Annotated in this window: 97 protein-coding genes, 1 tRNA gene and 1 other RNA gene (2 of these 99 cut by a window edge); 53 read left to right on the forward strand and 46 right to left on the reverse strand. The window is 51.1% G+C overall.

Annotated features, from left to right (window positions below; genetic code table 11):
* Together AB7038_RS04965 and AB7038_RS04970 are read left to right on the forward strand one after the other, a co-directional pair.
* On the forward strand, nucleotides 1-392 hold the 3' portion of the coding sequence (locus tag AB7038_RS04965) for a ribonuclease domain-containing protein (protein ID WP_108656196.1). Its footprint begins 76 nt before the window's first position; only the last 392 of its 468 coding nucleotides appear in the window; its start codon lies beyond the left edge, outside the window; the stop codon is at nucleotides 390-392.
* A gap of 3 nt (nucleotides 393-395) precedes the next feature.
* Nucleotides 396-692 carry a barstar family protein gene (locus tag AB7038_RS04970; protein WP_369452862.1) on the forward strand — a complete coding sequence of 99 codons (297 nt, stop codon included), beginning with the start codon at nucleotides 396-398 and terminating at the stop codon, nucleotides 690-692.
* Here AB7038_RS04970 and yjgA read toward each other — a convergent pair.
* Nucleotides 689-1,237 carry a ribosome biogenesis factor YjgA gene (yjgA, locus tag AB7038_RS04975; protein ID WP_072869272.1) on the reverse strand — a complete coding sequence of 183 codons (549 nt, stop codon included), beginning with the start codon at nucleotides 1,235-1,237 and terminating at the stop codon, nucleotides 689-691. The genes AB7038_RS04970 and yjgA overlap by 4 nt on opposite strands.
* Before the next feature lie 172 nt (nucleotides 1,238-1,409).
* Here yjgA and pmbA point away from each other — a divergent pair, with 172 nt between their 5' ends.
* Nucleotides 1,410-2,750 (forward strand): metalloprotease PmbA, encoded by a 1,341-nt coding sequence (gene pmbA / locus AB7038_RS04980; RefSeq protein WP_025151849.1) that lies wholly within the window; start codon nucleotides 1,410-1,412, stop codon nucleotides 2,748-2,750.
* Between the two features lie 64 nt (nucleotides 2,751-2,814).
* Here the strand turns inward: pmbA and AB7038_RS04985 are convergent, their stop codons facing one another.
* From AB7038_RS04985 to AB7038_RS05055, 15 genes are all read right to left on the reverse strand, one after another.
* Nucleotides 2,815-3,912, reverse strand: coding sequence for an ABC transporter substrate-binding protein (locus AB7038_RS04985; RefSeq protein WP_369452863.1), 1,098 nt, complete (start codon nucleotides 3,910-3,912; stop codon nucleotides 2,815-2,817).
* 1 nt (nucleotide 3,913) lies between these two features.
* Nucleotides 3,914-6,031, reverse strand: coding sequence for a TonB-dependent siderophore receptor (locus AB7038_RS04990; protein WP_369452864.1), 2,118 nt, complete (start codon nucleotides 6,029-6,031; stop codon nucleotides 3,914-3,916).
* A gap of 193 nt (nucleotides 6,032-6,224) precedes the next feature.
* Nucleotides 6,225-6,350: a hypothetical protein gene (locus AB7038_RS04995; RefSeq protein ID WP_004240521.1), complete on the reverse strand. Its 126-nt coding sequence runs from the start codon at nucleotides 6,348-6,350 to the stop codon at nucleotides 6,225-6,227.
* Nucleotides 6,351-6,473: 123 nt separating this feature from the next.
* Nucleotides 6,474-6,884: a nucleoside diphosphate kinase regulator gene (rnk, locus tag AB7038_RS05000; protein WP_368889433.1), complete on the reverse strand. Its 411-nt coding sequence runs from the start codon at nucleotides 6,882-6,884 to the stop codon at nucleotides 6,474-6,476.
* A gap of 192 nt (nucleotides 6,885-7,076) precedes the next feature.
* Entirely contained in the window at nucleotides 7,077-7,349 is a 273-nt protein-coding gene (npr, locus tag AB7038_RS05005; protein ID WP_369452865.1) for a PTS phosphocarrier protein NPr, read from the reverse strand.
* Nucleotides 7,350-7,352: 3 nt separating this feature from the next.
* Complete coding sequence (gene rapZ, locus AB7038_RS05010) at nucleotides 7,353-8,204, reverse strand: RNase adapter RapZ (protein WP_004236309.1); 852 nt, start codon at nucleotides 8,202-8,204, stop codon at nucleotides 7,353-7,355.
* A 69-nt stretch (nucleotides 8,205-8,273) separates the two neighbouring features.
* The gene (gene ptsN, locus AB7038_RS05015; RefSeq protein WP_072869276.1) at nucleotides 8,274-8,741 is read right to left on the reverse strand and encodes a PTS IIA-like nitrogen regulatory protein PtsN; all 468 of its coding nucleotides are present in this window, start codon (nucleotides 8,739-8,741) and stop codon (nucleotides 8,274-8,276) included.
* A gap of 119 nt (nucleotides 8,742-8,860) precedes the next feature.
* On the reverse strand, nucleotides 8,861-9,148 hold the full coding sequence (hpf, locus tag AB7038_RS05020) for a ribosome hibernation promoting factor (protein WP_072869278.1): 288 nt from the start codon (nucleotides 9,146-9,148) through the stop codon (nucleotides 8,861-8,863).
* A 23-nt stretch (nucleotides 9,149-9,171) separates the two neighbouring features.
* Nucleotides 9,172-10,608: an RNA polymerase factor sigma-54 gene (rpoN, locus tag AB7038_RS05025; RefSeq protein WP_368889431.1), complete on the reverse strand. Its 1,437-nt coding sequence runs from the start codon at nucleotides 10,606-10,608 to the stop codon at nucleotides 9,172-9,174.
* 24 nt (nucleotides 10,609-10,632) lie between these two features.
* Nucleotides 10,633-11,358, reverse strand: coding sequence for an LPS export ABC transporter ATP-binding protein (gene lptB, locus AB7038_RS05030; RefSeq protein ID WP_107678567.1), 726 nt, complete (start codon nucleotides 11,356-11,358; stop codon nucleotides 10,633-10,635).
* Between the two features lie 6 nt (nucleotides 11,359-11,364).
* A complete protein-coding gene (lptA, locus tag AB7038_RS05035; RefSeq protein WP_368889430.1) occupies nucleotides 11,365-11,901 on the reverse strand; it encodes a lipopolysaccharide ABC transporter substrate-binding protein LptA in 537 nt (178 codons plus the stop codon).
* Nucleotides 11,882-12,463 (reverse strand): LPS export ABC transporter periplasmic protein LptC, encoded by a 582-nt coding sequence (gene lptC, locus AB7038_RS05040; RefSeq protein ID WP_368889429.1) that lies wholly within the window; start codon nucleotides 12,461-12,463, stop codon nucleotides 11,882-11,884. Before lptC ends, lptA begins: the two co-directional genes overlap by 20 nt.
* 40 nt (nucleotides 12,464-12,503) lie before the next feature.
* Complete coding sequence (kdsC, locus tag AB7038_RS05045) at nucleotides 12,504-13,067, reverse strand: 3-deoxy-manno-octulosonate-8-phosphatase KdsC (protein WP_072869283.1); 564 nt, start codon at nucleotides 13,065-13,067, stop codon at nucleotides 12,504-12,506.
* Nucleotides 13,068-13,076: 9 nt separating this feature from the next.
* The gene (gene kdsD / locus AB7038_RS05050; RefSeq protein ID WP_004236318.1) at nucleotides 13,077-14,045 is read right to left on the reverse strand and encodes an arabinose-5-phosphate isomerase KdsD; all 969 of its coding nucleotides are present in this window, start codon (nucleotides 14,043-14,045) and stop codon (nucleotides 13,077-13,079) included.
* A gap of 51 nt (nucleotides 14,046-14,096) precedes the next feature.
* Nucleotides 14,097-15,056, reverse strand: a complete 960-nt coding sequence (locus AB7038_RS05055) for a calcium/sodium antiporter (protein ID WP_369452866.1) — start codon at nucleotides 15,054-15,056, stop codon at nucleotides 14,097-14,099.
* A gap of 299 nt (nucleotides 15,057-15,355) precedes the next feature.
* On the opposite strand from AB7038_RS05055, the gene mlaF reads away from it, so the two are divergent.
* From mlaF to murA, 7 genes are all read left to right on the forward strand, one after another.
* Entirely contained in the window at nucleotides 15,356-16,159 is an 804-nt protein-coding gene (gene mlaF / locus AB7038_RS05060) for a phospholipid ABC transporter ATP-binding protein MlaF (protein ID WP_004240510.1), read from the forward strand.
* A 7-nt stretch (nucleotides 16,160-16,166) separates the two neighbouring features.
* On the forward strand, nucleotides 16,167-16,949 hold the full coding sequence (gene mlaE / locus AB7038_RS05065) for a lipid asymmetry maintenance ABC transporter permease subunit MlaE (protein WP_015422977.1): 783 nt from the start codon (nucleotides 16,167-16,169) through the stop codon (nucleotides 16,947-16,949).
* A gap of 3 nt (nucleotides 16,950-16,952) precedes the next feature.
* Nucleotides 16,953-17,477: an outer membrane lipid asymmetry maintenance protein MlaD gene (gene mlaD, locus AB7038_RS05070; RefSeq protein ID WP_024474518.1), complete on the forward strand. Its 525-nt coding sequence runs from the start codon at nucleotides 16,953-16,955 to the stop codon at nucleotides 17,475-17,477.
* Between the two features lie 118 nt (nucleotides 17,478-17,595).
* Nucleotides 17,596-18,225 (forward strand): phospholipid-binding protein MlaC, encoded by a 630-nt coding sequence (gene mlaC, locus AB7038_RS05075; RefSeq protein ID WP_072869289.1) that lies wholly within the window; start codon nucleotides 17,596-17,598, stop codon nucleotides 18,223-18,225.
* Entirely contained in the window at nucleotides 18,225-18,515 is a 291-nt protein-coding gene (mlaB, locus tag AB7038_RS05080) for a lipid asymmetry maintenance protein MlaB (protein WP_368889427.1), read from the forward strand. Before mlaC ends, mlaB begins: the two co-directional genes overlap by 1 nt.
* A 120-nt stretch (nucleotides 18,516-18,635) precedes the next feature.
* Complete coding sequence (gene ibaG / locus AB7038_RS05085) at nucleotides 18,636-18,890, forward strand: BolA family iron metabolism protein IbaG (RefSeq protein WP_004236327.1); 255 nt, start codon at nucleotides 18,636-18,638, stop codon at nucleotides 18,888-18,890.
* Between the two features lie 66 nt (nucleotides 18,891-18,956).
* Entirely contained in the window at nucleotides 18,957-20,222 is a 1,266-nt protein-coding gene (murA, locus tag AB7038_RS05090) for a UDP-N-acetylglucosamine 1-carboxyvinyltransferase (RefSeq protein WP_368889426.1), read from the forward strand.
* Nucleotides 20,223-20,278: 56 nt separating this feature from the next.
* Here the strand turns inward: murA and degS are convergent, their stop codons facing one another.
* From degS to AB7038_RS05115, 5 genes are all read right to left on the reverse strand, one after another.
* The gene (gene degS, locus AB7038_RS05095; protein WP_108656209.1) at nucleotides 20,279-21,367 is read right to left on the reverse strand and encodes an outer membrane-stress sensor serine endopeptidase DegS; all 1,089 of its coding nucleotides are present in this window, start codon (nucleotides 21,365-21,367) and stop codon (nucleotides 20,279-20,281) included.
* Nucleotides 21,368-21,566: 199 nt separating this feature from the next.
* Nucleotides 21,567-22,394: a taurine dioxygenase gene (tauD, locus tag AB7038_RS05100; RefSeq protein WP_440590456.1), complete on the reverse strand. Its 828-nt coding sequence runs from the start codon at nucleotides 22,392-22,394 to the stop codon at nucleotides 21,567-21,569.
* A gap of 20 nt (nucleotides 22,395-22,414) precedes the next feature.
* Nucleotides 22,415-23,206, reverse strand: coding sequence for a taurine ABC transporter permease TauC (gene tauC / locus AB7038_RS05105; RefSeq protein ID WP_368889424.1), 792 nt, complete (start codon nucleotides 23,204-23,206; stop codon nucleotides 22,415-22,417).
* Nucleotides 23,207-23,229: 23 nt separating this feature from the next.
* A complete protein-coding gene (locus AB7038_RS05110; RefSeq protein WP_368889423.1) occupies nucleotides 23,230-24,003 on the reverse strand; it encodes a taurine ABC transporter ATP-binding protein in 774 nt (257 codons plus the stop codon).
* A 2-nt stretch (nucleotides 24,004-24,005) separates the two neighbouring features.
* The gene (locus AB7038_RS05115) at nucleotides 24,006-25,043 is read right to left on the reverse strand and encodes a taurine ABC transporter substrate-binding protein (protein ID WP_369452868.1); all 1,038 of its coding nucleotides are present in this window, start codon (nucleotides 25,041-25,043) and stop codon (nucleotides 24,006-24,008) included.
* A gap of 354 nt (nucleotides 25,044-25,397) precedes the next feature.
* Between AB7038_RS05115 and cysJ the strand changes: the two genes are divergently transcribed.
* Both cysJ and cysI read left to right on the forward strand, forming a co-directional pair.
* Nucleotides 25,398-27,194, forward strand: a complete 1,797-nt coding sequence (gene cysJ / locus AB7038_RS05120; RefSeq protein ID WP_369452869.1) for an NADPH-dependent assimilatory sulfite reductase flavoprotein subunit — start codon at nucleotides 25,398-25,400, stop codon at nucleotides 27,192-27,194.
* A complete protein-coding gene (cysI, locus tag AB7038_RS05125) occupies nucleotides 27,194-28,921 on the forward strand; it encodes an assimilatory sulfite reductase (NADPH) hemoprotein subunit (RefSeq protein WP_369452870.1) in 1,728 nt (575 codons plus the stop codon). The genes cysJ and cysI overlap by 1 nt, the downstream gene beginning before the upstream one ends.
* Nucleotides 28,922-28,978: 57 nt before the next feature.
* Here the strand turns inward: cysI and degQ are convergent, their stop codons facing one another.
* Together degQ and zapG are read right to left on the reverse strand one after the other, a co-directional pair.
* Complete coding sequence (gene degQ, locus AB7038_RS05130; RefSeq protein WP_369452871.1) at nucleotides 28,979-30,373, reverse strand: serine endoprotease DegQ; 1,395 nt, start codon at nucleotides 30,371-30,373, stop codon at nucleotides 28,979-28,981.
* A gap of 234 nt (nucleotides 30,374-30,607) precedes the next feature.
* Nucleotides 30,608-31,012 (reverse strand): Z-ring associated protein ZapG, encoded by a 405-nt coding sequence (gene zapG, locus AB7038_RS05135; RefSeq protein ID WP_004236342.1) that lies wholly within the window; start codon nucleotides 31,010-31,012, stop codon nucleotides 30,608-30,610.
* A gap of 184 nt (nucleotides 31,013-31,196) precedes the next feature.
* On the opposite strand from zapG, the gene zapE reads away from it, so the two are divergent.
* The 5 genes from zapE (at nucleotide 31,197) to sspB (ending at nucleotide 34,897) form a co-directional block, all read left to right on the forward strand.
* Nucleotides 31,197-32,327 carry a cell division protein ZapE gene (gene zapE, locus AB7038_RS05140; protein ID WP_368889418.1) on the forward strand — a complete coding sequence of 377 codons (1,131 nt, stop codon included), beginning with the start codon at nucleotides 31,197-31,199 and terminating at the stop codon, nucleotides 32,325-32,327.
* Between the two features lie 241 nt (nucleotides 32,328-32,568).
* On the forward strand, nucleotides 32,569-32,997 hold the full coding sequence (rplM, locus tag AB7038_RS05145) for a 50S ribosomal protein L13 (RefSeq protein WP_004236344.1): 429 nt from the start codon (nucleotides 32,569-32,571) through the stop codon (nucleotides 32,995-32,997).
* Between the two features lie 15 nt (nucleotides 32,998-33,012).
* The gene (rpsI, locus tag AB7038_RS05150; RefSeq protein WP_015422974.1) at nucleotides 33,013-33,405 is read left to right on the forward strand and encodes a 30S ribosomal protein S9; all 393 of its coding nucleotides are present in this window, start codon (nucleotides 33,013-33,015) and stop codon (nucleotides 33,403-33,405) included.
* 346 nt (nucleotides 33,406-33,751) lie between these two features.
* Nucleotides 33,752-34,402, forward strand: a complete 651-nt coding sequence (sspA, locus tag AB7038_RS05155; protein WP_004236347.1) for a stringent starvation protein SspA — start codon at nucleotides 33,752-33,754, stop codon at nucleotides 34,400-34,402.
* 6 nt (nucleotides 34,403-34,408) lie between these two features.
* Nucleotides 34,409-34,897 (forward strand): ClpXP protease specificity-enhancing factor, encoded by a 489-nt coding sequence (gene sspB, locus AB7038_RS05160; protein ID WP_072869320.1) that lies wholly within the window; start codon nucleotides 34,409-34,411, stop codon nucleotides 34,895-34,897.
* A 77-nt stretch (nucleotides 34,898-34,974) separates the two neighbouring features.
* Here sspB and AB7038_RS05165 read toward each other — a convergent pair whose 3' ends face one another.
* Entirely contained in the window at nucleotides 34,975-36,393 is a 1,419-nt protein-coding gene (locus tag AB7038_RS05165; RefSeq protein ID WP_368889417.1) for an FAD-dependent oxidoreductase, read from the reverse strand.
* 11 nt (nucleotides 36,394-36,404) lie between these two features.
* The gene (gene gltB / locus AB7038_RS05170) at nucleotides 36,405-40,862 is read right to left on the reverse strand and encodes a glutamate synthase large subunit (protein ID WP_369452872.1); all 4,458 of its coding nucleotides are present in this window, start codon (nucleotides 40,860-40,862) and stop codon (nucleotides 36,405-36,407) included.
* 642 nt (nucleotides 40,863-41,504) lie between these two features.
* Here gltB and arcB point away from each other — a divergent pair.
* The 3 genes from arcB (at nucleotide 41,505) to mtgA (ending at nucleotide 45,414) form a co-directional block, all read left to right on the forward strand.
* Complete coding sequence (gene arcB / locus AB7038_RS05175) at nucleotides 41,505-43,793, forward strand: aerobic respiration two-component sensor histidine kinase ArcB (protein WP_432643831.1); 2,289 nt, start codon at nucleotides 41,505-41,507, stop codon at nucleotides 43,791-43,793.
* 241 nt (nucleotides 43,794-44,034) lie between these two features.
* Nucleotides 44,035-44,685, forward strand: a complete 651-nt coding sequence (elbB, locus tag AB7038_RS05180; protein WP_369452873.1) for an isoprenoid biosynthesis glyoxalase ElbB — start codon at nucleotides 44,035-44,037, stop codon at nucleotides 44,683-44,685.
* Nucleotides 44,686-44,691: 6 nt separating this feature from the next.
* The gene (gene mtgA, locus AB7038_RS05185; RefSeq protein ID WP_369452874.1) at nucleotides 44,692-45,414 is read left to right on the forward strand and encodes a monofunctional biosynthetic peptidoglycan transglycosylase; all 723 of its coding nucleotides are present in this window, start codon (nucleotides 44,692-44,694) and stop codon (nucleotides 45,412-45,414) included.
* A gap of 238 nt (nucleotides 45,415-45,652) precedes the next feature.
* Here the strand turns inward: mtgA and dolP are convergent, their stop codons facing one another.
* The 4 genes from dolP to AB7038_RS05205 all read right to left on the reverse strand — a co-directional run bounded on the left by dolP (nucleotide 45,653) and on the right by AB7038_RS05205 (nucleotide 49,044).
* Nucleotides 45,653-46,225: a division/outer membrane stress-associated lipid-binding lipoprotein gene (gene dolP / locus AB7038_RS05190; protein WP_368889413.1), complete on the reverse strand. Its 573-nt coding sequence runs from the start codon at nucleotides 46,223-46,225 to the stop codon at nucleotides 45,653-45,655.
* Nucleotides 46,226-46,234: 9 nt separating this feature from the next.
* Nucleotides 46,235-46,825, reverse strand: a complete 591-nt coding sequence (gene diaA, locus AB7038_RS05195; protein WP_072869337.1) for a DnaA initiator-associating protein DiaA — start codon at nucleotides 46,823-46,825, stop codon at nucleotides 46,235-46,237.
* A 34-nt stretch (nucleotides 46,826-46,859) separates the two neighbouring features.
* On the reverse strand, nucleotides 46,860-47,222 hold the full coding sequence (locus AB7038_RS05200; protein ID WP_072869339.1) for a YraN family protein: 363 nt from the start codon (nucleotides 47,220-47,222) through the stop codon (nucleotides 46,860-46,862).
* A 67-nt stretch (nucleotides 47,223-47,289) separates the two neighbouring features.
* A complete protein-coding gene (locus tag AB7038_RS05205) occupies nucleotides 47,290-49,044 on the reverse strand; it encodes a penicillin-binding protein activator (RefSeq protein WP_369452875.1) in 1,755 nt (584 codons plus the stop codon).
* Nucleotides 49,045-49,104: 60 nt separating this feature from the next.
* Between AB7038_RS05205 and rsmI the strand changes: the two genes are divergently transcribed.
* Together rsmI and rnpB are read left to right on the forward strand one after the other, a co-directional pair.
* Nucleotides 49,105-49,977, forward strand: coding sequence for a 16S rRNA (cytidine(1402)-2'-O)-methyltransferase (gene rsmI, locus AB7038_RS05210; protein WP_072869344.1), 873 nt, complete (start codon nucleotides 49,105-49,107; stop codon nucleotides 49,975-49,977).
* A 76-nt stretch (nucleotides 49,978-50,053) separates the two neighbouring features.
* Nucleotides 50,054-50,425: RNase P RNA component class A (gene rnpB / locus AB7038_RS05215), an RNA gene on the forward strand.
* 50 nt (nucleotides 50,426-50,475) lie between these two features.
* Here rnpB and AB7038_RS05220 read toward each other — a convergent pair.
* Nucleotides 50,476-51,174 carry a pirin family protein gene (locus tag AB7038_RS05220; RefSeq protein ID WP_072869346.1) on the reverse strand — a complete coding sequence of 233 codons (699 nt, stop codon included), beginning with the start codon at nucleotides 51,172-51,174 and terminating at the stop codon, nucleotides 50,476-50,478.
* 106 nt (nucleotides 51,175-51,280) lie between these two features.
* Here AB7038_RS05220 and AB7038_RS05225 point away from each other — a divergent pair, with 106 nt between their 5' ends.
* Both AB7038_RS05225 and AB7038_RS05230 read left to right on the forward strand, forming a co-directional pair.
* Nucleotides 51,281-52,177, forward strand: a complete 897-nt coding sequence (locus AB7038_RS05225) for a LysR family transcriptional regulator (RefSeq protein ID WP_015422972.1) — start codon at nucleotides 51,281-51,283, stop codon at nucleotides 52,175-52,177.
* Between the two features lie 207 nt (nucleotides 52,178-52,384).
* Nucleotides 52,385-53,149 carry a glycosyltransferase family 25 protein gene (locus tag AB7038_RS05230; RefSeq protein ID WP_369452876.1) on the forward strand — a complete coding sequence of 255 codons (765 nt, stop codon included), beginning with the start codon at nucleotides 52,385-52,387 and terminating at the stop codon, nucleotides 53,147-53,149.
* A 37-nt stretch (nucleotides 53,150-53,186) separates the two neighbouring features.
* Here AB7038_RS05230 and AB7038_RS05235 read toward each other — a convergent pair whose 3' ends face one another.
* From AB7038_RS05235 to AB7038_RS05260, 6 genes are all read right to left on the reverse strand, one after another.
* Nucleotides 53,187-53,573, reverse strand: coding sequence for a DoxX family protein (locus AB7038_RS05235; RefSeq protein ID WP_368889409.1), 387 nt, complete (start codon nucleotides 53,571-53,573; stop codon nucleotides 53,187-53,189).
* A 189-nt stretch (nucleotides 53,574-53,762) separates the two neighbouring features.
* Nucleotides 53,763-54,065: a YqjK-like family protein gene (locus tag AB7038_RS05240; RefSeq protein WP_072869353.1), complete on the reverse strand. Its 303-nt coding sequence runs from the start codon at nucleotides 54,063-54,065 to the stop codon at nucleotides 53,763-53,765.
* Complete coding sequence (locus AB7038_RS05245; RefSeq protein WP_072869355.1) at nucleotides 54,058-54,471, reverse strand: phage holin family protein; 414 nt, start codon at nucleotides 54,469-54,471, stop codon at nucleotides 54,058-54,060. The genes AB7038_RS05240 and AB7038_RS05245 overlap by 8 nt, the downstream gene beginning before the upstream one ends.
* Before the next feature lie 3 nt (nucleotides 54,472-54,474).
* Nucleotides 54,475-54,777 carry a DUF883 family protein gene (locus AB7038_RS05250; protein ID WP_004236369.1) on the reverse strand — a complete coding sequence of 101 codons (303 nt, stop codon included), beginning with the start codon at nucleotides 54,775-54,777 and terminating at the stop codon, nucleotides 54,475-54,477.
* A gap of 217 nt (nucleotides 54,778-54,994) precedes the next feature.
* Nucleotides 54,995-55,675, reverse strand: coding sequence for a DedA family protein (locus AB7038_RS05255; RefSeq protein ID WP_072869358.1), 681 nt, complete (start codon nucleotides 55,673-55,675; stop codon nucleotides 54,995-54,997).
* Nucleotides 55,676-55,938: 263 nt separating this feature from the next.
* Complete coding sequence (locus tag AB7038_RS05260; protein ID WP_369452877.1) at nucleotides 55,939-56,889, reverse strand: VirK/YbjX family protein; 951 nt, start codon at nucleotides 56,887-56,889, stop codon at nucleotides 55,939-55,941.
* Between the two features lie 746 nt (nucleotides 56,890-57,635).
* Here AB7038_RS05260 and AB7038_RS05265 point away from each other — a divergent pair.
* Both AB7038_RS05265 and AB7038_RS05270 read left to right on the forward strand, forming a co-directional pair.
* On the forward strand, nucleotides 57,636-59,345 hold the full coding sequence (locus AB7038_RS05265; protein WP_369452878.1) for a pyridoxal phosphate-dependent decarboxylase family protein: 1,710 nt from the start codon (nucleotides 57,636-57,638) through the stop codon (nucleotides 59,343-59,345).
* Nucleotides 59,346-59,722: 377 nt separating this feature from the next.
* On the forward strand, nucleotides 59,723-61,039 hold the full coding sequence (locus AB7038_RS05270; protein ID WP_368889406.1) for a sodium-dependent transporter: 1,317 nt from the start codon (nucleotides 59,723-59,725) through the stop codon (nucleotides 61,037-61,039).
* Between the two features lie 52 nt (nucleotides 61,040-61,091).
* On the opposite strand, the gene AB7038_RS05275 is transcribed toward AB7038_RS05270, so the two are convergent.
* The gene (locus AB7038_RS05275) at nucleotides 61,092-63,782 is read right to left on the reverse strand and encodes an autotransporter outer membrane beta-barrel domain-containing protein (protein WP_369452879.1); all 2,691 of its coding nucleotides are present in this window, start codon (nucleotides 63,780-63,782) and stop codon (nucleotides 61,092-61,094) included.
* A gap of 931 nt (nucleotides 63,783-64,713) precedes the next feature.
* Here AB7038_RS05275 and hybO point away from each other — a divergent pair.
* Genes hybO through hypA form a run of 7 tightly spaced genes read left to right on the forward strand, consistent with a single transcriptional unit; the run spans nucleotide 64,714 to nucleotide 71,016 of the window.
* Complete coding sequence (gene hybO, locus AB7038_RS05280; RefSeq protein ID WP_368889404.1) at nucleotides 64,714-65,847, forward strand: hydrogenase 2 small subunit; 1,134 nt, start codon at nucleotides 64,714-64,716, stop codon at nucleotides 65,845-65,847.
* A 2-nt stretch (nucleotides 65,848-65,849) separates the two neighbouring features.
* Nucleotides 65,850-66,833: a hydrogenase 2 operon protein HybA gene (gene hybA / locus AB7038_RS05285; RefSeq protein ID WP_369452880.1), complete on the forward strand. Its 984-nt coding sequence runs from the start codon at nucleotides 65,850-65,852 to the stop codon at nucleotides 66,831-66,833.
* Complete coding sequence (gene hybB / locus AB7038_RS05290; RefSeq protein WP_368889402.1) at nucleotides 66,823-68,004, forward strand: Ni/Fe-hydrogenase cytochrome b subunit; 1,182 nt, start codon at nucleotides 66,823-66,825, stop codon at nucleotides 68,002-68,004. Before hybA ends, hybB begins: the two co-directional genes overlap by 11 nt.
* Nucleotides 68,001-69,704: a hydrogenase 2 large subunit gene (hybC, locus tag AB7038_RS05295; protein WP_369452881.1), complete on the forward strand. Its 1,704-nt coding sequence runs from the start codon at nucleotides 68,001-68,003 to the stop codon at nucleotides 69,702-69,704. Before hybB ends, hybC begins: the two co-directional genes overlap by 4 nt.
* Nucleotides 69,704-70,198, forward strand: a complete 495-nt coding sequence (locus AB7038_RS05300) for a HyaD/HybD family hydrogenase maturation endopeptidase (RefSeq protein ID WP_368889400.1) — start codon at nucleotides 69,704-69,706, stop codon at nucleotides 70,196-70,198. The genes hybC and AB7038_RS05300 overlap by 1 nt, the downstream gene beginning before the upstream one ends.
* Nucleotides 70,191-70,682 (forward strand): hydrogenase-2 assembly chaperone, encoded by a 492-nt coding sequence (hybE, locus tag AB7038_RS05305; RefSeq protein WP_369452882.1) that lies wholly within the window; start codon nucleotides 70,191-70,193, stop codon nucleotides 70,680-70,682. Before AB7038_RS05300 ends, hybE begins: the two co-directional genes overlap by 8 nt.
* Nucleotides 70,675-71,016: a hydrogenase maturation nickel metallochaperone HypA gene (hypA, locus tag AB7038_RS05310; protein WP_072869380.1), complete on the forward strand. Its 342-nt coding sequence runs from the start codon at nucleotides 70,675-70,677 to the stop codon at nucleotides 71,014-71,016. Before hybE ends, hypA begins: the two co-directional genes overlap by 8 nt.
* Before the next feature lie 3 nt (nucleotides 71,017-71,019).
* On the opposite strand, the gene ampR is transcribed toward hypA, so the two are convergent.
* Nucleotides 71,020-71,892: a LysR family transcriptional regulator AmpR gene (gene ampR, locus AB7038_RS05315; protein ID WP_369452883.1), complete on the reverse strand. Its 873-nt coding sequence runs from the start codon at nucleotides 71,890-71,892 to the stop codon at nucleotides 71,020-71,022.
* 110 nt (nucleotides 71,893-72,002) lie between these two features.
* Here ampR and blaDHA point away from each other — a divergent pair, with 110 nt between their 5' ends.
* The 7 genes from blaDHA to AB7038_RS05350 all read left to right on the forward strand — a co-directional run bounded on the left by blaDHA (nucleotide 72,003) and on the right by AB7038_RS05350 (nucleotide 84,749).
* Nucleotides 72,003-73,142 carry a DHA family class C beta-lactamase gene (gene blaDHA, locus AB7038_RS05320; protein ID WP_369452884.1) on the forward strand — a complete coding sequence of 380 codons (1,140 nt, stop codon included), beginning with the start codon at nucleotides 72,003-72,005 and terminating at the stop codon, nucleotides 73,140-73,142.
* Between the two features lie 193 nt (nucleotides 73,143-73,335).
* The gene (locus AB7038_RS05325) at nucleotides 73,336-79,251 is read left to right on the forward strand and encodes an alpha-2-macroglobulin (RefSeq protein WP_369452885.1); all 5,916 of its coding nucleotides are present in this window, start codon (nucleotides 73,336-73,338) and stop codon (nucleotides 79,249-79,251) included.
* A gap of 23 nt (nucleotides 79,252-79,274) precedes the next feature.
* The gene (gene pbpC / locus AB7038_RS05330; RefSeq protein WP_369452886.1) at nucleotides 79,275-81,635 is read left to right on the forward strand and encodes a penicillin-binding protein 1C; all 2,361 of its coding nucleotides are present in this window, start codon (nucleotides 79,275-79,277) and stop codon (nucleotides 81,633-81,635) included.
* Nucleotides 81,636-81,946: 311 nt separating this feature from the next.
* On the forward strand, nucleotides 81,947-82,048 hold the full coding sequence (locus AB7038_RS05335; protein WP_349465994.1) for a pantocin A family RiPP: 102 nt from the start codon (nucleotides 81,947-81,949) through the stop codon (nucleotides 82,046-82,048).
* A 57-nt stretch (nucleotides 82,049-82,105) separates the two neighbouring features.
* Nucleotides 82,106-83,221: a HesA/MoeB/ThiF family protein gene (locus AB7038_RS05340; protein ID WP_369452887.1), complete on the forward strand. Its 1,116-nt coding sequence runs from the start codon at nucleotides 82,106-82,108 to the stop codon at nucleotides 83,219-83,221.
* A complete protein-coding gene (locus AB7038_RS05345; RefSeq protein WP_369452888.1) occupies nucleotides 83,211-83,831 on the forward strand; it encodes a hypothetical protein in 621 nt (206 codons plus the stop codon). The genes AB7038_RS05340 and AB7038_RS05345 overlap by 11 nt, the downstream gene beginning before the upstream one ends.
* 69 nt (nucleotides 83,832-83,900) lie before the next feature.
* Nucleotides 83,901-84,749, forward strand: a complete 849-nt coding sequence (locus AB7038_RS05350) for a DMT family transporter (RefSeq protein ID WP_369452944.1) — start codon at nucleotides 83,901-83,903, stop codon at nucleotides 84,747-84,749.
* A gap of 61 nt (nucleotides 84,750-84,810) precedes the next feature.
* Here AB7038_RS05350 and AB7038_RS05355 read toward each other — a convergent pair whose 3' ends face one another.
* Nucleotides 84,811-89,490 (reverse strand): tetratricopeptide repeat protein, encoded by a 4,680-nt coding sequence (locus tag AB7038_RS05355; RefSeq protein ID WP_369452889.1) that lies wholly within the window; start codon nucleotides 89,488-89,490, stop codon nucleotides 84,811-84,813.
* A 391-nt stretch (nucleotides 89,491-89,881) separates the two neighbouring features.
* Between AB7038_RS05355 and AB7038_RS05360 the strand changes: the two genes are divergently transcribed.
* The 5 genes from AB7038_RS05360 to AB7038_RS05380 all read left to right on the forward strand — a co-directional run bounded on the left by AB7038_RS05360 (nucleotide 89,882) and on the right by AB7038_RS05380 (nucleotide 100,285).
* Entirely contained in the window at nucleotides 89,882-92,242 is a 2,361-nt protein-coding gene (locus tag AB7038_RS05360) for a type I restriction-modification system subunit M (RefSeq protein ID WP_369452890.1), read from the forward strand.
* On the forward strand, nucleotides 92,242-93,636 hold the full coding sequence (locus tag AB7038_RS05365; protein ID WP_369452891.1) for a restriction endonuclease subunit S: 1,395 nt from the start codon (nucleotides 92,242-92,244) through the stop codon (nucleotides 93,634-93,636). Before AB7038_RS05360 ends, AB7038_RS05365 begins: the two co-directional genes overlap by 1 nt.
* Nucleotides 93,633-96,881 (forward strand): type I restriction endonuclease subunit R, encoded by a 3,249-nt coding sequence (locus tag AB7038_RS05370; RefSeq protein WP_369452892.1) that lies wholly within the window; start codon nucleotides 93,633-93,635, stop codon nucleotides 96,879-96,881. Before AB7038_RS05365 ends, AB7038_RS05370 begins: the two co-directional genes overlap by 4 nt.
* Before the next feature lie 249 nt (nucleotides 96,882-97,130).
* On the forward strand, nucleotides 97,131-98,786 hold the full coding sequence (locus AB7038_RS05375; RefSeq protein ID WP_369452893.1) for a hypothetical protein: 1,656 nt from the start codon (nucleotides 97,131-97,133) through the stop codon (nucleotides 98,784-98,786).
* Nucleotides 98,786-100,285, forward strand: coding sequence for a hypothetical protein (locus tag AB7038_RS05380; protein WP_369452894.1), 1,500 nt, complete (start codon nucleotides 98,786-98,788; stop codon nucleotides 100,283-100,285). Before AB7038_RS05375 ends, AB7038_RS05380 begins: the two co-directional genes overlap by 1 nt.
* Before the next feature lie 240 nt (nucleotides 100,286-100,525).
* On the opposite strand, the gene AB7038_RS05385 is transcribed toward AB7038_RS05380, so the two are convergent.
* From AB7038_RS05385 to rpsU, 5 genes are all read right to left on the reverse strand, one after another.
* Entirely contained in the window at nucleotides 100,526-100,936 is a 411-nt protein-coding gene (locus AB7038_RS05385) for a hypothetical protein (protein WP_369452895.1), read from the reverse strand.
* 383 nt (nucleotides 100,937-101,319) lie between these two features.
* Nucleotides 101,320-101,396 (reverse strand) — tRNA-Ile (locus AB7038_RS05390).
* Between the two features lie 204 nt (nucleotides 101,397-101,600).
* Nucleotides 101,601-103,499, reverse strand: a complete 1,899-nt coding sequence (rpoD, locus tag AB7038_RS05395; RefSeq protein WP_223302412.1) for an RNA polymerase sigma factor RpoD — start codon at nucleotides 103,497-103,499, stop codon at nucleotides 101,601-101,603.
* A gap of 136 nt (nucleotides 103,500-103,635) precedes the next feature.
* Nucleotides 103,636-105,372 carry a DNA primase gene (gene dnaG, locus AB7038_RS05400; RefSeq protein WP_349418659.1) on the reverse strand — a complete coding sequence of 579 codons (1,737 nt, stop codon included), beginning with the start codon at nucleotides 105,370-105,372 and terminating at the stop codon, nucleotides 103,636-103,638.
* A 111-nt stretch (nucleotides 105,373-105,483) separates the two neighbouring features.
* Entirely contained in the window at nucleotides 105,484-105,699 is a 216-nt protein-coding gene (gene rpsU, locus AB7038_RS05405; RefSeq protein ID WP_004240446.1) for a 30S ribosomal protein S21, read from the reverse strand.
* 449 nt (nucleotides 105,700-106,148) lie between these two features.
* Between rpsU and tsaD the strand changes: the two genes are divergently transcribed.
* Entirely contained in the window at nucleotides 106,149-107,168 is a 1,020-nt protein-coding gene (tsaD, locus tag AB7038_RS05410) for a tRNA (adenosine(37)-N6)-threonylcarbamoyltransferase complex transferase subunit TsaD (protein ID WP_072869404.1), read from the forward strand.
* A gap of 36 nt (nucleotides 107,169-107,204) precedes the next feature.
* Here the strand turns inward: tsaD and plsY are convergent, their stop codons facing one another.
* Nucleotides 107,205-107,861 carry a glycerol-3-phosphate 1-O-acyltransferase PlsY gene (gene plsY, locus AB7038_RS05415; protein ID WP_004240442.1) on the reverse strand — a complete coding sequence of 219 codons (657 nt, stop codon included), beginning with the start codon at nucleotides 107,859-107,861 and terminating at the stop codon, nucleotides 107,205-107,207.
* Nucleotides 107,862-107,969: 108 nt separating this feature from the next.
* On the opposite strand from plsY, the gene folB reads away from it, so the two are divergent.
* From folB to yedF, 7 genes are all read left to right on the forward strand, one after another.
* Nucleotides 107,970-108,323, forward strand: coding sequence for a bifunctional dihydroneopterin aldolase/7,8-dihydroneopterin epimerase (gene folB, locus AB7038_RS05420; RefSeq protein WP_004240441.1), 354 nt, complete (start codon nucleotides 107,970-107,972; stop codon nucleotides 108,321-108,323).
* 144 nt (nucleotides 108,324-108,467) lie between these two features.
* Nucleotides 108,468-109,289, forward strand: coding sequence for an undecaprenyl-diphosphate phosphatase (gene bacA, locus AB7038_RS05425; RefSeq protein ID WP_024474559.1), 822 nt, complete (start codon nucleotides 108,468-108,470; stop codon nucleotides 109,287-109,289).
* 258 nt (nucleotides 109,290-109,547) lie between these two features.
* Nucleotides 109,548-110,621, forward strand: a complete 1,074-nt coding sequence (hypB, locus tag AB7038_RS05430) for a hydrogenase nickel incorporation protein HypB (protein ID WP_368889384.1) — start codon at nucleotides 109,548-109,550, stop codon at nucleotides 110,619-110,621.
* Between the two features lie 9 nt (nucleotides 110,622-110,630).
* A complete protein-coding gene (gene hypD / locus AB7038_RS05435) occupies nucleotides 110,631-111,761 on the forward strand; it encodes a hydrogenase formation protein HypD (protein ID WP_369452896.1) in 1,131 nt (376 codons plus the stop codon).
* Between the two features lies 1 nt (nucleotide 111,762).
* Nucleotides 111,763-112,782: a hydrogenase expression/formation protein HypE gene (hypE, locus tag AB7038_RS05440; protein WP_368889382.1), complete on the forward strand. Its 1,020-nt coding sequence runs from the start codon at nucleotides 111,763-111,765 to the stop codon at nucleotides 112,780-112,782.
* 551 nt (nucleotides 112,783-113,333) lie between these two features.
* Nucleotides 113,334-114,545, forward strand: coding sequence for a selenium metabolism membrane protein YedE/FdhT (yedE, locus tag AB7038_RS05445; RefSeq protein WP_369452897.1), 1,212 nt, complete (start codon nucleotides 113,334-113,336; stop codon nucleotides 114,543-114,545).
* A gap of 10 nt (nucleotides 114,546-114,555) precedes the next feature.
* On the forward strand, nucleotides 114,556-114,801 hold the full coding sequence (gene yedF / locus AB7038_RS05450) for a sulfurtransferase-like selenium metabolism protein YedF (RefSeq protein ID WP_045137999.1): 246 nt from the start codon (nucleotides 114,556-114,558) through the stop codon (nucleotides 114,799-114,801).
* A gap of 35 nt (nucleotides 114,802-114,836) precedes the next feature.
* Here yedF and AB7038_RS05455 read toward each other — a convergent pair whose 3' ends face one another.
* Nucleotides 114,837-115,343, reverse strand: the 3' portion of a protein-coding gene (locus AB7038_RS05455) for a TetR/AcrR family transcriptional regulator (protein WP_368889381.1). It continues 123 nt past the right edge of the window; 507 of the gene's 630 nt are visible here — the last part of the coding sequence; its start codon lies off the right edge, out of view — the gene reads right to left on this strand; its stop codon occupies nucleotides 114,837-114,839.

Here is a 115,343-nt window from a genome sequence, read left to right on the forward strand (position 1 = left end):
AGTTTATCGAAACCCGTCCGTCAGAGCCGGTGCCGCAGCAGACAGAACAGCCGCAGAGCATTGATGCCCTGACAGCACAGTCACGGGTGGTCAGCTATGTGCAGCAGCACCAGCGTCTGCCGGATTACTATGTGACGAAAAAAGCCGCCCGTAATGCGGGCTGGCAGCCGTCAAAAGGCAATCTCTGTGAGGTGATGCCGGGTAAGGCTATCGGCGGTGACCGTTTCGGCAACCGGGAAAAAGGGTTGCCGGATGCACCATCACGGCAGTGGTTCGAAGCTGACATTAACTATAACTGCGGCCATCGCGGCAGTGATCGTCTGCTTTACTCCAGTGACGGGCTGATTTATGTCACCACCGATCATTACCGTTCATTTCAGCAGGCCAATTAATCCATGACACCTGATATCAGCATTGTGCGTTTTGATTTCCGTACTATCCGGACAACAGACGATTTTTATCAGCAGTTCAGTGATAAATTTCAGCTGCCGTACTTCGGGTGTAACACGGATGCATTGTGGGACATGCTGACAGGCGGGATTGATCTGCCGGTGATACTGGCGTTTGAACATATTACCGCACGGCAGCGGCGGCTGTTTTCAGTCATTATCGGCACCTGCCGGGATGCGGAGGAAGAGTGGCCGGGGGATATTCAGCTGGTGCTGACCCCCCTGACCATGACGGCGGATTAAGCGCTTTCTGCCAGTTCTTTCAGATACTGGAACAGCTGGCGGTAAGCTTTCGGCGGTTTATTGCCTTCGCGCTCTTTTTTCGCATTGCGGATAAGCGCACGTAACTGCTGGCGATCAAGGTGCGGGAACAGCGCAACGGCTTCTTCCGTCACGGTATCATCACCGGTGACCAGGCGTTCGCGCAGATCTTCGAGTTTATGCAGCAGGACAACCTGCTGGTTATGGCGGTTTTTCAGTTTGTCGAGTGCCGTGGTAATCGGCTCCGGGTCACGGGCCCGCAGCAGTTTACCGATGAGCTGTAACTGACGGCGCAGGCCTTCGCGCTTGATTTTTTGTGCAAGCAGGATGGCTTCGAGCAACTGTTCATCCAGCGGAATACGTTCCAGCTGGGTCTTGCTCAGTGCAACCAGTTCAGCGCCGAGTTTTTTCAGGGCTTCCGCATCGCGTTTAATTTCGCTTTTGCTGACCCAGATTATCTCGTCATCCTCTTCCTCCTGAGGAAGTGCATCGGGTTCTTCAAACCAGTCTTCAGGCTGCTTTGCCATAATAGTATTTCCTGTGGCGAAACACAGAGCGGCGGGTGCCGGATGATCTCTGTGTTTGTGAGTGTTAACATTTGATTATTGCGTATTGTAACCGGGGAAAAGGCCGGATAACACCTATTCAGCTGTCTGATTAGCTGACGGCCCCTTAATTTATTGAATTGGAACCTGATTGATGAATATCACTTCTCAGATTATGGCGCAGCGTACGCGCCTGGAACAAGCGGTTTCGCAGGCACTGAGTATTGCACAGAAAGGGTGTGACAGCGCCGAAGTTGCTGTCAGCAGAACCACCGGGATGAGTGTGAGCACCCGCATGGGTGAGGTGGAAAATGTCGAGTTTAACAGCGACGGCGCACTGGGGATCACGGTGTATCATAACCAGCGTAAAGGCAGTGCATCCTCCACGGATTTAAGCGAAGAGGCGATTGCCCGTACCGTACAGGCGGCTATCGATATTGCTAAATATACATCTGAAGATCCGTGTTCGGGCCCGGCAGATCGCGATTTGCTGGCTTTTGAGGCACCGGATCTGCAACTGTTTTATCCGTCCGAAGTGAGCGCTGACCAGGCTATCGACTATGCTGCCAATGCGGAAAAAGCCGCACTGAGTGCCGATCCGCGCATCACCAATACAGAAGGCGGCAGCTTTAACAGCCATTACGGCATCCGGGTGTTCGGTAACACGCTGGGTATGCTGCAAAGCTACTGCAGCAGCCGTCACTCCATGTCCGCCTGTGTGATCGCGGAAGAAAACGGTGATATGGAGCGTGATTACGCCTATACCATTGCCCGTAAGCTGGATGATCTGAAATCTGCACAGTGGGTGGGGGAAGAGTGTGCCCGCCGGACACTGTCCCGCCTTGCTCCGCGCAAACTGGCAACACAGAAAGCGCCGGTGATTTTTGCCCCGGAAGTGGCAACCGGCCTGTTCGGGCATCTGGTCGGTGCGATCAGCGGCACCTCCGTGTACCGCAAATCCACCTTCCTGCTCGACAGCCTCGGTAAACAGATCCTGCCGGACTGGCTGACTATCCGCGAACTGCCGCATGTGATTGGCGGCCTGGCTTCCACGCCGTTTGACAGCGAGGGGGTCCGCACAGAAGATCGCCTGATTATCGAAAACGGTGTGCTGAATAACTGGCTGATGACCACCTACGCTGCCCGTAAGCTGGGGCTGAAAAGCACCGGCCATGCAGGCGGGATCCACAACTGGCATATTGCCGGTCAGGGGCTGGGATTTGACGACATGCTCCGGGAAATGGGCACCGGTCTGGTAGTGACCGAACTGATGGGACAGGGTGTCAGCGGTATCACCGGTGATTACTCCCGCGGCGCATCCGGTTTCTGGGTGGAAAACGGTGAGATTCAGTATCCGGTCAGTGAAATCACCATCGCCGGAAACCTGAAAGATATGTGGGCCAACATTATCGCCACCGGCGACGATATTGAAACCCGCAGCAACATTCAGTGCGGCTCAGTCTGGCTGCCGGAAATGAGTATTGCAGGGCAGTAAATGTGTCAGCTCCCGGAGCCGGTATATCCGCCTCCGGGAGTGAAAATGCAGAAAACAGCAGCGATTATCGCGAAAACAGCCAGTAAGTCCCGGTTTCCGGCACTGACAGGAACCGCCGGTTCATTTCATCCAGTGTCTTCTGCGGATCAACATCAGAAAAGAGATCCGGATGCAGTTCCCGCGCGAAAAATTCCGCTGCCAGCAGATGCCACGGGCTGAGATAAACATGATGCCAGAGTGCGGCTGTCCGTCCTTCCCTGACAGCCGGCAGTGCGGCAATCACCGGATCTTTCTGTAATTGTTCCTGCAGGCTTTGCCGGGCAGTGTCAGGGCGGAGATCCGGCCCCAGCTGTAACTGCCCCCGGCTATCCCTTCCGCCGCTGCCGGTCACCAGATAATATTCCGGATTATCCGACAACACCTGCTCCGGGCTGATCCGTCCGAAAACACCACTGAATTTCCCTGCCGCAATGTTATCCCCGCCGGAAAAAGCCAGTAAATCGGCCAGGTTTCCGGAAGCGGCGGTCGTGCAGCATTCCGCTTTTTTCCCGAGATGTAACCGGAGCAAAACTTTGGGGCGATGCGGATTGTGCATGGCCAGGCGGCTGCGGATCACGTCCATATGCTGCTGATAAAACGCAATAAAAGCGGCTGTCTTTTCCTGCCGGTTCAGGACTTCGCCCAGCGTTTTCAGTGACGGAACCGTATTCCGCAACGGATCAACCCTGAAATCCAGGTAGATCACCGGAATACCGGCCGCAGCGGTCTGGTGTGCAAACTGCGTCTCATCAGGACGTGATTTGGCATACACCGGCATAATAATCAGATCCGGTTGCAGGGCGATAATCTTCTCAATATTAAGCTGTGAAAAATTATCGTTCCCGACAATCGCGATATCCCGGATTGCCGGAAATGCGGCTGTATATTTCGCCAGGGTCTGTGGATCGAGCCGCTGTAAATCGGCAGGCCACCCGACAACACGCGCCGCCGGATTACCGGTTTCGATCAGTGCCAGGGTATAGAGCATCCGGCTTTCACCGAGGACGATCCGCTGCGGATCATCCGGCACCGTGACCGTTCGTCCGAGACTGTCCGTAACGGTTTTTGCCCCGCACAGCAGCGAAAACATCATCAGCAATAACCCCGTGAAGAGTGGTTTCATATCAGAAATCCACAGAGGCATTCAGGAACAGGGTACGCGGCTCGCCGGCGATGACACGCAGGTTCCCGGCGCTGGACGCATAGTACTCTCTGTTCAGCAGGTTATTCACATTCAGTTTCAGTTGGGTTTCATGTCCGCTGACGCTTCCGTTCCATGCCGCGAAAGCATCTGTAACGGTATACGCCGGCAGGTAAAAACTGTTTTCCGGATCACCGGCACGTTTGCCGACATAGCGTCCGCCGCCGCCGAAACGCAGTTCACCCGGTAACCCCTGCACGGTCAGGGTGTGCGTCAGATACAGGCTGCCCATGTTGCGCGGGGCATTGACCAGCTGGTTACCGACATTTTGTGGTTTCAGATTATCTTCTTTAATCTGTGTTCTGTTCAGGCTGTAGTTTGCCGCTATCTGCCATCCCGGTGCAAATTCGCCGTTAATTTCCAGTTCCGCACCTTCAGAGCGGGCTTTCGGGATATTCCGGTTCAGGCCGTTCATAAAGATGGACATATCTTTTTCATCAATACGGTAAAGGGCAAAGGTCGTCAGCATTGTTGGTGTTGTCTGCCATTTTGCACCCAGCTCGTATGTCTGCCCTTTTTCTGTGGAGGCCACATTGCCGTCATCATCCACCTGTGCGGAAGGGGTGAAGGATTGGCTGTAACTGCCGTAAAGTGCCAGTTCCGGTGTCAGCTTATAGACGACCCCGGCCTGCGGAACAAATTCAGAACCGCTGTCATTGAGTGTTGTCTGATGGTTTATCCATCCGCTGCTGCCGTTTTGCGTATAGCGCTGCAGCCGTCCTCCGAGCACGACAATCCACTGCTCATTCAGATGAATGCTGTCTTTGGCATAGAGTGAACTGCTGTACACGGTGGCGCGCAGATTGCTTTTTGCGTCATCGGCGGTTTTATCTGTGGTAACCGGTGATTCGCCGTATACCGGATGGTACATATTGAATTGTTTTGACGGCTTGCCGCGGAAGGACCACGCTTTGTAGGTTTCGTTCTTTTCGTAATCCGCGCCGAACGTTATGTCATGCTGCATACCGGCGATTTCCGGTGTACCGCTGATATCCCAGCCGATATAGGTAGTCTGATGATTAAAGCCCCGGTTGGCATCGGCACGGCGGGTCACAATGCCGGTTTCCGGATTGATCGCGGTTGCGCGGACTTCATTACTGTCGTAGCGGCGCTGCATCCACGCGTACTTGAATCCGGTTTCCCAGATGCCGTCAAATTCCTGCCGGTATTCTGCGGTCAGGCGCTTATTTTTCCCGTAGGCGTGATTAGCGTTGTCATCTATCCGCTCATTATAAGGAATACGGATCGGGCTGCCGCCGATAAATGCGGTTCCGCGATCGTAAGGCACATCGAATTTATTTTCGGTATAAGCCACATTGAAAGACGCACTATCACCGAGCCAGCTCAGGGACGGCGCCAGCAACGTGTGCTGATCTTCCCCGAAATTGCGCCAGTAATCTTCGTGGCGGCGTTCTGCTATCAGCCGGACTGCGAAACCATGACCGAGAGGGCCGGTCACATCAATCGTACCGGTACCGCCGCCGTTGCTGTTTGTCCGTCCGCTGACGCGTCCCTGCCACTGATACTGTGGTTTTTTGGAAATCAGATTTATCACGCCGCCCGGATTCAGAATACCGTAAAGCAGGGAAGAGGAGCCTTTCAGAACATCAACACGTTCGGTGGTGGCATCCATAGCCAGTCCCTGGTTGCTGCGTACCCCGTCGATAAACACAGAGCCGTCCGTATTGGAGCCGAAGCCGCGTTTGACAAAACCGTCCTCAATGCCGCCCAGCGTGTTGCCCTGAGTTACACCGCTGACAAACTTTACCGCGTCATCCACTGAGGTGACATTAAAATCACGGATCAACTGCGGCGTGACAATACTGATGGATTGCGGCGTTTCATTACGCGGTGTCAGTGTTTTGAGGGTGGAATAGACATTATCCCCGCTGTAACTACCTTCGCGGTCTTGCGGAGCGGCAGTGACAACCAGAGTATCATCGGCGGCAACCGCATGAAAAACAGGAATAAAGATAAAGGAGAATGTCAGTACAAGCCGGGAACAGCAATGCGGCCTGCGTAAATGCGCAGCAGATTTCATGTGTGAGTCTCAATATCAGAAGAATAAACAGCCAAAATAAAAACGGAATGATATTGATAATGATTACCATGCGCAATAATTTTTTTGTGATAATTATCCGTGAAGGGCGGGGCAGAAATAAAAATACCGCAGCGGAAACAGCCGCTGCGGCATGATTAACTTGTGTTATTAAATTATGCTGTACGGATGATATTCAGACTGCCAGCAGCATAAAGCCCCGCCACAGTAATAACAGCTGTTGTTCAAAACCCAGAATGACCGGAAATCCGCCCGGAGCTCCGCTCATACCAAACAAAGATGTCAAAGAATAGGCAGCCATGATCAGTTTCCTTCAGGAAATAAAGAGAGAAACATCATGCAATAAAGGTGTGAAGAAAGGAACCCCTGAGGAAGCTGCGCCCGCAGATTGCCTGAAACGGACGCAGAGCCGGCTTAAAGCGGATTAACGGTGTAACTCACCGGCAGCTTCAGGCTGATAGATAATTTCTGATACTTTTACGCGCGTTGCTTCACCGTTCGGCAGTTCCCATGAGATCTCATCGCCGACAGAAAGCCCGAGTAACGCAGCTCCCAGCGGTGCCATCACAGACAGCTGTTCTGCACTGTCTTTCAGCGATGCCGGGTACACCAGGGTGCGGATACTCTCTTTCCCGCTCGATAAATCCTCAAAGCGGATGCGGCTGTTCATCGTCACGACCGTGGCAGGCATTTCTGCCGGCGGCAGGATGTCCGCGCGATCTAACTCTTCATTCAGGGCTTCGGCGACCGGACTGTCAGCATAAGCCGGCTGTTCCAGCAGCATATCCAGACGCTCCGCGTCCAGTTCATTAATAATTATATTGGGCTTTTTCATACCACACTCCAAATCATTTCCAATACAAAAGAACACCCCCACACCAGAAGGAGGGGGGTGCTCGTTTGATAATTAATCTGATAGTAGGCTGTTCTCCCCCGAAAGGAAAGAGATCAGGATCACGAACCGCCGGGCTGCGTGAACGAAACAGCGTATCAGTTTTCTTTAAGTAAAATATTTCGGTTAGTATAACTAATCTTCATCAAAACCTGAATCAAAAAGGGAAATAATTGCCTCAATGGCAGAGTTTTCATCAGGTCCTGTTGCTTCCACTTCAATAAAACTGCCCTGTTCGGAATCCAGCATCAGCATGGCGAGCACACTGTCTGCCCGGGCTTCTTCATTCTGATTATTACGGAATACCACCGTTGACCGGAAGGTCTGGATCAGTTCAAACAGTTTCATGGCCGGCCGGGCATGCAGCCCCAGCCGGTTTTTGATTTCAACCTGACAACGGATGGTCATGGATTACTTCCGTTTTTCCAGGGTCCGGTGGCGTGACTGCACGTTTTTCCCGCGTGAGCGGAAGTAATCCGCCAGCTGTTCCGCCACATAGACAGAGCGGTGTTTGCCGCCGGTACAGCCGATAGCGACGGTCAGGTAGCTGCGGTTGTTGGTTTCCAGCATCGGCAGCCACAGTTCCAGATAGCTGCGGGTCTGGTAAATAAAGTTATGTACTTCTGTATGGCGGTCGAGGAATGCCGCCACCGGTTTATCCAGACCGGTCATCGGACGCAGTTTCGGATCCCAGTGCGGGTTCGGCAGGAAACGGACATCAAACACATAATCCGCATCGATCGGAATACCGTGTTTAAACCCGAACGACTCGAACACCATGGTCAGCTCGCGTTCGCGCTTGCCGAGCAGACGGGTTCTCAGCATTTCTGCCAGTTCATGCACTGACATTTCAGAGGTATCGATAATCAGATCCGCACGGGAACGCAGCGGTTCCAGCAGATCGCTTTCCTCATCAATGGCACTTTCCAGCGAGAGATTTTTACTGGAAAGGGGATGCAGACGGCGGGTATCACTGTAACGGCGGATCAGGGTGTTGCGATCCGCATCCAGGAACAGCAGCTGGGGTGAGAAACTGTCCGGTAATCTGGTCAGGGCTTCCTCAAACACCTCCGGAGACTCCGGCATATTGCGGACGTCAATACTCACTGCGGCAGAGGTATCGCGTGTTGCCAGGGTAGCGGCAAGCTCCGGCAGAAGAGTGACCGGCAGGTTATCAACGCAGTAGAAACCCATATCTTCCAGCGCCCGCAGGGCAACAGATTTACCCGAACCAGAGCGGCCGCTGACAATCATCAGCACCATGAGGGGACTCCCTATCGTTTCTCTTTCAATGGCAATACGCCATTATCCGTTGTCGTCAGCCGGTTATCATCACCCGGTGATGATACTGTACAGCTCTTCATCGCTTTGCGCCTGACGCAACCGGCGGCAGAGCGCTTTGTCAGCCAGTTTTTTGGCCACTAACGACAGTGTGTGTAAATGCGTCTGACACTGATCAGACGGAACAAATAACGCAAACAGAATGTCCACATTCTGATTATCAATCGCATCAAACGCGATAGGTTGTTCCAGGTGTAAAAATACGCCGCAGGCGGTTTGCGCCTCGCTTTTGTCCAGTTTTCCGTGGGGGATGGCAATCCCGCCACCGATACCGGTTGTCCCGACTTTTTCCCGTGTAAGGAGTGCCTCAAACAGCGTGTTTTCCGGCAGCGCCAGCGCGGTGGCAGCCAGTTCACTGATAATCTCCAGCGCGCGCTTCTTACTGGTACAGTGAATATTATTGCGTGTACAGCTGATACTCAGTACATCGCTCAGGGACAAATTTGCTTCGTTATTCATTTCATTGTTCACTTAGGATCAGAATCCCGGTAACCACCATGGTAACCGGGATCAGAGCACTGCTTTTTCCTGAGAAAATTCAGACTGTTAATTCAGTCATACACCCGGGTGCAGAAAATTTACCGGTTTCTCAGTTTTTCTTTGTGTTTGGACAACTGACGGCCGAGTTTTTCTGCCATCTCATCAATTGCCGCGTACATATCCTCTTTTTCCGCTGAGGCGTGAAGATCCGCACCGTTTACCTGAGCCGTTGCCTCCGCAATTTTACTGACTTTCTCAACCTTAAGGATCACCTGAACGCTGTTGATTTTATCGAAAAACTGCTCCAGTTTCTTACACTTGGCTGTCACAGTCTCACGTAATGCATCTGTAATTTCAACGTTGTGGCCGGTAATTTGTAATTCCATAGTGTCTTCCTTCTCAATGTGTATCAAATCAGCTGCTTACGCTGATTTGAGGGCGGGATGGATAACGACTCGCGATATTTCGCGACAGTCCGTCTGGCGACCTGAATACCCTGTTCGGCAAGCATGTCGGTCAGTTTGCTGTCACTGAGCGGTTTCGCCGGATTCTCGGCGGCAACCAGTTTTTTCACCAGTGCACGGATGGCTGTGGAGGACGCTTCGCCCCCGCTGTCAGTACTGACGTGGCTGGAGAAAAAGTACTTCAGTTCAAAGATCCCCCGCGGACTGTGCAGGAATTTCTGCGTTGTCACCCGGGAAATCGTTGATTCATGCATCTCAACCCGCAGTGCGATATCAGCCAGCACCATGGGCTTCATATATTCTTCGCCCTGTTCAAAGAACGCCTGCTGTTCTTCCACAATACAGGTCGCGACTCTGAGCAGAGTATCGTTCCGGCTTTCCAGACTTTTAATGAGCCACTTTGCTTCCTGCAAATTGTTGCGGATAAACTGACTGTCGCTCTCACTGCGGGCCCGCGAACCCATTGCGGCATAGTGATTATTAACCCGCAGACGGGGAATGCTGTCGGAATTGAGTTCCACTGTCCAGCGTTCGCCGTGTTTTCTCACGAGGACGTCAGGAATAACATACTCTGATTCTCCGGTGTTGACTACCAGGCCCGGACGCGGTTCCAGTGACTGGATCAGATCAATAGCGGATTTCAGCGCCTCTTCTTTCAGTTTGGTCACCCGGCCCAGGGTCCGGAAATCCCGGTTCCCCAACAATGCCAGATGCTGATCAGCGATAGCAAGCGCTTCTTTCAGGCTCGGGGTCTCCGGCGGCAGAATTTTCAGCTGCACCATCAGACACTCCCGCAGGTCGCGGGCGCCCACACCCACCGGATCAAAACGCTGGATGCGCTTGAGTACGGCTTCCACATCTTCGGTGGTGACCTCATCGTCACCGATACTGAGGCGGATATCATCGACAGAAACAGTCAGATAGCCGGTTTCATCAATCGCATCAATGATTGAGAAGGCAATCGCGGCATCGGTTTCGGTAAAGGGAGTAAGGCGGGCCTGCCAGATCAGATAATCCTGTAAGGTTTCAGTGGTTTCACCCTGATAGAGCGGCAGTTCATCATCGCCGTAATCATTGCCGGTGCCGGACGGTGTACCGGCGGTGTAGATTTCTTCCCACTGTGCATCCAGCGGCAGATCATCCGGCATGGCGGTCTGTTCGAGAGCCTCGGCGCTGTCCAGCTCTTTCTGTGTTTCAGATTCAGCAGGCGTGTCAATTTCCTGATGGTTATCATCAAGTTCCAGCAACGGGTTAGATTCCAGCGCCTCGCGGATCTCCTGCTGGAGTTCAAGCGTGGAAAGCTGCAACAAACGGATAGCCTGCTGAAGTTGTGGCGTCATCGCCAGTTGCTGGCTGAGTTTAAGCTGCAGACTCTGCTTCATTACGGACACGGGCTCCTTACGGCATTACAGGCGGAAACCTTCGCCTAAATAAACACGTTTAACCTGCTCATTATTCAGAATGGATTCCGGGCTGCCGTGGGCAATCATATGGCCCTGGCTGACAATGTAAGCCCGTTCACAGACATCCAGTGTTTCACGGACGTTGTGGTCAGTGATCAGGACGCCGAGTCCGTAATCACGGAGGTGCTGAATAATCTTTTTAATATCAATAACAGAAATCGGGTCAACACCGGCAAACGGTTCATCCAGCAGGATAAATTTCGGGTTGGCGGCCAGTGCGCGGGCAATTTCCACACGACGGCGTTCACCCCCGGACAGTGACTGGCCCAGGTTATCGCGCAGATGACTGATATGGAACTCTTCCATCAGCTCTTCCGCCCGCTCCCGGCGTTCATCATTGTTCAGATCCTTACGGATTTCAAGCACCGCCATCAGGTTCTGCCATACCGTCAGGCGACGGAAAATGGAGGCTTCCTGCGGCAGATAGCCGATACCTTTGCGGGCGCGTTCGTGCAGCGGCAGCAGGGAAATATCTTCATCATCGATGCTTATCGCACCGGCATCACGGGGAACAATACCCACGACCATATAGAAGGTCGTGGTTTTCCCGGCACCGTTCGGGCCGAGCAGCCCGACGATTTCGCCGGAGCTGACTTCAAGCGTCACATCTTCGACAACTTTGCGCCCTTTGTAGGCTTTGGCTAATTTGCTTGCGATTAATTTTGCCATAAATCGTTACTTACCTTTCTGACCGGTTGCCGCCGGGCCTTTTTCCTGAAGTTGTGACGGCAGCAGTACGGTAGTCACCTGTTTGCCTTTGTCACTGAATGCCTGCATCTGCTGTGTCGGCACCACATAGGTAATCTTGTCACCGGTGATATTGCTGTCCAGCTGTTCCAGATAGGCATTACCGGTCAGTGTGACCAGCTCATTGGCCATTTCATAACGCAGTTTGCTGCCGCGTCCTTTGATTGGCTTGCCGTTATCCTGCATCTGGTAGAAGGTCACCGGATTACCGAATGCTTCGACCACCATTTTATTGGAGTCGCCGCCCGGACGGGTGACCACCACTTTGTCAGCGCGGACATCAATCGTTCCCTGTTTTACCACGACATTATCAGTAAATGTGGTGATATTTTTTTCTAAATCAAGGGCTTGTTTTAATGATGTTACCGTCACCGGCTGCTGTGTATCTTCTTTTAACGCCAAAGCAGGGACACTGACGGCCAGAATTGCTGTCGCAATCAGAGTATTAAGGATGTTTGCTTTCATTTGGGATCTCATAGTAAGTCTGTACATCTTTGATCAGTTCCGCATTACGATTGCGTAAATTACCCCGCATCTGCAATCCGACGGAACGCAGTCCTGTTCCCGTGATGGTGACTTTATCGTCAGAACTCACATCCTGGGTTGTCAGATTGACTTCGGCGTTGTCCGTGGTGATCTGCCTGAGCTGCGTATCGGTGGTCAGGCTGTCAACCTGCACATCACCGTATAAATATAACATTCTGTCGTTGGTTAATTTGGCCCGCTTTGCACGAATCGTCCAGGTGGCGGTTTTATCAGGATCGTAGGTGGTCAGCACCGGATTAGTAAACCAGGTTATTTTTTCCTGAGCAAAGTTCTGCACATCATCCGCATTCAGCCGGTACGCCAGCAGCCCTGTCGGCTCGTAAGCCAGGGTTGAGGACGTTTGGGTTTTATACGTCGGCGTACCGTCTTCCACAATCTTACCGTCGGTGTCACCTGAACGGGTGACCGACAGGTTCCAGCCGAGCAGACCGAGGGCGACAAGCGCCAGAATAATGATCAGCCAAAGCTTAAATTTACTCATGAGATCCCTGATAAAGCCATTATAACCAATGAAATTCTTTTCAGACGGACAGGCCTCTGGCCGCATCCAGCTTATTTTGTGCCAGCAGAATCAGATCGCATAATTCGCGGACAGCCCCGCGGCCGCCTGCAATCTGTGTAACATAATCCGCTTTGGGTAACAATAACGGGTGGGCATCCGCCACTGCGGCGGATAAACCGACCTCTGCCATGACCGGCCAGTCAATCAGATCATCGCCGATATAGGCGACTTCGCCGGGGCGAAGTGCCAGTTTATCTAATAGTTCGCGATACGCCAAAAGCTTATCGCTCTGTCCCTGGTAAAGATGTGTAATTCCGAGTGTATTGGCACGATCTTCCAGTAATTTGGCTTTACGACCGGTAATTATCGCCACCTCCACCCCGGAGGTCAGCAGGCAGCGGATACCGTAGCCGTCACGGACATTAAATGCCTTCAGTTCTTCACCGCTGTTGCCCTGATAAATCAGGCCGTCAGACATCACGCCGTCCACATCACAGATAAGAAGCCGTATTTTAGCGGCTTTTTCCATAACTGTTTGCGCTATCGGGCCATAGCAGGTGTCAATAGTGGTAATTTGTGTCATCGTCAGTCCTTACACCACTCCGGCCTGGAGCAGATCATGCATATGCAGTACGCCGAGCAGTTTATCACCTTCTGTGACTAATAAAGAGGTGATATGACGGGACTGCATTAAATTCAGTGCCTCAACCGCCAGAGTATTGGCTTTGATGCGGATCCCGCCCGGGGTCATCACATCGGCAATCTGGCAGTTATTGAGGTCTGTGCCCGCATCGAAAATCCGGCGCAGGTCACCGTCAGTGAAAATGCCCTGAATAATCATGTCATCATCACAGATAACCGTCATACCCAGTTTTTTACGGGTGATTTCCACCAGTGCTTCGCGCAGTGAGGCGGTTTTCGGTACACGCGGAATATCATCACCGGTGTTCATCAGGTCGGAAACCAGTAACAGCAGTTTGCGGCCGAGCGCGCCGCCCGGATGAGAGAGGGCAAAATCTTCAGCGGTAAAGCCGCGGGCCTGTAATAAGGCAATCGCCAGCGCGTCACCCATCACCAGCGTGGCGGTGGTGCTGGTGGTCGGCGCAAGGCCGAGCGGGCAGGCTTCCTGCGGGACTTTAATACACAGATGGATATCCGCCGCTTTTCCCATCGTACTGTCCGGGTTGCCGGTCATGCAGATAAGCGGGATGTTCTGACGTTTGATAACCGGGATCAGCGCCTGAATTTCTGAGGATTCACCGGAGTTTGAAATCGCGATAACCACATCTTTCTTTGTGACCATCCCCAGGTCACCGTGTGCGGCTTCACCCGGATGCACAAAGAAGGATGGGGTACCTGTGCTGGCAAATGTCGCGGCCATTTTGTGGCCGATATGACCGGATTTTCCCATCCCCATGATGATCACTTTGCCTTCACAGCGGAATATCAGTTCACAGGCTTTATCGAAATCATCATTAATATACTGTTCGAGTGACGCGAGACCTTCACGTTCAATCCGGAGGACACGTTTACCTGTTAGTTGAAAATCAGTTCGGGACATCAGTTTTTTCTCACTTTCAGTATCTGTCTGTGTATTAATGGCTGACGCTTATCAGCCGGTAAAAAGGCTTATCAGCCAGGCGGTGAACGCACTGAGCAGAATAATGCCTTTCAGCCGGTTCAGCCGCTGGTTCCGGCCGGCCGCAAAGAAAATAAATAACACACCGGCTGCGATCATCACGGCGAAATCGGTCATAAAACTGTCTGCTGCCATCGGCGCGGTGGCTAACAGCGCCGGGATCCCCGCCACGACAGTCGTATTAAACAGCGTCGCGCCGATAAGATTCCCCAGCGCGATATCTTTCTCACCTTTGATCGCTGCTGCAATTGTGGTGCACAGTTCCGGCAGACTGGTACCGATAGCCAGGATAGTCAGTCCGGTGATGCGCCCGCTGATCTCCGCATAGCGGGTGAATGCGGAGGCGTTATCAATCACAATCCGGACCGCCACCGGCATAATCAGCAACCCGGCGACCAGCCACAATAAAGCAACCGGTAAATTATTTTCCTGCGGCAGTTCATGGTTTTGTTCAGTAGTGAAGCCGTCATACTGATCACGCTGTGCCATTGCGGCAATTTTCACCACCAGCCAGAGACTGGCAAGCCCTGCAAGCACCAGAAAACCGCCCTGAACCCGCGTGATACCGCCGGACCAGATAAACAGTCCGAACAGCGCCATCACCGCCAGCATCAGCGGAAGCTCACGGCGCAGCACCGCCGACTGAACACTCAGCGGGCGGATAAGGGCGGCGAGGCCCGCAATCAGCAGTAAATTGGTAATATTGGAGCCGATAATGGTGCCGAGCGCCAGATCCGGCTGCCCTTCAAGCACCGCACCGGCGGAGGTCAGCAGTTCCGGCAGCGACGTGCCGGGACCGGCCACCAGAATACCGGTGATAAACGGGGAGATGCCGAGAGAACGGGAAAAAACCGCCGCGCCGTACACAATCCGGTCAGAGGCATAAACCAGCAGAATCAACCCGGTCAGTAAAAGGATGCTGGTGAGTAACATGGCTCTCCTCCGGGCTGAAAAACAGTCAGAAATAATGAAGTACGGGAAATTGAGGGTATTGTACGGGCTGAGGCGCAAAAGTAAAACAGACGTTTTGCGCCCGGCGGAAGCGTTAATGTTAAATGCTGATATACTTGTGTATCACGCTGTTTATACCCCGTTACTCAGGGGGGATAAATAATTCAGACAGTAACACCCGCATTTAAAGGCGAAAACTGCCGGATTTTTTTATATTATGATGGGTCAGTCCTGTATGTGTCGTAAAAACACGAAAAACATAACGTTAAGGTTGTGAGGTCATGAACCGACAGACGGAAAATATTATTGAGATCCGGAACATGTGTTTCCGGCGCGGTTCGCGCATGCTGTTTAATGATATCAGCCTCGATGTGCCGCGCGGCAAAGTGACCGCGATTATGGGGCCGTCCGGGATCGGGAAAACCACACTGTTACGCCTGATCGGCGGGCAACTGCGCCCGGACAGCGGCGAAATCTGGTTTGACGGCGATAATATCCCGGCACTTTCCCGCAGCAAACTCTATCAGTCACGCCGTAAAATGAGCATGCTGTTCCAGTCCGGTGCATTATTCACAGATATGACAGTCTATGACAACGTGGCGTTCCCGCTGCGCGAACATACCCGTCTGCCGGAATCCCTGATCCGGACAACTGTGATGATGAAACTGGAAGCGGTCGGTTTACGCGGGGCGGCAAACCTGATGCCGTCGGAGCTCTCCGGCGGGATGGCGCGCCGTGCGGCACTGGCGCGGGCCATTGCACTGGATCCGGATCTTATCCTGTTTGATGAGCCGTTTGTCGGCCAGGATCCGATTACCATGGGTGTGCTGGTAAAACTGATTGATGAACTCAATCAGTCGCTGGGTGTAACCTGCATCGTGGTCTCTCACGATGTGCCGGAAGTGCTCAGTATTGCGGATAAGGCTTATATCGTCGCGGAGCAGTCCGTGATTGCACAGGGCACCGCAGAAGAGTTGCAGGAGAATACCGAACCGCGTGTGCGCCAGTTCCTGGATGGTATTGCTGACGGACCGGTTCCTTTCCGCTATCCGGCGGGTGATTACCAATCAGATTTATTAGGATAAACGAGACATGTTGACACAGGCACTTGCTGCTTTGGGACGCCGCGCGTTAGCGACATGCGCGTCTTTCGGGCGGTCAGGATACATGCTGTTCCGTGCGCTGTTCGGCAAACCGCAGTTTGCCCGGCAGTGGCCGCTGCTGCGCAAGCAGCTGTACAGCGTCGGTGTGCAGTCCCTGCTGATTATTTCAGTATCCGGGCTGTTTATCGGGATGGTTCTGGCCTTACAGGGATATCTGGTTCTGAAAACCTTCAGTGCGGAAGCCAGCCTCGGCATGATGGTGGCGCTGTCGCTGCTGCGTGAACTGGGGCCGGTGGTGACCGCACTGCTGTTTGCCGGACGCGCCGGTTCCGCACTGACAGCGGAAATCGGGCTGATGAAAGCCACAGAACAGTTATCCAGCCTGGAAATGATGGCGGTCGATCCGCTGCGCCGGGTGATTGCACCGCGTTTCTGGGCCGGTTTGATCAGTATGCCGCTGTTATCCATGATTTTTGTCGCCGTTGGTATTCTTGGCGGGGTCATGGTCGGGGTGGACTGGAAAGGGATCGATGAAGGTTTCTACTGGGCTTCCATGCAGGCCAATGTGGACTGGCAGAAAGATGTGATGAACTGCATTTACAAGAGTGTGGTTTTCGCTTTCACCGTCACCTGGATTGCCCTGTACAACGGGTATGACGCTATTCCGACGTCTGAAGGGATTAGTCGGGCAACAACACGCACGGTCGTTCATTCATCGCTTGCCGTGTTAGGGTTAGATTTTGTGCTTACGGCACTGATGTTCGGGAATTAAACAATGCAAAGCAAGAAAAATGAAGTTTGGGTCGGGCTTTTCGTCTTAATTGCCATTGCGGCGATTATCTTCCTGGCACTGAAAGTGGCGGATATCCGTTCTGTCGGCAGCGAAAAAACCTACCGCGTGTCTGCCACTTTTGATGATATCGGCGGCCTGCAGGCCCGTTCACCGGTAAAAATCGGCGGTGTGGTGATTGGCCGCGTCAATGACATCCGTCTGGACAAGGACTATAAACCGGAAGTGACGCTGGATATCTACAGTCAGTATGATCAGATTCCGGACACCAGTTCGTTATCTATCCGCACCTCCGGTCTGCTGGGTGAGCAGTATCTCGCGCTCAGCAAAGGGTTTGAGAATACAACCGATCCGGATCTGCCGATGACTGAGATGCTGAAAGACGGCAGCCGTATTCAGGACACCAAACCGGCGATGGTGCTGGAAGATTTAATCGGTCAGTTCCTGTATAAGAGCGGCGACGGCGAAGGGGGTAATACCCCGGAAGCGGCACCGGCTGCACAGCACTGATACGAAAAGTAATGTAAAAGCGGATGTTTTTGCCCGCAGAGGCGGACATCCTGCATAATACCGTTTACCGAAGACACCTTCACGGCGGAAAGTGCCGGTGATTAATCAGGAGTTGATTATGTTTAAGCGTTTACTGATAGCGGCGATGCTGGTGGTGATGGCCCCGTTTGCCGGAGCTGTTGACCAGACGAACCCGTATACACTGATGAACGATGCGGCGGCGAAAACCTTCAGCCGTCTGAAAGCAGACCAGGCGCAAATCCGGCAGAACCCGGACTATCTGCGCACCGTGGTTCAGGAAGAATTACTGCCGTATGTGCAGATCAAATACGCCGGTGCACTGGTGTTAGGCTCTTACTACAAAGATGCGACACCGGCACAGCGCGATGCCTATTTCAAAGCCTTTGAGGCTTATCTGGCCCAGGCATACGGCCAGGCACTGGCAATGTACACCAACCAGACTTATCAGATTGATCCGGCACAACCGCTGGGTGATAAAACCATCGTGGCTATCCGTGTGACACTGACAGAGCCGGCAGGGCGTCCGCCAATCCGTCTGGATTTCCAGTGGCGTAAAAATACCAAAACCGGTAACTGGCAGGCTTATGACATGATTGCCGAAGGCGTGAGCATGATCACCACCAAACAAAATGAGTGGGCATCTATTCTGCGTCAGAAAGGGGTTGATGGTCTGACTGCTGAGCTGGAACGCAGTGCGAAAACCCCGATTACCCTGGATCAGAAATAATGACGGCTGCGCTGACGTGGGAAAAACAGGGTGAAACCCTCTCCCTGAACGGGGAACTGGATCGCGATACACTGCTGTCGTTCTGGAATGCACGTCAGCAGCAGATGAGCGCCGTGCAGACGGTGGATGTTTCCGGTCTCAGTCATGTGGATTCCGCCGGGCTGGCTATGCTGGTCCGTCTGCGGGGAGAGCGTCCGGAAGCACCGTTTGTGTTATCCGGAGTAAGCGCTAACTTGCAGATGCTGATGTCACTCTACGGTGTTGAGTTCGAATTCAGTCAGAACGCGTGAATTATCGCTGCCTCCTGCTGTGTCACCACAGCCGGAGGCATTTTTAATGGTTTAAGAGCGGGGCATATTCGATTACGATAGTGCCTATAACACACAATCTGATAACCAATTTGAGAAATTATGGATACGAATGAAATCAAACAGGTGCTGATGGATAAGTTAGCACTTACTGACGCAATTGTGACCGGTGACGGCAGCCATTTTCAGGTGATCGCTGTCGGCGACCTTTTTGACGGTATGAGCCGTGTTAAACAGCAGCAGGCCGTGTATGCGCCGCTGATGGAATATATTGCGGATAACCGTATCCACGCGTTGTCTATCAAAGCCTATACCCCGGCTCAGTGGGAACGGGATCGTAAACTGAGCGGGCTGTAAGCGCGGCGTCTGACAATGCAGTGACAAGTAACGCGCAGCAATTAATGATAATGAGAGTGTCTACAGATGGATAAATTTCGGGTAAAAGGTCCTTCCGTTCTTCAGGGCGAAGTGACTATCTCAGGGGCAAAAAACGCAGCATTGCCTATCCTGTTCGCTGCAATTCTGGCGGAAGAGCCGGTTGAATTACACAATGTGCCGGAACTGCGGGATATCGACACCTCTGTGAAGCTGTTAACGCGGCTGGGTGCAAAAATTGAGCGCAAAGGAACCACACTGCGCGTGGATGCCTCTGCGATTAATGAATATTGTGCACCTTATGATCTGGTCAAAACCATGCGCGCGTCTATCTGGGCGCTGGGGCCGCTGGTGGCCCGTTTTCGTCACGGTCAGGTTTCCCTGCCGGGTGGCTGTGCTATCGGTGCCCGTCCGGTTGATTTGCATATCACCGGCTTAGAGCAGTTAGGGGCAAAAATCACCCTGGATGAAGGGTATGTCAAAGCGGAAGTCGACGGTCGTCTGACCGGCAACACTATCGTGATGGATAAAGTCAGCGTGGGTGCCACCATCACTATTATGTGTGCGGCAGCCCTGGCAAAAGGCAAAACCGTTATCGAAAACGCCGCCCGTGAACCGGAGATTGAAGACACCGCTGCATTCCTGAATGCGCTGGGTGCCAAAATCACCGGCGCAGGGACTGACCACGTGGTGATTGAAGGTGTTGAACGCCTCGGCGGCGGCTCTCACACTGTTGTGCCGGATCGTATTGAAACCGGGACATTCCTGATCGCAGCTGCGGTTTCACGCGGTAAAATTCTGTGCCGTAATGCCAAGCCGGATACGCTGGATGCCGTTCTGGCCAAGCTGCGTGAAGCCGGGGCAGAAATCGAAACCGGTGACGACTGGATAAGCCTTGATATGAAAGGGCAGCGCCCGAAAGCGGTCACCTTCCGTACCGCGCCGCATCCGGGCTTCCCGACAGACATGCAGGCGCAGTTCAGTCTGCTGAACCTGGTGGCGGAAGGCTCCGGTATGATCACGGAAACCATCTTTGAAAACCGCTTTATGCACATTCCGGAGCTGATCCGTATGGGCGCTCACGCGGAAATCGAGAGTAATTCTGTGCTGTGTCACGGCGTGGAAAAACTGTCCGGTGCTCAGGTGATGGCGACCGATTTACGTGCATCGGCAAGCCTGGTACTGGCGGGTTGTATTGCGGAAGGCACCACAATCGTTGATCGTATTTATCATATCGATCGCGGTTATGAGCATATTGAAGAGAAATTACGCGGTCTGGGTGCGGATATCGAACGCATTCATTCAGCAGAGTAATTCCCTGATGTAAGCCATAAACAAAAAAGAGCGGATATCCGCTCTTTTTTTGTGCCTTATTCCTGTCCGCCGGGGGAGGGAGTGAACTCTTCGATGGTCACGTCGACAGACCGCATCTGGCCATTGCGTAACAGGGTGACCGGCACAACACTGCCCGGGCTCAGTTCCGCCACCTGATCCATCATTTCGAGTGGTGAGGTGCTTGGCTTGTTATTGACGCTGGTGATGATATCCCCGACCTGAATCCCGCCTTTATCCGCCGGACCGTCACGGGCAACCTGAAAGACCCGCAGACCGGTTATCTGATTGATATCACTGTTGTTAGTCCGGATCGGCGGCAGCTCTTTGGAGGTGATGCCGATATAGCCCCGGATCACACGGCCGTCTTTTATCAGCTTATTCATAATGCGCAGGGCAAGCTCTGCGGGGATCGCCAGCCCGATACTGTCACTCAGCCGTGACGGATCGTTGCTGTCGTAAGACATGGTATTGATGCCGACTAATTCACCTTCGGTATTGACGAGTGCGCCGCCGGAGTTACCGGCCATAATCGAGGCATCAGTCTGGAGAAAATTCTGGCGGCGTGTCGGACTCAGCCCGACGCGGCCCATTGCACTGATAATGCCCTGGTTGACTGTCTGCCCGACATTAAACGGGTTACCGATCGCCAGCACCACATCACCCACATGGGACTGACGTTTCGGGTTGATCGGGATCACCGGCAGTTTATCGGTGGTATTGATTTTCAGCACCGCGAGGTCGGTCAGATCATCCGCGCCAATCAGCATGCCTTCATACAGGCGGCCGTAGTTGCCGTATTGCAGGGCGATCAGAATCTGATCGGCATTTTTAATCACGTGCTGGTTGGTCAGGATATAGCCCTGATCATTCATGATCACGCCGGAACCGAGGGAGGTCAGTTCGGGACCCTGCTGGGAGAGGCTGCCCATATTACTGCTGTAAACGTTGACCACGGCAGGCGCGGCGCGGCGTACCGCTTTGTTATAGCTGACCGGTTCGTCATTATTAAACAGATGGGTAAACCACTGGGTCACAAATTGCGGACGAATAGACGGGACGCTGACCAGAAGCAGGGCAGCCACGAGAAGTCCCATAAAAACGGAGCGCAATAATTTAAACCACATAGTCCTTAACCGGTGTTGTGAGTACGGGAAGCAGATACTTCCGGCAGAATAACATAAACCGGGCGAATTATATGTGTGTAATTGCGGTATTTTATGATGTGGTACAAATAAACAGGTGTGGTATCAGGCGGTTATTTGTCACTGCCGGTCATGAGTCTGTCAGTGGGTGGTTACTGACAGTCTCATGCAGTTCATCCGGTTAAACGGGTTTATCCCCCATCACCGTTGCTCTGTGCATAATGCGGTGAAAATCACCGTAATCAAAACTGGCGAGATGCTGGGTGCAGCGGTTATCCCAGACTGCCACATCACCATTCTGCCAGTGCCAGCGGACAAAATATTTCGGCTGTGTGCTGTGTTTAAACAGGAACGTCAGCAATGTATCACTCTCTTCCGGACTTAATTCACAGATACGGCTGGTAAAACCTGCGGTCACAAACAAGCCTTTCTTGCCGGTGACCGGATGGGTTCTGACCAGCGGATGGCGTCTCGGCGGGAAATCGCGGCGGGCTTTTTCCAGCGCGGCTTTGGCTTCCCCTGTCTGTGCAAAACGGCTGTCCGGGAAAGAGAGGCTGATATCATGTTCTGCTGTCAGGCCGGATAAAAAATCCTGCAACGGCGGTGATAAATCATCATAGGCCCGGGTCAGGCTGGCCCACAGGGTATCGCCGCCGAAAGGAGGAACCTGCACGGCGGATAACACACAGCCCATGGCCGGTTTTTCCAGAAATGTCACGTCGGTGTGCCACAGTTCGTTATCTTTCAGATCCAGCAGATGGCTGTCGAGCACAATCAGCTCCCGCACATTCCTGTGGGAAGGAAAAACCGGATGTATATGCAGTTCACCCAGGGCGGCGGCAAAGTCCCGCTGCGCTTCCGGTTTAATATACTGCTGGCGGAAAAACAGCACCTGATGTTCCAGTAAGGCATCCTGTAATACGGCCAGCGTGACGGCATCCGGTGTCAGGTTAAGATCAATGCCGCTGACGTGTGCGCCGATAGCGGGTGTTAATTGTCTGATATCCATATTCATTACCTCTCTGTCGGTTAAGATTCTTTGCCGTACCACGGCACTAATGCCTGCTGCAAATAACGCAATGCCAGTTCGATGGCGAGTGCCACCACGGCAATCACTGCGATACCGGTGATGACAATACCGGTGTTAAGAAACTGCGCGGCGGACTGCACCATAAACCCCAGTCCCTGCTGTGCCGCGACCAGCTCTGCCGCCACCAGGGTTGACCAGCCCACGCCGAGGCCAATCCGGATCCCGGTCAGCATCTGCGGCAGTGCTGACGGCAGGATCACATATCTCAGTACCTGAAGCCGGTTTGCCCCCAGTGACCGGACAGCGCGGATCCGGTTTCCCGGCGCAGCCATAATGCCCTGCATCGTTGAAATCAGGACCGGCGCAAGAATAGCCAGCCAGATCAGCAGGATCTTGGTGGTTTCCCCGATCCCGAACCAGATGACAATCAGCGGCAGATAGGCGAGCGGGGGAACCGGGCGGTACAGTTCAACCACCGGGTCCAGTATGCCGCGTATCCGGGAACTCAGTCCCATCAATACGCCCAGCGGGATCCCGGTGATAACCGCCAGAAGCAGTGCTTTGAGCATGCGATCAAGACTGGCCGCCAGATGCTGCCACAGAGTGGCATTCATATAACCGGATTCGGATAACGCCAGAAACTGGTGTCCTATCTGAGCCGGAGCAGGTAAATAAAGCGGATTGACCCACTGTAATGCGGTGACCAGCCACCAGCCGGCAATCAGAACTGATAAACTCACCATACTGAGAAATAAACGGCTGTAGCGGGTCTGTTTATTTATATCTGCCATTGATGTCACTCCGTACCGGTGAATTAACTGCGCTGGTATGCCATTATTTTGTCTGACAGTATGTCGCGGTGGTGAATAAAGGCCGGATCCGATTTAATCTGACGGATACGCCGCCCCTGCGACCATTGTTGATAAAACGGAGGCTCTTCTTCGGTTATTATCCGGCCGGGATTCGGTGCCATTAATATCAGCCGTGTGGCCATTAACAGCGCCTCTTCAATATCATGAGTAATAATAAAAAAGGCACTCTGCTGTTTTTGCCACAAGGTCAGAATTAAGGTTTGCATCTGCTCCCGGTTGGCGGCATCGAGTGCGCCGAAGGGTTCATCCATCAGAATAAAATCAGACTTTACAGCCAGTGCCCGGGCAATGCCGACCCGCTGCCGCATTCCGCCGGACAGTGACCAGATATTATCGGTAATGGCATGCAGTAATCCGACTTTTTGCAGGTTCTCTTCGACCGCTGCTTTTTCTTCCTGCTTACCGAGCTTTTTAATTTTCAGTCCCAGTGCGACATTTTCATAGACATTCAGCCAGGGCATCAGTGCGTCATTCTGAAATACCACGGCTCTGTCAGAGGCGGGATGCTGAATATCGTTTCCGTTCCGCGTTATTTTTCCGCCGGAGGGCGTTAAAAACCCGGCAACAATATTCAGCAGTGATGTTTTTCCGCAGCCGGAGGCACCGAGAATAACGGTAATACCGTTATCCGGAATGGTTAAATTAATACCGGATAAGGTTGTCTGCGGCTGACCGTGATAAACCAGATCAATATTCTCCAGTACGATATCCGCCATTATTATTTCCCCGCTGCCGTGGTGACGGCCTCCGTATTGATATTTCCGGCATAGGAATCTTTAACCGAATCAATACTGCCCTGCTGTTGTAAAAACAGCGCGGTATTGCGGATATCATCCGCCAGTGTGGTCGTCAGGATCTGTTTTTGTTCTTTCAGCACGGGATAATCGCTACCCGCCATCACACCCGCCACATCTTCCGGACGGGCACCGGTCAGTTGAGCAATTTTGCCCGTGATGTCAGGAAAGTCCGCAATAGTATTTTTATTCTGCTGATACCACTGAACCTCAATGTCAGTAACGGCGGCAAACTGCGTCAGCACATCAGGATGCTGTGCGGCAAACGTGCTGTCCGCTATCCACAGGTCATAGGTTGGTTTACCCCATGCCCGAACATCGCGGCCGGAAATCAGGATCTGCCCGTTGGCTTTCAGCTGACTTAAGGCCGGTTCCCAGACATAGGCTGCATCAATATCACCTCTCTCCCATGCCGCGGCAATTTCAGCAGGCCGCAGATTAATCAGTTGCACTGATTTTTCATCAATATTCAGGTTCTCCAGTGTCGCAAGCAGGCTGTAATGGGCAGTAGAGGTAAAAGGTACGGCAATTTTCTTACCGGCCAGTCCGCCTGACGGATTACGGTCATTGCGGATGATCAGTGCCTCGGCGGTGTCCGGAATACCGGAAATATAAAAAACCTCCACCGGCAGTCCGCGGCTGACGGCAACAGTAAACGGTGCGGAGCCCATATTGGCGATATCCGCCTCACCGGCAGCCAGTGCGGTCAGCACATCCGCGCCGCTGTCGAATTTTTTCCAGATAATCTGTTTACCGGTGGCGGCTTCATAAGCATGATTCGCCTGTGCAATTTTGCCGGGATCGATAATCGCCTGATAAGCGATAACCACCGGTTTTTCAGCGGTTGCCTGCGGGGCCGGTGCTTTCTGGCTGTAAATAAATACGCTTATCACCGCCAGCGCCGCCAGTAAGGACAAAATAACCTTTAGTTTATTTCTTTTCTGAGGCTGATATAACGACATTATTTTCTTCCGTTATGAAGTCATGAGTAGTTATCTATTTAGTGTCAGAGAATATATTCCGGGAAAGAATTACTTTTTATATTGAAATTACTTTTTGTTATACATGAATAATATTCCCGTCAGAGATCCTCATTTCATTAAAATGAAACGTGAATTTGTGATTTTTTATACGTAATTCATTGTTTATCTGTATGTGATCAGGAGATATACGGTTGGAAAATAATTATCATGATATATCAGATTATTTTGTTATGAGTTATGGCTTTATTTTCTTATTCTCAATAAGCCGTAATGCGATAACCTGGAAAATAACGGAATAATAACCACAATGAGCAATGCGGGAGTAACAGGACTATGGCAGCACAGATACCGCCGGAGCAGGTATTTCCGGTTTCTGCGGAGCAGCTTACGGCTTTGCAGACAGTAACAGCAGATTTTACCTCTCAGCAACTGGCCTGGTTATCCGGTTATTTGTGGGGACGGGGAAATACATCTGTACAGACAGATATTTCCCCGGCATCAAATACAACAGACAGTGACATTATTACCATTATTTCCGCGTCACAAACCGGTAATGCACGTCGTGTATGTGAAGAATTAAAAACGCGTTTCCTCAGTGAAAAATTCGCGGTTAATTTGGTAAACGCCGGAGAATATAAATATAAACAGCTCGCCCGGGAGAAGATTGTCATTATTGTGACATCCACTCAGGGGGACGGTGAGCCACCGGAAGAAGCGGTGGCGTTTTATAAATATCTGCATTCATCAAAACGCCCGGATCTCATCGGAACTGCGTATGCCGTTTTCTCGCTGGGAGATTCGTCATACGAAAAATTCTGTCAGGCGGGTATTGATTTTGATACTCAGCTGGCAAAAGCCGGCGCAACCGCACTTGTTCCGAGAACAGATGCGGATGTGGATTATCAGCCAGCGGCAGCGGCGTGGACAGAATCACTGACACAGGTGCTGAAAGGGCGGGGCATTGCGGCGGGAAATCCGCAGCAGACGACCGTTCAGGCGGCCACTGTTACTGAAAACCGTTACAGCAAAGAGGCACCGCTGACGGCATCTCTCTCCGTTAATCAGAAAATTACCGGCCGTAATTCCCTGAAAGATGTGCGGCATATTGAAATTTCTGCGGGGGATTCCGGTCTGCATTATCAGCCCGGTGATTCGCTCGGGGTCTGGTTTGAGAATGATCCGGTACTGGCGGATGAGATTATCAGCCTGCTGCATGCGGATGCGGCAACGGAGATCACCGTGTCCGGCAACATCTGCACATTGCGCGAGGCGCTGATCCGGCATCTGGAACTCACACAGAATAACGGAGTGACGGCCAGCAAATACGCGCAGTTATCACAACATGACGCGTTATCGGCACTGATCAGTGATAAACCGGCTGCACTGCATTACGCACAAACCACGCCTGTCGCGGAAATGCTGCGTCAGGCACCTTCCCGGCCTTCAGCACAGGCTTTTGCCGGTATTCTCCGGCCATTGACCCCGAGGCTCTATTCCATCTCATCATCACAGGCAGAGGCGGAGGATGAGATCCATCTGACGGTCGGCGTGGTGCGTTATGACACGGATGGCCGGGCGCGGACCGGCGGAGCTTCCGGATTTCTCGCCGACCACATACAGGAGGGCGGGGATGTGCGGGTCTTTATTGAACGTAATGATAATTTCCGTCTGCCCGCCGATCCGGATGTGCCGGTCATTATGATTGGTGCCGGCACCGGTATCGCGCCGTTCCGCGCCTTTATGCAGCAGCGGGAAAATGACGGCGCTTCCGGGAAGAACTGGCTTTTTTACGGCAATCAGCATTTCACCGAGGATTTTCTGTATCAGACCGAATGGCAGCGTTATGTCCGTGACGGCGTGCTGACCCATATCTCGCTGGCCTGGTCGCGGGATAAACCGGCGAAAACCTATGTTCAGGACAAACTGCGTGAGCAGGGCGCGGACGTATGGCGCTGGATTGAGGACGGTGCACATATTTACGTCTGCGGTAATGCAGGCCTGATGGCCCGTGACACCGAAGACGCATTACTGGAGATCATCAGCCGGTACGGTAACCGGGACCATGAATCGGCTGATGAGTTTTTAAGTGAGCTGCGCACAGCGCGCCGGTATCAGAGGGATGTCTATTAATGAGCAATAAATACAACGGGCCTTTAATCGTGGAAGGCAAGCTGAGCGACAGCGAAAGAATGAAGCGCGACAGCAACTATTTGCGCGGCACCATCAAAGAAGATCTGAGCAACGGGCTGACCGGCGGATTTGAGGGGGATAACTTCCTGCTGATCCGCTTTCACGGCATGTATCAGCAGGATGACAGGGATATCCGGGCGGAGCGCACAGAGCAGAAACTGGAGCCGCGCCACGCCATGATGCTGCGCTGCCGACTGCCGGGAGGGGTGATCACCCCGGAACAGTGGCTGAAAATAGATAAATTTGCCGCAGAGCAGACGCTGTACGGCAGTATCCGGATCACCAACCGGCAGACATTTCAGTTCCACGGTATTCTGAAAGGGGATGTTAAACCGGCGCACCAGATGCTGCATGAGGCGGGGCTGGATTCACTGGCGACCGCCAATGATGTGAACCGAAATGTGCTGTGCACCTCGAATCCGGTTCAGTCCGGCCTGCACCGGGAAGCGTATGAATGGGCGAAAAAAATCTCCGAACATCTGCTGCCCCGTACCCGCGCTTATGCTGAAATCTGGCTGGATAAAGAAAAAGTGGCGGCAACCGATGAGGAACCGATTCTGGGCAAAACCTATCTGCCGCGCAAATTCAAAACCTCGGTGGTGATCCCGCCGCTGAATGATGTCGATCTGCACGCTAATGATATGAACTTTGTGGCAATAGAGGAAAACGGCAAATTAATTGGTTTTAATGTGCTGGTGGGGGGCGGCCTGGCAATGACTCACGGCGATACCGCAACGTTTCCCCGTCTGGCCAGTGAGTTCGGCTTTATCCCGCTGAAAGACACACTGGCGGTGGCGGAGGCGATTGTTACCACCCAGCGCGACTGGGGAAACCGCACGGAGCGCAAAAATGCCAAAACCAAATACACGCTGGAGCGGGTGGGGGTTGAAACATTTAAACAGGAAACCGAACGGCGTGCCGGTATCTCGTTTGCCCCGATCCGCCCGTATGAATTCACCCTGCGCGGTGACCAGATCGGCTGGTTAAAAGGGATTGACGACCACTGGCATCTGACGCTGTTTATTGAAAATGGCCGTCTGATTGATTTGCCGGGCAAACCGCTGAAAACCGGGGTGGCGGAAATCGCCAGAATCCACCGGGGGGATTTCCGGTTAACCGCCAATCAGAACCTGATTATTGCCGGTATTCCGGAGGCGGAAAAATCCCGCATTGAGTCCCTTGCGCGGACACACGGTCTTATCAGCGATAATGTTACGCCGCTGCGGGAAAACTCCATGGCCTGTGTATCGTTCCCGACCTGTCCGCTGGCGATGGCGGAAGCGGAGCGTTTTTTGCCGGAATTTGTCACAGAGGTTGAGAAGATTATGTCTTCACACGGTGTGGGGAATGAAGAGATTGTTCTGCGGGTCACCGGCTGCCCGAACGGCTGCGGAAGGGCCATGTTGTCAGAGGTGGGATTGGTCGGTAAAGCGCCGGATCGCTATAATCTGCATCTCGGTGGTAACCGCACCGGTACCCGTATTCCGCGCATGTATCGTGAAAATATCAGCTCAGCGGTGATTTTATCGGTGCTTGATGAGCTTATCGGACGCTGGTCACAGGAGCGGACGGACGGGGAGGATTTCGGCGATTATCTGATCCGCGCCGGGGTGGTAAAACCGGTTCTGAATTCTGCCGTGGATTTTTATGAGGCCGGAGCTGCCTGAAATAAAAAACCGCGCCGTTTTACGCGGCGCGGTTTCAGTATTCACAGCAAAAATGTATCAGCGGCCGGCATTATTCAGCAGCAGATAGATATTGTCGTCGCCGCGTAAAATATTCAGTGCCAGCACGCTTGGCTTGCCGTCAATAATTTTGCGCAGTTCAACAATGGTCATCACTCTCTGGTTGTTGACGCCGATAATCAGGTCACCCGGCTGAAGGCCGGACATGGCCGCCGGAGAATCCTTCTGTACCGCATCAATATTGACGCCTTTATTACCCTCTTTATTGCTGCCGTTGCTCAGGGTTGCACCCTGCAGCAGAGTGGTCAGGTTTTCCGCTTTGGTGGTCTGGCCTTCGCTGTCATCCAGTATCACACTGACTTCCAGCGGTTTGCCTTTGCGCAGCAGACCGATTTTCACTTCTTTGCCCGGCGCGGTGGTGCCGATTTTGGCTCTCAGTTCCGCAAAGCTGCTGACACGTTTGCCGTCAACGGAGACCAGCACGTCACCGGATTTAATCCCCGCTTTGGCGGCAGCGGATTTCGGGATCACTTCACTGACAAACGCCCCGCGCTGAGCTTCCACACTCATTGCCTTGGCGATATCCGCGTTCATTTCAGTACCGCGGATGCCGAGGGAGCCGCGTTTGACTTCACCGGTGGCAATCAGCTGGGAGGTCAGCTCTTTGGCCATGTTACTCGGGATAGCAAAGCCGATCCCGATATTACCGCCGCCCGGTGCCAGAATCGCGGTGTTGATACCGATCAGTTCACCGTTGAGATTCACCAGCGCACCGCCGGAGTTACCCCGGTTGATGGAGGCATCGGTCTGGATAAAGTTTTCCAGCCCTTCCACATTCAGGCCGCTGCGGCCTAATGCTGAGATAATCCCGGAGGTTGCGGTCTGACCCAGACCAAACGGGTTACCGACAGCCACAGTGAAATCACCGACGCGCAGTTTATCGGAATCCGCCAGGGTGATGGCGGTCAGATTCGGGGCATTTTTCACCTGTAACAGCGCAATGTCGGTCTGCGGATCACGGCCGATTAAGGTCGCGTCATATTTGCGGCCGTCATTGAGCTGGATCTGAATTTTATCTGCATTCTGAATAACGTGGTTGTTGGTCAGAATATAGCCTTTCTGTGCATCAATAATGACACCGGAACCCTGTCCCTGGAACGGGCGGACACTTTCCTGCTGTGACGGCATATTCGGACCGAAGAAGAATTTAAACTCTTCCGGCACCTGCTGACGGGCAACCGCTGTCCCGGAAACTTCCACGCTGACCACAGCAGGCAGTACTTTTTCCAGCATCGGTGCCAGGCTCGGCAGAGATTCGCCGGAGGCCATTTTGGCCGGTAAGGCCGCATTTGATACCGCAGGCAGCGCCGCGAGGGATAACCCGAGGCTGATGGCAACAGCACTGAGCAGGTTTTTTTTCTTTTTATTCATCATTCGTTTTGTGTCTCATCAATTAATAAGCTGAATCTGCAGGCATGAGAAGCCGCAGCATACGCAGATACTCCTATGACTCTATGTGTGTGTAAAAGTTCCGCATTCAACGGAAATAAAACAACCTTTACAAGGCTTTACGTGAACTGAAGATTAGTGCGGGGAATGGTTTGAAGGACAGTATTAAGCGGCTGAATTCAGGCGGAAAAAAACCGCAGTCGCCTGCGGTTTTAATGATTAGCTTTCTTTGTTTTCGACGGGACGGAACAGGCCGGATGAGCCATCTGAATAATCACGCGGCGGCATTTTTACCGGTGCCTGGTCATTATCGGCCTCAGCTTCCGTCAGGCGGTAGCTGAACGGATTATCCTGTGCGGACAGTTCCGGCATCAGTTCTGATGAACTTTTCGCCATGTGCTGATATAACTGGCGGTAATCTTTCGCCATATTATCCAGCAGTTCTGCACTGCGGGCAAAGTGGCTGACCAGCTCTTTGCGGTACTCTTCCAGTTCGGCCTTGTTTTTTTCCAGGTCCCGTTTCATGGCTTCCTGCTCTCTGAACTTAGAACTGCCCAGACGAACGGCCAGCGCACCAATGATTAAACCAACTGCTAATCCGATGAGTGCATATACCCAAATCATGGCTACTCCTTTAAGTGCATCATGCGCGTTAGAATCTGTTGTCACTATAACCGGATTTGCTGTCCGGGGGGAATAGTGAAGGTAAGGCTTTCCGGCATTATCCCGGATTTCCGGGTATAATACCCGCCGCTACATCATAAAAATCTCAATAAAAACCTCTGATAATATTAAGGGATTACCGTTTATGAGCACAACACCGCGTGAGTTGTATCAGCAGGCACTGAACGGCAGCGGATTTGCGCCGGACGACGTGCAGCGGCGTACCGTTGACCGGCTGACAGAGATGCATCAGGCGCTCCTGATGCGCACACCATGTTCCCCCCCGGAGCCGGAAAAAGGGCTGCGCGGCACCCTGAGCCGCTGGCTGAAAAAAGCCCCCGTACCGGTGAGCTGTCCGCCGGTACAGGGTATTTATATGTGGGGCGGGGTCGGGCGCGGCAAGACCTGGCTGATGGATCTGTTTTATGACAGCCTGCCCGGGCCGCGCAAGCTGCGGCTGCATTTCCACCGCTTTATGCTGCGGGTGCATGAGGAGCTGACGGTGCTTCAGGGACATGAAAATCCGCTGGAGAGCATTGCCGACGGCTTTGCACAGGAAACGGATGTTCTCTGTTTCGATGAATTTTTTGTCTCCGATATCACGGATGCCATGATCCTGGGAACTCTGCTGGAAGCCCTGTTTCAGCGCGGCATCGCGCTGGTGGCGACCTCCAATATCCCGCCGGATGACTTGTACCGTAACGGGTTGCAGCGCGCCCGGTTTTTGCCGGCCATTGAACAGATTAAAAAATACTGCGATGTGCTGAATGTGGATGCGGGGATTGATTACCGTCTGCGCACGCTGACACAGGCTCATCTGTGGCTGACGCCTGCGGATGCGGAAACGTCAGCGGCAATGGACAGCATGTTTTCCCGGCTGACCGGCGGACAAAAAGCCGGACAGGCGGCGCTGACTATCAATCACCGTCAGCTGCCGGTGGTGCGGGAAACGGACGGTGTGCTGGCGGTGACCTTCCGGACACTGTGTGAGGATGCGCGCAGCCAGCTCGACTATATTGCACTGTCGAAAATCTATCACACCGTGCTTTTGTATGAGGTTCCGGTGCTGACCACGGAAAATGAGAATGCGGCACGGCGTTTTCTGGCGCTGGTGGATGAGTTTTATGAGCGGAAAGTAAAATTGATTATTCAGGCGCAGAGCGGGATGGATTCTCTCTATCATGGGCAGTTATTGTCCTTTGAGTTCGCCAGATGCCTCTCCCGGCTGCAGGAAATGCAAAGTGAGGAGTACCTGAAACTGCCGCATCTGGTATAATGCGCGCCCCTGAAAAGGGTTTCGGGGAATTTTTTTTAATTTGGGGTCGATTTTTTGCAGGGACTTCTCTATAATCTTGCGACCCCACGTTACAGCGGTTTTCTTTATTTCCCAAAGAAGACTGCAACTAGCGCCAGATGATTCTGCTCGAAGGGGTAGGTTTACTGGACAAGCGTCGTGTGAGCCTCAGTTTCTGAACATTGGTTCACCAACATGTAACTTATTTATTGGGTAAGCTTTAATGAAAACTTTTACAGCTAAACCAGAAAGCGTACAACGCGACTGGTTCGTTGTTGATGCAACCGGCAAAACTTTAGGCCGTCTTGCAACTGAATTAGCCCGCCGCCTGCGCGGTAAGCACAAAGCGGAATATACTCCTCACGTTGACACCGGTGATTACATCATCGTTCTGAACGCAGAAAAAGTTGCTGTAACCGGCAACAAGCGTACAGACAAAGTGTACTATCGCCACACTGGCTACGTTGGTGGTATTAAGCAAGCGACCTTCGAAGAGATGATCGCACGCCATCCTGAGCGCGTTATTGAAATCGCTGTGAAAGGCATGTTGCCGAAAGGCCCTCTGGGTCGTGCAATGTACCGTAAACTGAAAGTTTACGCAGGTAACGAGCACAATCACGCGGCACAGCAACCGCAAGTTCTGGACATTTAATCGGGATTATAGGCAATGGCTGAAAATCAATACTACGGCACTGGTCGCCGCAAAAGTTCATCCGCTCGTGTCTTTATTAAGCCGGGTAGTGGTAACATCGTCATCAACCAACGCAGCCTCGAAAACTATTTCGGCCGCGAAACAGCACGCATGGTAGTTCGCCAGCCGCTGGAACTGGTTGAAATGTTAGAAAAACTGGACCTGTACATCACTGTTAAAGGTGGTGGTATCTCTGGTCAGGCAGGCGCAATCCGTCACGGTATCACCCGTGCTCTGATGGCGTACGACGAATCTCTGCGTTCTGAGCTGCGTAAAGCCGGCTTCGTAACGCGTGATGCACGTGAAGTTGAACGTAAAAAAGTGGGTCTGCGCAAAGCACGTCGCCGTCCACAGTTCTCCAAACGTTAATCACTGGTTTCGTTGGAATACAAAAAACCCGCCACCGGCGGGTTTTTTTATAACCGTATAACTGCCGCAAATTATCCCGCCATAACCTGTAATTTCATGTTTATTTCATGAATCTGTCGCCGTTAACCCCCATTTTTAGTGTTTTTGAATGATTTTTTGCCCGGAGTCACCCTAAGTTGGGCAAAATCTGGTAAACTGGCACAAACATTTTCTCGCCCCTGAACACACTGCCGCGCGCCCGGATTGGCTCGCTGTGGTTTTCTTTCCCGGATTCAGTGAGAGATTACAGGTAGGAATGGCGTAGTGCGCTGTTCATTCCTTTATTTTGATAAACTTGGAGGTTTTCATGGCTGTCGCTGCCAACAAACGTTCGGTAATGACTCTGTTCTCCGGCCCGACCGATATTTTCAGCCACCAGGTACGGATTGTACTGGCGGAAAAAGGGGTAAGTTTTGAAATTGAGCATGTCGAAGCAGGCAATCTGCCACAAGACCTGATCGATCTGAACCCATACCAGACGGTACCGACACTCGTGGATCGCGAGCTGACCTTATATGATTCACGTATTATCATGGAATACCTTGATGAGCGTTTCCCGCATCCGCCGCTGATGCCTGTTTACCCGGTGATGCGTGCGCAGAGCCGTGTGATGATGCACCGCATCGAGCAGGACTGGTACTCGCTGATGAATAAAATTGAAAAGGGCTCTGCCCAGGAAGCGAACCAGGCCCGCAAACAGTTAACGGAAGAGCTGGTTGCAGTTTCACCGGTATTTAAAGAATACGCGTATTTCATGAATGAAGAATTCAGCCTGGTGGACTGCTATCTGTCCCCGCTGTTATGGCGTCTGCCGGTACTGGGTATCGACCTGTCCGCACGTCCGTCTTCTGATACCAAACATCTGCAGTTCTACATGCAGCGCGTGTTTGAGCGTGACTCTTTCCTGGCTTCCCTGACGGAAGCTGAGCGTGAGATGCGTTTACAGTCCCGGGGTTAACCGCTGATGGATATTCAGGAATTAACACCGCGCCGCCCTTATCTGTTGCGGGCGCACTATGAGTGGTTACTGGATAACGAACTGACACCCCATCTGGTGGTGGATGTGAACACCCCCGGTGTCAATGTGCCGATGGAGTATGCTCAGGATGGTCAGATTGTCCTGAATATTGCACCGCGCGCTGTGGGTAATCTGGAAATGACCAACGAGTGGGTCGGTTTTAATGCCCGTTTCGGCGGCGTTCCGCGTCAGGTGGATGTGCCGATGGCCGCCATTATTGCGGTCTACGCCCGTGAAAACGGTGCCGGGATGATGTTTGAGCCGGAAGTGGCTTATGAGGCAGCGGAAGAGGAAGACATTCTGACTCCGGCAGCGGATAACATTACCCTGATCCACGACGAACCGGCAAAACCGGCGGAAGAGAGTACTGACGGGGATGACCCGGAGCCGCCGAAACCACCGCGTGGCCGTCCGAACTTACGTGTCGTGAAGTAACAGACCGATAAATAAAAAAGACCGCGAAAGCGGTCTTTTTTGCATTTAAGGCAGTGTGTTCAGGTGATCACCCATGTTTATACATGCAGGTAATCGAGAATGCTTTCTGCTGCCCGGCGGCCTTCGGCAATGGCGGTAACCACCAGATCCGAGCCGCGTACCACATCCCCGCCGGCGAAAATGCCGCTGACAGAGGTTTCAAACGGGTAGGTTGCCTGTGCCGGGGCGCTGATCCGGCCCTGCTGATCCCGCGTGACACTGAGAGCATCCAGCCACGGCATCGCGTGCGGCCGGAAACCGAACGCGATAATGACCGCATCGGCATCAATAACAAAGGCGGAATTATCATCCGTTTCAATCTGACGGCGGCCGCTGCTGTCCGCATCACCTAACCGGGTGGTTAATACACTGACACCACAGGCGTTACCCGTTGCATCGGTTTCAATGGCGGATGGCTGACAATTAAAACGGAAATTAACCCCTTCTTCTTTGGCATTTTTCACCTCACGGCGCGAGCCCGGCATATTCTCCTCGTCACGGCGGTATACGCAGGTCACTTCCGAAGCCCCCTGGCGGATGGCGGTCCGCAGACAGTCCATTGCCGTATCTCCGCCGCCGAGCACCACGACGCGTTTATTTTTCAGGTCAATAAACGGAGCAGAATCATCATCCGGCAGTCCCATCACCTGACGGGTATTGCCGATCAGATACGGCAGGGCGCTGTATACCCCGGCGGCATCTTCATTTTTGAGCCCGCCGCTCATCGGCTGATAAGTGCCCGCACCAATAAAGACGGCATCATAGTTCTGCTGTAACTCATTGAGCGTGACGTCTTTTCCGATCTCGGTATTCAGCTGAAATTCCACACCCATCTCAGTGAACAGCTCACGGCGGCGCTGCATAATGGATTTTTCCAGCTTGAACGACGGAATACCAAAGGTGAGAAGCCCGCCGATTTCCGGATGTTTATCAAACACCACCGGGGTTACGCCGTTACGGATCAGAACATCGGCACAGGCCAGACCGGCAGGACCGGCACCAATCACCGCGACCTTTTTTCCGGTCGGACGGACAGCGGAGAGATCCGGTTTCCAGCCCATCTCAAAGGCTTTATCGGTGATGTAACGTTCAATATTGCCGATAGTGACCGCGCCGAATTCGTCATGCAGGGTGCAGGCACCCTCGCACAACCGGTCCTGCGGACACACCCGGCCGCACACTTCCGGCAGGCTGTTGGTCTGGTGTGACAGCTCTGCGGCCTCGATAATCCGGCCTTCCTCCGCCAGCCGCAGCCAGTTGGGGATATAGTTATGTACCGGGCATTTCCATTCACAGTACGGATTACCGCAGCTGAGGCAGCGGGTCGCCTGCTCTTTCACCTGCGGCGGCGAAAACGGCTCATAAATCTCGATAAATTCGGTTTTACGGAGTGCCAGCGGCAGCTTTTGCGGATCCGTACGCTGTAATTCAATAAACTGATAAACATTGCGGCTCATCTTGATTCCCCTTACTGTGCCCGGATCCGTAATTCAGTGTCTGCGTGGCGGGTTACCCCGGCAAGTGCATGAATATCCGCAGATTTCGGCTTGACGAGGATAAACCGCCCGGCCTGTTCTGTCCATTCTCTGAGAAGTGCGTCTGCTCTGGCTGAGCCGGTCAGGCGGCGGTGGTCTTCCAGCATGCCGCGCAGATGTTCCTGCAGAACCGGCAGACCGCTGATATCGCGGGTTTCCGCCATTTCCGGATTAACACGCCCGGCGGCGGTGCCGTCTTCATCATAGAGATATGCGAATCCGCCGGTCATCCCGGCCGCGAAGTTAATTCCGGTTTTGCCGAGCACACAGACAATCCCGCCGGTCATATATTCACAGCCGTTATCACCGACACCCTCGACCACTGCGAGTGCACCGGAGTTACGGACAGCAAAGCGCTCTCCGGCACGGCCTGCGGCATACAGTTTGCCGCCGGTGGCACCATACAGACAGGTATTCCCGGCAATCGTGGTATCGTGAGCGGCAAAGGCCGAACCCGGATGCGGATGCAGGACAATCTGCCCGCCGGCCATCCCTTTACCGACATAGTCGTTGGCATCGCCTGTGAGTGTCAGTTCAATCCCGGCGGCATTCCAGACCCCGAAACTCTGCCCGGCAGTACCGGTAAAATACAGTTTCAGCGGTGAGGCAGCGATCCCGCTGTTGCCGTACAGTTCCGCCACAAACCCGGAGAGCGCAGCCCCTACCGAGCGGTCAGTATTACGGATATCGTAATAAAAGGCGCGGGATTGCTGTGTCTGCACGCAGGTACGGGTATCTTCCAGGATGCGGCGGTTCAGTTCCCCCTTATCAAACGGCGGATTGGTTTGTGAACAGAACAGAGCGGCACCTTCATGCGGTACCGGGGAGACCAGCAAATCAGACAGATCCAGTTTCTGCTGGCGGGCGGTGGCGCCTTCAATTCTGACCAGCAAATCTGTGCGACCGATAAGATCGGTCAGTTTTCTCACACCCAGTTGCGCCATCAGCTCGCGGGTTTCCTGCGCAATAAAGCGGAAATAATTCATCACCCGCTCCGGCAGGCCGTGATAGTGATCGCGGCGCAGCGTTTCGTCCTGGGTTGCCACGCCGGTGGCGCAGTTATTCAGGTGGCAGATGCGCAGATATTTGCAGCCGAGCGCGACCATCGGGCCGGTACCGAAACCGAAGCTTTCCGCGCCGAGAATGGCAGCTTTGATGATATCCAGCCCGGTTTTCAGTCCGCCGTCCGTCTGTAAACGGATTTTATGACGCAGACCGTTGCTCACCAGTGCCTGCTGGGCTTCCGCCAGCCCCAGTTCCCACGGCGTACCCGCGTATTTGACAGAGGTGAGCGGGCTGGCACCGGTGCCGCCGTCATACCCCGAAATGGTGATGAAATCGGCATAGGCTTTGGCCACGCCGGTGGCAATGGTGCCGACACCCGGCTCTGAGACCAGTTTGACGGAAATCAGTGCTTCCGGATTGACCTGTTTGAGATCGAAAATCAGCTGTGCCAGATCTTCGATCGAGTAAATATCATGGTGCGGCGGCGGGGAAATCAGGGTAACGCCGGGCACTGAATAGCGCAGAGAGGCGATATACGGCGTGACTTTATCTCCCGGTAACTGGCCGCCTTCACCGGGTTTCGCGCCCTGTGCCACTTTGATCTGGATAACCCGCGCACTGCGCAGATACCCGGGGGTAACACCAAAGCGACCGGAGGCTACCTGCTTGATTTTAGAGTTTTTTTCCGTACCAAAGCGCGCCGGGTCTTCACCGCCTTCGCCGGAATTGGAACTGCCGCCGAGCTGGTTCATGGCGACAGCCAGTGCTTCATGGGCTTCCGGGCTGAGGGCGCCGATAGACATGGCTGCGGTATCAAAGCGGGAAAACAGGGATTCTGCCGATTCAGTTTCATCAATACTGATAGGTTGTGTGCCGGTGCGCAGCGCCAGCAAATCGCGCAGCATAGCCGCCGGACGGTCGTTTACCAGCGCAGCATAGTGCTGATAATCCGTATAATTGCCGCTGTGAACTGCTTTTTGCAATGTGGCGATCACATCCGGGTTATAGGCGTGATATTCACTGTTATGAATGTATTTCAGCAGGCCGCCCGCATCGAGCGGTTTGCGCGGCAGCCAGGCGAGGCGGGACAGGTTATGCAGATCCTGCTGGAAATCACTGAAATCCGCACCGCCGATCCGGTTCGGTACGCCCCGGAAACAAAGCTCCGCCACAGAATCACTCAGGCCGACAGCTTCAAACAGTTTGGCGCAGCGGTATGAGGAGACAGCAGAGATCCCCATTTTGGACATGATTTTATACAGTCCCTTGTTGATGCCGTTGCGGTAGTTGAGTAACACCTGCGCCGGCGAGTGCGTGAGGACGTTATCGCTGCACAATTTCAGCAGGGATTCACAGGCGAGATAAGGATAGATGGCGGTAGCACCGAACCCGAGCAGTACGGCAAAATGGTGCGGGTCACGGGCACCGGCGGTTTCGGCGATAATGTTGGCATCACAGCGCAGGCTCTGGCTGACCAGGCGTTGCTGTACCGCGCCGACAGCCATCGGTGCCGGGATCGGCAGGGTGTCCGGGGAAATCTGCCGGTCACTCAGCACCACCAGTACGGCACCGGCGCGGACAGCGGCTTCCGCATTGTCGCACAGGGTGCGGACCGCCTGTTCCAGTGTGGTTTCCCGCGGATCAAAGCAGAGTGACAGATGTTCTGCACGGTAATAATCCGGATCACGGCTCAGCAATTGTTCAAAATCCGTGTGCATCAGCACCGGCGAGGCCATACTCAGCCGGTGTGCCTGGCCTTCCGCTTCGCAGAAGACATTCATCTCCCGGCCGATACTGGTGGCCAGCGACATAACATGGGCTTCCCGCAGCGGATCGACTGGCGGGTTGGTCACCTGGGCAAACTGCTGGCGGAAATAGTCATAAATCAGGCGCGGGCGGGCAGAGAGTACCGCGAACGGGGTATCATCCCCCATCGAGCCGACCGCTTCCTGGCCGTTTTCCCCCAGCACCCGCAGCACTTGTTCCAGCTCTTCCAGGGTGTACCCGAACTGCTTCTGATAGACCGTCAGTTGTGCATCATCGAGGGTGCGCTGCGGCGGCGTTTTATTCATCAGATCCTGATACGGCGTGAGCCGCACAACATTTTTCTCCAGCCACGCCTTGTACGGATGACGGGTTTTGAGATCGTTATCGGTCTCGCGGGTATGCAGAATCCGGCCTTCCTGTGTATCAATCACCAGCAGTTCGCCCGGCCCGACACGGCCTTTTTCCGTGACTTCATCCGGCTGATAATCCCAGATACCGATCTCAGAGGCACAGGTGATCAGTTTATCTGTGGTAATGACATAGCGGGCAGGGCGCAGCCCGTTGCGGTCAAGGTTACAGGCGGCATAGCGTCCGTCAGAGATAACAATCCCGGCCGGGCCGTCCCACGGCTCCATATGCATGGAGTTAAAATCAAAAAAGGCGCGCAGATCATCATCCATATCCGGATGATTCTGCCAGGCAGGCGGCACCAGCAACCGCATGGCGCGAACCAGATCCATCCCGCCGTTGAGAAACAGTTCGAGCATATTATCCAGTGAGCTGGAATCCGAACCGGTTTCATTAACAAACGGGGCGGCGGTGATGAGATCCGGGATCAGCGGCGTACGGAATTTATAAGCGCGGGCACGTGCCCATTCGCGGTTACCGGTGATAGTGTTGATTTCGCCGTTATGAGCGAGATAGCGGAAGGGCTGTGCCAGCGGCCAGCGCGGAACGGTATTGGTTGAAAAGCGCTGATGAAACAGACAAATAGCAGATTCCATTCTTAAATCGGCCAGATCCGGATAAAAACGCGGCAGATCGGCGGCCATGCACAGGCCTTTATAAATCGTCACCAGATTGGACAGGCTGCAGACATAAAAATCCGGGTCGCTGATGCGCTTTTCAATCCGGCGGCGCGCCATAAACAGGCGGCGCTCCAGATCCCGTGCCCGCCAGCCTGCGGGAGCATTGATAAAAACCTGCTCAATCTGCGGCATACCGGCGAGGGCTATTTCACCGAGGATCTCCGGTCTGACCGGCACTTTACGCCAGCCGGCGATAAACAGCGTTTCGTCCGCCAGCTCTTCTTCGATAATATCGCGGCAGGCTTGTGCAACGACAGGATCCTGACTGAGAAACAGCATCCCGACTGCATAATTACGCGCCAGCCGCCATTCATTCTCCGCAGCAATCATCTGAAAGAAACGATCGGGTTTTTGTAATAACAAACCGCAGCCGTCCCCGGTTTTGCCGTCGGCAAGGATGGCACCGCGATGCTGCATCCGCGCCAGCCCGCTGATGGCGGTACGCACGACTTTATGGCTGGGTTGTCCTTCGAGGTGGGCAATCAGGCCGAAACCGCAGTTGTCCTTATCCTGTGACGGGTTATAAAGCATAAGTGGCCCCTTTTGCATGTCTCACATTAGGCCGCATTCCTGCGGCGAAGCTGTTTCCGGGCCTCAGTCAGCCCTGCTGACGACAGATATCTCAGCAAAGGGTATTGTGATGTTGTGTATATAATTATTATATCGGTGCTGACCACAGGTGATCCGGAACGTCATTTTTCAACTTACCGGGAAATACTGTGACGGTCAAATATCAGGTAACTGACAGTATGCGGGCATGGTTTTTACGATAATTTAATGAAAAAAAACTATTTTCAGGATTTTAATCCGCTGTTTCCGCAACCGGAGTGCCGATTTTTTGTGTGATGTACATCACTGTTTTTTGCGGGTTATTACCGCGCAGCATGGGCATTTTTATTTATAACCTGATTTTATCTGCTCTGTTTCTGCTAATTTGCAGATAAATGTCGTGTTTTTAATTTTATTCAGATAAAAAAACAGTACCGGGGGATAATCCGGCCATATTATCCGGCTGAAAATGCGTATAACGCCGGCTGATTTGATTTTTTATTTAATCCGCGCCGGAAACGCGGTGATCCGCCAATTTTACGTTATGATACTAACCCTTATTCAGCGGGTGGAGCAGGTATGAAATTGCTACGCGGTTTAGCACAATATTATGTTGATTTACTGATGAAACTGGGTCTGGTCCGGTTTTCGTTATTGCTGGCATCGGGACTGGTGGTGCTGGCGATGGTGGTGCAGATTGCCGTCACCATGCTGCTTCAGGGGGAAGTGCAGAGCATTGACCTGGTGCGCTCTATCTTCTTCGGCCTGCTGATCACGCCGTGGGCGGTCTATTTTATGTCTGTGGTGGTTGAACAACTGGAGGAATCCCGCCAGCGCCTGTCCAGACTGGTCAGTAAACTGGAAGTGATGCGCAAACGGGATCTCGAGCTCAACGAACAGCTGAAAGAGAACATTACCCAGCTGAATCAGGAAATTACCGAGCGCGAAAAAGTGGAGGATGAACAGGTTGTTCTGCTGGATAAACTGAAGAAAGAGATCAGCCGCCGCGAACAGACCCAGCTCGAGTTTGAACAGCAATCTGTCCTGCTGCGCTCCTTCCTTGATGCCTCGCCGGACCTGGTCTATTACCGCAATGAGAAAAATGAGTTTTCCGGCTGTAACCGCGCGATGGAACTCCTCACCGGCCGCAGCGAAAAACTGCTGCGCGGCCTGACTCCGCGCGATATTTATGAACCGGAAATCGCTGATAAAGTGATGGAAACGGATGAAAAAGTATTCCGTCATAATGTTTCGCTTACCTATGAGCAGTGGCTGGTCTACCCGGACGGGCGCAAAGCCTGCTTTGAGCTGCGCAAAGTGCCGTTCTATGACAGTGTCGGCAAGCGCCACGGCCTGATGGGCTTTGGTCGTGATATCACCGAGCGCAAGCGTTATCAGGAGGCGATTGAAAACGCCAGCCGCGAGAAAACCACCTTTATCTCCACCATCAGTCACGAACTGCGCACGCCGCTGAACGGGATTGTCGGGCTGAGCCGCATTCTGCTGGATACGGATCTCAATCCGGAACAGGAAAATTACCTGAAAACCATCCATGTCAGCGCCGTCACGCTCGGCAATATTTTCAATGACGTGATTGAGATGGACAAACTGGAGCGGCGCAATGTCCGCCTCGATACCCAGCCGGTGAATTTCACCGAATTTATTTCTGACCTGGAAAACCTGTCCGGCCTGCTGGTGCAGCCGAAAGGGCTGCAGTTCACTCTCGATCTGATCCAGCCGGTACCGTCTGTGATCATGGCGGACGGCACCCGTCTGCGCCAGATCCTGTGGAATCTTATCGGCAACGGCGTGAAGTTCACCCGCGAAGGCGGCATCACGGTGAAAGTATGGCGCGAAGCTGATGACATGCTCTGCTTTGAGGTGCGGGATTCCGGTATCGGCATTCCGAAGGATGAGCTGGAAAAAATCTTCGCCATGTATTACCAGGTAACGGACAGCGCGGGCGGTCGCCCGGCCACCGGTACCGGTATCGGCCTGGCGGTTTCCCGCCGTCTGGCACAGGCAATGGGCGGTGATATCACCGTGACCAGTGAGCCGGGCAAAGGCTCCTGCTTCACGCTGTCAGTCTGCGCACCGGCTCAGGATGCGCCGGAAGAGGAAGACGATGACGGCCTGCTGCTGCCTGCCCTGAATATCCTGCTGGTGGAGGATATCGAGCTGAATGTGGTGGTGGCGCGCTCTGTCCTGGAAAAACTGGGTAACACGGTGGATGTTGCGATGAACGGCCGTGATGCGCTGGCGATGTTCTCGCCGGAGGAGTACGACCTTGTGCTGCTGGATATTCAGCTGCCGGATATGAGCGGGCTGGATATCGCCCGTGAGCTGCATCAGCGTTATCAGGCGGATGATTTACCGCCGCTGGTGGCACTGACCGCCAATGTGCTGAAGGATAAAAAAGAGTATCTGGACGCCGGTATGGATGAAGTGCTGAGCAAACCCCTCGCTGTGGGCGCTCTGACGCAGATGATAGCGAAATTCTGGGGAGACGGCAGTGAGGCACTGCCTGCGGAGGAAAGCGGCTCAGCGGCGTCTGAGGACGTGTATGCGCAGTCGCTGGATCTGGAAATGCTGAATCAGTACATCGAACTGGTGGGACCGAAACTGATTGAAGACAGCCTGGATGTGTTTGAAAAAATGATGCCGGGTTACCTGGCGATTCTCAATTCCAACATGGTGGCAAAAGACCGCAAAGGCATTGCGGAAGAGGGCCACAAAATCAAAGGGGCAGCCGGGTCAGTCGGGCTTATCCATCTGCGGCAGGTTGCGCAGCAGATTCAGTCACCGGAATTACCGGCATGGGATGATAACGTGCAGGAGTGGGTCGATGAACTGAATCACGATTGGGAAAGTCAGGTGGGGATTTTAAGAAACTGGCTGGCAAATCGCAGATAAAAAATAACCCCAACCGAGGTTGGGGTGCGCGAATACTGCGCCAACACCAGGGAAACTGGTTCACCCGCGACAACTATTTATCGTTATTTAGGCGAGTGATGAAATAGGCTCTTACATCATACAGGCTTCAACATAGCAAAGATAAGTATTTTTGTTACAAGATTCATTAAAAACTGTGATGAAGATTGGTGTTTGCACCTCTAAAGGGTTAAGCATTAATCTACTACAAAAGGAGTCAGATATGAAATCTGTTGGTATCGTTTTAAGCGGATGCGGTGTTTTCGACGGCAGTGAAATCCATGAATCCGTTCTTTCACTGCTCAGTTTAACCCAATCCGGCGCACAGGTGTATTTTTTTGCACCGGATGGACCTCAACGCACTGTTATCAATCACCTTTCCGGTGAGGAGAAATCAGAAAAACGCAATATGCTGGAAGAGGCAGCGCGGATTTCACGCGGAGAAATCCGTCCGCTGGCCGAAGCGGATGCGTCACTGCTGGATGCACTGATTGTTCCGGGCGGTTTCGGCGCGGCAAAAAATCTGTGCGATTTTGCCGTAAAAGGTGCTGACTGCGAAATAGATAAATATTTTTTATTATTAGCGCGTGAAATGTTATCTCAGGGCAAACCGATGGGATTTATCTGTATCGCACCGGTGATGATCCCGAAAATCGTCAATTCATCAGTACAACTTACTATTGGTGATGATGCGGATATTGCGGCGGCGATCGCGGAAATGGGCGGCGTACATGTCAATTGCACGGTGGATAATATCGTCGTAGATGAAACCCATAAAATCGTGACAACCCCTGCCTATATGCTGGCTGAGAATATCGCACAGGCACAGATCGGGATTGATAAACTCGTGAAAAAAGTGCTCGAAATGGCCTGATAAAGAATGAGGAAAATGATGGGGAGGATATTGCGGTTTCTGCGGAAAATAGTTGTTTTTGTTATGTTGTTATGGGTAACAATGATAATTTTGTTCGCGTTCCTCCCTGTCCCTTACTCTATGGTGATGCTGGAAAGGCAGCTTTCGGCATGGTCAACATTCAATTTTTCTTATGTCGCTCACAGTACGTGGGCGGGGGAAGACGCTATTTCCCCGCAGATGAAGCTGGCGGTGATTGCGTCTGAGGATCAGAATTTCCCGCACCACCACGGTTTTGACTTCGGCGCTATCTCCGATGCATTGTCAAAAAGCGGTAAGAAAGGCCGGGCGGCACGCGGTGCATCCACCCTGAGCCAGCAGACGGTCAAGAACCTGTTTTTGTGGGACGGGCGCAGCTGGGTACGAAAAGGGCTGGAAACACTGCTGACGCCCGGTGTTGAGCTGGTCTGGTCAAAGTCACGGATCCTGACGGTGTACCTCAATATTGCAGAGTTCGGACCGGGAATTTTTGGTGCGGAAGCGGCGGCACAGCACTTTTTCGGCAAAAGTGCGAAAAATCTGACGGCGGCTGAGGCTGCATTGCTGGCCGCTGTACTGCCGAATCCCCACCGGTTGCATGCGGATAAACCTTCCGCGTATCTCCGTCAGCGTCAGCAATGGATATTGCATCAGATGCAGTTACTGGGCGGAACCGCGTTCCTGAAGAAAAATAATGTGGTTGATAATTAGCCGCAGTATAATGAATTTATCTTACTGATTTGTTTTTTTTACAAAAATGATAAGTAAATATAATAATATCCGCTGCTCAGACTGTTTTGGTATAATGTTCTTATTATTTGTTATTTATTGATATATCCTGCATTTTCTCGTCTTTCAGACGGATGAGCAGAAAGCGGGTGTCCGGCACGGGCATAAAAAAACCTGACATTAAGTCAGGTTTCTTATCGGTTTCCGAAAGCAGGCGGAATTAATTCAGCCAGGTAAAGGCGGTGGTGACTTTTTTCGCGCCATCCGTTTCACTGGCCACTTTTGCAGCCGCCGCCCCTTCCTGACGGGTAACCACCCCTAACAGGAAAATCTCACCGTTCTCAGTGATCACTTTGATATTTGCCGATTTCACCGCATCACTGGTCAGCAGCTTGGAGCGGACTTTTGTCGTGATCCAGGCGTCTTTGGAGGCTGTCCCCAAATCAATCGGTGTTCCCTGACGGACTTCGTTATACACCAGTTCGGTACCGTCCACTTTGGCGGCAATCTCTTTTGCCCGCCGCGCCAGGGAGAGATCTTCCGTCTGACCAATCAGCAGGACTTTCCCCTGATAAGCCACCGGAATAATCCGCTGCTGTTTGATATCTTTATCTTTATTGAGCTGGCCGCTGACACGGGCTTCCAGTGTGCCGTCATCGACCTGTGTGCCGACAGAACGGGGGTCTGATACGGCTTTGGTCGCAACTGCCGCAGATCCGACAAGTGCTGCGCCGATACATCCCTGTAACAGTAACGCGCTGCAGATTAGTGCTGCCACGGGCACAATTCTCATAATATCTCCTTAGTCTTCCTGGTGGGGGAAAAGGGTATTGTCGATTAAATCACATAAACAATTCACCGTCAGCATATGCACTTCCTGTATGCGGACACTGTGCTGTGAAGGTACGCGGATTTCCGCATCACGCGGACCCAGCAGACCCGCCAGCTCCCCGCCGTCGTAGCCGGTCAGGGCCACAATGGTCATATCACGGGTCACTGCAGCTTCAACCGCTTTGATAATATTGCGGCTGTTGCCGTGTGTGGATATCGCCAGCAGCACATCACCGCTCTGGCCGATGGCGCGGACCTGCTTGGCATAAATTTCATCCTGCTGCCGGTTGGCGGCGATCGCGGTCATCACCACATTATCCGTATTCAGTGCCAGTGCAGGCAGGCTCGGGCGTTCGGTTTCAAACCGGTGGATCATACTGGTGGCGAAGCGCGAGGCTGTCGCCGCCGATCCGCCGTTACCGCAGCAGAGGATTTTATTGCCGTTGAGCAGCGACTGGACCATCATCATGGCCGCCCGGGAAATGGCATCCGGCAGGGCTTCTGCGGCTGCAATCTGCGTCTGAATACTTTCAGTAAAACACTGTTTAATTCTGTCTAACACGTATAAGTCCTGCTATCAGCAACGGATGACGATATTAACAAAAATCGGTGTGACCAAAGGCATTTTTCAGCCAGTCGATATGGTCACCGGTTATGGCACAAATGTCAAAACGGCAGTCACAGGTCAGCATACTCAGCTGTTGCTGAGATAACCAGCAGGAAGCCGCATAAAGTAAGCGGCGCTGTTTGGTTTTTGTGACACTGGCTGCTGCTCCGCCATAGTGTGCATTGCGGCGGTAGCGGACCTCGGTAAACACCCAGGTGCCGCAGTCCCGCATAATCAAATCAATTTCGCCCCGGCGGAAACGGACATTCTGCGCAACAAATGTCAGTCCCTGCTGTTCCAGCCAGCGCCGGGCAAATTGTTCATGACGACGGCCTGTCAGCCATGTAAGCATAAATACGTTCCCTGTATATCAGCAATATAAAGGTGACATCCTGTCACCTGTAAAATTCAGAAAAAGACTAGTTTGCGGCACCCAGCGGGGCAAGATTACCCTGCTTAAACTCCAGCCACGGCAGATGACGGTAAACGGTGCAGTTATCAGTGACAGTGATATCTCCGCTGGCACCATTCATGCGCAGAGTATGACGCTGCATATCACCGAACTGATTCGCCAGATGCCATGCATCCATTCCCATCGCATAGAGGCGGACACGGGTATAGTCATTACCGAATTTCCCGGCTGCCTGACTCAGTAGCTGCGGATTACCGCCTGCAATCAGCGGGATATCCGTCAGTTTCAGCCCTTCCATCTCAAACTGAAAATCTTTGCCGGTTCCGGCTTTATTACTGCGTGAGCTGGCATAAAATGCCGGACGACCACGCGCACTGGTGGCAAATTCCAGCGCCGGTTTGATGTAAATCAGCTGATCAGAGGTGGCGATAATATAGACAGAGTCCACACCACCGCTGACAGGCTGCGGCTGTACCATTGTGCCTTCCGGCTGCACTGCCGCTGATGAGGCCGGCTGAACCGGTACACCGGTCAGTGAAAGTGAGCTTCCCGGGTTGCCGGAGAAGGTCTGGTGCAGCACCACACCACCACCGTTTTTCTGCCACTCATCGGCAAAGCTTTGTGCGATGCGGCGGCCGAAGCTGTTATCCGGTGTCAGTACCAGCGGGGCGGTTTTATTGTCCTGACGGATAAACTGCGCGGCATTGCGGGCTTCATCTTCCGGTGAAAGTGAGAAATAGCAGACATTCGGACGGGCGATTGGTGTATCTAATTCATTGAGCGCCAGAATGTTCAGCGGGGTATTTGCGGTCGCCAGTGTGGCCACATCCCCTTTGAGCAGCGGCCCGACAATCAGATCCATGCCGTCAGCCTGTGCCTGTGCCAGCAGGGTTGCCAGTGGTTTACTGTCAGTGTCATAGATTTTCACGTCAGTGACAGTGCGGGATTCGCCGCTGTACGGCAGAGCCTGCGGGGCAGATACCGGACTTGCGGCGGTTGCGCCGTCTGCAGTGCTGTCATTTGACGGTGCACCGTTTGTCACATCCGGTGTGGTGATATCTTTATCCGGATCTGCCGGGCTGAGGGTGGTCTGTGCCGGAACGGCGCTCACCGGCTGTGCCGCCGGAACATCAGCAACCCGGTAACCGGTGCTGTATACCGCGCCGTTCTGAGCATCAGTAAAGCCCTGACGGATAGCATCACCCATCAGTTTCGCCTGACCGCTCAGCGGCAGGAACAGGGCAACACGGGCATTTTTGCCGGTCTGGCCATAGGTGCTGCTCAGGGTCTGGATAAGATCCTGCGGCAGGGATTTGGCGGCCGGGTTATCCGGGTAACGGATTTGCCAGTCACCCAGTGCGGCGGAAAGCGCTTTCAGATCCTGCTGGTTGTTCTGATACAAAATAAGCAGATCAACCCAGCCCTGTAATACGCTTTCATCGGCGTTAACCTGAATGTTATTGCGCTCTTCAGGGGTAAAACGTGTTAGCATCAGCCAGGTTTCATCAATATTCTGCTGATGTGCATCCGGATCAGTGAGCAGCGGCTCCTGAGCGATATAAGCACGGATAGCGTCAACGGACGGCTTTCCGGCAGCGGCATCAATAATCTTCTGATATTGCTGAACCTGTGTTTCCGGCTGGCCTTTGCCGGCTGTGCCCGCATGCCGGTTCTCAAGTGTACAGCCTGAGAGAACCAGCGTGGAAAAGAGTGCGGTACAAAGTAATTGCCTGCGGTAACGCGATAAAGTTAAGGAAAACATACTGTACCCGGTTATAGTTTTCTGAAAGCTCAATTCTAATGTGATCATCTGGACGAAACAATGAATCAACCTAATCAAGCCGTGGTTGCGGCAGCGACACTATATGTTGTGCCGACACCGATCGGTAATCTGAATGACATCACGGCACGCGCTCTTGAGGTGCTCACGAATGTCGATCTGATTGCAGCGGAAGATACCCGGCATACCGGCTTATTACTTTCGCACTTCGGTATTAATAACCGCTTGTTTGCGCTGCATGATCATAATGAACAGTATAAAGCAGATCAATTAATTACCAAATTACAGTCCGGGGTCAGTATCGCATTAGTGTCCGATGCAGGTACACCTTTAATTAACGATCCCGGTTATCATCTGGTCCGTCGTGCCCGTGATGCGGGGCTTACCGTGATCCCGCTGCCCGGCGCCTGTGCGGCGGTCACAGCTCTGAGTGCTGCCGGTCTGCCTTCTGACCGTTTTTGTTACGAGGGATTTCTGCCGGCCAAAACCAAGAGCCGGCAGGACACGCTGAGGGCGCTGGCTGATGAGCCGCGCACGCTGATTTTTTATGAATCCACCCACCGCATTCTGGATACACTGGCCGATATGGTCACCGTCTGGGGGGAAGATCGCTATGTGGTACTGGCGCGGGAGCTGACCAAAACCTGGGAATCCATTCAGGGGAAACCGGTCGGGGAGCTGCTGGCCTGGATTAAGGAAGACGAAAACCGCCGCAAAGGGGAAATGGTGTTGATTGCGGAAGGTGCGAAGCCGGTGCAGGATGAGGAATTCAGCCCGGAAATTCTGCGCGCGCTGGCGATTGTGCAGAAAGAACTGCCGCCGAAAAAAGCGGCTGCGGTGGTGGCGGAACTGTACGGCGTGAAGAAAAATGCCCTTTACCGTTACACCCTGGACGGGGATTCAGCCGCAGAGTGATGCCTTTTCCGCCATCCGGTCTTCCGGGGCGGAGTTATTCTGTACATCAGCGGGAAAGCTGCTTATAATCCGCAGCGGAGTCAGCCAGGCAATCGCTGCTTTATCGTTGTCCCTCCGGGAGACGGGTAAAGGGGAGGAAAGTCCGGGCTCCGCAGGGCAGGGTGCCAGATAACGTCTGGGAGGCGCGAGCCTACGACCAGTGCAACAGAGAGCAAACCGCCGATGGCCCGTAAGGGCACAGGTAAGGGTGAAAGGGTGCGGTAAGAGCGCACCGCGCGGCTGGTAACAGTCCGTGGCACGGTAAACTCCACCCGGAGCAAGGCCAAATAGGGGTTCATATGGTGCGGCCCGCACTGAACCCGGGTAGGCTGCTTGAGCCAGTGCGTGAGTGCTGGCCCAGAGGAATGATTGTCCACGACAGAACCCGGCTTAACGGCTGACTCCTCACTATCACAACCCCGCGTCTGACGCGGGGTTGTTTCATTTCAGGGCCGAGTATCAGGCCAGAATATCGATAAGCAGTGCCCGGCAGGGTGTTTTCGCCTGAAAGGTCACTTCCCGGCTGTCCTGAATAAATGCGCCGTCGCCGCACTCAATTATCCCCTGTTTTTGCCCGTCATCTGCCGTCACTGTACCGTGAACCGACTGATAGAATGCCCGTTTGCCGTACAGCGGCAGTGTCAGGGATTCACCGGCAGAGAGAAGGATATGGGAAATCCGTACCCCCTGCTGTAAATCAAGACTGCCGTCTTCGCCGTCCGGCGAGGCAATCAGCTGTACCGGCTGCTGTGTCAGCATTAGTTTTTGCGAACTGCCGCGCAGACTGCCGCGTGCGGCTTTCAGCCAGATTTGAATCCGGGTCAGCGGTGATACCTCACAGGGATTGGTTTCAGTGTAACTGACATCCTTGCGCGGCGAGAAAAACAGACACTCATCCTGTCTGCTCTCCAGATATAGTCCGTCATTATCACGAATATCGTGCTTCCCTCTGAGGATCAGGTTTACAATATCCACATCGGGATAGGATTTGGGCTGGAAACCGGCACCGGGAGCCAGTACCTCCTGATTCAGTGCTTTCAGCGGGCCGTACCCCATAAATCCGGGATCAAAATAGTGTCCGAAAGAGAAAGCATATTTCGCCTGTAACCAGCCATAGTCGGCGGACCCGGCCTGTCCGGCGGTTCTGTGTATAATCATAATGGTCTGCCTGTTATTCAACATGGTGAAATAATAAAGGGCTGGACGATGAATTGTTAGCCAGTTAATCTGGTGGCGACATTCAAAATTTCTGACTGAGATAATGATGAGTAAAGACAAAGCGTTAACGCTGGAATCATTGCGCGTGATGGATGCCATCGACCGCCGGGGAAGTTTTGCGGCGGCGGCGGAAGAACTGGGGCGTGTACCGTCTGCCCTGAGCTATACCATGCAGAAACTGGAAGAAGAGCTGGATGTTGTTCTGTTTGACCGCTCGGGTCACCGGACAAAATTCACTAATGTCGGGCGGATGCTGCTGGAGCGCGGCCGCCTGCTGCTGGAAGCGGCGGATAAACTGACCAGTGATGCGGAAGCACTGGCAAGAGGCTGGGAGCCGCATCTGACCATCGTCTGTGAGGCGCTGATCCCGACGGCCTCGCTGTTTCCGCTGGTGGACAAACTGGCACAGAAATCCACCACTCAGCTGACCCTGGCCACCGAAGTGCTTGCCGGGGCCTGGGAACGGCTGGAAACCGGGCGCGCCGATATTGTGATTGCGCCGGATATGCATTTCCGCACTTCCTCTGAAATCAACTCCCGCCCGCTCTATTCCGTGGTGAATGTGTATGTGGCGGCACCGGATCACCCGATCCACAAAGAGCCGGAGCCGTTATCCGATACCACCCGGGTAAAATACCGCGGGATTGCCGTGGCGGATACCGCCCGCGAACGTCCGGTGCTGACGGTGTTACTGCTGGACAAACAACAGCGCCTGACGGTCAGTTCTATTGATGATAAACGCCGGGCTCTGCTTGCCGGGCTGGGTGTGGCGAGCATGCCGTACCCGCTGGTGGAAAAAGATATTCAGGAAGGCCGCCTGAAAGTGATCGGTTCCGAATACAGCCATGAAACCAATGTGATTATGGCGTGGCGCCGCGACAGCATGGGGGAGGCCAAAGCCTGGTGTCTGCGGGAAATTCCGAAATTATTCAGCGGAAAGTAATTACCGGAGATTACGATCAGATACCCGTCCTGTTATGCAGGGCGGGTATTTTTTTGTGTGCCGGAGGCCTGTTGCGACCTCTGCCGCGAAATGCGTTAATTAATAATAAGAACAACAGCGATTGACCGGCGGTATTTATCCGTTAGCATTCAGTGGATATTCACCGGCAATAAAAGGTATTTCATCAGTGTATTTGCAGGAGGCAGCGTGGATCTGAAGCGGTTTATGTCGGATGTGGATTTTGCATTTGATCATGATTTTTTTGAGAAGGTTATTTATATCAATCTTACATCACGGCCGGATCGCAAATTCGATATTCTGGAAGCACTGGCAAATATTGAAATTCCGCACCATAAAATTGTCTGTTTTGAGGCGATCGCGAAAACACCGGGATTTCTGGGATGTGCGCTTTCTCATGCTGCTGTGATGAAAATGATCATGAAAAATGGCTGGGGGCCGGTACTGGTCGTCGAGGATGATAATAATTTTTATCATGATGATGAGCATATCCGGCAGGCGAATGTTTTTTTATCGGCTTTGCGGGAAAGAGACTGGGATGTCGCGTTACTGGGCGGAAATTATTATCATGCCTATGAGCATGAACCGGAAATATATTCTCTCAGTCTTAAATATGCATATTGTGCCAATGCCTATATTGTGAACCGGGGTTATGCGGAAAAAATGATGCATGTTTTTGAGAAATCAGTTCATCTGATTACGGCAAATGGTGAGCCGGATGAATCGAAAAGTATCGATGTTATCTGGCATGACCTGATGGAAAAAGATAACTGGTTCGGTTTGTATCCGTGCATTGCGTATCAGGCAAAAGGATTTTCTGATATCCGCGGTGCGTCAATGAATTATGAATCTCTGTTCAATAAACCATTATCCGGCCTGACATTTTTTACCCGTGACGGCAAAGTGAAAGAAGCGGAAACAGAAACATCCGCCGGGGCGGATGTTTCACAATAGTCTTATTATATTGCTGTGTGGCTTTACCTGAATGTCATTACCATTTCTTTTTCAGTAAATAATCGATACTGAATTTACCCGGGCCGGTAACAGCCAGCAGTAAATAGCCGCCTGCAATGGTAAAGTTTTTCATAAACATTAACTGGTTGGCGCCTTCTGCAAAATTGCTGTGAAACAGCAGGGCGGTCAGCACGGTAAAACCAAAAGTGAAAATCGCGGTTGTGCGGGTTAATAAGCCAAACAGGATGGCCAGTCCGCCGCCCAGTTCAAGCAAAATGGTTAACGGCAGCAACGCCCCCGGAACACCCATTGCCTGCATATATTGCTGAGTTCCTGCATAAGCATCCCCTAATTTGCCGTATCCGGCCACAATAAATAAGACAGGCATCATGATACGTGCGACTAAAATAGCGTAGTTGTTCATTGTGAGATCCTTATTAGCTCAACAATACTGAATAGTAAATATGACGATTGAGTCACATATTCTTTTGTTTAAATGGCACGATATGCCAATCCGTTTCGTTGAGATAATAGTAAGTGCGAATGAGAAGGATTGTTAGCAAGAATTCTTAATAAACAACATCAAAAATTTTGAATCCGGAGGCAGGCAGGGTTATTTCTGCTGATTACGGGGAAAATTGCTCTGAAGCGTGCGGAAAACACCCCACAGTCCCAGGGCGCGTTGTCCCCAGCGGATGAGTTTTTTCGGATGGCGGACAGCAAAGACGGAAAACAGGCTGACACCAGCCACAACCAGCGGGCGCAGTTGTGACAATGTCTGCCACGTGCGATCGAATGATTCGGTTTTTTTCAGCCACTGATCTGTGGCCTGTGACAAATCGCTGCGTTGGGCAGCGATAGTGTCAATCAGCGCCTGTTTTTTGCGGGCGCGTTCAGCGCGCTGATGCTTATTCATGCTCCTGCTCCTGCTTTTTTCTTTCCAGCAGTTGCCTGTCGATCGCCAGCTGTTCGCGGGTTGCGCCCAGCAGGGATGAACGACGGGCTTTGCGGACGGCCCACAGGGCGAAAATCAGTGCCCCGCCGAGCAGAACAGATGTCATGATAATCATTGCGGTCAGGCGGTACACAGGATCAACGGCCCACATAACCAGGATCATCAGGCTCATCAGCCCGAACGCTGTCAGCAGCAGAGCAGTACCGGCCAGTAAAATCAGCTGGATGAGATTGGATTTCTCTTCTTCCAGCTCAGTGGCAACAAGCCTGAGCCGGGTTTCTGCCATGCTGATAACAATGGCGGCGATACGTGTCAGTGTATCAAGGAGCCCTTTACCGGGCCCCTGCGGACGCTCCTGATCGGTCATAACTCAGCGGCGGGCCAGTAAAACGCCTAACACCACACCGACAGCGGCACCGATACCGACACCGGTCCACGGATTTTCGCGGACATAATTATCGGCTTTGCCTGCGATCTCTTTTGTCTGCTGCACAACCTGCTCTTTCCCTTCCGCGAGGCGGGTACGGGAATTTTCCAGCGCGGCCTGTGCTTTTTTCTTCAGAGAATCCACTTCTTCTTTGGATTTGCTTTCTGCTGTGTTCAGCACAGATTCCAGGGTGTCAGCCAATGATTTCAGTTCAGCGCGTAACTCTTCATTTGTATGATGTGACATAGGAACTCCTCGTGGTGGTTATAGCGTAACAGATTCAAAGTAACCGCTTTTTATCTGCAATTAAAGGTAAATTATAGTTTATTTTCCGGTATTGTTCTGCACATTGCGGGTGATGGCGGGGTAATTCAGAGGAAATGACGCTGAAACAGCGGACGGGGCGATAATGTATTCCGGCCGGCTGCTGTAATTGCACCGGCCGGAAAAATAGTCTGGTAATTTATTGTGCGTGAGTGTCGTCAGACGTTTTTGTCCGTTTGCGTTTCCACACCACCCACAGGCTGGCGATCAGACCGCAGACCAGCAGCACCACCGGGATGAGCATCAGAATATTCATCAGATGATGCTCATATTTGCGGAAAATCGGGCTGATACCGAGGCAGTAGCCGAGAGACGTTAAAATACCGACCCACAGGAAACCGCTCAGCCAGTTGAAAAACTGAAAACGGCGTGAATTCAGACCGGCGATCCCCGCCAGCATCGGCAGCAGGGTGCGGACAAACGCCAGGAAACGGCCGACTAACAGCGCCGCCAGACCGTGACGATGGAATAAACTGTGCGCCCGCTGATGGTAATGCGGCGGCAGATGAGACAGCCAGCCTTTCACCATTTTGGTATTACTGAGCCAGCGCCCCTGCAGATAGCCCACCCAGCAGCCGAGACTGGCACCGGCGGTGAGGACAACCAGGGTTGTCGGGAAATCGAGTGTATCTTTGGCGATCAGAACGCCGACAAGAATCAGCAGGCTGTCACCGGGTAAAAATGCAGCGGGAAGCAGGCCGTTTTCCAGGAAGAGAATGGCAAACAGCATAATATAAATCGCCCACAGCAGGGACGGGTTTGACAGGGTTTCATAGTCCTGATGCCAGAGGGCGAAAAAAAGTTGCTGCATTGTTTCCATCAATTATTCCCGGATCTGAAGTAAGCTTATTTCATGTTATGGGGCATTTCTGCGGATATGACCGGAACCCCTGATATATACACTGGTAAATCCGGCCACTTTAGCAAATTAGGGGTAGCGGAGACAGTGAATTTTTCCCGCAGCCCTGAAACAATATTAAGATTAAATTCAGCCTTTTGCAGATTATATTTTACGGGAAATCAATAAGTTCTGTAATGAAATGTCAATTACCGGTCAAACCTGCTGTAAATGAAGGCTTTTTCTTAAATAAGGTTATGTTGAACATCTGTTTTATTTTCCGGCTGCGGCAGTTGCAGACGTTCACAGACGGCCTGCGCCACATTATCCAGTAACTGATAACGGCGGCGGTACTCGGCACGTTTTTTACTGGCGATTTCATCAGCGGGTTTACGCGGCAGTGTCAGCGGTAATATATATTCGTGCTGCGGATTGGCGGTACCACCGACAGATTCCCAGAAAGTATTATAATCGGCCACCCATTGTGTCAGTTTTTTATGGCGGTAACGGCGGCTGCGGTAAATATGCGTTTCATTACTGGACGCAATAATCTGCTGACACTGAAACAGTGAGGCGATAAGGCAGATAACTTCCGTCAGAATGCGTTTGGGGAATACACCGTGACAGTTTTTGGTCGCCGCCCGGATAGCATGGTGAGCCTGCTCACTGACACCGCCCTGGAGCGCGCCGATAAACAGCGTCCGTTTTTTGTTCAGGTCCAGCAGGGTGAATGCACTGCGGGCCAGGATTTCTCCTGCATCATCCCGCATCTCCAGCGTCAGCTCGCCCTCTTTGTTAAACGCATCCTGCACATCCAGCCAGAGGTGGCAGAGACCCTCTTTTCCCTCAACCGGGCAGAGATAAAAACGCTCATTGCCGTAGATACGGCTGAATACAGCCGGCGGCAGAACGGCCTTGGTGATCCGGTAATGGTCGCAGATAGCCGCCGATTTATTTTTCCGGTGAAAATTAATGCTCAGATACGGGCGCTGTAATTTGGTCGGCAGCAGCGGCTGCTTTTTCAGGATCGCATCACAGCAGGCGGTGTTTGTCAGGCCGGACAGGTATTTCATGGTGGACAGCGGCATAAACAGGCTGCGGGCCGCGAATTTCAAGCGGTTACGGGCGGAGTCCCAGTGCATACCGGGACAGCATTCTTTGGTGAGTAGTTGTTTAAACAGCAGGAGGCCGGACATAGTAGTGCCTTTAATGAATGAAATTATTACACAGTGAAACAATTCACCCATTTTAACGGCAGAATAAAGATAAAAATTAAAAAAAGCTTATCGCCGGGCCGCAGTCTTAACGGAATTTAAGGATTCCGGGAAAATCCGGCTGTTACAAAAATACAACAATTGGTTGTATTATCACCGTTAAATACGATAAAAATTAAATTATTATTTAAAATCATACTGCTATTTGTGTATTTGCTGCCATCACCGGAAAACGGGTTGCCGGGATTCATTAGTAATATTCAGGGGATTTTATTATCCGCCGGTATTTTATCTTGCCGGAGGGAATAACCACTGCAGAAAACGGAAAAACCGGCAAAATAACTGTGGTTTTTCAGCAGAAGAGGAATAACAACGGAGAAAAACAGTAATGAAAACTAAACAATATTAATGCCCCATATTTCCATACTTGTTAATGATTTGTGATTTTCTGGTTTTTTCAGAATATAAAACTATATTTTTGCTTATTTTTTGAATTTAAAAACTGAATTGTGTTTGTTTTTCAGAGTAAAAAATTGTGATCGTGTCGACGTTTATGAAAAATTATTAGTCATCATAAAATGCATTGAATGAACATATATTATTGATATTTATAATTTTATTGTTGATTCCGTAACGTGATTTATAGTTTTGAGATCATTTAAAATGCAATGAATTTGGCGCAAAGTAATGACATTACCTCAGCGTAATTTACTATTTTGGAGCTCATTGTGAATCAGTCAGAACTTATCACGCTCGCTTCCGCGAATGCGTTAAATAAAGATTTCGAAGTTAAATATCAAAACGTCATCAGTGATTTCTTCAGCCGGGATCCCGGTAAATGGCCGATTTTTAATCATCCGCAAATCCAGGCAATTACTCAGTTCCGCCAGACCACCGATGCGGATGTGCAGCAGATCAACCGCTATCCGCAGGGGAAGGAGCTGTTTGCTCAACTGGCCGGTGAGTCACATGTCCGTCAGAACGTGATCCGTCCGGGAGAAGGGCAGGATGATTTACTGGTGTTTGCGTCCGCGCTGTGCAAAAACTGGGAAAACCCGCTGGCGGTTGAAAACGTTATCGCCATGCCGTCAGACCCGGCCGTTTACGGTTCCATGCTGGGATTACTGGGTAACCCGAACATGGTGTACTGCGAATACTCCGGTGTGGCGGATAACATGGAAAAAACCGTTATCCGCAAAGTGGCCAATCTGATTGGTTATGATGCGGACAAAGCATCCGGTCTGTTCACCCAGGGCGGGACAATGTGCAACCTGTACGGCTATCTCTTCGGGATCCGTAAATCGCTGAAGCAGTCAAAACATCTCGGGATGTCCGTTGATCAGGATTTCCGGATCATTAACTCGCAGGGCGGTCACTACTCCAATATGACTAACCTGTCCCTGTTAGGTGTGGATATCACAAACAAAACAATCCGTATCCGGGTAGCGTCAGATAACACCATTGACCTGGCGGATCTGGAGCAGCAAATCCGTGCCTGCTATACCGTCCACTGTAAGATTCCGGTGATCCTGCTGACCGCGGGAACAACCGATACCTTTGGTGTCGATGAAATCAAACAGGTTTATGATCTGCGCAACCGCCTGTGTGAAGAATTTGAAATCACAGAAAAACCGCATATTCACGTGGATGCGGCAGTCGGCTGGCCGATAATTTTCTTTATTGATTATGATTTTAACACCAACCCGCTGGCGATTAACGATGCCACCCTGGCCGGTCTGCGTCACAATGTTGAGAAATTTAAACAGCTGAAATATGCGGATTCCATCACTATCGACTTCCACAAATGGGGTTATGTACCGTATACCTCCAGCCTGGTGATGGTGCGTGACGGTGATGATTTCAAAGCACTGGAAAATGACCCGGAAAATTTCACCTATTTTGAGCATGCGCTGGAAGGGCAGACTCACCTGCAATCCACCATTGAATGCAGCCGCAGCGGTGTCGGTGTGTTCGGCGCGTATGCCGGATTGCATTACCTGGGCACTGAAGGCTATCAGACCATCATTGCGCACTGTCTGCAAAATGCGAACTATATGCGTAACCAGCTGTTATCCATGGGTAATGCCTGTGTGATGGTACCGGAAAACCAGGGGCCGAGTGTCGGTTTCCGCCTCTACTCACCGAAACTGGTTAATGATCCGCAGGCAATGTTTGCGCACGAACTGACCTGTGCCGGAGATAAAACGGCCTATGACATGATGGTGCGCAACAGCCGCTGGCATCGTGAGCTGTTCCTGAAACGCGGTAAAGCAGGACTGTTTACCAACTGGGTGGATTCTATCGCCTGCTCAGCCTATGCGGAACATAACCGGTTCGCGTATATTCCGGGGGAAAAGGCGGTCTTTATGAACCCGGTGACGCAGCGTCATCACATCGATGCATTTGCAAACATGCTTAAAACTATGAGTGCAGAATAAAAAAGGGTGTTTTTTTCTTTTCTGTTTGTGGTATAAGAGAAAAAGAGCGTCACGGCAGTGTCATATAGCGGCACTGCCTGTGAAGCAAAAATTAACGATTTTCAGAGAAGAGTGAACCGATGAACTGCATGATGAACCGTCGTCAGCTAAGCCTAAACCTACTACTCAGTTAGGTGGCTTCGTTTATCTGTTTTTCTTCATAAGCCACCAGTAAGGTGGCTTTTTTGTGCGTGTAAACCTGCTGGTGGAACTGTTTTTTTCGGGAGAGTTCCTATGATGTCAGGTTTTACCGCAAGGATTATTATCAGCGCAGTTTCACGATCGGTCTGTTGTTCTGCCGCCGCTTCTGTCTCTCAGATGACACAGCAGGAGGCCGTATGAGTCAGCAATGGACATCCCGTTTTGGTCATATCTTAGCCGCTGCCGGATCTGCCATCGGCATCGGCGCCATCTGGAAATTTTCGTATGTAGCCGCCAATAACGGCGGTGGTGCCTTCCTGGTTGTTTTCCTCTTATTCAGCTTTGTTATCGGTCTCGCGGTATTACTGGCTGAAAATATCCTCGGCAGCAGCACCCGCAGTGAAGCCGTCAACGCCTTCAAAAAAATGATGGGACGCCACTGGGCGTGGATCGGGGTAATCGGTGTATTCAGCTCCTGGTGTATTTACAGTTTCTACAGCGTGGTTGGCGGCTGGACTATCGGTTACACCGTGATGGCCGCCGCCGGTGAGCTGAACATTACCGACAGCAGTCAGCTGACCGGCATTTTCACCCGCTTTATCAGTAACCCGTGGTGGCCGGTGATCGCCCACCTGGTGTTTGCCGGGATGACCTGCTTTGTGGTGCTGGCCGGCGTGCAGCGCGGGCTGGAAAAATCCGTGAAAGTGATGATGCCGTTACTGTTTATTATTATGATCGTGCTGATTATCGTCGGGATAAGTTTACCCGGCTCATCTGCCGGACTGAAATTGTTCCTGTATCCGGATTTCAGCAAACTGACCGGCAAAGGCGTGCTGGATGCGCTGGGGCTGGCTTTCTTCTCCCTCTCTATCGGTCTGGGGATCCACATTACATACAGCGCGTATTTGTCTGATAACAAAAGCATTGCCAACTCCAGCATGTGGGTGGTGATCCTCTCGTGCATGGTGTGTGTGCTGGCCGGACTGATGATTTTCCCTGCATTATCAGCAGCAGGTCTGGAAGCGAATGCCGGGCCGGGTCTGACCTTTATGACTATGCCGGTGTACTTTGCCCATCTGCCGGGCGGCTCCGTGCTGGCAGTAACGTTCTTTGTCCTGTTGCTGATGGCGGCGCTGACATCCGCTATCTCACTGCTGGAACACATTGTGGCGTATGTTCAGATGCGTTTTCAGTGGACACGCCGCAGAGCGGGCCTGGTGGTGACGGCATCGATTATGCTGATGGGGATCCCTGTGTCATTATCTTTCGGGCCGTTAAGTGATGTAACCTTCGGCGGGAAAACGATTTTTGATATCCTCGATTACCTGACATCCAATATCCTGATGCCGCTGTTCGGTATTGCTGTCTGCCTGATTTTCGGCTGGTCACGTAAAGCGAATGCGCTGATTCCGGAAAACATCACCGGACTGAAACGTCAGAGTTTATTACTGGTCTGGCGTTATGTGGGACCTGTCTGTATCGGTGTGATTCTGATACACGGCCTGATCAGTTAATAACAGATAAAAAACGGCCCGGAAACCCCGGGCCGTTTTGCTTTACGGACAATCAGAAGCGGTAATTCACACCCAGGAAACCGCTGTACGGCGTTTCCTGTTTACTGCCGTTGGCGTAGTTGAATTCGCCGTAGACAGCCCAGTTATCATTCAGTTTTGCATCCACACCAATACCGTATTTTCCGGTGGTGCCGGACATATCATTGGTCCGTTTCCCTTGTTTATTCAGTTCCACATCGCCGTTTTTCAGGAATTCATGGTTCACGGCCACACGGATATACGGTTTGATTTGTGTACCGTTTTCCAGCACGAAATTTTTCCCGAAGGTGGCACCCAGCTCACCGCTGAACGATCGGGCGGCATCGGCTTTGATGCTCATCTCATTACTGTAGCGGTAATCCGCGCCCTGGCCGCGGAAGGCGGCGACCATGGCATACGGTTCGATAAAGTAATTCTCTTTTTCGAAGTACTTACCGGTTTCAACCGAGAAGCCGATACCATTGGTGTTACTGTTGGCGGAGGTTTTTCCTTCATTAAAGCTGGCGTCATAATCACTTCGGAAATGGTTGGCTTTCACCACGCCATCCACATAGATACCGGATTTATGCTGCCAGGTGGTGTAAACGCCGAGGCTGTAACTGTTAATGGTACCGTCGTTTTTATCCATCTTCAGGGAGGAGTGAGAATACCCGGCGACAATGCCGCTCCAGAGATAGCCGTTTTCCAGCTCTGTCATTTTGTCACCACCGGCGACAATCCCGCTGATGTCATGACGGTAGGCGACTTCATTATTACTGATATTGTGGCGTCCGCCGGTGACTTTCGACCAGACACCGAGATTCACCTGCGGGTTATTGCGCAGCTCACCGAGACGGGCGCGCAGCGTGCTCAGTTCACTCCGCCAGATTTGCGGCAGGGCGTTGGCAATCATCATTGCGGTTTTACTTGGCTCAGAGAGATCAGGCAGTTCCGGGTCAGGATCTGGTTTCGGGTCAGGTTTCGGATCCGGATCTACCGGTGCAGTCTCCTTGGTGGGTGACAGATACCATTCATCCGCTGAATCTTTATCCTGTGTCAGATAATATTTATACGCCCCGAGATCCACACTCTTGTTGGTCATGGTAAAAGTATCGTTCTGGCTGCCGGCGGCGTGGATCAGATGATAGCGATCCGGGTCGGTGGTGTTACTGACCAGCGCTTTACCGGAATCCATAACACGGACACCAAACTTACCGTCTGTTTTATCCGAGATACTGAGGAAATCCCCGCTGCCGTCCGCGAGGCTGGTGTTCATCACAAACAGGCCGTTACCGGAGAGTTCTTTGATGTTTAATTGGCTATAACGTTTGTGGTTATTTCCGGATATATCACCAAAAATAGTCACGCCATTGTTTTTCAGTGTACTAATCGTGGCAACAGACTCTGAAGTATTGTCATCAGGTGTGATGTAAAGCAATGATTCACTACCCATCAATTCTATGTGTTGTGCATACGCGCCGGTACTGAAATCTTCAGTCCAGTAATGTTTGCCGCCTGACTTCAGGGTCACACTGCCGTTTTCAACATTAAGTTTACCAAATGAATAGCCGCCATTATCAATAACGGTGCTGCCACCATTACGGATAGTTGTATCTCTGATACCGGCATACTCTTCGACATGCTGTTTACCGCCATCGATAAGTGTATTTTCTGCATTACCCATACGGCTGACAATCTGCTCACCACTATCCATTATTGTTGAATTAAGAGCAGTAGGGGTATCACCCTGTGTTTCTGTTGGATCCTCTGAGGAAACCCATTGTCCGTTCTTCCAGTCACCCTGGTGGCTGGTAATTATTTGTGTACCGTACACCAGGTTATCTTCGGCAGTACCTGATTTTATCCTTTGGGTGCCGCCCTGATAAATGGTTGTATTCCGGGCTGCGACATCATCATCCCCGCCGGCATATACCATTTGGTAGCCACCGTCATAGATATAGTTATTTTCTGCCAGGCCGGATGCCATCTGGTAACTACCCTGACCGGTAATATAGTTATTGATGGCAGTTCCCTGATAGATTATTTGTGTACCACCGTTGCGAATAATATTGTTTTTTACGATAGCGGTATTTTTGGGGTAACCGCCGGGAATCGTCAGTTCACCGCCGTCAATCAGGTTGTTTTCGGCATAAGCGTTATAACTGACAGTCAGCTTACCGTCTTTATTTACACGGGTATTATAAGCTGACACCCGCTGTTTGGTGTCAGATGCGGTGCGTAATTCCATCACACCAAAGGCATCCACAGTGGTGTTGTAGGAAGTGGTGCCGTTAGACATTTGCAGGTTAGCGACGTGTTCCGCATCAATGCCTTTCAGTGTAATACCGATAACACTGCTGTTATCAAAAGGGGTTTGTCTGAGTGAATCACCCAGGTAGGTTGTGGAATGCCCGATGGTTGTGCCGATCAGGTGTGTATCATCCTGAAATCTGAGATTCGGTTTTTTTGCCGCAGAGTAATTGATGTCAATGCCGGTCAGGTATTTATAACCTTTTACCGTGAATTCGGTTCCTGCACTGACATTCGTCAGCACATCAGCATCCGCATTGCTATAGCTGCCGCCGTTTTTAATATCATCAATACGTTTTGATTCATCGCTGAAGTCAAATGCGGGAATCGGCTCAGGTGTTACAGCATAACCGGCAGAGGCGTACGACATCCCCATTGCGGAAAGTATCAGAAAGGAAAGTTTATTGAGTTTCATTTTTTTGCCCGTGGTGGTGTTTAACAACACGTCAAAATTCGTGTTATTTATTTAATAACTAAAAGAAAAATATTTTTTCTGCGGGGGCGGAAAGGGAATGATGTGATCCTAGGATTTTAGATAAGATGAGTCAATGCAGGGGATTTCGGGAAATTTAAGAATGTCTGAGATGCTGCTTTTTTACACAAAAAAGAGCAGAAAGGATGAAAACGAAATGATTATTTCAGGTGATCATCACTATTAAAACCAATAATAAACAGAATATAAATTGTCCGCTTACGTATAAATGGTTGACTGTTTTACAAGGATAATCGTCTTATTATGCATTTATTAGTGTTATTCACTATTTTTACTCTTTCATGTGGTTTAAATGGCTAATTAATTGAATTTGATTTATCACGGAAGAAAAATAAGAAATTAAATATTAATTGATTTAAATCAAAATAAATAATTTTCAATATTATGGTAATTGATTTGTTGGTGATAAATAGCGGTGTGTTTTTGTTAAAAATAGCATTTATTTGATCTTAACCGATTAAATAATTCCGAATGAGAATGTATTTCATTTTTGTTTTAAATTGCCGTTGTTATGTGAAATTCATTATTCCGCGGATTCAGTTAATTCCGAAAACGCCCGGCAGGGTATCTGCGTAACCGGTGAAATGCAGATGATAAATGCTGCCTGTTTTCTCATGGGTAGTGAAAAATTCCGCAATTATTATTGCGGGTCGTCGGTACGTTATATATTAAATTGATATAAATTAATAAAACCGATAAATAGATTAAATGTTAAAAATAGAAAAAATTCTCATTATCTGTAAAATAATGTTTCGGATTTTATTTTTTTGTTTATTGATTATGTTCCGTGTCTCAGTAATTTAATAATAACCGGATTATATTAATATTAAATTAACACAACGGAATATAGAGAATGATCGAAGATAATACCTTTATTACTTCTGATATCACTTCTGAGGGTATTGACCGGCGAAGCTTTCTGAAACTCTGTGCGGCCTTAGCGGCTACCATGGGTCTCAGTGCAAATGCATCTGCCGAAATCGCGGCGTCCGTCAGCCGTAAGGATTGTCCCCCCGTCATCTGGATATCTGCACAGGAGTGTACCGGTTGCACTGAGTCCCTGCTCCGGGCGACGCACCCGACCATCGAAAATCTCATTCTTGATATGATTTCGCTGGAGTACCACGAGGTACTCTCAGCGGCATTCGGTCATCAGGCGGAAGCCAACAAGCACAATGCGATTGAGAAATACAAAGGCAAATATGTGCTGGTGGTGGACGGCTCTGTACCGCTGAAGGATGACGGTATTTACTGCATGATTGCCGGTGAGCCGATTGCCGACCATATCCGCCGTGCGGCGGAAGGTGCTGCCGCGATTATTGCCATCGGCTCCTGTGCTGCCTGGGGCGGTGTGGCTGCCGCCGGTGATAACCCGACCGGTGCGGCATCACTGGAAGCGGTTCTGCCGGGCAAAACCGTGATTAATATTCCGGGCTGCCCGCCTAACCCGCATAACTTCCTGGCAACGGTTGCTCACATCATCACTTACGGCAAAGCCCCGGGGCTGGATGACAAAAACCGGCCGCTGTTTGCTTACGGTCGTCTGATCCACGAACACTGCGAGCGCCGCGCTCACTTTGACGCCGGACGTTTTGCCAAAGCGTTTGGTGATCACGGACACCGTGAGGGCTGGTGCCTTTATCATCTCGGCTGCAAAGGGCCTGAAACATACGGTAACTGCTCCACATTGCAGTTCTGCGATGTCGGCGGTGTGTGGCCGGTGGCGATCGGGCATCCGTGTTACGGCTGTAATGAGGCCGGTATCGGCTTCCATAAAGGCATTCATCAGCTTGCGGGCGTGCAGAACCAGACACCGCGCGCTGAAAAACCGGATGTGGAACTGAAAGAGGGCGGTTCGGTATCGGGCGGCGCTATCGGGCTGCTCGGCGGCGTGGTCGGGCTGGTGGCCGGTGTCAGTGTGATGGCTGTCCGTGAACTGGGCCGCCAGCAGAAGAAAAACCGGTCCGGCGATCCGCGGGGAGAGTAACTGTGAACAGGCGTGACTTTATTAAAGTGGCTTCCGGCGGGGCATTACTGTTAGGTAATACATCCGTGAGCCACGCGGCGGCGGCGAACCGCCCGCCGATCCCCGGTTCATTGGGCATGCTGTATGATTCTACCCTGTGTATCGGTTGTCAGGCGTGTGTGACCAAATGTCAGGATATTAATTTCCCCGGCCGTAATCCGGACGGAGCGCAGACATGGTCCAACAATGACAAGCTGTCACCGTACACCAATAACATTATTCAGGTGTGGACGAGCGGCAGCGGTGAACACAAAGATCAGGAAAAAGATGGTTATGCCTACATCAAGAAACAATGTATGCATTGTGTTGATCCGAACTGTGTCTCCGTCTGCCCGGTCGGTGCGCTGAAAAAGCATCCGGTCACCGGCATTGTGCATTACGACAAAGATATCTGCACCGGCTGCCGCTACTGCATGGTCGGCTGCCCGTATGATGTGCCGAAATACGATTACGATAACCCGTTCGGGGCGATCAGCAAGTGCGAACTGTGTAACCAGAAGGGTGTTGAATTGCTTGATAAAGGCGGTTTGCCCGGCTGTGTGGAAGTGTGTCCGACCGGGGCGATTATCTTCGGTACCCGCGAAGATCTGATGGGTGAGGCGAAAAACCGCCTCGGGCTGACAGCCGGAGAGGAATACGCCTATCCGCGCCAGACACTGAAAACCGGTGATAACTACAAACATCCCGTGCCTTCCTATTACCCGCATCTGTACGGTGAAAAAGAGGGCGGCGGAACGCAGGTGATGGTACTGACCGGCGTGCCGTATCAGAATCTGCAACTGCCTGAACTGGCTGAGCTCTCCACCGGAGCCCGCTCTGAAAACATCCAGCACACGCTGTACAAAGGGATGATCCTGCCGCTGGCGGTACTGGCCGGGCTCACTGTGCTGGTGCGCCGCAACAGCAAAAATGACACTCACGACGGAGGTGATGATCATGAGTCATGATCCCAAACCCCTCGGCGGCAAATTATTCAGTAAGCCGATCATCATTTTCGGGCCGCTTGTTATCCTCTGTATTCTGCTTATCGTCAAACGTCTGGTCTTCGGGCTGGGGTCAGTCTCTGATCTGAACGGCGGTTATCCGTGGGGGATCTGGATTGCGTTTGATCTGCTGATCGGCACCGGTTTTGCCTGCGGCGGCTGGGCGCTGGCGTGGGCGGTGTATGTGTTCAACAAAGGGGAATATCACCCGCTGGTGCGTCCGGCGCTGCTGGCGAGCCTGCTGGGGTATTCACTGGGTGGATTGTCTATCACCATTGACCTCGGCCGTTACTGGAATATGCCAAACTTCTTTATTCCGGGCATTTTCAACGTCAACTCCGTCCTGCTGGAAACAGCGGTCTGTATGACGATTTATATCGGCGTGATGGCACTGGAACTGGCTCCGGCATTCTGTGAGCGCATGGGCTGGAAAGTCTCCCTCAAACGGCTGAACAAAATCATGTTTTTTGTGATAGCACTCGGCGCACTGTTACCGGCGATGCACCAGTCTTCAATGGGTTCCCTGATGATTGCGGCGGGCTATAAAGTGCATCCGCTGTGGCAGAGCTATGAAATGCTGCCGCTGTTCTCTCTGCTCACCGCCTTTATTATGGGATTCTCCATTGTGGTGTTTGAAGGCTCCCTGGTACAGAGCGGCCTGAAAGGCAACGGCCCGGATGAAAAACGCCTGTTCGGCAAGCTGGCACTGACCGTCAGTCTGCTGATGGCGCTGTTTCTGGTGCTGCGCTTCGGGGAATTGATCTATCGCGGTAAGCTCGGGCTGGCTTTCGCCGGGGATTATTACGCTGTGCTGTTCTGGTGTGAGATCGCGCTGATGGCGATTGCACTGGCGGTTTTCAGCATCCCGGCATTCCGCCGTGACTCCCGCCTGCTCTACATCGGTGCGGTGAGTATGCTGCTCGGTTGTGCGGCCTGGCGTCTTGCCTATTCATTGCTGGCGTTTGATCCCGGCAATGGCTATCACTACTTCCCGACGGCGGAAGAACTGTTAATTTCCATTGGTTTCGTGGCTGTTGAGATCTGCGCTTACCTTTTCCTGATCCGCCTGTTACCGATACTCCCTGCAGTCAATAAAACCGCAGCTCACCCTTATCATGAGGCAAGCAAGTCATGAGCCAGAGAATTACGATTGATCCGGTCACCCGTATCGAAGGACATTTACGCATTGATTGTGAAATTGATGATGGTGTGGTCACCAAAGCCTGGGCGTCAGGCACCATGTGGCGCGGAATGGAAAAAATCGTCAAAGGGAAAGATCCGCGTGATGCGTGGATGATCCTCCAGCGTATCTGCGGCGTATGCACCACCACTCACGCGCTGGCCTCGGTGCGGGCCGTGGAAAATGCCCTGAACCTGAATGTGCCGGTGAATGCGCAGTATATCCGCAATATCATTCTGGCGGCGCACACCACTCATGACCATATCGTCCACTTTTATCAGCTCTCCGCGCTGGACTGGGTGGATATCACCTCCGCGCTGAAAGCGGATCCGGCAAAAGCGTCAGCTATGCTGAACGGCGTGTCTGACTGGCCTCTCAACAGCACGCCGGAATTCATCAAAGTGCAGGATAAAATCAAAGCCCTGGTGGAGAGCGGGCAGTTGGGGATTTTTGCCAACGGTTACTGGGGGCACCCGGCGATGCAGTTGCCGCCGGAAGTGAACCTGATTGCCGTCGCGCACTATTTACAGGCGCTGGAATGCCAGCGCGACGCCAACCGTATTGTGGCGCTGCTGGGCGGCAAAACGCCGCACATTCAGAACCTGGCGGTCGGCGGGGTGGCGAACCCGATTAACCTCGATGGTATCGGCGTGCTGAACCTGGAACGCCTGATGTATATCAAATCATTTATCGACAAGCTGAATGATTTCGTTGAGCAGGTTTATAAAATTGATACGGCGGTCATCGCCGCGTTTTATCCGCAGTGGTTTGAAACCGGACAGGGTGCAGTGAACTATCTGAGTACCCCGGAATTCCCGACCGACGGCAAAAACGGCAGTTTTCTGTTCCCGGGGGGTTACATTGAGAATGCGGATTTAGCGACCTTCCGCCCGATCGATTCCCAGACGGATGCTTTCCTGCTGGAAGGTATTCAGGAAAGCTCGCCGCACTCCTGGTATCAGGATGAAGCGCCGCAGAAACCGTGGGAAGGCACAACCGAGCCGAAATACACCGGCTGGGATCCGGACGGTAAATACTCGTGGGTGAAATCGCCGACACTGTACGGCAAAACCGTTGAAGTCGGTCCGCTGGCGAATATGTTCTGCAAACTGGCGGCGAAACACCCCGGTACAGAAGAAAAACTGAATGAAATTATTGCGGTTTATCAGACCCTGACCGGCAACCCGTTAGAGGTGAAACAACTGCACTCCACACTCGGGCGGATTATCGGCCGCACGGTGCACTGCTGTGAATTACAGGCGGTGTTGCAGCATCAGTATGCCGCGCTGATCGCCAATATCGGCACCGGCGATCACATCACCTATGTGAAACCGGAATTCCCGGCCACCGGCGTGATAAAAGGCGTAGGGTTCCTGGAAGCCCCGCGCGGCATGTTATCGCATTGGGTGGTGATCAAAGACGGTGTGATCGAAAACTATCAGGCGGTGGTGCCGTCCACCTGGAACTGCGGGCCGCGCAATCACGATAATGTGGCGGGGCCGTATGAACAGTCGCTGGTCGGGCTGAAAATTGCCGATCCGGAAAAACCGCTGGAAGTGGTGCGTACTATCCACTCATTCGACCCGTGCATGGCATGTGCGGTTCATATTGTTGATGTTGATGGCCGTGAAACGGTATCAGTGAAGGTGCTGTGATGCGGATCCTGGTATTAGGTGTCGGTAATATTTTGCTGACCGATGAAGCCATCGGTGTACATATCGCGGAAGCGCTGGCGGAGCGCTATATCCTGCCGGATTATGTGGACGTGATGGACGGCGGCACGGCGGGGATGGAACTGCTCGACAGCATGGCCGGGCGTGATCATCTGATTATCACCGATGCTATTGTGACGGCGAAAAGTGCCCCGGGTACCATCCGTATTCTGCAGGATGAGGAAGTTCCGGCGCTGTTTACCAACAAAATCTCCCCGCATCAGCTGGGGTTATCCGATGTCTTGTCCGCGCTGCGGTTTACCGGGGAGTTCCCCGCCAAACTGACGCTGGTGGGCGTGGTGCCGGCCTCGCTGGAGCCGGATATCGGTCTGACCCCGCAACTGCAGGCCGCCGTTGAACCGGCACTGCAACAGGTGCTGGCGGTACTGCGGGAATCGGGTGTTGAGGCGGTGAAGAAGGAGACAGCAGATGTCTGAGGATATTCAGGGCTTTATGCACAGCCCGGCAAAGCAGATCCGCGAAGCTTTTGAAAAGATAGCGGCAGATACTATGCACGATCTCACCTTTCTGCACCTGTCAATGCCGGTTTATGTCACGGAACTGACGCTGTTTGAAGGGCAGTGGACGGGGTGTGTGATCACGCCGTGGATGTTCAGTGCTGTGATTTTTCCGGGGCCGGAGCAGCTCTGGCCGCCGCGCAAAGTCAGTGAAAAAATCGGCCTGCGGCTGCCGTACGGCACCATGACATTCACAGTCGGTGAGCTGGAAGGGGTATCTCAGTATCTGGCGTGTTCGTTGCTGTCGCCGCTGCCGCACACACTTTCCCCGCAGGAGGGAATGAGGCTGGCAGATGACAGTGCGCGTATGCTGCTCTCACTGCCGGTTACCGATCCGGATGCCCCGGCGATGGCCGGGCGCAGAGCCCTGTTTACCGGTAAACCGGTACCCCGGCATGCATGAGTTATCCTTGTGCATGAGTGCGGCGGATATTATCCGCGAACAGGCTGAACAACACGGCATTGCGCGGGTGACGGATGTCTGGCTGGAAGTCGGCGCACTGGCGGATGTGGAAGAGAGTGCACTGCATTTCTGTTTTGATATCGCCTGCCGCGATACCGTGGCGCAGGGCTGCACACTGCATATTGATGTTATCCCGGCACAGGCATGGTGCTGGGATTGCAGCCGTGAGGCCGAAATTATGCAGCACGCCGGATGCTGTCCGCACTGCGGCAGTGAACGGCTGCGCATCAGTGACGGCGATGATTTGCGGGTAAAAAGCCTGGAAGGTGAGTGAGTGTTATTCCGCTGTATTCAGCAGCCAGCGGGCGAACTGCTGCATGGCCGGAGTTTCCGGACGGGACTGTAACCGGGTCAGCCAGTAGCCGCCGAGGGTGATTTCAGCGGCAAACGGCTGTACCAGTGCGCCCGACTGTAACAGGCGGCTGAACATACATACCGGTGCGATCGCGACTCCGGCACCCAGTTGTGCTGCTTCCGCCATGGCCAGTGAGGTATCAAACACCATGACCGGCTGTGACGGTGAAGGCGGTGTACCGCCCGCACAATCCAGCCAGCGGCTCCACTCATCCCGGCGGAATGAGCGCAGCAGCGTGAAGCGGTGAACATCATCCGGCTGCTGTAACTGTTCTGCAATGGCCGGTGAGCACAGCGGGGCATGCGGTGCACTGAAAATCAGTTCCGCATCCGATTCATGCCATGCGCCGTTACCGAAACGGATCGTATAATCATGCCCTTCCGCCGCCGGATCCACATGGTTATTGTGGGTGGAGATATGCAGATCAATATGCGGATGGCTGTCATAAAACCCGGCCAGACGCGGCAGCAGCCAGCCTGCGGCAAATGTTCCCACCGCACCGATTTTCACCCGCTCACGGAACTGTCCGTGAGAAAAACACTCCAGCGTGTCTGCAATCCGGTCAAACGCCTCATTGAGTACCGGCAGTAATCCCTCACCCTCATGAGTCAGCACCAGCCCGCGCGAGACGCGGGTAAACAGCGCACAGCCGAGTTGATCTTCCAGTACTCTGACCTGCTGACTGACGGCAGCATGGGTGACATTCAGCTCAATCGCCGCGCGGGTAAAACTGAGATGACGGGCGGCGGCCTCAAAGGCGCGCAACGGGTTAAGGGGAAGATAACGTCTGACCATAATCTACCTGTAAGTTTTTCTTTAGGCTCTTGTTATAATTAACCGTTTGTTCTGTCCGGAGGATCTGACGATACTTGCCGCCATTATTCACACACGGAAGGTTAATTCTGATGACAAAATCATTATCTGCAACACTGATTTCTGCCCTGCTGGCGTTTTCCGCCCCGGGGTTTTCCGCCGCTGACAATGTCGCGGCGGTAGTGGACAGCACCATTAAACCGCTGATGGCACAGCAGGATATTCCCGGAATGGCGGTTGCTGTTTCCGTAAAGGGCAAGCCCTATTATTTCAACTATGGCTTTGCCGATGTTGAGGCAAAACAGCCGGTCACTGAAAATACACTATTTGAGCTCGGATCTGTAAGTAAAACTTTCACTGGTGTGCTGGGTGCGGTTTCCGTGGCGAAAAAAGAGATGACGCTGAATGACCCGGCGGAAAAATACCAGCCGGAGCTGGCCCTGCCGCAGTGGAAGGGGATCACACTGCTGGATCTGGCCACCTATACCGCAGGCGGGCTGCCGTTACAGGTGCCGGATGCGGTAAAAAGCCGTGCGGATCTGCTGCATTTCTATCAGCAGTGGCAGCCATCATGGCAGCCGGGCGATATGCGTCTGTATGCAAACAGCAGTATCGGCCTGTTTGGTGCTCTGACCGCCAACGCGGCGGGGATGCCGTATGAGCAGTTGCTGACCGCGCGGATCCTGGCACCGCTGGGATTATCTCACACCTTTATTACCGTGCCGGAAAGCGCGCAAAGCCAGTATGCGTACGGTTATAAAAACAAAAAACCGGTCCGTGTGTCGCCGGGACAGCTTGATGCGGAATCTTACGGCGTGAAATCCGCCTCAAAAGATATGCTGCGCTGGGCGGAAATGAATATGGATCCGTCACGGGCCGGTAATGCGGATCTGGAAATGGCAATGTATCTCGCCCAGACCCGTTACTATAAAACCGCCGCGATTAATCAGGGGCTGGGCTGGGAAATGTATGACTGGCCGCAGCAGAAAGATATGATCATTAACGGCGTGACCAACGAGGTCGCACTGCAGCCACATCCGGTAACCGACAATCAGGTTCAGCCGTACAACCGTGCTTCCTGGGTGCATAAAACGGGGGCAACAACTGGTTTCGGCGCCTATGTGGCCTTTATTCCGGAAAAACAGGTGGCGATTGTGATTCTGGCGAATAAAAACTACCCGAATACCGAAAGAGTCAAAGCCGCACAGGCTATTTTGAGTGCGCTGGAATAATTTTTCCCTGAAACGGCCCCTGCGGACACGCCGGGGCCGTATTTTAAGATTATTCCTTATGCAATAATTTGCTTTATGGGCTGTTTTATGGAGGATGAGAGTATCGGGCACTGACAGCTTCCGGCCGAACCGGATTTCACTGTGTGCTGCGTCAAACTGATGTCAGGTTCAACACACAGAGGAAAATGTTGTCATGGACGTTCTGCGTTTTATCCTCCGCTTACCTTTTATGGTGCTGCGTCTGGCGGCACGTGTTCTTGTTTCTCTTTTTACGCTGCTGGGTTTTCTGCTGCGCCCGTTCACCGGACGGATCCGCTGGGCGGTACCGGGCTGGGTGACCTTTACCGGTAATCAGCTTGCCCGGCTGGAGCGGGGTGTAAACCGCTATCCGAAAACCATTTTTGCCTTATTGCTGCTGACCGCTGCGGTGGCGGCGGGCAGTTATTACGCCCGGCACTGGTACCAGAACAAACCGAAGCCGGTGGATGTCGCGCCGCTGGTGGTGCAGGATATTTCCGCGTCTGTGCAGCGCCCTTCGGCAGTGAATTATAACCGTGATGATAATTCAGCGCAGATTGTGGTGGTGACATTCTCCCGCTCTGCCGCACCGGTGACGCTGATCGGCAAACCGGTCACTGCCGGTATTACGCTGACACCCGCAATGGAAGGTGAGTGGCAGTGGCGTAATGACCGCAAGCTGATATTCACGGCGAAAAAAACCTTCCCGATGGGGAAAACCTACACCGTCGATATGGATACCAAAACACTGCTGGCTCCGCAGGTGGCGTTAACAGAGAAACAAAAAACCTTTACCACTCCTGAGTTTTATTATCGAGGCGGCCGGGCGGAGTTCTATCAGGATCCGCAGGATCCGATGAAAAAACACGCCATTATCGGCCTGACCTTCAATGCTCCGGCAGATGTCAAAAATCTGGAATCGCGTCTGTCCATGACCCGTGACGGCAAGCCGGTGCCGTATACCGTCACTTATGATGATAAAAAACTCAAAGCCTGGATCCACTCCGGGCAGTTGGCACTGAATGATACGGACAGCGAAGTGCTGCTGACAGTCAGAGCCGGTGTCGGTGCAGCCGTTCCGGCCAATACCACGGACAAAGATGAAACCTTCCGTGTGATCGTGCCGAACCGCTACAGCCTGGATGTGACGGGCATCGACAGTCAGCTGGTGGAATCAGATGACGGAAAAGATCGCCGTGCCCTGATTGTGTCATTCTCCGACCCGGTGAATGAAAAACAGATCACAAAAGCGGTTCGTGCCCGTCTGCTGCCGGAAAAACACCCTGATTACAATTCTGAGGGTATTTACGACGACTGGAAATCAGATGATATCAGCGAAAAAGTCATTGCCTTATCAGAGCCGGTGGCGCTGACCACGGATGACAGCGAGCAGGAAAATCAGGCGGCATTCAGCTTCAGTTACAATGCCCCGGCCAACCGCTGGCTGCTGGTGGAAATCACCGGCGGTATGAGTTCGGCGGGCGGTTATTACCTGAAAACATCACGTTATCTGCCGGTACGCATCCCGGATTACCCGAAAACACTGCGCTTTATGTCAGACGGGGCTTTGCTGTCGATGAAGGGTGAAAAACAGATCACCGTCGCGGCACGTAACTTCCCGGGCCTGCAACTGGATGTGAAACGGGTGATCCCGGGCCAGTTACAGCACATCGTCTCCTTTAAGGATAAAAACTTTACCTCAACGGATTTTAACCGTCTGAGTGATGAATACTTTACAGAGCACTTTACTTACCAGACGGCGCTGTCTGCCGCCAATCCCGGCGATATTCAGTACAAAGGTATTGACCTGAGCAAATACCTTTCAGCCGATCCGTCTGCAAAACGCGGCATATTCCTGCTGAGCCTGCGGGCGTGGGATCCGGCTAAAGCGGCGGAAGCTCCGGAAGCGGAAAGCTATGACGAAGGGGATGAGGATTACGAAGAGGACGCGGTTCTCGATTCGCGCTTTGTTGTGGTCACTGATATGGGGATCATCGCGAAATCCTCTCTCGACGGCTCGCGGGATGTGTTCGTGCAGTCCGTGTATACCGGTGAACCGGTCAGTGGTGCGAAAGTCTCTGTGGTGGCCAAAAACGGCACCACACTGCTGAGCCGTACAACCGGCAGTGACGGCCACGCCGCGTTCCCGCCGCTGCATGATTTCCGTAATGAACAGATGGCGGTAATGTTCCTGGCGGAAAAAGAGGGGGATGTCTCCTTCCTGCCGGTCAATGCCTGGTATGACCGCCAGCCGGACTTCTCACGCTTTGATATTTACGGCGACGAAACCCCGGAAGATCCGCGCACCCTCAGCAGTTATCTCTTCTCAGATCGCGGTATTTACCGCCCGGGGGAAACCTTTCATGCAGGTCTTATCACCCGTACCTATGACTGGAAAACTCCGCTGACCGGCATCCCGCTGCGGGCGGAGATCCGCGACCCGCGCGACACGCTGATGCATTCACAGCAGATTATTCTGGATGCCACCGGTTTCAGCGAACTGAGTTACACCACATCGGAAAACTCCCCGACCGGCGACTGGAATATCTATCTCTACCTGGAAGGTAAAGATGAGAACGATCTGCGCCTGCTCGGTACCACCACCGTGGTGGTGAAAGAGTTTGAGCCGGACAGCATGAAAGTGGCACTGAAACTGACGCCGGATCGTCAGCAGGGCTGGGTGAAACCGGATGAATTACAGGCGGCGGTTGATGTGCAGAACCTGTTCGGCACTCCGGCGCAGAACCGCCGTATCGCGACAAAAATGACCATGAGGCCGGTTTATCCGTCATTCACGCAGTATCCGGATTACCGTTTCTATGAAAACAGCCGCAGTACGGATAACTTTGAAACGCAGCTGGAAGAGCGCACCACCGATGAAAACGGTGCCGCCCCGCTGGCATTAGGGCTGGAAAATTACGCGGAAGCGACCTATCAGTTACAGCTGTTCACCGAAGCGTTTGAGCCGGGCAGCGGTCGTTCAGTCACGGCAGCGGCGCGGGTACTGGTCTCCCCGCATGACTCGCTGGTGGGTATCAAAGCAGATGGCGACACGGATTACATCAGTAAGGATGCAGTGCGGATGCTGAATCTGATTGCGGTGGATCCGTCACTGACCCGTATTGAAAAAAGCAATCTGAAACTGGTGCTTCTGGAGCAGAAATACATTTCCGTGCTGATGCGCCAGCCGTCCGGGGTCTTCAAATATCAGTCCAGACTGAAAGAAACCCGGATTGATGAACAGCCGCTGACCATCAGCAGTGCCGGCACTGATATCACACTAAACACCTCGAAACCCGGTCACTTTATCTTACAGGCGGAAGATGCGGACGGTAATGTGCTGAACAGAACCGACTACACCGTCGCCGGTAACGCTAATATCACCCGTTCGCTGGATCGCAATGCGGAATTGCAGCTGACGCTCAATAAAGAGGAATACAAACCGGGCGAAGAGATTGAAATTGCTGTCAGCGCGCCGTATACCGGCAGCGGTATTATCACCATTGAGCGCGACAAAGTGTATCAGTGGGTATGGTTCCGCGCGGACACCACCAACTCGGTGCAGAAAATCCGCGTACCGGCAGAACTGACCGGCAACGGCTATGTTAACGTGCAGTTTGTCCGTGATATCAACTCCGATGAAATCTTTATGAGCCCGCTGAGCTTCGGCGTGCAGCCGTTCCGTGTCAGCCATGAGGCGTTTAACGCGGGGATCACGCTGACATCGCCGGACGTCATGAAACCGGGTGAAAACCTGGCGGTTCATGTGAAAACCACCTCGCCGCAGAATGTGGTGGTTTTTGCCATCGATGAAGGCATATTGCAGGTGGCGCGTTACCGCCTGAAAGATCCGCTCGATTATTTCTTCCGCAAACGGGCGCTGGAAGTGAAAAGCACTCAGATCCTCGATCTGATCCTGCCGGAATTCAGCAAAATGATGGCGCTGACCGCAGCCCCGGGCGGAGATGCCGGAGAGGGCATCGATCTGCACCTTAATCCGTTCAAACGCAAGCGGGATGAACCGGTGGCCTACTGGTCGGGGATCACCGCCGTTGATGGCGACGCGGTCTTTAATTATCAGGTGCCGGATTATTTCAACGGTAAGATCCGCGTGATGGCAGTCTCCGTTTCACCTGACCGCATCGGCCACACACAGAGCAGCACAACGGTACGGGATGATTTTGTGCTGACACCGAATATTCCGGCCATGGTCTCCCCGGGCGATGAGTTTGATGTCTCCCTCGGTATCGCCAATAACCTGACCGGTCTGAACGGTGAAGCGGTGCCGCTGGATGTCACCGTCAGCGCTGATCCGGCACTGGAAATCACCGGCAGCAACCGTGAGCAGATCACCCTCGGTGAGAAGAAAGAAACGGTACTGTCGTTCCGCCTGAAAGCCAATGCGCTGCCGGGCACGGCGGATATCACTTTCCGTGTCACTTCCGGGGATAAATCGGCGGTCCGCAAGCAGAATCTGTCAGTCCGTCCGGCCTCGGCTTACCGCACCCGCTCGTCTCTCGGACGGATGGACGGTAAACAGCAGCGGGTGACGGCGCTGCGGCAGATGTTTGATAATTATGCCAAACGGGATGCGCGGGTATCATACTCGCCGATGGTGATGAGTGAGGCGCTGTCGCAGTATCTGGATAACTATCCGTATAACTGTTCGGAGCAGATCACCAGCCGCGCCATTCCGCTGCTGTTCAGTCAGCGTAATCCGGAAATCAGCACACTGCAGTCACAGACAGCGATCCGCAAACAGCTGCAACAGACCATGACCACACTGCTGACGCGGCAGAACGGCCAGGGCGGTATCGGTGAATGGCAGGCGATGCCGGAAACCGATCCGTTTGTCACGCTGTATGTGGTGCAGTTCCTGCTGGAAGCACAGGACACCGGTTATCCGGTGCAGGAATCGCTGCTCGGCTCCGCCAATATTTATCTGAAGAAAGTGGCGGCGAACCCGATGCTCAATACGCAGGATGATCTGCGGATGCGCGCCTTTGCTGTCTATCTGCTTACCCGTCAGGGCGAAGTGACCACCGGACTGCTGGCTGAGGTGCAGACACAGATGCAGAGCAGTTATCCGGATTCGTGGCAGGCAGATCCGGGCGCGCTGTATCTCGCGGCATCCTACAAAATGCTGAAGATGGATAAACAGGCAGATATGATGCTGGCACCGACGTGGAAAGCCCTGAACACGGCTTACAGCAAAGCATGGTGGACACGGAGCTATCTCGATCCGCTGGTGCAGGACAGTACACGGCTTTATCTGATTGTCCGTCATTTCCCGGAAAAAGTGTCTGCTATACCGCCGCAACTGCTGGAAAACATGGTGCTGCGCTTTAAAGAGGAGCGTTACACCACCTATTCAGCCGCCATGAGTATTCTGGCAATGGAATACTACAGCCGTCATATGCAGCAGAGCGGGGCACAGGCCGGTGAACTCACTATCAGCGTCCTGAAAGGCAAAGAAGCGCCTGAAGTGATCTCTGTGATGAAAAATGCCTCCGCGACCGGAAAATTCGGTGATGGTGTCAGTGAAATCCGCTTTGATAATCCGTCGGATAACCCGGCCTGGTATGTGGTGACAGAATCCGGTTTTGACCGCACATCACCGCAGGCCGCAGTAGCGAAAGGGCTGGAAATCAGCCGTGATTACCTGAATGAAAAAGGTGAGGTGATAACCCGTGCGGCGCAGGGTGAAAAAGTCTATGTCCGTCTGCATATCCGCGCCAATGCCAGACAGGGGCTGAATAATATTGTGGTGGCGGATCTGCTGCCGGGCGGGTTTGAAGTGGTGCGCCAGGATCCGGAAGCGGCGGACAGCCTGCAACTGTCACAGCTCCCGTTCAGCACCGGCCGCCGCTGGGTACCGGATTTCACTGATGCCCGCGAGGACAGAGTGCTTATCTACGGTAGTGCTGCGGCGGATAGTCAGGAGTTTATCTATCAGATAAAACCGGTGAATACAGGGCGCTTTATCATTCCGCCGGCGTTCGGCGAAGCTATGTATGACCGGGAGATTCAGGCGCAGTCTGCGGCAGCCGGGGTATTTACGGTTCTGCCGCCGGCCGGTGACAAATCCTGAATGCACAGGCGGTATCAGTCAGAATGAGCGGCATCCGGCGTATTTTACAGAACCTGGCGGCAGTGATTATCCTGCTGGCGCTGTTTCTGACCGGATTCCGCCTCTGGCCGCACCCGCCGCTCTCGGAGGGGCTGCCGTTGTCGGTTGCCTATTATGACCGCAACGGCACACTGCTGCGCCTGACACTGGCAAACGATGACCGCTACCGGTTGTGGACACCGCTGGAAGAGATGTCACCCCTGCTGACACAAGGCACGCTGCGTTATGAGGATCGCTGGTTTTATCTCCATCCCGGGTTTAATCCGTACAGCCTCACGCGCGGTTTTTTTGTCAGTTACATCAGCGGAGAGCGGCTTCAGGGTGGTTCAACCATTACCATGCAGCTGGCGCGGATGCGCTGGCACCTCAACACCCGTACCCTGCGGGGGAAAACCGAACAGATCCTGCGGGCTGTGCAGCTGGAACTGAGCTATTCCAAACACGACATTCTGGAAGCCTATCTTAACTATGCCCCCTATGGCCGGAATATTGAGAGCGCCGGGGCGGCCTCACTGGTCTATTTCAATAAAAAACCGGCGGATTTAACGCTGCCGGAAGCGCTGACACTGGCGGTACTGCCGCAGTCGCCGGGGTATCGTGTCACACCTGGTGCGGCGGATATCAGTCAGCCGCTGATGCAGGCACGTAACCGGCTCTGGCAGCGCTGGCGGGAAGAGCATCCGGATGATGAAAACATGGCGGCACTGTTTGAACTGCCGCTGATGCTGCGCCAGCCGGAGCAGATGCCTTACATCGCCCCGCATCTGATTGAGCAGATAGCGCGGCAGAACCGGTTCAGTGCTGAAAAACAGCAAACCGTGGTCACCACACTGGATGTGAATCTTCAGCGCATTGCTGAAAAACAGGTGGCTGCTTTTATCGCCCGCCGTCAGCAGGCGGGGCTACACAATGCGGCGGTGCTCCTTGTCGATACCCGTGATATGGGTGTGCGGGCGCTGGTGGGCTCGGCGGATTATTACAACACGGCGATCCACGGCCAGGTGAACGGCACCAATGCCAAACGCTCTCCCGGCTCGGCGCTGAAACCCTTTATTTATGCACTCGGGCTGGAGCAGGGCGTACTGCATCCGCTGACCATTCTTAAAGATGTGCCGTCCACTTTCGGCAGCTACGCGCCGGAGAACTTCGACCTGCGCTTTATGGGGCCGCTGCCGGCGACACAGGCACTGAACTACAGCCGTAATATTCCGGCGGTGGATATCGCGGCAAAACTCAGCAAACCGAATCTCTATCAGTTTCTCCGTCTGGCCGGGCTCTCCGGGATGGCGGGGGAAAAACACTACGGGCTGTCGCTGGTCCTGGGCGGCGGTGAAGTGACGGCGCAGGAGCTGGCAAAACTCTATGCGATCCTCGCAAACCGGGGCGTTCTGCGTCCGCTGCGGATGACTGAATCAGAACAGCCTGCTGCACCGGTCCGCCTGCTGAGTGATGAAGCGGCATTCATCACCCTGGATATGCTGGGGCAGCACCGCCGTCCCGGTAACACTCTCGCGCAAAAACCGATGACACTGCCGGTGTACTGGAAAACCGGTACGTCCTGGGGATTCCGTGATGCCTGGAGCAGTGGCATCACCGGTCCGTATGTACTGGTGGTCTGGCTCGGGAACTTTGACGGCACCGGAAACAGTGCGCTGATTGGTGCGGAAGCCGCCGCACCGCTGTTTTTCAATATTATCGACAACATTATGGCGGAGTACCCGGCGCTGAGGGAGCCGGACTTTCCGCAACCGGCGAATCTCCGTCAGGTGGAGGTTTGTCTGGCCAGCGGCAACCTGCCGACGCAGTGGTGCCAGCGGCGGGGCAAAACCTGGTTTATCCCCGGTAAATCCCCCATTGCGGTTGATACCATCTACCGCCCGGTGGCAACGGATAAAATCACCGGCGACGTGGTGTGTCCGCCTTATGATCCTGCTGAGGTGAATATTGATATCTATGAATACTGGCCGTCTGACCTGGCGCGGGTGTTTGCCATGGCCGGTCTGCCGAAGAAAACCCCGCCGTCTGCCGCACACTGCAAAGGCGGCAACAGCCTGATCGGCGGCACACCACCGCGTATCACCTCACCGTTGCGCAACACCACCTACACACTGCGGCGGACAGCAAACCAGCCATCCTCCCTGTTTTTTACCGCCACTGCGGATAATGACAGCAGTGTGATTTACTGGTTTGCCGGTGATGCATACCTTGGTAACAGCACCAGCCGCCACCCGCTGGAATGGAAACCGGAAGCCGCCGGACGCTACCGTATCCGTGCCGTGGATGATTACGGCCGTGCAGATTCACGGATGATTCAGGTGGATATTCTGGGGGTGAGGGACGGGTGATATATTAAACCTCAGTTTTATTTTATTTTTTTTAATAAAAGAGTGATGAAAAATATTTTGTTTTTTAATTTTATTATTTTTAATTCTATTATACACACCACAATATATTTACTTGAGTTATTTATCTCTATTTTGCATTTCGCCTTGGTATGTGTGAATGTTAGTTTAATCCCATTTTTGATTGTTTTTATATCTTGATGTTGACAATCCGGAGGAATTTAAAATACTAGACATTGTTAATGTCATGAAGTCATGATTTTAATTTACTGACGTATTAGTAAGATTGAAATAGCCACTTAATGAGGTGTTACATGGAAAATGAAATCATTTTTACCGATCTTGAAGAGCGTGTTTCATCAATTAGTGAAGAGATCGCTATGTATACAGAAGATCAAGTTATTGAGTTAGAGTGATAAATTAAAAGCCACCATATGGTGGCTTTTATTATTATAACGGGAAGGATTGGTGTAATGATAACAAAACCACTTATTAAACGTTCTCATAATGTTGTTTTGTCAGATGATGGCGATATTTGCATTGGTGAAATTCCGGGAGGATCTAAGATAATAAAAAACCCTCCGGAATGGGTTAAGGTTGTATTGTCAAAACTTGATGGGTTACATACTATTCCCAGAATTATTAAAGAAGTATCCATGAAAGGATATGAAATTAATGATAATGATGCTATATGGTTTATTAATAAGCTTAATGATTATGGGCTTATTGACGAGAATGCCTGCTATTCCGATATCTTAACATCCGAAGAAATAGAATTATATGATCGCCAGTTACTCCAATTTTCTGTTGTAGATAAAAATAATAATGCAATTAAATACCAGGAAAAACTAAAAAAAAGTCGTGTATTAGTATTGGGTATGGGAGGTTGGGGAACATGGTGTTCTCTTCAGTTAGCTGTATCCGGTGTCGGGATACTGAGAATTGTTGACGGAGATGAAGTTGAGTTATCTAACTTAAACCGCCAGATATTATACACATCGGATGATATCGGCAGAAAAAAGACAGATGCAGCATCAGATTCATTGAAGCAGCATAATAAATACGTGAAAGTTGAGAAGTATCCTGTTTTTGCCACAACTGATGAAAATCAGCTTTCAGAATTATTAGATGGCGTTAATATCGTATTACTGGCCTGGGCTAGCCTTGGTTATTACAGAAAAAATACGGTGGAAGAAAGTATTCATCGTTTAGCTCATATCAATAATATTCCTGTTGTTGAGCTCGGTGGTGACCCCTTTGATATTTCTGTCGGGCCTGTTTATCTGAATAATGGTAATGGTTTGAATTATTCTGATGTAAAAAAACAAGCCGGTCAGAATTATTATGGTAACAATGCTGATATCAGAAAATTTCGTAAAGCACGTATGAAGCAGCAATTTCTTAATGGCCACCGGGTGGTAAATGCCTGGCAAAGTGCACCATCATTAGCAGCAATGTCAGGATTGATTACCGACCAGGTTGTAAAAATTCTTACGGGTTATGATGCTACGGCCCTGGAAGGTAAAAAATGGCATTTGAATCTTCGTGATTTTAGTGTCAGAGAGGAAACTATATATAATGAAATATGATAAACTATCTGTAATATTTCAGAAGCAAGGTTATGTATCATTTAATATAGAAATTTTTTTTCCTGAACTTAATATCTTCTCTGAAGAATTTTATAACATAGATGAGGAGTATTGGTCATGGATTATCAGAAACAAGAATGGTGAATATGATTTTTATTTAAAAAAACACGATCAGCTACTGATTGAAAATGAAAGGGCATCTGCATTATCTGATTATGAGTCAGGGCGATTTTCATTCTCATTCAGAAGAATAATTGATGATGATATTGGCAAGTCGGTAGTCTGTTTTCACAAGGCAAAAACTATTGTTAATAGCCTTCGTTTTTTTAACTTCCTTAAATGTGTCACGGGAAGATCTTTAAAGAGCAATACCGTTATTTATCTTAATAGGTTTAATTATGGTGATTTTTTAACTGTGCATAGTGACCCGGGACAGAGTATCGGACTGGTAATAAATTTCACAAAAAGCTGGAATGTTAATCATGGTGGTCTTACGATGATATTAGATCATGATGGTAAAAAAATTATTGACACGTTGATACCTAATAATATGTCGGCGTTGATATTTGATACCGGTAAAAAAATATTCCGCATTTTGTTTCAATGGTAACAGCAAAAACACAGAATAAACGTATTGCCTTAGTTGCCCGCTATGACTGAAAAAAAGTTGTTGCTGTGCATGGCATTAGTCATTGCCCTGATATGGGGGAGTAATTTCCCTGTCTCTAAAGCAGCGATTGAACACATTGGTGCATGGCCATTCCGGTTTTATTGCAATGTTATTTCTGTTGTTATTTTACTCATTGTTGCTTTGTTTTTTTTCCGGAAAAAAATCGTGTTTCAGGATGTTCTGCTATGTATTCCTTCAGGGGTATTCAATCTGTTTTTAGTGCCGTTGCTGAATAATATCGCTCTGTTTTATACCGATGCGGTAAAAGCGTCTGTGCTGATTTATACCATGCCGGTTTTCACATCATTAATTTATGTGGTTATCAACAGAAGTATAAACATAAAATATGTGATGACAGCGATTTTGGGTGTGACAGGCGTACTGATTTTTATTTCCGCCGATAAAATCGGAACAGGCGAGTTAATTATATTAATCAGTGCCTTTTGCTGGGCTACAGGAACGGTTCTGTCAGAAAAAATACCGGTTAAATCAAATCTTTTGCTCAGGGTATTCTATCAGAACGGTGTTTCGTTGCTGCTGATCGTACTGACGATGCCATTTATGTCTGCCGATCTCTGGTTGCCATTATCTGTGTTCAGTCAGCCTGATGTGTTATTACCGGTACTGTATACAGGAATAACCGGCGGTGTTTTTGTCTATATTTTATGGTTTTATATGATCGAAAAGGGCGGGGCGGAACTGACATCCTGTGCCATTTTGCTGTCACCGGTTATCAGCGTTTTTATTTCCTGTTTTTTTCTGGATGAATCTGTCACGCTGAGTATGCTGGCTGGTATGTTATTTATTATTTCCGGCCTTTTTATTGCGTTCCGGAAGGAAAAGTCATCCGGCAGATAATAAAATCGCTCTCCCGGAACAGGTCACATTCCGGGAGAGCGCTGATAATAAAACCGCTTATTTATTTTTTATCGCTGATACGTGAAAAATCCCACTCTTTTAACGCTTTTGCGGCATCTTTATTGCCGTATTTTTCTGAGAGGATCAGGTTATCCCGCACTTTGCGCAGATCATCATCACTGCCGGTGCCGGCCAGTTTGTGATAATAAATCCACGCGACTTTGTATTTCGCCAGTTCATGGTGACTGCCCTGTTCGAGGGAGGTCATTTCATAATAGCGGGCGGCCTGCGGGTAATCTTTTTCCAGCCCGGCCTGGCCGAAGTAGAGCATATCACCGGCAAGGTGAGCGGTATTACTGTCACCCAGTCTGGCTCCCGCATCAAAATACGCGAGCGCTTTTTTGCCGTCCACCGGGATGCCGCGCTCATTCGGTTTGCGGTGGAGATTCCCCAGTACGTTATACGCTCTGGCGTAGCCGTTTTTACCGGCGAGTTCATAGAAATAGAGCATTTTTTCCGTATCTTCCGGAACGCGTTCACCACGGGCATAGTTTACCCCCAGCGAGAATGCCGCCATGGCATCACCATTTTCCGCTTTTTGCCGTTGTGCATCAATTTCCTGCTCATAACGACCGTATTGCTCATATTCCTGTTTTTTCTTAATCCGTTGCAGCACCGTATCACGTTCTGCATCCGTCAGCGTGTCAGTCAGTTTGTCTCCCTCGCGGGAACTGACACCGGCAAGTGAACCGTAGTAATACGCTTCTGCGGCATCTTTTTTACTGACATAAGCGTTATACATGCCTTCCAGGGCGTGGGTATTGTTATATTCCAGCGAACGGGTATACCACGCGATGGCTTTATCCGGGTCCGGTGCTTTGTTGCAGAAGCCTTCAAGCCATGCATCGCCCATGGTTTTGGTCATGTTTTCCGGCGGCATAACCATCTGATTATCGGTATTTTCCGGATAGTCCGATTTTTTCAGCCACTCTGTCAGATACTGTTCCGCTTTAGCGGGGTCCGCGTCGTCGCGGCGGCAGTATTCTGACGATATAAAGTATTTGTACAGTGCCTGTGTGGCGGAAAGATCACCGCTGTCATGTGCTTTTTGCAGATAAGACAGTGCCTTATCCATATTGTTGTTCTGCCGGTAATAAGAGAACAATGCTAATTGTGCATCAGTCCGTTTTTCTGCTGCCGGCTCCATTAATGCGAGATATTTTTTGTTATCCGCGTTATGCAGGTATTTACCGTCATTATTGCGGAGCGTGCCGTTATACAGATCCGCCAGTGTGCTGAATGCGATTCCGGAAACCACCGTATCACTGCTTTCCAGCCCGTTTTCCAGCCGGGTGATAATGCCGGACCACTCTGGTGAATCCGGTGTCAGGCTGCTCTCTCTGAGCTGCATGGCAGCCAGTTGTATATCTGAACAACTGTCACCTTTTTCAGCCCCGCGGCGTAATACGGCCATTTTACTGCCGGGGTTTTCCGTTGCGTCAGCCAGAACACAGAATGCGGGCAGATAGCCACTCTCCGTGCTTTTTGCAAACCAGTAGCGGGCAGTATCATAATTACCGTAATTCTTATCGCGCATACCGGCGGCCAGCATGGCTTTACCGTCCCCGGCTTGTGCCGGTTTTATCGTTTCTTCGTAGAACGCCAGGCTGTCTGATACATCACGCCGCCCTTTGTAGGCACGCATCAGGATAATGGCTTTGTCCCAGTCCGGTTCGATAATCTGCTGTTGTGTATTTTTATCAAACGCTCCCTTTGCATACGTATCTGCCAGCAGGATAGTGGCGCGATCATGGCCGGTATCTGACGCTTTTTGCAGGTATAACAGGGCTTTTTGCGGATCTTTACGGACACCACGGCCAAGCAGATAAGCATAACCGGTTTCATAGGCCGCATTCGGGCTTTCATCTGCCAGTTTTACGTTTAATTCAAATTCATTCATTGCCGCCAGTTCGCTCTTACCGTAATCACCGGCTTTAGTAAAATACTCGCGGGCTTTCAGGCGATCGGCGCTGACAAGATTGCTGCCTTCCAGATACTGCATACCCAGGTTGCGCAGATAGCTGTTATTACCGGTTCCGGGAAGTTTGTCATACAGCGACAGAAGCAATTTTTTATCTTCCGGACTGAGCGTGTCTGCGTTTTTGTAGTCATCAATCAGTGTGGTGACAGCATTTTCGTTACCGCCTTCGGCTGCCATTTTCAGGTAATAGCGCCATTTTTCCGGGGTCTGTATCAGGCCGTAATCGCCGTTCTTCCATGCGTAAGCCAACTCATAGGCGGCGTCAGTATCCCCTCTTTGTACACGGGCGTTCAGATCAATAAGCGTTTTTTTGCTGTTTTCCGCTTTTTTCAGACGTGATTCGGTAAAACGGTAATCACGATCCGGAATTTTTTCATACCAGGCAATGGCGGTATCCATATCGGCTTTCTCGCCATATTTACCTTCGTAATAGATTTCGCCTAATTCATACATACAGGCCTGGCTTCCGGTGTCAGCACATTGCTTCAGGCGCGGCACTATATCGCGCTCCGTCAGTCCGGTGATCCGCAAAAAGGCCTGATTCCGGTTGCTTTGCGTTCCGGAACCCGCTGCGCTCTGTAAGCGGTTCACGATGTATTCAGCGGCATTCTGATTACCCGCTTCCGCTGCTTTCTGCATCAGCTCAATATCCGGGCGCAGCATATCATCAGTGAAGTCCGGCTTTTGCTCTGTTTCTTCCAGTTTCAGCAGCGCGTAGTAATAGGTAACATCCGGGTCGTGACCAATCAGCGGCTCGATCTGTTTTTGCGCCTCAGCATTATTATCATGCAATGCAAACTGTACCCAATACTGTCTGGCAAGGACGTTTTCTTTTCCGGCCGTGAGCAGAACCTGCATCACATCATTCCACTCTTCCGGCGGAAGATTATCGCGGGGATCGCTGTTCTTCAGCATGTCCATCATCAGATTCAGCGCCTGCTGATTATCGCCGCTGTTAAGGGAAATAAGTGTTTTGGCCTGATGAACATCAGAACTCAGGGTATATTCGCGGGCCTGTTTATACAGTTCCATTGCCTGTTCACGGTTTTTTACCGGATCGTTCCGCAGCAGATAACCGGCGTAAAAATGCGCCTGGCGATAGTTTTCATTCTCTTCAATATCTTTTTTCAGGAACGCGATAATCTCTTTTTCATCAATCTCACCGCCGGTATCAAAAGAAAAATAGAGAGCGGTTAACCGGCGGTAAACCTGATCCTGATAAGCGGTATTTTTCAGCAGAGATTTATAGATCCCGACGGCTTTTTTTACATCCTGCTCAACACCGATACCTCTGGCGTATTTATAAGCCAGCTCGTCCCGGTAATCTGCCAGCGGAGATAATTCCGCCGCTTTCTTATTCAGTTCAAAAGCCCGGGCCGGATCATAAATATTCCCCGCCCGATCACCGTAACGTTCTGAGGCCAGCATCAGAACTTCCGGGTCATCCGGATATTTTTCCAGTAATACCGCCAGATAACCGGATACGATGGCATTAGTTTTATTATCCGGAAATTGGTAACTGTTTGTAATATTACGGATTATGTCGATTAATGCATCCCGGTGACCGGTATCCGCTGCCCGTTTCAGGTATTCATCCGAGAGATCCCGGTCATAATCGAATGCATCGTCATAACGGATATTGCGGTGGATTTGATAAAGCAGATAAAGCGCATCAGGATATCCGGCTTCAGCAGACGCTTTCAGATAATCCGGCTCTGTTTTGGTATCAAGATACCAGGTGTAAAGGGCTTTCGGATCGTTTTTATCAATCAGCGGCAGCAAATAGGAGAGGGCTTTTTCTTTATTTTTGATAACTCCCGTACCCTGCATATAGACATCATAGAGAGCATAACGGGCATGAAGATTGCCGTTTTCTGCCATTTTTTCCAGTTTTTTCAGCCGGGCTGCTGTTTCATCCGTGGTTTCTGCACCGTAGAGTGATAACGCTTTTGGCATAATATCTTCTTCACTGAGTGAGCTTATTTGTGAAAATGCCATATAGCGGTATTTTTTTGCCTGTCCGGGATCGGCCTCTATTCCGTAACCGCCGGTCTCATATATCCGGGAAAGTAACATGGCGGGGAAGAGAAATTGTTCGCTGAGCAGCGGTGTGAGGATCTCAACGGCTTTTTTATAATCCTCATCATATTCGTAAGCGATATAACCCAGGGCAAATTTTGCAAAAAACGATCCCTGGTCTGCGGCAGCCGTCATATATTTGCGTGCCTGCTCAACATCTGACGGCGTAGTTTCATATTTATCGAGCAGATAAATACTGCCCAGTAATTCCTGAGCTTCACGCACACCGGCCTGTGCCGCCGCTTTCAGTGACGTAATACCATGCGGGTCCTGTCCGGTATAAGGCGCCATACCGTGATAGCGGTAATAACCGAGGTTATACAGAGCATTTTTATTACCGGATTTTGCGGCACGTTCCAGCCACTGATAACCCAGCAACGCATTTGCCGGAACACCATTGCCGTTGAGATACATCACGGACAGCGCATAGGCCGCCTGAGGATCTTTTTCCGCTTCTGAAGAAAAATAGCGGAATGCCCCGTCAGTATCCCCCGATAAATACAGCTCATAGCCCTTATCTGCAGGGGTGCTGCCGGATGTCACAGAATACGTCAGCCAGGCCCCGCCGGACAGTGCAACAGCAATAAGCAGAGCAAGCCCCAGTTTACGTTGCTTTGTCATATCAGTCCTTATACGGATTAATCTAAAATAAACAGGAAGACAGAAAATAAAAATTTGACTTAGTGTAACGGAATAAAAACGTAATTCAATGTGATCAGACAGGCAAAAAAATAAATAAAAACATTATGTTATTTTAGGTGGATATGCGGGGGAATCTGTTTTTTTGGTATGGAGGAGTTGTTATCCGGGTCTGGTGAATTCGTCCGCAGGTATAATCGGCCGGCATTTAACAGCGCTGCGTTGTCAGTCAGTTAGTAAAGAGATATCACGGATATTCATTTCTGTGTCCTGAATCGTTTGCATTCGCACTTTCCGGCGGTATCATTCTGAGAATATGAACATTTTCCGGGAGCAATCCGGTTTCCCGGCTGCAATATTTTCAGGATCTCTTATGACTGACTCTAATTTTTCCCAAACGGCTGCATTTATATGGTCGGTGGCTGACCTGCTGCGTGGTGATTTTAAACAATCTCAGTACGGGCGCGTGATACTCCCGTTCACTTTACTGCGCCGCCTGGAATGTGTGTTGGCCGACACCAAAGAAACCGTTGTGGCAAAAGCGGAAGAGTTAAAAACAAGTCCGTTGCCGGAAGAAGCCAAAGAGAAATTTCTGTTACGTGCCAGTGGTCTGACGTTCTTCAATGCGTCGCCGATGGATCTTGGTAAAATGGGGCAGAATGATATTAAAGCCAACCTGGAAAATTATGTTCAGTCATTTTCAGCGGATGCGCGTGAAATCTTCGAACATTTTAAATTCAGCGAGTTTGTCGGTCTGCTGGATGATGCCAATCTGCTGTTTAAAGTTGTTAAGAAATTTGCCACCACCGATCTCAGCCCGGAGAAAATTTCCAATCATGATATGGGGCTGGTATTTGAAGAACTTATCCGCCGTTTTGCAGAGAGCTCCAACGAGACGGCAGGGGAGCATTTTACCCCGCGTGATATTGTTAATTTAACGACATCACTGGTATTCCTGAATGATGATGATGCGTTGTCGAAAGACGGTATTATCCGCACGATTTACGACCCGACCGCCGGTACAGGCGGTTTCCTCTCTGCGGGAATGGAATACGTTCATAAACAAAATCCGAAAGCAGTTATGCGTGCCTTTGGTCAGGAGCTGAACCCGGAATCCTACGCTATCTGTAAAGCCGATATGCTGATCAAAGGTCAGGATGTCAGCCGCATCAAACTGGGTAACACGCTCTCTAATGACCAATTGCCGCAGGATCAGTTCGATTACATGCTCTCTAACCCGCCGTTTGGTGTGGACTGGAAAAAGGTGGAGGGCGAGATTAACAAGGAACATGCGGAGAAAGGCTTTAATGGGCGGTTTGGTCCCGGTCTGCCGCGTGTTTCTGACGGCTCACTGCTGTTTTTGATGCACCTGATCAGTAAAATGCGTGACAGCTACAGTGCGGACGGTAATTTAACCAATGGCGGGCGTATCGGGATTATCCTTAATGGCTCCCCTCTGTTTACCGGCAGTGCGGGCAGTGGTGAGAGTGAAATCCGCCGCTACATTCTGGAGGCTGATCTGCTGGAAGGCATTGTCGCGTTGCCGACTGATATGTTTTATAACACCGGCATTGCAACGTATGTCTGGATCTTATCGAACAACAAATCTCCGGAGCGTAAAGGCAAAGTGCAGTTGATTGATGGCACTCATCTGTACGGTAAGATGCGCAAGTCACTGGGTTCCAAACGTAATTTGATGGGCGAAGATGATATCAAGCTGATCACGCAGACTTTCGGTGACTTTGAGGTGGTGGATTCCACCACTCTGGAAGCACTGGGTCTGGAAAAAGCGGCAGAACAAAAATCCAGCCGTGGTCGTCAGTCTGCTACGGTCAAAACCGAAACGCCGAAAACCTTCGCCAGTAAAATCTTTAACAGCACCGATTTTGGCTATCGCCGCCTGACCATTGAGCGCCCGCTGCGTTTATCCGCTCAGGTTACGGATGAGGCAATTGCCGGTCTGCGCTTTGCACCGAAGCCATTTAATGCGCCAATGGAGCGCCTGTATGAGGAGTTTGCAGCTCAGTGGAGTGAAGATAACTATGGTGATTTCTCAGAAACGGAAGCCGAAGCACGCGCCATCATTAAAGCCGAATTTGCCGAACTGAAAGAGAAGCAGATTAAAGACCTGCTCGACAGCAAATTGTGGCTGGCACAGCGCGGGTTAATGGAAAAAGCGCAGCAGATTCAGATAGCACTTGGTACGCAGGCGGGTGGTAAAACGCTGGTGAGCAATGACTTTAACCAGTTTCAGTTGACGCTGAAGGGTGCCGTTAAAAAGGCGGATGTGAAGCTGGATGCGAAAGAAAATAAACAATTTATTGATGCCATCACCACGAAGAATCCGGACGCCGAGCCGGTGGTGAAGAAGACGCTGAAAGAAGACGCTCAGCCGCTGTACGGGGCGTTTGAGTACAAGGGTAAAGTGGTCGAGTTTGAACAAGATGGCGACCTGCGCGATAACGAAAACGTGCCGCTGAATCCGAAACTTTCCACCAGCGACCTGATTGAAACTTATTTTAAAGCGGAAGTTCAGCCCCATGTCGCCGATGCCTGGATTAATGCCGATAAGCGCGATGCGAAAGATGGCGAAGTGGGGATTGTGGGTTATGAGATTCCGTTTAACCGCCATTTCTACGTCTATCAGCCACCGCGTCCGCTATCCGAGATTGATGCCGACCTGGATGCGGTCAGCGCCGAAATCATGAAGCTGTTACAGGAGGTACATTCCTGATGGCGAAATATAAGGCGTATCCCGAATATAAGGATTCCGGGGTTGAGTGGTTGGGGGAGATTCCAGCGCACTGGAAAATTAGTAAACTTCGGTACCAATGCTCTTTTGCTAAAGGGCTTACTATCACGAAAGAGCATCTTCAGGATGATGGCATCCCATGTGTAAATTATGGGGAGGTTCATTCAAAATATGGCTTTGAAGTTGATCCTCAAAAACATTCATTAAAATGCGTAAGTGACAAATATCTTAAAGATAATTCCAGTGCCCTTTTAATAAAGGGGGATGTTGTTTTTGCAGACACATCTGAGGATATTGAAGGCTCAGGAAATTTCACTCAACTAGTAAGTGATACTATAACATTTGCAGGCTATCACACTATTATCGCGCGTCCTTTTAAAAGAGAAAATAGCCGTTTTTATGCCTATCTTTTGGATTGCAAAGAACTAAGAACTCAAGTAAGACATGCAGTAAAAGGTGTAAAAGTTTTTAGTATCACCCAAGCGATTTTACGAAGTCTTTCTGTTTGGCTTCCTACTGAAAATGAGCAAGAGCGGATAGCTGCTTTCCTCGATCACGAAACCACAAAAATCGATACTCTGATTGAAAAACAACAGCAACTGATTGAACTACTGAAAGAAAAACGTCAGGCAGTGATTAGCCATGCCGTAACCAAAGGATTAAACCCTGATGTACCGATGAAAGATTCGGGTGTTGAGTGGTTGGGGGAAGTGCCGGCGCATTGGACTGTACGTAGATTAAAACATACGGCAAGCCTGCAGTCAGGAATTCCGAAAGGAAAAGATCTAACAGGTAAAAATAGTATTTCGGTGCCTATGCTTCGTGTAGCTAACGTGCAGGATGGTTATCTTGACCTTGAAGAAATACATAATATAGATATTGAACCAAATCAATTAGAAAGATATTTGCTTTGTGATGGTGATGTATTGATGAATGAGGGGGGAGATAATGATCAATTAGGCCGTGGTACGGTCTGGGCAGCACAAATCGAGAATTGTATTCATCAAAACCATGTTTTTGCTATTAGGCCGAAAAATATCGAATCAGAATGGCTTGATATGCTTACTCGGGCTGCTTACGCAAAGTTTCATTTCTATCGGGTTGCAAAACAAAGTACGAATCTAGCCTCGATTTCATCAACAAACATTAAAGAAACGCCATTACTTATTCCGCCTACTGAAGAAAGAAATAAAATTATAAAATTTATAAAATATCAACTAAAAAAATTAAAATCGACTGAAGAACTGAGCATTACTCAAATTGCGTTATTGCAAGAACGCCGCACCGCCCTGGTCTCCGCCGCCGTCACCGGTAAAATCGATGTCCGCGATTGGGTTGCCCCTGATATACAGAAAACCGAGGAGACTGCCGCATGAGTATGGACAGCACCAAAGAGCTGATTTTCCAGGACGAAATAATTGCTCAGATGATCGATAAAGGCTGGGTTAAAGGTAAATCAGACGGCTACGACCGCGAACGTGCGCTGTACTCACAGGATGCGCTGACCTTTGTGCAAACCACTCAGCCGAAAGAGTGGGAAAAATTTGCCAAAATTTATCCCACTGATACCGAACGTCACTTCCTCGATACACTGGTGGCGCAACTGAAAAAAGCGGATATCAATGCCACGGATATGCTGTCGCGGACTTACGGCACACTTGGCGTATTACGCCACGGGATCAAAAGCCATAACGCGCGGTTTTCCCTGTGCCGCTTTAAACCGGAACATAACCTCAATCCGGACATTCTGGCGCAATACAAACAAAATATCTGCCGTATTGTCCCTGAGCTGGTGTACAGCCCGCATGCATCAAAAACCGCATATGAAGAAACCGGTGTAAAGGCGAAGAAATGGCGTATCGACCTGGTCCTGTTTATCAATGGCCTGCCGGTTGCCACGCTGGAGCTGAAGTCTGAATTTAAACAGACGGTGCAAAACGCGATGACGCAATATAAGAAAACACGTTTGCCCAAAGACCCCGGTACCAATAAACCTGAGCCGCTGCTGACTTTCAAACGCGGGGCGCTGGTGCATTTTGCTGTCAGCCAGTACGACGTGTTTATGACGACCAGACTTGATGGCGATAAAACCTTCTTCCTGCCGTTTAACAAAGGTACCCGGGATGGCGGAGCAGGCAATGATATCCCGGAAGATGAAAATGATTACGCCACCAGTTACCTGTGGAATGAGGTGCTGCGGCCGGAGAATCTGCTGAAAATTCTCGCCAGCTTTGTGCATCTGCAAATTGAAGAGAAAGAAGAGTGGAACGGCCTGAAAGGCAAAAAAGAGAGCCTGATTTTCCCGCGTTATCATCAATGGGACGTGGTGAATAAGCTGATCACTGCTGCGGTGGCAGAAGGCACCGGCAATAAATATCTGGTTCAGCACAGTGCGGGGTCGGGTAAATCCAACTCTATCGCCTGGACTGCCCATCAGCTCTCCCGTCTGTATGATAAGAAAGGCGAAAAACAGTTTCATTCCGTGATCGTGGTGACAGACCGTACTGTGCTTGATGATCAGTTGCAGGATACTATCTATCAGTTTGAGCATCAGGATGGTGTGGTCGGGCGTATTAATAACAAAGAGGGCGATGGCTCCAAATCGGAGAAACTGGCTGCTGCACTGGAAAATTCGCAGCCGATCATTATCGTCACGATCCAGACCTTCCCGTTTGTATTAAAGGCGATTGAAAACAGTGTCAGCCTGAAACAGCGTAAATACGCGGTGATTGCCGATGAAGCGCACTCCTCACAAAGCGGCTCTACGGCACGCCAACTGAAGGAAGTGCTGATGACCGAAGAAACGGATGATGATGTGGTGATGTCGTCAGAAGATATTCTGGATGCTACCGTCGCCGCACGTAAAGGCAGCAATAACCTGAATTATTATGCCTTTACCGCCACACCAAAAGCCAAAACACTGGAGCTGTTCGGTCGTCGTCCTGATCCGTCTGAACCGGCGTCAAAAACCAACAAACCGGAAGCGTTCCACGTTTACTCCATGCGTCAGGCCATCGAAGAGGGTTTTATTCTTGATGTTCTGAAGAATTATACCAACTACAAAGTCGCTTATAAGCTGCTGCAAACGCTGGGTGACCCTGATTGTGAAGTAGACAGTAAAAAGGCAAAAATAAAGCTGAATCAGTGGGTCACGCTGCACGATCATAACGTGTCGCAGAAAGTGAAGGTGATTGTTGAGCACTTCCGCAAGCATGTGATGCACCTGCTGGGCGGTCAGGCGAAAGCAATGGTTGTGACCAGTTCGCGTAAAGCGGCGGTACGCTACAAGTTGGCATTCGATAAATATATTTCTGATAATAAATACCAGAAAATCAATGCAATGGTGGCGTTCTCCGGTGAAGTTGAATTCAATGAGGATGACCATAACAGCCCTGAGCTGCTTAACCAGAAATTCACTGAAAGCAATATGAATCCCGGGCTGAAAGGCCGGGACATGCGTAAAGCGTTTGATACCGATGACTATCAGGTCATGCTGGTGGCCAATAAATTCCAGACCGGTTTTGATCAGCCTAAACTGTGTGCCATGTATGTCGATAAAGCGCTGGGCGGCGTGGAATGTGTACAGACGCTGTCACGCCTGAACCGCATCTATCCGGGGAAAGCGCAGTCAGGAACGTTTGTGCTCGATTTCTATAATGAACCTGACGATATTCTGAGTGCTTTCCGGCCGTATTATCAGACAGCAGAATTAAACGATGTCAGTGATCCTCAGCAGGCTTTTGAGCTATTTGAAAAACTCCGGGCTGCCGGTATTTTTCAGTGGAGTGAAGTAGAGCAATTCTGTGAAGCCTTCTTCACCAAAAATAAATCCAATGCCGCCATCAGTAATATTTGTAAACCTGCTGTCCAGCGCTGGAAGCTGCGTTATGTCTCCGCGATTGACGCGTATGTTCAGGAGAAAGCGATATTTGAACGCACGAAGAAAACCGGTGACGCCGTGCTGATCACCAATGCGGAAAATAAGTTTAAAGAGTGCGAGAAAGAAAAAAGTAAGCTGGATATCTTCAAAAAAGATCTCGGCAGTTTTGTCCGCTTTTATGAATTTATGTCACAAATTGTTGATTACGATGATAAGGACTTAGAAAAGTTAAGCTTGTTTGCCCGTCATCTGCGTCCATTGTTGCATGAACAGCGCATCGAAGAAGATGAGATTGATTTAAGTAATGTCGAAATGAGCCATTACCGTCTGTCTAAGCTCCATGAACAGCATCTGAAGCTGCAGGAAGATACGGAAGACTATAAACTCACGCCGGTTAATGATATTGGCACAGCGAAACCAAAAGACAAGAAAGAAGAGTTTCTGTCGAATATTCTGGCGCGTCTTAATGACCTGTTTATCACTGACAATCTCTCTGATAAAGATATGATCAATTATGTTTTCACTGTGCGTGACAAACTGTCAGAAAATCAGGCGGTGATGACGCAGATAGCGAACAACACCCGTGAACAGGCCATGCTGGGGGATTTCCCGAAAGCCATTGATGATGCCGTTATGGACAGCAACGACGCCCAGCAGGAGATGATGATGCAGTATCTGTCTAATCCTGAACTGGCGAAAGGTTTTGCCCGTGTGGTGTTTGATATGTTGAAGGGTGCGTAATACTTTTTCATCAGGGAGTTATATAGAAAATACTGAATTTTTCGGAGATATGGCAGGTATTGAATGTATTTGTCAAACACGCATTGTTCAATGATCTTTATTTTGAATAAAAGTGTGAAATATTGCAAAAAGTACAACTCGTTGGACGTAATATAATTTATCTTTGCCATACAAAAAATTCAGGCGCTCTCCTTTATTTGTAATCGCGCCGGTACCGAAATCCGGCTATCTAAACTTCAGGTATTTACAATGCAAAATATCAACGTATTTATTAAAGAAAACATCAGTCAGATTGCGTCATCAGGTCTTCATATTGTACCGAATATTCCTGAAAAAAAGCTCAATAATGCGGCTAAATCGATGAGCCTGGAAGATACTATTGGTTCAGTAATCGCATTGATCGACATTACCGTGTTTGGTAGTGGTAAAGATGGTTTTGCATTCACGGGTGAAAAAATGGTCTATAAACAGGCATTTGAATCACCTGTTGTCGTGTATTTCAGTGACTTGGAGGGGGCTGAATACGTCCGCGATATCACGGTCAATGATAAAGGCAAAGAAAAAGTCACTGAGTACACCAGAATCACCAGAAAAGCAGGGACATCCTTTAAGATTGAACATGTCAGCGAATGTAATCTTGATAAACTGGCTGAGTTTTTAAACACTATCAGCAGCCAATTCGATACTTTCGAAGAAGAAGAACAGTTAGTCACATTATCTGAAATGCCGGAAAAGCTCAAAGTAGCTTACTTAAAAATTATTGTAAATATGGCGTATTCCGATGACGGCCAGGTAGACAAAGATGAATTTGCACAAATTCTTCTGCTTATGACCCGCCTGGAGTTCAGTTCTGAATCACGCTTTGTACTGAGAGAGTACAGCACCACGCCCGATAAGCTGGAGAGTCTGGAATCACTGATTCAAACTATCGACGAAATTTGCCCCCCCAGCCACAATAAATCCGTCAAAATTTCACTTGTTAAAGATCTGTTCAGCGTTTATATGAGTGTGAACGGCGGGCAGTATGACAATTTTGCCTTCTTTAAAGACAACAACCACCTCTTCAATGTTAGCGATGAAGAAGTCGGGCTGATTATCGATGCGCTCAAGCTCGATTTTAAAATGCTTAATGATGATTTCAGTGACGATGCCCTGACCAGGGGACTGAAAGAGCTGGGAGCCAAAGCCGGAGCTGTGGGAGTGCCGTTGGCTGCAGTTTACCTTTCAGGCTCGGTTGTGGGAATGTCAGCTGCAGGTTTAACATCTGGTCTTGCAACGCTGGGTTTGGGCGGTGTACTGGGATTCTCCAGTATGGCAACAGGTATTGGTGTTGCTGTTCTGCTGGGCGTTGGCGTTTATAAAGGTATTAAGCACCTGACAGGAGCAAATGAGCTTGACAAAACCAAACGCAGAGAACTGATGCTTAATGAAGTTATTAAGCAGACGCAGACAACAGTGTCGCACTTAATGGGTGATATTAATTATATTGCTATCAAACTGAATGAAGCTGTTCTTTCTTTTGGTATGCAGGATGAAAAAGTAAAACAGCTCTTACAAAAAGTGAAGCTGCTAACTTCTGCAGGTAATGTACTTACACAAAAAAGTGACACGGTACAGAGTAAGTGTTTTAAACTGAAGTGCCCAGCGGAACTTAATCTTGAAAAACTACAATCGCTGACCCGTGAAGCAACCAAACAGCATATTTTCAATGTGATTATGTCTTTCTACGAAGAGAAAACAGTCGAGCGAGAAAAAGATGGTAAAGACGCCACTGTTAATGTACTCGTGTTAAAACAGGATGTTCCTACTTTAGAAATGGAGAAACTTGCGGACATATTTGAAGCGATTGGCTACTTTAATGCCGCTAACGTTATCAAAGGAAAATTGTCAGGGATCTTTTCATAGTGAGTAAGCGGGATAAACAGATCTCAGCCATGCTGGTGCAAAAGCACCAGCTGGACCAGTCAGAGAATAAACTGAGTGAACTGGATGCGGTACTTAATGTTTTACAGGTAAATCAGCAATCAAATAACGATGCTCTTGACCAGGCGTTGGCCGATTTGGATATGATGCTGGCATGCCAAAACATTGACGCTGATTTGGCTGAAAATATCGATGTTACCCTTGAATTACATCAGCTTGAGTGTTCTGTCATATCTTCATGCGCAGACACAATGATAACGCCTGTTACGCTTCTTAATACCCTGGATTTTAATGAAGATATGAGCTGGTCACAGTATCAGCGGTCGGTTGAACAATATGCATTGAATAACAATGTTGATTTGAATGTAGACCCTTTTACGACGCTGATGTCACCCGTTCAGCGGATAGAACTCAAAAAGCGCATCAAAGATGAATTTACTATCAAGAATGCTCAATGTGACAAGTATGACTATCTCATTGCCGGGACATGCGGTGTTATCTGCGGGTTGATTGACGTGTTCTTCGTAGGTATGCCCGGAGAAGGAAAGCTGACTAAAATCGCGGATAGTGCTGTTGATTCAGCGGTCGAAAAGTTTGCATCAGCGTTAGGCTGGAAAGGGCCGGGAGAAGCGGGGAATTCGGTCAAAAGTGCGATTGGTTATTTGGAACGCAACTTCAAAGTGAATTATGACCAGGCAACAACATTTGGTAAAAACGGGACAAATGGTGCAGTCAAAAATCTTTCACCTAAAAATCACCATTTAAAAAGCCTTGGGCACTCCCCCGACCTTATTGGCCTTTTTTTCTCAATCCTGAATCAGTTTACTAATACGTCGACTTTTATCTCTGATGGACGGATCATTACGATTGATACAGAAACTCATGAGTTAAATGGTGGTAATTTTATAGCTAAAGTATTCTCCGGTTTCGTCAATTGGCTGGGGCACTTGTTTTCTGACATGGCGGGGTCCTCAGGTGCATCTGGACGTGGCGCAGGAATTCCGATTCCATTCTATAACTTACTGTTGTTACTGGATGTAGGAGAATTTGGTCAACACAGACAATCTTTTGCCACGGTAGCCACACAAGTGTTTGAGAAAGGTTACGATCTCAGACACGGAATTGCTATGGCGATCCCTGTGTTGATTACCGAGCTTTTAACCCGGTTAATGTGGGCATGTAAACAGCGTTTTTATCACAAGAAATTATGGAAGGAATGTATTCCTTCTGCCGGTAATCCTGAGTTACGCCGGATGTTATTGGTCGCTCATGGTACACTTTGTCTGATTGATGCGGGAGATGCTGCGCTAAGGTCTGGTGGAGATATGATTCAATTTCTGCTCAGAACTAATCTTATTGGCTGGGTAAGATTCGGCACATTAGCTCTGAAAGAAGTCTATGCGTGGTACAACGCGGGTCATATTGATGTTGATGCTGTGAATGAACACCTGGATATGGAATTGAAAAAATTGTTGATATAATTTTTTCTGGCTCTTGGGTATCCCGCAACTGAAATCTGTGAAAGGTTTTTCAGTTTTTTTCAGTCGGAAGATCTAAAAAAGGATCGCTATAAAAAATCAACGCATTGAAATAAAAGGAAATATTCTATTTTACGTGGGAAGGAAAAGATCACCACAAACGCCGCAGAATTACAAAAAGCCAGGAACGGCGCGGCGTTGCGTGATTTGGAAAACTGAAATCATATTATATGAAAAATCAATTTATCTATCATCATCCTCGTATTCTTGGTCACTAGGGTCAAGTGCAACTATCTTAAGCTCTTTCATTTTTTCAATAAAAGGTAAGCCATACCCTGTTAGATGGCTACCATCAACGTATGTCTGTCCATCATCAGGTCTTGCATATAATATAGAATCAAATAATTCTTTATGAAATCTTAAACAATTAGTTCCTATTCCTTTTCTACTGTAAATCTCTTTTAAATCAAGATGTTTTATAAGGTAATAATTATTCATATCATTGGGGTGTTCTGTTTTATCAAGGGATATAGTTCCTATTTTATCCTCCTCAAGATAAATAGTAATTTCTTCCCCGACATCATCAATTTGAATAGAATATTCTATGGCGTTGTTATGGTTATCATTAAATGTATAAATTCGTTTTGAATTCATTTTAATTTCACTCGTAGATAGATAAAAATTTAGTATATATAAATATTATTGAATCTACAGTAATTTATAAGATTAATAATATTTTAGGTAAGAAGACTAACAGCGAGTGTTATTTTTAAATTTTTTACTACATGCTTACTTGAGACTTGAGACTTGAGACTTGAGACTTGAGACTTGAGACTTGAGACTTGAGACTTGAGACTTGAGACTTGAGGTTGGCTTTATGTGAATATAATGACAAAAACCTAATATTTTGATTTTTTTAAGTGCTAGAGAGTAAACTCAAAAAATACTCAGGGGACAAAAAGGGGGCACTGACCACCAGATGTAAAAAAGCCACCCTGTGAAGAGTGGCTTAATACACTGATAAATCAGTAAAAATTTGGTGGCCCCTACTGGACTTGAACCAGTGACCAAGCGATTATGAGTCGCGTGCTCTAACCAACTGAGCTAAGGGGCCGAAGTGGGTGAGATTATACTGCCAGTTGCCTGCGGGGTCTAGCGTTTCTTGTCTATCTGACTGTTTTATGAGCGGAATATTGCCTGTCAAAAATGATTTCTGAACATCAATTGTGTAAGTGAATTATTGCTTGTCTGGTAATGAATAAGCATAAAAAAAGGCGCCGTTTAACGGCGCCTGATAATGCTCTGATCCTGAAGCGGATTATTCGTCCAGGAAGCTGCGTAACACTTCAGAACGGCTCGGGTGGCGCAGTTTGCGCAGTGCCTTCGCTTCGATCTGACGGATACGTTCGCGGGTAACATCAAACTGTTTACCCACTTCTTCCAGCGTGTGGTCAGTATTCATATCAATACCGAAACGCATACGCAGAACTTTCGCTTCACGCGGGGTCAGGCCGGCCAGCACTTCGTGAGTCGCGGAACGCAGGCTCTCTGAGGTGGCTGAATCCAGCGGCAGCTCGAGGGTGGTATCCTCGATGAAATCCCCTAAGTGCGAATCTTCATCATCACCAATCGGCGTTTCCATTGAGATTGGCTCTTTGGCGATTTTCAGCACTTTACGGATCTTATCTTCCGGCATCAGCATCCGCTCTGCCAGCTCTTCCGGTGACGGCTCACGGCCCATCTCCTGAAGCATCTGACGGGAGATACGGTTGAGTTTGTTGATAGTCTCAATCATATGCACCGGGATACGGATAGTACGTGCCTGGTCCGCGATAGAGCGGGTAATCGCCTGACGGATCCACCAGGTGGCATAGGTCGAGAACTTATAACCACGACGGTATTCAAATTTATCAACCGCTTTCATCAGACCGATGTTACCTTCCTGAATCAGATCCAGGAACTGCAGGCCACGGTTGGTGTATTTTTTCGCGATAGAGATAACCAGACGTAAGTTCGCCTCAACCATCTCTTTTTTCGCACGGCGGGCTTTCGCTTCACCGATAGACATGCGGCGGTTAATATCTTTGACCTGTTCAATGGTCAGACCGGTTTCTTCTTCAATCTGACGCAGGCGTTGCAGGCTGCGTTCAACTTCTTCCGCGACATCCTGCAGCTTTTCAGACCACGGTTTGTTCATCGCGACAGCAGCAGTAAACCAGGAATCACTGGTTTCATTGCCGGTGAACAGGGTGATGAAGTTTTTCTTCGGCATTTTGCTCTGCTCAACGCAGAGTTTCATGATGTAGCGTTCCTGCTGACGGACACGATCCATCATTTCACGCATGTTGTTGACCAGATGGTCAAACTGCTTCGGAACTAAACGGAACTCTTTGAAAACTTCAGAGAGCTGCTGGATTTCCGCATTGGTGTTCGGGTGGTCGCGACCGTGAATTTTAATCTGCTGACGCGCTTTTTCATGCTGCACACGCAGCGCTTCGAATTTCTGACGAGCCAGTTCAGGATCGATGCTGTTATCGTCATCGCTGTCACTGTCATCCTCTTCTTCTTCGTCTTCGTCGTCGTCATCTTTGTTTAATTCTTCGGCCGGCAGCTCAGAACCGATGTTGGTTGCGGTTGGTGCCAGATCTTCTTCCGCGTTCGGGTCAACAAAGCCGGTAATCAGGTCAGAAAGACGGACTTCGCCTGCTTCAACGCGGTCGTACTGATCGAGTAAATACGTGATTGCCTCAGGATATTCAGCAACGGAACACTGAACCTGATTGATGCCATCTTCGATGCGCTTGGCAATGTCAATTTCGCCTTCGCGGGTCAACAGTTCTACCGTCCCCATTTCACGCATATACATGCGCACAGGATCAGTGGTCCGGCCAATTTCCGATTCTACACTTGAGAGGACTTGTGCTGCAGCTTCGGCTGCATCATCATCGGTGTCTGTTGAATTCTCTGCCAGCATCAGATCATCAGCATCAGGTGCTTCTTCCATTACCTGAATGCCCATGTCATTGATCATCTGGATAATATCTTCGATCTGATCAGAATCGACGATATCTTCAGGCAGATGGTCATTGACTTCAGCATAGGTCAGATAGCCTTGCTCCTTACCACGGGTGACAAGAAGTTTCAGCTGTGACTGCGGGTTTTGCTCCATAAGACGGTATCCACACTTCTGAGTATTTAGGTTTGTGTTGGTCGGCAAAACAACTTAGCCAGCAACAATAACAATCAAGGATTTCTTTTCTTCGGCCATGAACCTTGGTGACATGGCATGCAGGGCTGTTCCTGCTGTCTGCGGCACTTAAGCCGTTATATTCATCATAGTTTAATAATAATACTTATTGCCGGACCCGCACGAGAAGACTCACTTCATTGCGCTCTTCAGGGGTCAGACCTTCTGTCCGCTCTTTGGCGATCAGGAAGTTAAATCTGTCATTGAGAGCAGATACCACCAGATGATTTAAGGCATCTTTGAAGGTTTTTTCTGCTATCTCATCTATCTCTATATCGTTCCATCCGGCCAGTTTTTCAAGCTGTGGCGCTAATTTATTATCACGGTAGTGTTCCAGTAACTGACCGGTGGTCAGACCCGGCTGTGATAAACAGGTATCAATCAGCTCCCTGAATAATGAAAAACCGGCAATACGGCTGGTATCAATGGATTCCAGCGGCGGCACTAATTGTGCAAACTGCGGATTCTGCACCAGCAGGGCTATCAGGATCCGCATGGTGGTCGGTTTCAGTTTCGGAGCCTGATAACCGGGACTGTTTTCACTCTGGCGGACCGCCTGTTTGAGCTGCGTGATATCCGGTAATCCGAGTAAATTGCCCAGATCCTGCAATAAAAACGCCTGTTGGGCTTCACCCGGCACGCGGCTTATCAGCGGCATGGCGAGGGCATTCAGCTTGCTGCGCCCCTCCGGGGTGCTCATATCCACCTGGCGCAGCAGGGTATCGAACAGAAACTGAGACAGACTGTGAGCCTCATTCTGCCGCTGCTCGAAGGCTTCACGGCCTTCGCGGCGTACCAGTGAATCCGGGTCATCACCGTCCGGTAAAAACATAAAACGAAGCTGCCGCCCGTCATTCAGATGGGGAAGGGCAGTTTCGAGTGCCCGCCAGGCGGCTTCGCGTCCGGCGCGGTCTCCGTCATAACAACAAATTATGGTATCAGATGTCCGATAGAGCAACTGTATGTGCTCTGCCGTTGTCGATGTCCCGAGTGAGGCCACCGCATAATCAATACCGAACTGTGCCAGGGCAACCACATCCATATAGCCTTCCACCACAAGGATGCGGGACAGTTCGCGGTTATTCTGCTGCGCTTCATACAGCCCGAATAACTGACGGCCCTTATGAAAAATATCGGTTTCCGGTGAGTTCAGGTATTTCGGCATCGCATCATCGAGGACACGTCCGCCGAAAGCAATTACCCGGCCGCGCCGGTCACGGATAGGAAACATCACACGTTCCCGGAAGCGGTCATAGCAGCGGCCGTTATCATTGACCACTAACATGCCTGCATCCAGCAACTGCTGACGATCATCCTCACTGCGGGCAAAGCGTTTGAGGACGTTGTCCCATCCGGCGGGGGCATAGCCGATTGCAAACCGGCTGATAATGTCCTGACTCAGACCCCGGCGGTTCAGGTACTCACGGGCATGACCGGCGTTATCGGCCTGTAATGCATGGCGGTAAAAGCTGTCCAGTTTTTCCATCAGCTGATACAAATTCTGGCGCTGATGTTTTTCTATCTGGCTGCTGCCGCTTCCGGTTTCATAAGGAACATCCAGCCCGTGCATTGCTGCTAATTCTTCGATCGCCTCGACAAACTCGAGCCGGTCATAATTAATTAAAAAATCAATAGCATTGCCGTGGGCACCACAGCCGAAGCAGTGGTAAAACTGTTTATCGCTGCTGACTGTAAAAGAGGGAGTTTTTTCGTTGTGGAAAGGACAACACGCCTGGTGATTTTTACCGTGTTTTTTCAGCGGCACCCTGACATCGATAAGATCGATGATATCGGTTCTCGCTAATAAGTCGTTGATAAATGTGCGTGGAATGCGCCCGGCCATAACCCCTTTTTCGCCTGTCTGATAACGATAATAAGCCGCGCTTCCTTCCGGAAACACGGCCATTAACTGCAACTACTGCGGTCTGACTAAGTTGCGGCGCGGCCGCAGCGATTAGTACAGACGAGTGCGACGTGCGTTTTCGCGAGCCAGTTTCTTAGCGTGACGCTTAACAGCAGATGCTTTAGCGCGTTTACGTACAGTCGTTGGTTTTTCATAAAACTCACGACGACGTACTTCAGCTAATACGCCTGCTTTTTCGCAGGAACGTTTGAAACGACGCAGTGCAACGTCAAATGGCTCGTTTTCACGTACTTTAATTACCGGCATGTGCCTCTCACCTCAATAAATAGGTCTGTACTGGCGTTATGCCAGTTGTCTTTAAAATGGTGCGGAATTTTACTTCAATGTGACCCACGTTGTAAAGTGCTGTGGATAATCAGACAGAGAAATACCCCGGATTTGGTCCGGTGTTACCGCCGGGACCGGATCCGCACACCCGACAGGGGTTTTACAGAGGGTGCAGATTATAGCGGATACGCGGTGATTTGTCAGCAACAGAAATCCGTTATGCAGGGGAAAAGTGTGTGGATAACTGTGTTCATCCTGTGAATAAGCGGCTTTTGCTGAATAAAAAGACGGCAGAAAAGCCCCGTATTTCACCTTAATACCTGTCAGCACGCCATTATGGTGATACACTGCACTCTTTACGGAGACGGATGTGCTTCCTGCTGTCCGCCACCAGTCCCGTCAGTTTTTGTTCCAGCGAGTTAAGTCCCATGCGAGTGTTAGGCATTGAAACGTCCTGCGATGAAACCGGAATCGCAATTTATGATGATGAAGCCGGTTTGCTGGCTAATCAGTTATACAGCCAGATCAAAGTCCACGCGGATTACGGCGGCGTGGTGCCGGAACTGGCATCCCGTGACCACATCCGGAAAACGGTACCGCTGATTCAGGCTGCACTGAAAGAAGCCGGTCTGACGGCACAGGATATTGATGCGGTGGCCTATACCGCAGGACCGGGGCTGGTCGGGGCGCTGATGGTCGGGGCTACAGTCGGCCGTGCGCTGGCATTTTCCTGGGATGTCCCGGCGGTGCCGGTTCACCATATGGAAGGCCATCTGCTGGCACCAATGCTGGAAGAACATCAGCCGGAGTTTCCGTTTGTTGCGCTGCTGGTATCCGGCGGCCACACACAGTTAATCAGTGTAACCGGTATCGGTGAATACACGCTGCTGGGTGAATCTATCGATGATGCAGCCGGTGAAGCCTTTGATAAAACGGCCAAATTACTGGGGCTGGATTATCCGGGCGGGCCTGCACTGTCACGCATGGCAGCACAGGGCACGCCGGGACGTTTTACCTTCCCGCGTCCGATGACTGACCGGCCGGGGCTGGATTTCAGCTTCTCCGGGCTGAAAACCTTTGCCGCCAATACCATTCGTCAGAATGATGATTCAGACCAGACCAAAGCAGATATCGCCCGTGCTTTTGAAGATGCGGTGGTGGATACGCTGGTGATCAAATGCAAACGCGCGCTGGAGCAGACCGGTTTTAAACGGCTGGTGATGGCAGGTGGGGTGAGTGCAAACCGCACGCTGCGCGAACGCATGGCGCAGACACTGCAAAAACTGGGCGGAGAAGCGTTTTATGCCCGTCCTGAGCTGTGCACGGATAACGGTGCGATGATTGCGCTGGCCGGGATGATCCGCTTCAAAGGCGGCATGCGCAGTGAGTTAGGGGTGACCGTCCGTCCGCGCTGGCCGCTGGCTGAGTTACCACCGCTGGATAAATAATCTCCGGACACAAAAAAGGCGCTTCAGCGCCTTTTTTTAATCCTCTTTTTCCTGCTCTTTCGCTTCCTGGATTATCTCTTTATCCGTTTTGGCCCGCTTTTTCTTCAGCTTCTGCCAGATGCGGCTTTCCTGTCCGCGCCACAACCGCTGAATATTGTCATGATGGCGGATCAGCACCAGACAGGAGAGCATGGCGACCGGGAAGGTAAACTCCGGTTTGAACCACCAGACATAAAACGGTGCCACCAGTGCACTGACAATCGCGCCTAATGATGAGTAACCACTCAGCAGCACGGTCAGCAGCCAGGTTCCGGCAACCAGTCCGGTCAGATCCCAGCCGATGGCGGCAATCGAACCAAATGCCGTTGCCACGCCTTTTCCGCCTTTAAAGTGGAAAAATACCGGATAAATATGGCCTAAACAGGCAGCAATGGCGATAATGCCGAGGTAAAAATACGGTATTTGCAGGAGGTAGGCGAGCCAGACCGGCAGCATACCCTTGAGTACGTCGCAGATAAGGACACCGGCAGCCGCCAGTTTGCCGCCGATGCGCAGCACGTTGGTCGCCCCCGGGTTTCCGGAGCCGTGATGCCGCGGATCCGGCAGTCCCGCAAGACGGCAGATCAGGATCGCACTGGAAATTGATCCCAGCAGATAAGCGAAGATGATCATACCAAGCGCGATTCCACTCATGCTTCTCTCCTGACAGACGGTAAATTACAGTTATTGGCCTCCATGGATAATACGCATATTTCATGGGAAGTGATATCCGATGAGCATAAAAAAACGGGGTAATTGCGGATGGATGTTGTTTTTATTAAAAAACTTGTTGTTTTTACAACGATTGGTGCTTACGACTGGGAAAAGGATATTACGCAGAAATTAGTGCTCGATATCGAAATGCACTGGGATAACAAACGCGCATCTGAGAGTGACGATGTGGAACATTGTCTCGATTACGCCAGCGTCAGCACTGCGATTCTGGATTATGTGCAGACAAGACAGTTCGCACTGGTGGAACGTGTGGCGGAAGAAGTGGCGTCATTATTACTGACTGAGTTCGGTACCCCTTGGGTCCGTATTTGCGTGGCTAAGCCGGGTGCGGTGGCACAGGCGGAAGAAGTGGGTGTCATTATTGAACGAAGTGCGGCCTGATGTTGTCATAATGCCGTCAGCGGAACTGTCATAAAAGCGCTGAGGGTGTCATGAAATTGTCACACTTGCGTCATATGCTATTCTCCGTATCCGGCATTCCCGCGTCCGGGAGTGCCTTATTTTATCTGCCATACAGGGCGTTATATGGGCGATATCACAAGTTTACTGCATGCATTGATTCTCGGGGTTGTTGAAGGATTAACCGAATTCCTGCCGGTGTCATCAACCGGTCATATGATTATTGTTGCTGAGCTTATCGGCTTTACCGGCGATAAAGCAAAAACGTTTGAAGTGGTTATTCAGCTCGGTTCCATCCTGGCGGTGGTTTTCCTGTTCTGGCGGCGGATGTTTGCGCTTATCGGCATTCACTTCGGCCGGGTTCCCCATGAAGGACAGACGCAGGGAAAACTGAATTTACTCCATATTATTATTGCTATGTTACCGGCGGTGGTTCTCGGCTTACTGCTGCGGGATCAGATCAAATCTCTGTTTAATCCGGTGAATGTGATGTACGCGCTGGTTGCGGGCGGTATCCTGCTGATTGTGGCGGAAGTCTTTAAGCCGAAGAAGGTGCAGGCGACAGGTCTTGATGACATCAGCTACCGTCAGGCGTTTGCCATCGGCTGTTTCCAGTGCCTGGCACTGTGGCCGGGATTCTCCCGCTCGGGTGCCACCATTTCCGGCGGTATGCTGATGGGGATCAACCGTTACACCGCATCAGAATTTTCCTTTATTCTGGCGGTGCCGATGATGATGGGCGCGACAGCACTGGATTTATACAAGAGCTGGCATTTCCTGAGCAGCTCTGATATCCCGATGTTTGCGGTTGGCTTCCTGGCAGCGTTTATTGTGGCACTGATTGCTATGAAAACCTTCCTGTCACTGATTAAACGTATCTCCTTTATCCCGTTTGCTATCTACCGCTTTATTGTGGCTGCTGCCGTTTACGTGGTGTTTGTCCACTGAGTTTCGCGTAAACACATCACTCTTTGCGCAGGGAAAATCCATATGACCCTGCGCAAAGTCAAAGCGGGCACTCCGCAGATTTGCTACTAATATAATTAATAACGGATACATAAAAGCCGGTAATGGTTTACCGGTTTTTATGTGTAATATTTTATTTATGTTGACTGCCCGACACAGCGTGATCAGATGCTCCGCACCTGTCACGAGTCTGACCACAATGCCGCGCCGGAGCCAATAAATCGAGCAGGAGTCAGGATTATGTGCAGCACATGCGGTTGCAGCGAAGGAAACGTGCAGATTGAAGGTCACAGCCACGACCACCACGGCCATGATCACCATCATCATGATCATGAAAACCATTCCCGCCCCGTCATTATTCATCACCACCACTATCATCATAACGGCGATGTGAATCACTATTATTATGACGGCCGTGAAGCCGGTGAAGAGCATGCTCACGGACACAGTCATGAGCACAGCCACGGACATGAACACTCACATGACCACGGGCACGGTCACAGCCATTCTCATGAGCACGAACATCATCATTCACATGACCATGATCACGCAGCGGCTTTTGCACCGGTAATTGATAAAGACAATATGCATTACGGGATGGGTGAAGCTGGTACACACGCGCCGGGCCTGACCCAGAAACGGATGGTGCAGATTGAAATGGGGGTGCTGGATAAAAACAACCAAATCGCTGTCCATAACCGCGAACATTTACAGGAGCAGGGCATTCTGGCGCTGAACCTGGTGTCCAGCCCCGGCTCCGGCAAAACCACATTACTGACCCGCACACTCAATTACCTGAAAGACAAAGTCCCATGTGCCGTGATTGAAGGCGATCAGCAAACCACCAATGATGCGGAGCGGATCCGCGCAACCGGCGTACCGGCGATTCAGGTTAATACCGGCAAAGGGTGTCACCTGGATGCACAGATGGTGCATGACGCTATGCATCACCTGGGACTGAAAGATAACAGTCTGTTATTTATCGAAAACGTCGGTAACCTGGTCTGCCCGGCCGGTTTTGATCTGGGTGAACAGCATAAGGTAGCGATTCTGTCAGTGACAGAAGGTGAAGATAAGCCACTGAAATACCCGCATATGTTTGCTGCTGCAGACCTGATGCTGATTAACAAAATCGACTTGCTGCCGTATGTGAACGTCAATATTGAAGCTTGTGTGAATGCTGCACGCCGTGTGAATCCGGATATCGATGTCATTGTTCTGTCAGCCACTACCGGTGAAGGAATGGATGAATGGGTTGCCTGGATACAGGATCGTCTGAGCAAGGTTAATCAGCAGCGCGGTACGGCGGAATAAGGGATTTCTATGCGTTTTGTTGATGAGTTCCGTGATCCGGCTCTGGCAGAAAAACTGCTGGCGCAGATCCGGGAAGAGATGGCCTCATGGCCGCATCCGCTGAAGCAGCCTTTGCAGATTATGGAAGTGTGCGGCGGTCATACTCACGCCATCTTTAAGTTCGGGCTGGATAAACTGCTGCCCGATTCCGTGGAATTTGTTCACGGGCCGGGCTGCCCGGTCTGTGTGCTGCCGATGGGGCGTATTGATGCCTGTCTGGAAATCGCGGCCCGCCCGGGTGTGATTTTCTGCACTTTCGGGGATGCCATGCGTGTTCCCGGTCGCGGCGGTTCGCTGCTGGATGCCCGCCGTCACGGCAGCGACATCCGCATTGTCTATTCCCCGCTGGATGCACTGACTATTGCCCGCGATAATCCGGATAAAGAGGTCGTCTTCTTCGCCCTTGGTTTTGAAACCACCATGCCGGGTACGGCGGCCACGTTACAACTGGCGAAAAAAAGCGGACTGAAAAACTTCACGGTTTTTTGTCAGCACATCACCATTATCCCGACGCTGCGCACACTGCTGGAGCAGAAAGATGTGTTTATCGACGGCTTTATCGCGCCGGGGCACGTCAGTATGGTGATTGGCTGCACGCCGTATCAGCCGCTGTGTGATGAATTCGCCAAACCGTTTGTGGTGACCGGCTTTGAGCCGCTGGATCTGCTGACAGCTATTCTGATGGTTATCCGCCAGCTGAAGAAACAGGCACAGGATAACCACGCGCCGATGGCGGTGGAAAATCAGTACAGCCGCATTGTGCCGGAGCAGGGAAATCTGCTGGCACAGAAAGCACTGGCGGAAGTCTTTGAACTGAAAGCCAGCAGTGAGTGGCGCGGACTGGGTAATATCGCGGACTCCGGTATCCAGCTGACACCGGCTTACCATGAATTTGATGCTGAACGCCGCTTCCGGCCGCAGCCGCAGTCTGTTGCTGATAACCCGCAGGCGCGTTGCGGGGATGTATTAACAGGCCGCTGCAAACCGGCGGACTGCCCGCTGTTCGGTAATGCATGCACACCGGAAACAGCACTCGGCGCACTGATGGTCTCCTCTGAAGGAGCTTGCGCAGCTTATTATCAGTACCGGCGCGGAGAATAATATGAAACCTATTACTGAAATCACCCTGGCACAGGGCAATGGCGGACAGGGTATGCAGCAACTGATCGACTCCCTGTTTTTGCAGGCATTTTCCAATCCGTATCTGAATGAAAAAGAAGATCAGGCACGAATACCGCTGGCGGAATTACAGGCTGCCGGTGATCGCCTGGCGTTCAGTACCGATAGCTATGTGATTGATCCCATTATTTTTCCCGGCGGCAATATCGGTAAGCTGGCTGTATGCGGCACGGCGAATGATCTGTCTGTCGGCGGCGCGATCCCGCGTTACCTCTCCTGCGGATTTATCCTTGAGGAAGGGCTGTCGTTTGACATCCTCTCTCAGCTGGTTAACAGCATGGCGGACGCCGCAAAAGCCAATGGTATTCAGATTGTGACCGGTGATACCAAAGTGGTGCCGCGCGGTGCGGCAGACAAAGTGTTTATCAATACCGCCGGAATCGGCGTGATCCCGCACCGGCTGAACTGGGCGGCGGCACAATGCCGTCCGGGGGATAAAATTATTGTCAGCGGCACATTGGGTGACCACGGTGCGGCAATTCTCAATCTGCGTGAAAACCTCGGACTGGATGCGGATCTGCACAGCGACTGCGCAGTGCTGGAACCGATGCTCGCACCGCTGCGGACAATTGACGGCGTCAGAGCTGTCCGTGATGCTACCCGCGGCGGCGTCACCGCGATCCTGCATGAATTTGCTGATGCTTCACAGTGCGGTATGAATATCGAAGAACAGAAACTGCCGCTGAAAACCGCAGTACGCGGTGTGTGCGAACTGCTGGGGCTGGAGGCACTCAATTTTGCCAATGAAGGTAAAGTGGTGATTGTTGTTGCTCCGGAAGCCGAAGCCGCCGTACTGGCAGCCCTCCGTAACAGCCCGCTGGGACAGGACGCCTGTACCATCGGGCAGGTAACAGAGGCAAAACAGGTGAAAGTGCAGGGGATTTTCGGCGCAACGAGGTTGCTGGATCTTCCGTATAACGAGCCGCTGCCCCGCATCTGCTGATCTGCGAATCTGCGTCATCCTCCGGCCTGTGGCTGTGTTGGCTTCGTTCGGCTACCCCGGTCACATACTGGTGTATGCTCCCGGGGATATCCTCACTTCGCCGCCTTGCCACAAACCGGATGATTTAGCAGATTGATTTTTCTGTTTTCTGTTTTCTGTTTTCTGTTTTCTGTTTTTAACAGAGTTGAAGTACATGAGGGGTTAACCGGCAAAAAAAGGAAAGCGTCAAGCGCCAGGGATGGCGCGATCCGAGCGAACAAGGATGTGTCAGCGTCTTTCCGCTTTGCCGGTTATCCCGCTGCCCGAATCTGAAAGAAGATGGTTTGATGTTTTATTCTTTTCGGCACACAGTGAGTATTCAGAAGACCTGACCGGTAAAAAAAAGAAAGCATAAAGCGCCGAGGACATGCCAGTATTTTTAAAAATATTAATAAGCGAATTATCTTATACAGGAGTATGATTCTCCGGTGGATCACATATACAGATCCTACTGGTACACTCGTACTCCGACATCGATTCCCGACGCTGTCGGGATTTTTTTTGGTAAAAAAATGAACTGGTCTACATTTAAATCAACGTATCTTGTCAGGTTCTGGCAGCCGTTGCCCGCAGTGATCGCCGCCGGCATCTTATCCGCATACTACTTCGGATTAACAGGCACATTCTGGGCGGTCACCGGAGAGTTTACGCGCTGGGGCGGACACATTCTGCAACTGTTCGGCGCTCATCCGGAAAACTGGGGGTATTTTAAGGTGATCGGTTTGCAGGGCTCACCCCTGGATCGTATCGACGGCATGATGATCATCGGCATGTTTGCCGGTTGTATCGCCGCTGCCTTATGGGCTAACAACGTCAAAATCCGCCTTCCGCAACACAAAATCCGTATCTGGCAGGCCGTTATCGGCGGCATTATCGCCGGTTTCGGGGCGCGTCTTGCAATGGGGTGTAACCTGGCGGCCTTCTTTACCGGTATCCCGCAATTCTCCCTGCATGCCTGGTTCTTTGCACTGGCAACCGCCGCAGGCTCTTATTTCGGCGCGAAATTTACGCTGCTGCCGATGTTCCGCATTCCGGTCAAACTGCAAAAAGTCAGCAAAGCGTCACCGCTGACACAGGATTTGCAGCGGGCAAAACGCCGTTTTCGTCTCGGTATGCTGATCTTCCTGCTGTGTGTCACCTGGTCTCTGTTCACGCTGTTTAAATCCCCGAAACTCGGTATGGCGATGCTGTTCGGTATCGGATTCGGTCTGCTGATTGAACGGGCGCAAATCTGCTTTACCTCCGCATTCCGTGATGTCTGGATCACCGGGCGTACCCAGATGGCAAAAGCCATTATCCTCGGTATGGCCGTCAGTGCTATCGGCATCTACAGCTATGTGCAACTGGGCGCAGAGCCGAAAATCTTCTGGGCTGGCCCTAACGCTGTGATTGGCGGGTTGTTGTTCGGCTTCGGTATTGTGCTGGCGGGGGGCTGTGAAACCGGCTGGATGTACCGTGCCGTGGAAGGTCAGGTGCACTTCTGGTGGGTCGGTCTGGGCAATATTATCGGTGCGACTATCCTGGCCTATTACTGGGATTCCGTCGCGCCGTGGCTGGCGACTGACTACGACAAAGTCAACCTGCTGGATACCTTCGGCCCGGCCGGTGGTCTGCTGGTTACTTACGGGTTACTCGCTTTCGCCTTTATTCTGTTACTGATGTGGGAGAAACGCTTCTTCCGCCGGAAAAATCAGGCTGACGTTGTCGCCGCTGCTGCACACTAAGGAGCACACCATGAATACCGAAAATACTGCAATTGTGCCGGATTACCGGCTGGATATGGTCGGTGAGCCGTGCCCGTATCCGGCAGTGGCAACCCTTGAAGCCATGCCGTCACTGAAATCCGGGGAGATCCTGGAAGTGGTGAGCGATTGCCCGCAATCTATCAATAATATTCCGCTGGATGCCAAAAATCACGGTTACACTGTGTTGTCTATCCAGCAGGACGGGCCGACAATCCGCTATCTGATACAGAAATAATGCGGTTCCGGACACCGGTTACCCGCCGGTGTCCGTCAGCGTTTCAGTAATGCCAGCGCAGCACGGATCCGCGCCTGTACCGGGTAATCCGGTGCCGGTGGTGCCAGTTTCAGGGCAATCTGGCGCAGCGGCTCTGCCATCACCATCGATAACAGCAAATCACTGGTTTGTGCCGCATCCGGCTGAGATAAAAAGTCCTGATGCCGGGACAGCCATTCCGCCAGCAGCGCACGTCCGCGCTCAATTCCGCCTGCCTGATAGCGGGTCAGTAATAACTCCCTGCCGGGAAATTCACTGCTCAGCAGACAAAATAATCCCGCCGCCTCAGCACTGAGCACTTTGTGGCTCATGGTGGTCAGGTTTTTTTCAAGCAGCTGATAAAAATCCTCTTTATTTTCTGCATCCTGCATAAACAGCGGTACAAAAGAATCCGTCCAGCCGCGCACTATCTGCTCTGCCAGATCTTCCCGGTTATCAGCAAACCGGTACAACGTCTTTTTGGAGACACCCGCCTGCTTTGCCACCGCATCCATCGTCATCGC

The organism is Morganella morganii, assembly GCF_041099235.1.
Classification (GTDB): Bacteria; Pseudomonadota; Gammaproteobacteria; order Enterobacterales; family Enterobacteriaceae; genus Morganella; species Morganella morganii_E.

Bases quoted from the DNA above. Each gene is read 5' to 3' on its own strand.
- AB7038_RS04970 (WP_369452862.1), top strand. From the start codon at position 396: ATGACACCTGATATCAGCATTGTGCGTTTTGATTTCCGTACTATCCGG.
- yjgA (WP_072869272.1), bottom strand. From the start codon at position 1,237: ATGGCAAAGCAGCCTGAAGACTGGTTTGAAGAACCCGATGCACTTCCT.
- pmbA (WP_025151849.1), top strand. From the start codon at position 1,410: ATGAATATCACTTCTCAGATTATGGCGCAGCGTACGCGCCTGGAACAA.
- AB7038_RS04985 (WP_369452863.1), bottom strand. From the start codon at position 3,912: ATGAAACCACTCTTCACGGGGTTATTGCTGATGATGTTTTCGCTGCTG.
- AB7038_RS04990 (WP_369452864.1), bottom strand. From the start codon at position 6,031: ATGAAATCTGCTGCGCATTTACGCAGGCCGCATTGCTGTTCCCGGCTT.
- AB7038_RS04995 (WP_004240521.1), bottom strand. From the start codon at position 6,350: ATGGCTGCCTATTCTTTGACATCTTTGTTTGGTATGAGCGGAGCTCCG.
- rnk (WP_368889433.1), bottom strand. From the start codon at position 6,884: ATGAAAAAGCCCAATATAATTATTAATGAACTGGACGCGGAGCGTCTG.
- npr (WP_369452865.1), bottom strand. From the start codon at position 7,349: ATGACCATCCGTTGTCAGGTTGAAATCAAAAACCGGCTGGGGCTGCAT.
- rapZ (WP_004236309.1), bottom strand. From the start codon at position 8,204: ATGGTGCTGATGATTGTCAGCGGCCGCTCTGGTTCGGGTAAATCTGTT.
- ptsN (WP_072869276.1), bottom strand. From the start codon at position 8,741: ATGAATAACGAAGCAAATTTGTCCCTGAGCGATGTACTGAGTATCAGC.
- hpf (WP_072869278.1), bottom strand. From the start codon at position 9,148: ATGGAATTACAAATTACCGGCCACAACGTTGAAATTACAGATGCATTA.
- rpoN (WP_368889431.1), bottom strand. From the start codon at position 10,608: ATGAAGCAGAGTCTGCAGCTTAAACTCAGCCAGCAACTGGCGATGACG.
- lptB (WP_107678567.1), bottom strand. From the start codon at position 11,358: ATGGCAAAATTAATCGCAAGCAAATTAGCCAAAGCCTACAAAGGGCGC.
- lptA (WP_368889430.1), bottom strand. From the start codon at position 11,901: ATGAAAGCAAACATCCTTAATACTCTGATTGCGACAGCAATTCTGGCC.
- lptC (WP_368889429.1), bottom strand. From the start codon at position 12,463: ATGAGTAAATTTAAGCTTTGGCTGATCATTATTCTGGCGCTTGTCGCC.
- kdsC (WP_072869283.1), bottom strand. From the start codon at position 13,067: ATGACACAAATTACCACTATTGACACCTGCTATGGCCCGATAGCGCAA.
- kdsD (WP_004236318.1), bottom strand. From the start codon at position 14,045: ATGTCCCGAACTGATTTTCAACTAACAGGTAAACGTGTCCTCCGGATT.
- AB7038_RS05055 (WP_369452866.1), bottom strand. From the start codon at position 15,056: ATGTTACTCACCAGCATCCTTTTACTGACCGGGTTGATTCTGCTGGTT.
- mlaF (WP_004240510.1), top strand. From the start codon at position 15,356: ATGAACCGACAGACGGAAAATATTATTGAGATCCGGAACATGTGTTTC.
- mlaE (WP_015422977.1), top strand. From the start codon at position 16,167: ATGTTGACACAGGCACTTGCTGCTTTGGGACGCCGCGCGTTAGCGACA.
- mlaD (WP_024474518.1), top strand. From the start codon at position 16,953: ATGCAAAGCAAGAAAAATGAAGTTTGGGTCGGGCTTTTCGTCTTAATT.
- mlaC (WP_072869289.1), top strand. From the start codon at position 17,596: ATGTTTAAGCGTTTACTGATAGCGGCGATGCTGGTGGTGATGGCCCCG.
- mlaB (WP_368889427.1), top strand. From the start codon at position 18,225: ATGACGGCTGCGCTGACGTGGGAAAAACAGGGTGAAACCCTCTCCCTG.
- ibaG (WP_004236327.1), top strand. From the start codon at position 18,636: ATGGATACGAATGAAATCAAACAGGTGCTGATGGATAAGTTAGCACTT.
- murA (WP_368889426.1), top strand. From the start codon at position 18,957: ATGGATAAATTTCGGGTAAAAGGTCCTTCCGTTCTTCAGGGCGAAGTG.
- degS (WP_108656209.1), bottom strand. From the start codon at position 21,367: ATGTGGTTTAAATTATTGCGCTCCGTTTTTATGGGACTTCTCGTGGCT.
- tauD (WP_440590456.1), bottom strand. From the start codon at position 22,394: ATGGATATCAGACAATTAACACCCGCTATCGGCGCACACGTCAGCGGC.
- tauC (WP_368889424.1), bottom strand. From the start codon at position 23,206: ATGGCAGATATAAATAAACAGACCCGCTACAGCCGTTTATTTCTCAGT.
- AB7038_RS05110 (WP_368889423.1), bottom strand. From the start codon at position 24,003: ATGGCGGATATCGTACTGGAGAATATTGATCTGGTTTATCACGGTCAG.
- AB7038_RS05115 (WP_369452868.1), bottom strand. From the start codon at position 25,043: ATGTCGTTATATCAGCCTCAGAAAAGAAATAAACTAAAGGTTATTTTG.
- cysJ (WP_369452869.1), top strand. From the start codon at position 25,398: ATGGCAGCACAGATACCGCCGGAGCAGGTATTTCCGGTTTCTGCGGAG.
- cysI (WP_369452870.1), top strand. From the start codon at position 27,194: ATGAGCAATAAATACAACGGGCCTTTAATCGTGGAAGGCAAGCTGAGC.
- degQ (WP_369452871.1), bottom strand. From the start codon at position 30,373: ATGATGAATAAAAAGAAAAAAAACCTGCTCAGTGCTGTTGCCATCAGC.
- zapG (WP_004236342.1), bottom strand. From the start codon at position 31,012: ATGATTTGGGTATATGCACTCATCGGATTAGCAGTTGGTTTAATCATT.
- zapE (WP_368889418.1), top strand. From the start codon at position 31,197: ATGAGCACAACACCGCGTGAGTTGTATCAGCAGGCACTGAACGGCAGC.
- rplM (WP_004236344.1), top strand. From the start codon at position 32,569: ATGAAAACTTTTACAGCTAAACCAGAAAGCGTACAACGCGACTGGTTC.
- rpsI (WP_015422974.1), top strand. From the start codon at position 33,013: ATGGCTGAAAATCAATACTACGGCACTGGTCGCCGCAAAAGTTCATCC.
- sspA (WP_004236347.1), top strand. From the start codon at position 33,752: ATGGCTGTCGCTGCCAACAAACGTTCGGTAATGACTCTGTTCTCCGGC.
- sspB (WP_072869320.1), top strand. From the start codon at position 34,409: ATGGATATTCAGGAATTAACACCGCGCCGCCCTTATCTGTTGCGGGCG.
- AB7038_RS05165 (WP_368889417.1), bottom strand. From the start codon at position 36,393: ATGAGCCGCAATGTTTATCAGTTTATTGAATTACAGCGTACGGATCCG.
- gltB (WP_369452872.1), bottom strand. From the start codon at position 40,862: ATGCTTTATAACCCGTCACAGGATAAGGACAACTGCGGTTTCGGCCTG.
- arcB (WP_432643831.1), top strand. From the start codon at position 41,505: ATGAAACTGGGTCTGGTCCGGTTTTCGTTATTGCTGGCATCGGGACTG.
- elbB (WP_369452873.1), top strand. From the start codon at position 44,035: ATGAAATCTGTTGGTATCGTTTTAAGCGGATGCGGTGTTTTCGACGGC.
- mtgA (WP_369452874.1), top strand. From the start codon at position 44,692: ATGAGGAAAATGATGGGGAGGATATTGCGGTTTCTGCGGAAAATAGTT.
- dolP (WP_368889413.1), bottom strand. From the start codon at position 46,225: ATGAGAATTGTGCCCGTGGCAGCACTAATCTGCAGCGCGTTACTGTTA.
- AB7038_RS05200 (WP_072869339.1), bottom strand. From the start codon at position 47,222: ATGCTTACATGGCTGACAGGCCGTCGTCATGAACAATTTGCCCGGCGC.
- AB7038_RS05205 (WP_369452875.1), bottom strand. From the start codon at position 49,044: ATGTTTTCCTTAACTTTATCGCGTTACCGCAGGCAATTACTTTGTACC.
- rsmI (WP_072869344.1), top strand. From the start codon at position 49,105: ATGAATCAACCTAATCAAGCCGTGGTTGCGGCAGCGACACTATATGTT.
- AB7038_RS05220 (WP_072869346.1), bottom strand. From the start codon at position 51,174: ATGATTATACACAGAACCGCCGGACAGGCCGGGTCCGCCGACTATGGC.
- AB7038_RS05225 (WP_015422972.1), top strand. From the start codon at position 51,281: ATGAGTAAAGACAAAGCGTTAACGCTGGAATCATTGCGCGTGATGGAT.
- AB7038_RS05235 (WP_368889409.1), bottom strand. From the start codon at position 53,573: ATGAACAACTACGCTATTTTAGTCGCACGTATCATGATGCCTGTCTTA.
- AB7038_RS05240 (WP_072869353.1), bottom strand. From the start codon at position 54,065: ATGAATAAGCATCAGCGCGCTGAACGCGCCCGCAAAAAACAGGCGCTG.
- AB7038_RS05245 (WP_072869355.1), bottom strand. From the start codon at position 54,471: ATGACCGATCAGGAGCGTCCGCAGGGGCCCGGTAAAGGGCTCCTTGAT.
- AB7038_RS05250 (WP_004236369.1), bottom strand. From the start codon at position 54,777: ATGTCACATCATACAAATGAAGAGTTACGCGCTGAACTGAAATCATTG.
- AB7038_RS05255 (WP_072869358.1), bottom strand. From the start codon at position 55,675: ATGGAAACAATGCAGCAACTTTTTTTCGCCCTCTGGCATCAGGACTAT.
- AB7038_RS05260 (WP_369452877.1), bottom strand. From the start codon at position 56,889: ATGTCCGGCCTCCTGCTGTTTAAACAACTACTCACCAAAGAATGCTGT.
- AB7038_RS05270 (WP_368889406.1), top strand. From the start codon at position 59,723: ATGAGTCAGCAATGGACATCCCGTTTTGGTCATATCTTAGCCGCTGCC.
- AB7038_RS05275 (WP_369452879.1), bottom strand. From the start codon at position 63,782: ATGAAACTCAATAAACTTTCCTTTCTGATACTTTCCGCAATGGGGATG.
- hybO (WP_368889404.1), top strand. From the start codon at position 64,714: ATGATCGAAGATAATACCTTTATTACTTCTGATATCACTTCTGAGGGT.
- hybB (WP_368889402.1), top strand. From the start codon at position 66,823: ATGAGTCATGATCCCAAACCCCTCGGCGGCAAATTATTCAGTAAGCCG.
- hybC (WP_369452881.1), top strand. From the start codon at position 68,001: ATGAGCCAGAGAATTACGATTGATCCGGTCACCCGTATCGAAGGACAT.
- AB7038_RS05300 (WP_368889400.1), top strand. From the start codon at position 69,704: ATGCGGATCCTGGTATTAGGTGTCGGTAATATTTTGCTGACCGATGAA.
- hybE (WP_369452882.1), top strand. From the start codon at position 70,191: ATGTCTGAGGATATTCAGGGCTTTATGCACAGCCCGGCAAAGCAGATC.
- hypA (WP_072869380.1), top strand. From the start codon at position 70,675: ATGCATGAGTTATCCTTGTGCATGAGTGCGGCGGATATTATCCGCGAA.
- ampR (WP_369452883.1), bottom strand. From the start codon at position 71,892: ATGGTCAGACGTTATCTTCCCCTTAACCCGTTGCGCGCCTTTGAGGCC.
- blaDHA (WP_369452884.1), top strand. From the start codon at position 72,003: ATGACAAAATCATTATCTGCAACACTGATTTCTGCCCTGCTGGCGTTT.
- AB7038_RS05325 (WP_369452885.1), top strand. From the start codon at position 73,336: ATGGACGTTCTGCGTTTTATCCTCCGCTTACCTTTTATGGTGCTGCGT.
- pbpC (WP_369452886.1), top strand. From the start codon at position 79,275: ATGAGCGGCATCCGGCGTATTTTACAGAACCTGGCGGCAGTGATTATC.
- AB7038_RS05335 (WP_349465994.1), top strand. From the start codon at position 81,947: ATGGAAAATGAAATCATTTTTACCGATCTTGAAGAGCGTGTTTCATCA.
- AB7038_RS05340 (WP_369452887.1), top strand. From the start codon at position 82,106: ATGATAACAAAACCACTTATTAAACGTTCTCATAATGTTGTTTTGTCA.
- AB7038_RS05345 (WP_369452888.1), top strand. From the start codon at position 83,211: ATGAAATATGATAAACTATCTGTAATATTTCAGAAGCAAGGTTATGTA.
- AB7038_RS05350 (WP_369452944.1), top strand. From the start codon at position 83,901: ATGGCATTAGTCATTGCCCTGATATGGGGGAGTAATTTCCCTGTCTCT.
- AB7038_RS05355 (WP_369452889.1), bottom strand. From the start codon at position 89,490: ATGACAAAGCAACGTAAACTGGGGCTTGCTCTGCTTATTGCTGTTGCA.
- AB7038_RS05360 (WP_369452890.1), top strand. From the start codon at position 89,882: ATGACTGACTCTAATTTTTCCCAAACGGCTGCATTTATATGGTCGGTG.
- AB7038_RS05365 (WP_369452891.1), top strand. From the start codon at position 92,242: ATGGCGAAATATAAGGCGTATCCCGAATATAAGGATTCCGGGGTTGAG.
- AB7038_RS05370 (WP_369452892.1), top strand. From the start codon at position 93,633: ATGAGTATGGACAGCACCAAAGAGCTGATTTTCCAGGACGAAATAATT.
- AB7038_RS05375 (WP_369452893.1), top strand. From the start codon at position 97,131: ATGCAAAATATCAACGTATTTATTAAAGAAAACATCAGTCAGATTGCG.
- AB7038_RS05385 (WP_369452895.1), bottom strand. From the start codon at position 100,936: ATGAATTCAAAACGAATTTATACATTTAATGATAACCATAACAACGCC.
- dnaG (WP_349418659.1), bottom strand. From the start codon at position 105,372: ATGGCCGGGCGCATTCCACGCACATTTATCAACGACTTATTAGCGAGA.
- rpsU (WP_004240446.1), bottom strand. From the start codon at position 105,699: ATGCCGGTAATTAAAGTACGTGAAAACGAGCCATTTGACGTTGCACTG.
- tsaD (WP_072869404.1), top strand. From the start codon at position 106,149: ATGCGAGTGTTAGGCATTGAAACGTCCTGCGATGAAACCGGAATCGCA.
- plsY (WP_004240442.1), bottom strand. From the start codon at position 107,861: ATGAGTGGAATCGCGCTTGGTATGATCATCTTCGCTTATCTGCTGGGA.
- folB (WP_004240441.1), top strand. From the start codon at position 107,970: ATGGATGTTGTTTTTATTAAAAAACTTGTTGTTTTTACAACGATTGGT.
- bacA (WP_024474559.1), top strand. From the start codon at position 108,468: ATGGGCGATATCACAAGTTTACTGCATGCATTGATTCTCGGGGTTGTT.
- hypB (WP_368889384.1), top strand. From the start codon at position 109,548: ATGTGCAGCACATGCGGTTGCAGCGAAGGAAACGTGCAGATTGAAGGT.
- hypD (WP_369452896.1), top strand. From the start codon at position 110,631: ATGCGTTTTGTTGATGAGTTCCGTGATCCGGCTCTGGCAGAAAAACTG.
- hypE (WP_368889382.1), top strand. From the start codon at position 111,763: ATGAAACCTATTACTGAAATCACCCTGGCACAGGGCAATGGCGGACAG.
- yedE (WP_369452897.1), top strand. From the start codon at position 113,334: ATGAACTGGTCTACATTTAAATCAACGTATCTTGTCAGGTTCTGGCAG.
- yedF (WP_045137999.1), top strand. From the start codon at position 114,556: ATGAATACCGAAAATACTGCAATTGTGCCGGATTACCGGCTGGATATG.